The sequence below is a fragment of the Micrococcus sp. Mcc28 genome (assembly GCF_024519775.1).
Taxonomy (GTDB): Bacteria; Actinomycetota; Actinomycetes; order Actinomycetales; family Micrococcaceae; genus Micrococcus; species Micrococcus luteus.
Genome location: NZ_JALJRH010000006.1, coordinates 1 through 114,302, shown reverse-complemented (window position 1 = coordinate 114,302; position 114,302 = coordinate 1). Strand labels below are relative to the sequence as shown.

Sequence of the window (114,302 nt, the reverse complement as noted above, 5' to 3'; positions counted from 1 at the left end):
CTGCACCCCCTGCACGCGATCGAGCCCGGCCCCCATCCGGCGGACTCCCCCTACTCCCCCGTCTCCCGTCGGTTCCTCTCGGCGCTGGTCGTGCACGTGCCCTCGATCCCCGAGTTCGCCGACCTGCCCGCCGCGGAGCAGGCGGAGCTGCGGTCGGCCGGCGCCCGCGTCCAGGCGGAGCTGGAGCGCACCGGCCGGATCGATCGGGCCGCCGTCGCCGCCGTCCTGTGGCCCGCGCTGCGCCGCGTGCACGAGGTGCCCCGCTCCCCCGAGCGCGAGGCCGCCTACGCACGGTTCCGCGCCGAGGCCGGCCCGGGCCTGGACGACTTCGCCCTCTGGTCCGTCCTGCGGCTGGACGGCGACGGCACCGGACCCGATCTCGCCGACCCGGCCTGGGCGCCGGGCGGGGTCGAGGCGGAGCGGGTCCGCGTCGAACGCGCGACCGACGTCGACCTGCACCGCTGGGTGCAGTGGATCGCCGCCGAGCAGCTCGCCGGCGTGCAGGAGCGGGCCCGGGCGGCCGGCATGCGCATGGGCGTCATGGTGGACCTGGCAGTCGGGGCGACCCGCGAGACCGCGGACGCGTGGATGCTCGGGGACGTGCTGGTGCCGACCATGTCCGTCGGCGCGCCGCCCGAGCTGTTCAACCAGCTGGGCCAGGACTGGTCGCAGCACCCCTGGCATCCGCGCCGCCTGGCCGAGACCGGCTACGCCGCGTTCCGGGACATGCTGCGCACCGTGCTGCGCGGCGCGGGCGGCATCCGGATGGACCACGTCCTGGGGCTGTTCCGCCTGTGGTGGATCCCGGAGGGCGCCGGTGCCACCCAGGGCGCGTACGTCGAATACGACCACGAGGCGATGCTCGCCGTGCTCACGCTCGAGGCCGAGCGGGCCGGCGTCGTCGTGGTGGGCGAGGACCTCGGCACGTTCGAGCCGTGGGTGCAGCGCCGCCTGGCCGAGGCCGGCGTGCTCGGCACGTCGATCCTGTGGTTCGAACAGGAGGACGGCGAGCCCACCCCGCCGGAGCGCTACCGGCGGCTGGCCATGGCGGCGGTGAACACGCACGACCTGCCGCCCACGGCCGGTTACCTCGAGGGCGTCCAGGTGGACCTGCGCGAACGGCTGGGCCTCTACACCGTGGACGTCGCCCAGGAACGCCGCCGGTCGGCGGAGGAGGTGCGCGCGTTCCTCGCCGCCGCGGCCCGGCGCGGGCTGCTCGCCGAGGCGGACGTGGACGTCCCCGACGCCGGCCCCGAGGTGCGCGAACGCCAGATCGTGGCCCTGCACCGCCTGCTCGCGCAGGCGCCCTCGGCCCTGCACAGCGTGGCGCTCGTGGACGCCGTGGGCGAGCGGCGCATCCAGAACCAGCCCGGCACCCTCCAGGACCAGTACCCGAACTGGACTGTGCCGCTCGGCGACGGCGCCGGACGGATGGTCTCCGTCGAGGACCTGGCGGACTCGGCGTCGGCGGCCCGGCTGTTCGACGCCGTGGACGCCGAACTGCGGGCGTCCGTGCCGGTGGGGATCGGGGTCAGCCTGCACACCTCCCCCCTGGCCCAGCCCGGCCGCGGCGACGCCGGCGGCATGAACGTCTACGTGCGGCAGGCCGCCGTGGCCCTGGCCCGCCGGGGCGTGCGGATGATCCTGCTGACCCGGGCGGAGGAGCCGGTGGGAGCGGATGGCGCACGGGTCCGGATGCTGGACGCCGGCGGGCAGGCCCCGCCGGTCACGGTCGTGGACCTCGCCGCCGGGCCGTCCGCTCCCGTGCCCAAGGAGGAGCTGGCGGGACTCGGCGCCGAGTTCACCCGCGCGGCCCTGGACTGGCTCGCCTCGGACGCCGTGCCGGGCGGTCCCGTCCTCGGTGGCGCGGACGCCCCGCCCGTCGCGTTCGTGCACGGCCACTACTGGCTCTCCGGGTCCACCGCCGCGGCGCTGGCGCGGGCGGCGCACGCCCCGTACCTGCAGACCATGCACACCACGGCGGCGGCGAAGATGCTCGAGGACCCCGAGCTGCGCGAGCCGGCCGCGCGGATCGAGGCCGAGCGCGAGGTCGCCGAGCGGGCCGACCTGCTCGTGGTCAACTCCGCCGCCGAGGTCGCCGACCTGCGCGAGCTGCTGGACGTGCCCCGCGCCCGCACCCGGGTGCTGCCCCCCGGGGCCGACCTCGAGACGTTCACGCCGGAGGGCGCCGCGCAGTGGCCGGGCGCCCCGGAGGACGACGGGGCCCTGCGCGTCCTGTTCGCCGGCCGCGTGCAGCGGCACAAGGGCCCGCACCTGCTCGTGGCCGCCCTCGGGGTGCTGCGCGAGCGGGCCGGTGGCGCGGGCGCCGACCCGGGGGTGCGCCTGCACGTGAACGGGGCCGCTTCGGGGGACGACGAGCTGGACCTGGCGGGCCTGGCCGCGCGGGAGGGGGTCGCCGACCTGGTGACGTTCTCCGGGCCGGTGCCCGCGCCCGCCCTGGCCGCCCAGTTCCGGGCGGCGGACGTCGTGGCGATGCCGAGCGCGTCCGAGACCTACGGCCTGGTCGCCCTCGAGGCACAGGCCTGCGGCACGCCCGTGCTGGCGCACCGGGTCGGCGGACTGGTCTACGCGGTCCTCGACGGCGTGTCCGGCCGCCACGTGACGGCGGGCACCCCCGAGGCGTGGGCCGATGCCCTGGCCGAGATCCTGGCGGATCGTGACGCCTGGGCGGCACTGGGGACCGGCGCCGTGCGCCACGCCGCCGGTCACTCGTGGGAGGCCTACGCGGACGGGCTGCTCGAGGCCGTCACCGCCGTGCCGCGGCGGTCGCCCGGGCTGGACGCCTGACCGCCCGAACGCACCGGCCCGCCGAGACAGCGAGTCTCGGCGGGCCGGTGCGCGGGCCCGGTGGCCGTCAGGACTCGAGCGGAGTGATCTCCCCGGAGAAGTGCGGGCGCCGGCGCCGCGCATCCCAGCCGTACACGCGCGTGCCGCCGTCGGGCCCGGGCTCGTAGCGGACGGCCACGGTGGTCGGCAGCACGACGGGCGCCTCGAAGTCGATGTGCCAGCGGAACCCGGCGCCGGCCGGCTCACGGCCCTCGAGCATCCGGGCGGCCAGGAACATCCCGTGGGCGATCGCGCCCTTCATGCCGAACAGTCGAGCCGAGACGCCCGTCAGGTGGATCGGGTTCCAGTCCCCGGAGACGCCCGCGTACCGGCGTCCGGCCCCCGTCCCGAAGCGCCACTGGGCGGTCGGCGTCGGGGGCACGAAGTCCGGGCGGGCGGGCCGCTCGGGACGCAGGCCGGAGAGGTGGACGCCCTTGGCGAGGTACCGGGAGACGCCCTCCCACAGCAGTGCCTCCCCGCCGTCGTCGCCGGGCCCCTCGACGGTCACGACGACGTCCACGGCCGTGCCCGCGTGGTGCGGGACGAGACCCACCGCACGCGCGGTGACGCGCAGGGCGGTCTCAGCCGGGACGGGCCGGTGGTGCAGGACCGTGTTGCTCAGGTGCACCAGCCCGGGCAGGGGCAGCGGGAACTCGGGGTCGGCCATCAGCTCCATGGCCGCGCCGAACACCTGGGTGTGCACCAGGACCGAGGGCAGGTCCGCCGGATCCGCGGACCCGACGGCCCCGCGCCACGCGGTCACGGCCTCGGCCGGGATGCGGTGGCCGGTCACGACCACCTGACGGTCCGGGAGCTCGCGGGGACGGCGCCGACGGACGACGGCGTCCGTGGCGGCCCGCCCGGCGGCCCGGACGTAGAGCCGGCCGAGGGAGGGCGGGGCGGACAGCTGCGTGGTCTGCATCCTCACGCCCCCAGCTTCGACTGGCCGCAGACCCGCAGTGTGGCCCCGTTGGTGCCGCCGGCGGCGTCCGAGGCGAGCCAGGCCACCGTCTCGGCCACGTCCTGCGGCAGGCCGCCCTGCTGCAGCGCGTTGAGCCGCCGGCCCACCTCGCGCGTGGCGAGCGGGATCTTCGCGGTCATCTCGGTCTCGATGAAGCCCGGGGCCACCGCGTTGATCGTGCCCCCGCGGGCCGCGAGGACCGGGGCGGACGCCGCAGTCAGGCCGATGACCCCGGCCTTCGAGGCCGCGTAGTTCGTCTGGCCGCGGTTGCCCGCGATGCCGGAGATGGAGGCGAGGCCCACGATGCGCAGCCCCTGACCCGCCACGTCCCGGGCGTCCTCGGCGAGGAAGGCCTCGTTCATGGCCAGCTGGGCCGTGGTGTTCACGGCAAGGACGGAGTCCCAGCGTGCGGCGTCCATGTTGGCCAGCATCCGGTCCCGGGTGATCCCGGCGTTGTGCACCACCACGTCCATCCGGCCGTGCCGGGTGCGGCAGTGCTCGAGGATGCGCGCGCCGGCGTCCGGCGCCGTGATGTCCAGCGCGAGCGCGGTGCCGCCCACCTCGTTCACGACCTCGGCCAGCGCCTCACCCGCCGCCGGGACGTCCACGCCGACGACGACGGCCCCGTCGCGGGCGAGCGTCCGCACGATGGCGGCGCCGATGCCGCGGGCGGCGCCCGTGACCACGGCGACCTTGCCGGCCAGCGGGCGCGCCGCGTCGGCGGGGACAGCGCCGTCGGCGGTGGCGACGGGCACGAACTGGCCGGAGACGTACGCCGCGCGGCCGGAGAGCAGGAACGCCAGCGCGCCGGCCGCACCGGGGGCGGTGAGCGGAACGCCCTCGCCCAGGACCAGGCCGTTGGCCGTGCCGCCGCGGCGCATCTCGTGCGCGATGGAGCGGGTCAGGCCCGTCACGCCCTGGCGGGCGGCGCGCAGGGTCGGGTCCGTGGCGGACTCGGGGTCCTCGAACACCGTCACCACGCGCGAGGAGGAGCCCAGCGAGCGCAGCGCGCCGCCGATCTCCAGCGCCACCGCGCCGAGGTCCGCGGGCGTGGCGACCCCGTCGAAGCACGCGACGATCGCCGCGTGGCGGGCGCCCTCCCGGGGGGCGTCGGCAACCTCGAGGCCCCACGAGGCCAAGAGGGTGCGGGCGTCCGCGGCTGCGGGGGTCGCGCCCAGGACGAGCACGGAGCCGGGCAGCACGGGGTCGCCGGGGGTGTGCCGGCGCAGCTCGACGGGCTGAGGCAGGCCCAGGGCGCCGGTGAGGCGGCGGCCCAGGGGCGAGGCGACGAAGGTGCCGTAACGGTCGGTCATGGTCGGTCCTCTCGGATCGGGTCGGTCGGGGCTCAGCGGCCGCGCAGCAGGGCGACGATGCCCTGGCCGCCGGCGGCACAGACGGAGATGAGGCCGAGAGAGCCCTCCCCCTTCTCATGCAGCATCTTGGCCAGCAGGGCGACGATGCGGCCGCCGGTCGCGGCGAAGGGGTGACCGGCCGCCAACGAGGAGCCGTGCACGTTGAGCCGGGCGCGGTCCACCGAGCCCAGCGCACCCGGCAGCCCGAGGCGCTCGCGGCAGTACTCCTCGTCCTCCCAGGCGGCGAGCGTGGACAGGACGGTGCCGGCGAACGCCTCGTGGATCTCCACGAAGTCGAGGTCGTCGAGGGTGAGCCCGTGCCGGGCCAGCAGGCGCGGGACGGCGTAGGCGGGGGCCATGAGCAGGCCCTCGTGCCCGTCGACGAAGTCCACGGCGGCGTTCTCCATGTCCACGAACTCGGCGAGCACGGGAAGCCCGCGCTCGGCGGCCCACTCCTCGGAGGAGAGCAGCACCGCGGAGGCGCCGTCGGTGAGCGGGGTGGAGTTGGCCGCCGTCATGGTCGCCTCGTCCCCCAGCTGGCGACCGAACGCGGGCTTCAGGCCGGCCAGCTTCTCCGGCGTGGAGTCGGGGCGGAGGTTGTTGTCGCGGGCCAGGCCGTGGAACGGGGTCACCAGATCGTCCATGTACCCGGCGGCGTACGCGGCGCCGAGGTTCCGGTGGGAGGCCGCGGCGAGCTCGTCCTGGGCCTGACGGGTGATGCCCCACTTGTGGGTGGTCAGGGCCTGGTGCTCGCCCATGGACATGCCGGTGCGCGGCTCGCCCGCGCCGGCCGGCTCGGGCACGAGCTGCCCGGGGCGCAGCTGGGCGAGGGCGCGCAGGCGGTCCTTCGTGGTCTTGGCGGTGTTGAGCTGCAGCAGCACGCGGCGCGCACCGTCGGAGAGCGAGACGGGGGCGTCCGAGATCGAGTCCACGCCGCCGCCGATGGCGGAGTCGAGCTGGCCGAGCCGGATCTTGTTGGCCAGGGTGCCCAGGGCCTCCATGCCGGTGGCGCAGGCCACCTGGACGTCGGCGGCCGGGGTCGCGGCGGAGAGCGCGGAGCCCAGGACGGCCTCGCGGGTGAGGTTGAAGTTGCGCGGGTGCTTGAGGACGGCGCCGGCGGTGACCTGACCGAGGCGCTCGCCCTGGAGCCCGAACCGCGCGATGAGGCCGTCGAGCGTGGCCGTGAGCATCTCCTGGTTCCCGACCTCGGCGTAGGCGGTGTTGGCACGGGCGAACGGGATGCGGTTGCCGCCCAGGATGACGGCGGGGCGCAGCGCTCCGCCGGCGACGGCGGGGCGGGAGGCGGTCTCGGACGCGGGGGTCTCGTGGTGGGTCATGACGGTCCTCTCGACGGCGGGCCCACCGCCGACGCGGCGGGGGCGTTGTCACCCCGGACGATACGGACGATACGGACGTCGGCGGGGTGGGTGACTGTGATCCACGGTACCTGATACGCTCGGTTTCGTGAATCCCGTCACGTCCACCGCCCGGGACGGTCGCAGCGTCCGCTGGGACCGGCACCGCGCCGAGCGCCGTCTGGAACTGGTCCGGGCCGCCCGGTCGGCCGTGCACGCCCTGGGCGCACACGCCTCGATGGAGGAGATCGCGTCCCACGCGGGCACCTCCAAGACCGTCTACTACCGCTATTTCGGCGACCGCGAGGGCCTGCGCCTGGCGGTGTCCGAGCGGGTCACCGCACACATGGAGCGCCGCCTGCTCGAGGTCGCGGACGAACCGGTCTCCGAACCCGAGGCGCTGCGTCGCATGGTCGAGGTGTATCTCACGGTCGCGGCGACGTCGCCCGAGGTGTACGCGTTCGCCGTCGCCCCGTCCCCCGCCGCGGCCGAGGCCCCTGTGCTGGGCCCGTTCCTCGAGCGCGTCTACGCCATGCTCGAGTCGGGCCTGGCGCGCGGGATGGCCGCGCGGGGCCACGCCCCGGCGCCGGCGGACCCGCTCGCCCTGTGGCCGCGCGCCGCCGTCGGCCTCGTCCGGGCCGCCGCCGAGACCTGGCTGCGGACCCCGGCCGCCGGTCGCATCCCGGTCGAGGCGATGGCCCGCGCCATCGCCGACTGGCTGCTCACCGGCCTCATCGGCGCCGCGCCCGGCGCCGCCCTCGAACCCGCGGCGGCGGACGCCGACCGCGCCCGCCCCCACTCACGAACAGGAGCATCGTCATGACCGTCCACGAGAAGCTCGCCCCCCAGTCCTCGACGCCCAGCACCGAGGTTCCCTCCGACGTCGCCGAGATCGCGCCCGAGCGGCCGACGCCCGGCTCCCTCGACGCCGCGGCCCTCGAGGAGGCCCTCCTCGGCCGCTGGGCCGCGGAGCGCCGCGAATCCCGCGAACTGGTCAAGGATCCCGCCCTGTGGCGCGACCCGCTGCTCGGCATGGACGAGCACCGCGCCCGCGTCCTGCGGCAGCTGGGCGTCCTCGTGGAGCGCAACGCGGTCCACCGCGCCTTCCCGCGCGAGTTCGGCGGCGAGGACAACCACGGCGGCAACCTCGCCGCCTTCGGTGACCTCGTGCTCGCCGACCCCTCCCTGCAGATCAAGGCCGGTGTGCAGTGGGGCCTGTTCAGCTCGGCGATCCTGCACCTGGGCACCGCGGAGCACCACCGCCGGTGGCTGCCGGGCGCGATGGACCTGAGCGTCCCGGGCGCCTTCGCCATGACCGAGATCGGGCACGGCTCGGACGTCGCCTCGATCGCGACGACCGCCACGTACGACGAGGCGACCCAGGAGTTCGTCATCCACACCCCGTTCAAGGGCGCCTGGAAGGACTACCTCGGCAACGCCGCGCTGCACGGCAGGGCGGCCACGGTCTTCGCGCAGCTGATCACCCGGGGCGTCAACCACGGCGTGCACTGCTTCTACGTCCCCATCCGGGACGAGGAGGGCGCCTTCCTGCCCGGCGTGGGCGGCGAGGACGACGGCCTCAAGGGCGGACTGAACGGCATCGACAACGGCCGTCTGCACTTCACTCAGGTCCGCATCCCGCGCACCAACCTCCTCAACCGCTACGGCGACGTGGCCGAGGACGGCACCTACTCCTCGCCCATCGCCTCCCCCGGGCGTCGCTTCTTCACGATGCTCGGCACGCTCGTCCAGGGCCGCGTCTCCCTGTCCCTCGCCGCCACCACGGCCTCCTTCCTCGGCCTGCACGGTGCGCTGGCCTACGCGGAGCAGCGCCGCCAGTTCAAGGCCTCCGACCCGCAGCGGGAGGAGGTGCTGCTGGACTACCAGAACCACCAGCGCCGCCTCATCGACCGCCTGGCCCGCGCCTACGCGGACGCCTTCGCCTCCAACGAGCTCGTCGAGAAGTTCGACGACGTCTTCTCCGGCCGCTCCGACACGGACGTGGACCGGCAGGAGCTCGAGACGCTCGCCGCGGCCGTGAAGCCGCTGACCACGTGGCACGCCCTGGACACCCTGCAGGAGGCCCGCGAGGCGTGCGGCGGCGCCGGGTTCCTCGCCGAGAACCGGGTGGCCCAGATGCGCGCCGACCTGGACGTGTACGTCACGTTCGAGGGCGACAACACGGTGCTCCTGCAGCTCGTGGGCAAGCGTCTGCTGACCGACTACTCGAAGGAGTTCGGACGTCTCAATGTGGGCGCCGTCTCCCGCTACGTGGTCCATCAGGCCTCGGACGCCCTCCACCGTGCGGGCCTGCACAAGGCCGTCCAGTCCGTGGCCGACGGCGGGTCCGAGCGCCGCTCGGCGAACTGGTTCAAGGACCCCGCCGTCCAGCATGAGCTGCTCACCGAGCGCGTCCGTGCCAAGACCGCCGACATCGCCGGCACCCTCTCGGGGGCCCGGGGCAAGGGCCAGGCGGCGCAGGCGGAGGCGTTCAACACGCGCCAGCACGAGCTCATCGAGGCCGCCCGCAACCACGGCGAGCTTCTGCAGTGGGAGGCCTTCACCCGCGCCCTGGAGGGCATCACGGATGAGACCACGAAGACCGTCCTGACGTGGCTGCGCGACCTGTTCGCGCTGCGCCTCATCGAGGACGACCTCGGCTGGTTCGTGGCCCACGGCCGCGTCTCGAGCCAGCGCGCCCGGGCCCTGCGCGGCTACGTCAACCGGCTGGCCGAGCGGCTGCGCCCCTTCGCCCTCGAGCTCGTCGAGTCGTTCGGCCTCGAGCCCGAGCACCTGCGCATGGCGGTGGCCACGGACGCCGAGACCCAGCGCCAGGAGGAGGCCCACGCCTGGTTCACGGCCCGCCGGGCCGCCGGCGAGGAGCCGGAGGATGAGAAGGCCGTGCGCGCCCGCGAGAAGGCGGCGCGGGGTCGCCGCGGCTGACCGTGGCCGTCCCCGGACGCACACGGGCCCCCGTCACCTCGCGGTGGCGGGGGCCCGTGTGCGTGGTCGGGCGGGCTCAGCGCAGCACGGCCTCGTAGACCTCGATCGTGCGCTCCGCGATGGTCTCCCACGAGAAGTGCTCGATCGCGCGGGCCCGGCCGGCCTCACCCATCGCGCGGGCGCGCTCCGGGTCCTCCACGACGCGGGTGAGCGCGGCCGCGAAGTCGGCGGCGAACCTCTCCTCGTCCACGGGCGCCCCCGTGCCGTCGTCGACCTGCTCGAAGGGGACGAGCAGGCCGGTCTCGCCGTCCTGCACGACCTCCGGGATGCCGCCCACGGCGGAGGCGACGACGGCGGTGCCGCACGCCATCGCCTCGAGGTTGACGATGCCCAGCGGCTCGTAGACCGAGGGGCAGGCGAACACGGTGGCGGCCGTGAGGATCTCCATCACCTCGTGGCGCGGGATCATCCCCTCGATCACGACGACGCCCTGGCGGGTGCGCCGCAGCTCGGAGATCAACTCGTTCACCTCGTGCGCCAGCTCCGCGGTGTCCGGGGCGCCCACGCACAGCACGAGCTGGACGTCCTCCGGCAGCCGCAGGGCCGCACGGAGCAGGTGGGGCACGCCCTTCTGGCGCGTGATGCGGCCGACGAACGCGACGGAGGGCTTGTCCGGGTCGATTCCGTACTTCTCCAGTGCGGCGGTGCCGGTCTGCGGGGTCCAGACCTGCGTGTCGATGCCGTTGTGGACCGTGTGCACCTTCGCCGGGTCCACGTCCGGGTAGCAGGCCAGGATGTCCCGGCGCATGCCGTCCGAGACCGCGATGACCGCGTCCGCCCCGAGGTACGCCGTGCGCTCGGCCCAGCTGGACAGGGCGTAGCCGCCGCCGAGCTGCTCCGCCTTCCAGGGGCGCAGCGGCTCGAGGGAGTGCGCGGAGAGGACGTGGGGGGTCTGGTGCAGGAGCTTGCCGAGGTGGCCGGCCAGGTTGGCGTACCAGGTGTGGGAGTGGATGACGTCGGCGCCCTCGAGGTCGCCGAGGATCGTGAGGTCGGTGGCCAGGGTCTGCACGGCCCCGTTGGCGGCGTCGAACCCGGGCGGGTTCGGGTACGTCAGGACGCGGGCCCCGTGGTAGTCCGGGTCGCGCGGCGCGCCGAAGGCGTGCACGCGGACGTCGGCGCGGGAGGCCAGGACACGGGTCAGCTCGGCGACGTGGACGCCGGCACCGCCGTAGATGGACGGGGGGAACTCTTTGCTCACGATGTCGATGCGCACGCCCCCAACCTAGTTCAGCCCGGCGGGGGTCGATAGTCTGGCGGCACGGATGCCCCGCACGCCCCGAGCACGCGTGCGGGTCGCGACGACCCGGCTCACGAGGAGTGACACAGATGGTGCAGAAGAAGGTCCTCTCGGTCGTGCTGGCGGGCGGTGAGGGCAAGCGCCTGATGCCGCTGACGGCCGACCGTGCCAAGCCGGCCGTCCCGTTCGGCGGCACGTACCGCCTCATCGACTTCGCGCTCTCCAACCTGGTCAACAGCCGGTACCGCGAGATCGTGGTGCTGACGCAGTACAAGTCGCACTCGCTGGACCGCCACATCTCCGAGACGTGGCGGATGTCCACGCTCCTGAACAACTACGTTGCCTCCGTGCCGGCGCAGCAGCGCCGGGGCAAGGACTGGTTCACGGGCAGCGCGAACGCCATCTACCAGTCCATGAACCTGATCCACGACGCACGGCCGGACATCGTCGTCGTCATCGGCGCGGACCACGTCTACCACATGGACTTCCAGCAGATGGTGGACCAGCACATCGCCTCGGGCGCCAAGGCGACCGTGGCCGCGGTGCGCCAGCCGCTCGAGCTGGCCTCCTCGTTCGGGGTGATCGAGACGGACCCGCAGGACAGGACGCGGATCGCGGCGTTCGTGGAGAAGCCGGAGACGACCCCCGGCCTGCCGGACGACCCCACGCAGTTCCTGGCCTCGATGGGCAACTACGTGTTCGACACGGACGCCCTCGTGGCGGCGCTGAACCAGGACGAGGAGAACCCCGAGTCGAACAACGACATGGGCGGAGACATCATCCCGCTGTTCGTGGAGCGCGGCGAGGCCGGGGTGTACGACTTCACCGCCAACGAGGTGCCCGGCGGCACGGCCGGCAAGCACTACTGGCGGGACGTCGGCACCCTGGACTCCTACTACGACGCGCACATGGACCTGGTGCAGCCGTGGCCGGAGTTCAACCTCTACAACCGCGAGTGGCCGCTCTACACCCGCCAGTCCGTCTCCCCGCCGGCCAAGCTCGTGCGCTCGTCCACCCGCCGCCCCGGCTCGGCGAACGACTCGATCCTCTCCCAGGGCGTGGTCATCTCCGGCGGCACCGTGGCCCAGTCCGTGCTCTCCACGGACGTGCGCGTGCACAACGAGGCGTGGGTGGAGCAGTCGGTGCTGCTGGACTCCGTCGTGATCGGCGAGGGGGCCCACGTGCGCAACGCGATCCTGGACAAGAACGTGGTCGTGCCCCCGGGCGCGCGCATCGGCTTCGACCGGGCGGAGGACGAGGCGAACGGCTACACCGTGACAGAATCCGGCCTGACGGTGCTCTCCAAGGGCCAGCCCGTCCCGACGCCGCACTGACGCGGCCCCGGGCCGCCGGTCCCGGACCACCGCCGACGCGCGGGCACGCCGCGGTGTGTCCGCGCGTCGCCGTCCCCGCTGGATCCCCGACCGGAGGCTCGCCTTGACCGACACCACCCCCGACCTCGACGCCACCAACGTCACCCGCGCGGAGGCCGCGGACCGCTCCCGCCTGCTCACGGTGCAGGACTACGTCGTGGACGTGGACCTCTCCGACGCCCGGGACGCCGCGGCCGACACCTATCCGGTCCGCACCGTGATCCGCTTCGCGTGCGCTGAGCCGGGCGTGCAGACCCACCTGGACTGGATCCACGGCGGCGTGGAGTCGGTGACCCTCAACGGCACGACGCTGGACCTGACCGAGGTCGTGGGCCAGGCCCGGGTTCTGCTGCCCGACCTGGCGGCGCAGAACGTGGTGGAGCTGGTCGGCCGGTCCGTGTACTCCCGGTCGGGCGAGGGCCTGCACCGCTTCACGGACCCCGCCGACGGCGAGGTCTACCTCTACACCCAGTACGAGCCCGCCGACGCGCGCCGCGTGTTCCCGGACTTCGAGCAGCCGGACCTCAAGGCCGCCTTCACCTTCTCCCTCACCGGACCCGAGGACTGGGTGCTGGCCTCGAACCGGCCGGAGGTGTCCCGGACGCCGGCCGGGGACGGTGTCGTCCGGGTGGAGTTCGCCCCGACGCTCCCCCAGTCCACCTACATCACGACGCTGCTCGCCGGCCCCTATGCGCAGTGGGAGGACGCCTGGGACGGTCACCCGGCCAGCGGCGCGCAGGCCGTGCCGCTGCGGCTGTTCACCCGGCGCACGATGGCCGACGCGTTCGACCCCGAGGCCGTGTTCGACGTGACCAAGCGGGGGCTGACGTTCTTCCACGACCTCTTCGGCGTCGCGTACCCGTGGGGCAAGTACGACCAGGCGTTCGTGCCCGAGTACAACCTCGGCGCCATGGAGAACCCGGGCCTCGTGACCTTCACCGAGGACTTCGTGTTCACCTCGCGGGCCACCGCGGTCCAGTACGAGGGCCGGGCCAACGTGATCCTGCACGAGATGGCGCACATGTGGTTCGGCGACCTCGTGACGATGCACTGGTGGGACGACCTGTGGCTCAAGGAGTCGTTCGCGGACTACATGGGCGCCCTCGGCGTGGACGAGGCCACCGACTTCCGGACCGCATGGGTGACCTTCGCGTCCCGCCGCAAGGCCTGGGCGTACGTGCAGGACCAGATGCCGACGACACACCCCATCGTCGCGGACATCGTCGACCTCGAGGCCGCCCGTCAGAACTTCGACGGCATCACCTACGCCAAGGGCGCCTCCGTGCTCAAGCAGCTGGCCGCCTACGTGGGCCGGGACGCGTTCCTCGACGCCGCACACCGCTACTTCGCCGCCCACGCGTGGGGCAACGCCTCCCTCGACGACTTCATGGCCGCGCTCGAGGCCGCCTCGGGGCGGGACATGCGCGGGTGGGCGGACGCGTGGCTGCACACCTCCGGCGTGCCCCGGCTGCGGGTCGACGTCGACGGCGACGCCCCGGTGCTGCGCCAGGAGGGCGCGGACCCGGTCACGGGCGGGCCGATCCTCCGCCCGCACGTGCTGAAGGTCGGCGTCTTCATGCCCGGGCAGGACGGCGTCCTGCGCCGCACCGCCCAGGTCACCGCCGATGTGCCGGGTGGGGCGGAGGGCGCGGCCGTGCCCCTGCCGGACCTCGAGGTCCCCGGGGGCGTCCGCCTCGTGCTGCCCAACGACGAGGACCTCACCTACGCCGCCGTCGCGCTCGATGCGGGGTCGCTGCGCGCGGCCCTGACCCACCCCATCGCGGACCCGCTCGCGGAGGCCACCGTGTGGGCCGCCCTGTGGTCGATGACCCGCGACGGCGAGCTGCCGGTCGCCCGGTTCCTCGACGCGGTGGCGACGCTGTCCGCGCGGATCGCGACCGTGGGCGTGCACGCGCAGGTACTGGCGCAGGCCGCCGCGGCCGTGGGCCAGTACGCCCGCGCCGAGGACCGGGACGCGCTGCGCGCTCTGGTGGGCGAGGTGCTGGCCGAACAGACCCGGACGCTCGAGGCCGGCTCCGACCGCCAGCGCACCGCGGCCCGCACGTGGGCGACGCTGGCGCGGGCCGACGTCGGGATGGCCGCGGCCCTCGAGGCCGCCCTGCTCGGCGAGGACGCGGCGACGTCGGCGCCGGGCCTGGCGATCGACGCGGAGCTGCGCTGGCTCGTGCTCCAGGCCCTCGCCGCGACCGGCCGGGCCGACCAGGACCGCCTGGACGCGGAGCTCGAGGCCGGCCGCACCGCCCAGACGGTCACGTGGCATCGCCTCGCCACGGCCGCCCGCCCCGATGCCGAGGTCAAGGCCGCGGCGTGGGAGGCGGTCATGTCCGGTCGCACGGCCACTGGCACGGAGCTGTCCAACGACCTGCTCTCGGCCACGGCGGCCGGCTTCGCCGCGGGCGAGGTCGAGCTCCTCGCCCCCTACGAGTCCGGCTTCTGGCCGCGCCTGACCTCGGTGTGGGCCTCACGATCCAACGGGCTGGCCTCGCGCGCGATCGGCGGGCTGTTCCCGGGCCGCCAGGACGCGGTGGCCGGCGACGCGGACGCGCAGGAGTCGCACCCGACGCTGGCCGCGGCCCAGCGCTGGCTGGACGAGCACCCCGACGCCCCGGGGGCCCTACGGCGCCTGGTCGTGGAGCACACGGACGCCCTGCGGCGGTCCCTGCGCGTGCAGGCGGCGCAGCCGGCGGGCTGAGCCGCCGGCCCGGTCCAGCCCGGAGTGGTCACGACACGCCGCGTCCCTGCGGGACAGACGGCGTGTCGTGACCACGGTGGCTCAGGGCGCGGCGACGCGGAGCACGCGTTCCCGGCCCACCCGGCGCAGGCCCACGGCGTCGGCGGCGCGCTGGGCGTCCCGGTCGCGCATCCCCACCCGCTCGACGACGACGGGCCGCGTCTCCAGCACGGCCGTCAGTTCGGCGTGGCGCGCCACGTGCGCGGCCCCGCCGTCCGGGTCGAGGGACAGCGCCTGCCGGTCGGCCGCGTGGAGCCAGGCCGCCGACACGTCCTCCACCGGGCGGCGCAGGTGCGCGCCGAGGGAGGCGTCGTCGAGCAGGTCGGAGACGTCGGCGTCCGCGAGGCGGGCCACGAGTGCGGGTGGCCCGGCGACCACCGCGGTCGTGTGCAGCAGGACCACGTGCAGCAGCTCCGGGTCGGCGTCCGCGGCGGGCGCGAGCACGACGCCCGGGTCCTCCCACGCCGTCGGCGCGACGCCGAGTCCCGCGGCCAGCCCGGTCCGCAGCGCGGCGGTCGCGTCGGCGCCCAGCACGTCGGCCGGCGCGACCGTGCCGAGGGCCAGCGGGTGGACGCCGAGCAGCCGGTTCAGGGCGCGGGCCTCGCGGTGCGCCCGGTCCACGAGGGCGGCCAGCTCGGGCGAGGTCTCCCCCACGAGCGGCAGCTCGCGCAACGTTGCGGCCCCCACCGGCACCCCGGCCTCGGCCGCGACCGCTGCCAGCGCGTCCCAGTGTCGCGTCTCCTCCTGGGCAGGCGTGCGGCCGCCGCCCGGCTCGTCCAGCCGCGGTCCGTGAGCAGAGGCACGCGGCGGCCGGAGGCCAGCTCCAGCTCGAGGGCGCAGTGGACGTCCACGGTCGACCGTGGGCGCCCCGGGGCGTCGGAGCGGGCGATCAGGCGGACGGGGGCGTCGTCGTCGGGGGTCATGGTCCGATCCTGACAGAGCCGCCCCGCCACACCTCGACGCGTCGGGGGCGGTTTCGGGCGGTACTCACGTCGAATACCACCGCAAACCGCCCCCGGACGGAAGCGTGCCGGACGGTGCCGGGACGCCGTCAGGCGGCTCAGGGCACCCGCGCGGTCCACTCGGGGGTCGTGAACTTGGTGCGGGCCAGCTGCTCGGCCTCCTCACGGGTGGCCTCGTCCAGCTCGACGCGGCGGGCGCCGTAGCGCTCCTCGAAGGTGGTCATCATGGTCTCCCAGATCTCGGCGCGGGAGACGCCGGTCTGGCGCCGGAGCGGGTCCACGCGCTTCTTCGCCGAGGTCACGCCCTTGCCGCGCAGCTTCTCCCGGCCGATGCGCAGCACCTCGAGCATCTTGTCCGCGTCGATGTCGTAGCTCATCGTCACGTGGTGCAGCAGCCCGGCCGTGCCCACCCGCTTCTGCGCGGCGCCGCCGATCTTCCCCTGGTCCGTGGCGATGTCGTTGAGCGGCTGGTAGAACGCGTGCACGCCGAGCCGGGAGAGCGCGTCCATGGTCCACTCGTCCAGGAACGGGTAGGTCTCCGCCGTCTCCAGCCCGTCGACCAGCGACGACGGCACGTGCATCGAGTACGTGACGCAGTTGTCCGCCTCCATGAACATCGCGCCGCCGCCGGAGATCCGCCGCACCACGTTGATGCCGTGCCGCCGCGCCCCCTCGGGGTCCACCTCGTTGGCGAGCGACTGGAAGGCGCCGATCACCACGGCCGGCTCGTTCCACTGCCACAGGCGCAGGGTCGGCTTGCGACGTCCCTCGGCCACCTGCCGGGTGAGCACCTCGTCCAGGGCCACGGTCAGCGCGATCGGCATCGGCTCCGGCCCGATGACCTCCCACTCGTGGTCCCCCCACGTGGTCGCCTTGCCGAGGGCCCGACGCACGGCCGAGGCGACCGCGAAGGCGTCCACGCCGAACAGCTCGGCCTCGGAGCGCAGCCCCCGCTCGACGGCCTCCCGGATGACCCGGTGCTCGGCGTCCGCGGACAGCCCGGCCACCGCCGCGTTGAGGTCCTCGAGCGCCTCGTCCGGCTCGAGGAAGAAGTCGCCGTTGATGCTCGCGGTCGCGATCCGGCCGTCCGCGAGGCTCAGGTCCGCCGCGACCAGCTTGCCGCCGATCACCTTGTATTCACCGTGGAGAGTCGTCATGCCCGCCAGCCTACGGGCGACGCGACGGGCCCCGCACCGCCCGGATCGCTCCGGGGGCCCGGGGCCCGTCGTCGTGGTGGGCGCGCGGCTCAGGCCGCCGCGGTCACTTCTTGCCGCCGAAGCCCTTGAAGCGGGCGTTGAAGCGCTCGACGCGGCCGGCGGTGTCCATGATGCGCTGCTTGCCCGTGTAGAACGGGTGCGAGGCGGCCGAGATCTCGACGTCGATCACCGGGTAGGTGTTGCCATCGGTCCACTCCGCGGTCTTCTCGGAGTTCGCGGTGCTGCGGGTGAGGATCTTCTCACCGGAGGCGAGGTCGTTGAAGATGACGTAGCGGTAATCCGGGTGGATCTCAGACTTCATGGTGCATCCTTCGTTTCAGCCGCCTGATTGGGACCAGGGGCGCGAGAGGTGTGGTCAGGGGGTCCGCCGGACGGCGGGCCAGCCGCCCACTCTACCGCACCCGGGCCGGTCAGCGTGCGCGCAGCTCCCACAGCGCGACCGCCGCGGCCGCGGCCACGTTCAGCGAGTCGACGCCGGCGGGCATGGGGATGACGACGTCGGCGTCGGTCTGGGCGAGGGTCTCGGGCCGGACCCCCGGCCCCTCCTGGCCGAGGACGAGGGCCAGACGCTCGGCGGTCCGCAGCGGCTCGATCCGAGCGGAGTCCAGGCCCACGGCCCGCTCCGTCACCTCGAGGGCGGCCACCGCGAACCCGGCCGCCCGCAGCGCGGGCAGCGACTCGGCGACCGGACCGGGCAGGCGCGCCCACGGCAGGCGGAACACCGTGCCCATCGAGACGCGGATGGCGCGCCGGTACAGCGGGTCGGCGGCCTGCGGGGTGAGCAGCAGTGCGTTCCAGCCGAGGGCGACGGCGGAGCGCACCACGGCGCCCAGGTTCGTGTGGTCCACGAGGTCCTCGGCGATGAGCACGCGCCGGGCGCCCGCGAGGACGTCGGCGAGCGGCCGGGGCGCGGGGCGGTCCATCGCGGCCAGGGCGCCGCGGTGCAGGTGGAAGCCGGTGAGGGCCTCGAGCACGTCGTCGGGTCCGGTGAAGACCGGGACGTCCGGATGGGCGGCGAGCACGTCCGCGAAGGACCCGCGGTAGCGGTCCCCCAGCAGGAAGGAGCGCGGGGTGTGTCCGGTGTCCAGTGCGCGGCGGACCACCTGGGAGGACTCGGCGAGGAAGACGCCGTGCTCCGCGTCGACGCGACGGCGCAGGGCCGCGTCCGTCATGGTCGTGTAGGGGGCCAGGCGGGGGTCGGCGAGGTCCTCGATCCGCTCCAGGCGCACCTCGCGGGTCCCGCCCTCACCCACCCGAGACCTGCCGCATCACCATGACCACCAGCCCGGCCAGGCCCACGATCACGATGGTGACGCGCAACGCCGTCGGCGAGATGCGCCGCCCGATCCGCGCGCCCACGAGCCCGCCCACGAGCGAGGAGAGCGCGATCAACAGCACGGCCCGCCAGTCGATGCGGTCGAAGGCGAACACCAGGTAGAACGCCGCGGCGGTGAGGTTGACCACCAGCGACAGCCACGTCTTCACGGCGTTGGCGTGCACGAGGGTGCCGCCCACCAGCAGCACGCCGAAGATCGCCATGAGCATGACGCCCTGGGCGGCCACGAAGTAGCCGCCGTAGATGCCGGTCAGGAACACGAGCGTCCACAGCGTCGGGGTCACGGGGCCCACCGGCACGGGAGAGTCCGCGCCGGGGGTCGGTCCCTGGTCCTCCGCCCGACGCCTGACCCACCCCTGGATGCGCGGCTGCAGCACGACGACCGTCAGGGCCACCACGAGCAGCACCGGCGCGACGTAGCCGAACACGGCCGGGGGCAGCGTGGTGAGCAGCGCGGCGCCGATGACCCCGCCGAGCAGGGACGCGACGGTCAGCTTCGGCAGGAGCGCCCGGGACTGGGCCAGCTCGCGGCGGTACCCGTACGTGCCGGAGAAGCCCGAGGCCACCAGGCCCATCGCGTTGGAGACCTGGGCCGTCACGGGCGGGAACCCGACCGCCACGAGCGTCGGGAAGGTGACGAGCGTGCCCGAGCCGATCACCGAGTTGATCGTGCCGGCCCAGAACCCCGCGAGCAGCACGAGCAGGACCTGCCACAGGTCCATGCCCAGCAGCTGCGCGGTCAGCAGCCCCGTCACCGGGCCACGGCGGTGTACCGACCGCCTGTGCGGGTCACCTTCAGGTCCGTGCCGAACGCCGCGGAGAGGTGCTCCTCGGTGAGCGTCGACTCGATGGGCCCGGCCGCCACGACGCCGCCGTCCCGCAGCAGCAGGGCATGCGTGAAGCCCGGGGGCACCTCCTCGAGGTGGTGCGTGACGAGGACCAGCGCGGGCGCGTCCTCGTCCGTGGCGAGCGCCGTCAGCTGGCGCACGAGGTCCTCCCGCCCGGCGAGGTCCAGGCCCGCGGCGGGCTCGTCCAGCAGGAGCAGCTCGGGATCGGTCATCAGGGCACGGGCGATGAGCACGCGCTTGCGCTCACCGTCGGAGAGGGTGCCGAACGCGCGGTGCGCGAGGCGGGAGAGCCCCCAGGTCGCCACGAGGCCGAGCGCGCGGGCGCGATCCTCCGTCTCGTACCGCTCGCGCCACGTGCCGGTGATCCCGTAGGCGGCGGTGACGACGGCGTCCTGCACGGTCTCGTTCGCGGGCACCTGGGCGGCGAGCTGGGCGGAGGACAGGCCGATGCGCGGGCGCAGCTCGAACACGTCGACGGCGCCGAGCACCTCGTCCAGCACGCCGACGTCGCCGGCGGTCGGGTGCAGGCGGGCCGCGGCCAGCTGGAGCAGCGTGGACTTGCCGGCGCCGTTCGGGCCCATCACGATCCACCGCTGCCCCGCGCGGACCGTCCAGTCCAGGGGGCCGAGGATGTCGGTGGTGCCGCGGCGCACGCGCACGCGGCGCATCTGCAGCACGGCGTCCTCATCCGGGAGGAACCAGTCGTCGGGAGGCGCGGGGGTGGTCATGGGGGCCAGCCTAGTCCGGCCGGCCGGCGCGTCGCCGATGCGACGCACGCCCGGCCGCGCCCGCACCCCCGCCTAGGATGCCGCGCATGAGCACCCTGCGCCGCCTCGTCGTCACCGCCGACCCCGCCCTCCTCGTCACGGACGCGCCCCCGGCCGGCGTGCCCGACGACGCCGAGCGGCTCACCGACGACGGCCTGCTGGGCTGGCGCTTCGCCGCGGACGAGTGGGCGGCGGCCCCGGAGCCGGGCTCCGGGTGGGACGTGCTCACGCTGCCGGCGGCGGTCGCCGCCGCGCCGGCGCCCCTCGTGGTGACGGACGTGGACTCCACGCTGATCCGGCAGGAGGTCATCGAGCTGCTCGCCGCCCACGCCGGCCGCGAGGCCGAGGTCGCTGAGGTGACGGAGCGGGCGATGCGCGGTGAGCTCGACTTCGCCGCCTCGCTGCACGCGCGCGTCGAGGCGCTCGCGGGGCTGCCCGTGGGCGTCGTGGCGGACGTGGTGCGGGCCATCCGGCCCACCGACGGAGCCCTCGCGCTGATCGAGGCCATCACCGCGGCCGGCGGCCGGGTGTGCGCGGTCTCCGGCGGCTTCACCCAGGTGCTCGCCCCGCTGGCCGAGGCGTGGGGCGTGCACGCCTACTGCGCCAACGAGCTCGAGGTGCGGGACGGGCACCTGACCGGGAGGGTGCTCGGCGACGTCGTGGACCGCGCGGCCAAGGCCGCCATGCTGCGCGCCTGGGCCGAGGACGCGGGGCTCACCCCCGAGCAGGCCGTGGGCGTGGGCGACGGCGCCAACGACATCGATCTGCTCGAGGCGGCCGGCTGCGGCGTGGCGCTGTGCGCCAAGCCGATCCTCCGGGAGCACGCGGACGTCGTCGTCGACGTGCCCTCCTTCACCCCCCTGCGGTGGCTCCTCGGTCTCTGAGCCGCCCGAGCCGAGATGCCACGAGGGCCGGATCCCACGGATCCGGCCCTCGTGGTCAGGGGTGTGGTGCGGTTCAGTCCTGCCCGAGGAAGTCCTCGGCGCCGCCCACGAGCTCGGTGTGGCCGACCTCGAGGTCGTCGCGGCCCACGAGAGAGGCGATCTCGGCGGCGAACTCCTCCACCGAGTAGAGCTTGCCGGCGGCCTCGCGGCGGGCCTCGATGGCACCGGGCTCGGCGCGGTCGAGCAGGGTGGCGGTGATGGTGCCCTCGATCATGTCGCCGGAGACCACCACAAAGCCCACGCCCTTCTCCGTGAACGCGGGGATGCGCTCGCGCAGCGCGTCCTCGCCGGCGCGCTTGGAGCGGGCCACGGGCTCGTAGGAGTCCATGGTGGCGACCTCGTCGATGAAGTGCGCCTGGTGGGAGGTCACGAACACGATCTGCCCGCCGGCGCCCATGCGCTCCAGCGCGGCGTCGGCCAGCGCGGCCTGGGCGTCACGGTTGAGCTTCAGGGCGTAGTCCTCGCCGAACTGGGACTCCATGCCGCCCGAGGCGTTGAGCACGAGCACGTCGAGTGAGCCGAAGTGCTCCACGGCGGCGTCCAGCAGCGCGGCCCGGTCCTCGGCGACGGTCACGTCGCCGCCCACGGCCACGGCGCGGCCGCCGGCCTCCTCGATCCTCTGCACCACCTTGTTCGCGCGCGGCGCCTTCTGGCGGTAGTTCACCACGACGCCCGCGCCGCGGGCGGCCAGCAGCTCGGCGGTGGCGGCTCCGATGCCGCGGGAGGAGCCGGTGACGACGACGCCGCGTCCGGCCAGGTCCTGCTCGGTCATGTTCTGTGCTTCCTGTCTGCTCAGCGGTCGGTGGTCGTCAGTGGCCCATGCCCAGGCCGCCGTCCACGGGGATCACGGCCCCGGAGATGTACGCGGCCTCGTCCGAGGCCAGCCAGCGCACGACGCCGGCCACCTCCTCCGGGGCGGCGAAGCGGCCGGCCGGGATGGACGTCTTGTACTGGGCCTTGAGCTCGTCGTCGAGGGACTGCGTCATCTCGGTGTCGATGTAGCCGGGGGCCACGACGTTCGCGGTCATGCCGCGCGCGCCGAGCTCGCGCGTGATCGAGCGGGCCATCCCGACGAGGCCGGACTTGGAGGCGGCGTAGTTGACCTGGCCGGGCGAGCCGAGCAGGCCCACCACGGAGGAGATCAGGACGATGCGGCCGCGCTTCAGGCGTATCATGCCCTTGGTGGCGCGCTGCACCACGCGGAAGGCGCCGGTGAGGTTCGTGTCGATCACCGAGGTGAAGTCATCCTCGGACATGCGCAGCAGCAGCTGGTCGTGGGTGATCCCGGCGTTGGCCACGAGCACCTCGACCGGGCCGTGGGCCTGCTCGACCTCGCGGAAGGCCGCGTCCACGGAGGCCGCGTCCGTCACGTCGGCCCGGACCGCGAGGACCCCCTCCGGCCCCTCCCCCGAGCGGGAGGTGATGGCCACGCGGTCGCCGTTCGCGGCGAACGCCCGGGCGATGGCCAGGCCGATGCCGCGGTTGCCCCCCGTGACGAGGACGCTGCGGCCGGCGGCCTGCGCGTCCGCTGCGGGCGTGGTGGTCTGATCGGCCATGGGAACACCTTCCGGACGGGACGGGACTAGACTGGAGCACCGGCGCGGCGCCGTCGACGCCGTCCTGCGGGACGCCGCCGACGGCGGGCGCGCCGGCATGTGAACCACCACTCTACGTCCGCGGCCGCGCGGGGGCCCCGCAGGGCGCGACGTGCCAGGAGGATGCGCCATGACCAGCTCCGCCGCCGGCTCCCGAGCCGGCCGTCCCGCCCACGCCGGGCGCGGGGCGACACCGGAGGTCCAGGGGGTCACCACCGCCGCCGCCGGCCGCAGCGCGGACCGGGAGGCGCGCATGAGGGTCTACCTGGTCCAGATGCTGCTCCGCACCGCCTGCTTCGTCGCCGCGCTCTTCACCCACGGCTGGTGGCAGCTCGGGTTCATCCTCGGCGCGGTCGTGCTGCCCTACGTCGCCGTCGTGCGCGTGAACAACACCGGCCCGCAGCAGGCCGGCACCCTGCGCGCCGTGCCCGCCCAGGGACCGGCCCTGACCCCCCGCCCCGACGACGCGGCGGCGCCCGAGCCGGTCGTGCTCACCGGCGACCTCGTGGACGACCCGCGCGACCGTGCGCCACGGGCGCTGGGCCGAGGGTCCTCGTCCGCCGGCAGTCCCGGCCTGCCCGGACGGGGCGGCGCGTGATCGGCGCGGTCCCGGGTGAGCCGGGCATGGACCTGCTGGGCGCCCTCGCGTCCGGCCGCCTTGACCCCGCCGCCGGTGCCTCCACTGCCCGATCCCCGCACGCCGCCGTGGACGGGCCCGAGCGGCCGGTCTGCTCGCGTCGTGGCTGCACCGCGGAGGCCGCCTGGGCCCTGGAGTGGAACAACCCGCGCGTCCACGCCCCGGACCGCGTGAAGACCTGGCTGGCCTGCACGGACCATCGGCCCTTCCTGGACGACTTCCTGAGCGCCCGCGGCTTCCTGCGGCGCTCCCGCCCGCTCGATCCGGCCGCCACGCAGGCGCCCGAGGTCGACACGCCCGAGACCCCGCAGGAGCCCCCGCGCCCATGAGCACCCCCGCCCCCATGACGGACCCGACCGCCCGCGACGCCGAACGCCTTCCTGCCCTGCGCTTCGGCTTCCTCGCCACCGGCCCGTGGATCCTCGGCTTCGTGGTGTGCGTCCTCTTCGCCTTCCTGTGCCATGCGCTCGCGCAGTGGCAGTGGGACCGCCGCGTGGAGGTCCAGCACCGCGTCAACCGCGTCCTGGAGAACTACGACGACGACCCGGTTCCGTTCGCCGAGGCCTCCCGGCTGTTCACCGCGTTCCAGACCGACGACGAGTGGACGCCCGTGACACTGACCGGCGAGTACCTCGTCGACGAGACGCTCATCGTCCGCAACCGCCCCCGGGCCGGCCAGCCCGGCTACGAGGTGCTCGTGCCGTTCCGGACGGACGAGGGCCCCGTCGTCGTGGTGGACCGCGGCTGGCTCCCGGTGGGCAACAGTCCGGGTCAGCCGGACGCCGTGCCGGCCCCGCCCGCCGGCCACGCCGAGGTCGTGGTGCGGGTCAAGCCCGGGGAGCCGGCCCTGGACCGCGACGCCCCGGAGGGCCAGGTGCCCTCGATCGACCTCGCCGAGATCGCCGACACCGTGGGCGGGCCCGTGGCCGGAACTGCCTACGGGATCATGGTCACGGAGGACCCGGCGGTGGAGCCGATGCCGCAGAAGCTCGTCGAGCCCACCCTCGACGAGGGCCCGCACCTGTCCTACGCGATCCAGTGGTACCTGTTCGCGGCCATGGGCTTCGGGGTGTGGGGGTACTCCGCGTGGATGCGCGCCCGCAACGACCGGGCCGACGCCCTCGACGACGCCGCGGACGACGGGCTGCTCTCCGCTCACCGGGTCCCCCGCGCCAAGCCGGTCCGGCGGCGCGACGGGCGGCTCACGGATGAGGAGGCCGAGGACGCGCTCTTCGACTGAGCCCGCCCTCCGCCTCGGCGGCCCGCGCACTCAGGCGAGGGTGATGAGGTCCCTGTAGTCGTCGTTCCAGAGGTCCTCGACCCCGTCCGGCAGCAGCACCACGCGCTCGGGGTCGAGCGCCTCGACGGCGCCCTCGTCGTGGGTCACGAGCACCACGGCGCCCTCGTACTGCTGCAGCGCGTTCAGGATCTCCTCGCGGCTGGCGGGGTCGAGGTTGTTCGTGGGCTCGTCCAGCAGCAGCACGTTCGCGCTCGAGGCCACGAGCGTGGCCAGCGCCAGGCGGGTCTTCTCGCCACCGGAGAGGACGCGGGCGGGCTTGTCGACGTCGTCGCCCTGGAAGAGGAACGATCCGAGCAGCGTGCGCGCCTGGGTGTCGCCGAGCTGCGGGGCGGCGTGGCGCATGTTGTCCAGGACCGACGCGTCCTGGTCCAGGGTGTCGTGCTCCTGGGCGAAGTAGCCCAGCTTGAGCCCGTGGCCCGCCTGGACCTCGCCGGTGTCCGGGGTCTCCTCCCCGGCGAGCATGCGCAGCAGCGTCGTCTTGCCGGCGCCGTTGTAGCCCAGGATCACCACGCGCGAGCCGCGGTCGATCGCCAGGTCCACTCCCGTGAAGATCTCGAGCGAGCCGTAGGACTTGGAGAGGTTCTCGGCGCGCAGCGGCGTCTTGCCGGAGGCCTGCGGGGTGGGGAAGCGGATCGCGGCCACGCGGTCGACCGCGCGCTCGCCCTCGACGCCGCGCATGAGCCGCTCGGCGCGCTTGATCATGTTCTGCGCGGCGGTGGCCTTGGTCGCCTTGGCACGCATCTTCTCGGCCTGGGCCATGAGGGCCGAGGCCTTCTTCTCCGCGTTGGCGAACTCCCGGCGGCGGCGCGCCTCGTCCTGCTGGCGCTGGGCGAGGTAGTTCTTCCACGTCATGTTGTAGACGTCCATGGTCTGCCGGTTCGCGTCCAGGTAGAGGACCTTGTTCACGGTCATCTCCATGAGCTCCACGTCGTGCGAGATCATCAGGAGGCCGCCGGAGTAGGTCTTCAGGTAGTCGCGCAGCCACACGATCGAGTCGTGGTCGAGGTGGTTGGTGGGCTCGTCCAGCAGCATGATGTCCGCGTCGGAGAAGAGGATGCGGGCGAGCTCCACGCGGCGGCGCTGGCCGCCGGAGAGGGTGTGCAGCGGCTGGTCCAGCACGCGGTCCGGCAGGCCGAGGTTGGACGTGATCCGGGCGGCCTCGGACTCGGCCGCGTAGCCGCCGCGGGCCTCGAACTCCGCCTCCAGGCGGGAGTAGCGGTTCATCGCCCGCTCCCGCTCGGCGTCGTCGACGGCGGCCATCCCGGCCTCGGCCTCGCGCATGCGCCGGATGGTCTGGTCCAGGTCGCGGGCGGAGAGGATGCGGTCGCGGCCGGACTGGTCCATGTCCTCGACCTTGGGGTCCTGGGGCAGATAGCCGATGCGCCCGGTCCGGGTCACGGTGCCCGCCGTGGGCTGCCCGCCGCCGGCCAACACCTTGGTCAGCGTCGTCTTGCCGGCGCCGTTGCGCCCCACGAGGCCGACCTTGTCCCCCTTGTCCACGCGGAAGTTCACCTCGTCCATGAGGAGACGGGCGCCCACGCGCAGTTCGACATCGGTGACGGTCAGCATGGGGGTGTCAGACTCCAAGGGTCGAGGGGGGAACAGGGGTGCATCGGCGGGGCCCGGCCGATCTCGACGGGCGGGGGCCAGCGCGGTGCCGGGCCAGTCTAGTCCGTCTACACTCTGGCCCCATGAGCTTCAACGAGAACGTGCAGATCGACGCCGGCCGGGCCCGATCGGGCGGTGGCGGCGGGCTGGGGGGCCGGGGCATCGCCATCGGCGGTGGCGGCGGCCTGCTCGCGGTGCTGCTCGCGATCTTCGCCCCCGGGCTGGCCGAGCAGCTCGGGATCGACACGGGTGGCGGGTCCGTCGGCCAGAGCCAGTACCAGCAGCAGACGGGCTCGGGCGGCCAGAGCCAGCCCCTCTCGGACGAGGAGTGCGCCAGCGGTGCGGACGCCAACCAGAACACCGACTGCCGCGTCGTCGCGACCACCGAGGCCGCGGACGAGTTCTGGGGCGAGTACCTCGCGCAGTTCTCGGACATCCAGTGGCGCCAGCCGCAGCTCACCCTGTTCCAGGGCGGCGTGAGCACCGGCTGCGGCAGCGCCTCCTCGGCCACGGGCCCGTTCTACTGCCCGGCGGACGAGTCCATGTACTTCGACACCGCGTTCTTCGAGACGCTGCAGACCGACTTCGGCGCCGAGGGCGGACCGCTGGCGGAGGAGTACATCGTGGCGCACGAGTACGGCCACCACGTCCAGCAGGTGACCGGCTACCTGCAGCACTCGAAGGACGGGACCACCGGCCCCACCTCCGGCGCCGTGCGCGCGGAGCTGCAGGCCGACTGCTTCGCCGGCATGTGGGCCGGGCACGCCGCCTCCACCGTGGACCCCGAGTCCGGTGCGCCGTTCCTGAAGCCGATCTCGCAGGGCCAGCTGCGCCAGGCCATCGACGCGGCCTCCGCCGTGGGCGATGACCGCATCCAGTCCACCCACACCGGCCGGGTGGACCCCGAGGCGTTCACGCACGGCACCTCGGAGCAGCGCATGGCCTGGTTCATGCGCGGCTACCAGAGCTCCCAGCAGGAGCCCGACATCCGCCAGTGCGACACCTTCCGGGCCTCCTCCCTGGACATCTGAGCCGGGAGCGCCGGGGCGCCTGCCGGCCCGTCCGCACTCCCCCACCACGACGGCGGCCCGTCACCTTCTGCGCGAAGGTGACGGGCCGCCGTCGTGGTCCGGGCCGGATCAGATGTTGAAGCCGAGGGCGCGCATCTGGTCGCGACCGTCCTCGGTGATCCGCTCGGGGCCCCACGGGGGCATCCAGACCCAGTTCAGCCGCCACTCGTCCACCATGGTGCCGATCGCGCGGGAGACCTGGTCCTCGATCTCGTCCGTGAGCGGGCAGGCCGCGGTGGTCAGGGTCATGTCCACGAGCAGCGCGCCGTCGTCGGCGTAGTGCAGCCCGTAGAGCAGGCCCAGGTCCACGACGTTGACGCCCAGCTCCGGGTCGATCACGTCCTTGAGGGCCTCACGGATGTCCTCCGTGGGCGCCTGGTTCGTGGTCTCCGTCATCTCAGGCCCCCGCCGCGGCCTTCTCGAAGCGGGCGTAGCCCTCGGCCTCGAGCTGCTCGGCGAGCTCCGGGCCGCCGGACTCGGCGACGCGGCCGTCCACCAGCACGTGCACGTGGTCCGGCTTGATGTAGTTGAGGATCCGCGTGTAGTGGGTGATCAGCAGGGTGCCCATCTCGTTCTGCGCCTGGGCGCGGTTGACGCCCTCGGAGACGATGCGCAGCGCGTCGACGTCGAGGCCGGAGTCGGTCTCGTCGAGGATCGCGAACTTGGGCTTGAACAGCTCGAGCTGGAGGATCTCGGCGCGCTTCTTCTCGCCGCCGGAGAAGCCCTCGTTGACGTTGCGGTTCATGAACGCCGGGTCGATCTGCAGGGCCTCGAAGGCGCCCTTGACGTCCTTGGTCCAGGTGCGCAGCGAGGGGGCCTGGCCGTCGAGCGCGGTCTTGGCGGTGCGCAGGAAGTTGGTCATGGTGACGCCCGGGATCTCCACGGGGTACTGCATGGCCAGGAAGAGGCCGGCCTGGGCGCGCTCGTCGACGCCCATCTCCAGGACGTCCTCACCGTCGAGGGTGATGGAGCCGGAGGTGACCTCGTAGCGCGGGTGGCCGGCGATGGTCGAGGCCAGGGTGGACTTGCCGGAGCCGTTCGGGCCCATGATCGCGTGGGTCTCGCCCGTCTCGATGGTCAGGGAGAGGCCCTTCAGGATCTCCTTGGGGCCGTTCTCGGTCGCGATCTGCACGTGCAGGTCGGTGATCTGCAGGGTTGCCATGGTGGTTCTCCTCGGGTGGAAGGCGGTGGGGTCTGCGGGGCGTCGGTCAGAGCTGCGCGATGCGGAGCTCGTCCTCCATGACGGCGGTCAGCTCGTCCTCGACGTCGCCGACACCGATCTTCTGGATGATCTCGTTGAGGAAGCCGCGCACGATCAGGCGGCGGGCCTCGGTCTCGGGGATGCCGCGGGCCATCAGGTAGAACAGCTGGGTCTCGTCGAAGCGGCCGGTCGCGGACGCGTGGCCCGCCCCCTCGATCACGCCGGTCTCGATCTCCAGGTTCGGCACCGAGTCCGCGCGCGCCCCGTCGGAGAGCAGCAGGTTCTGGTTCTTCTCGTACGTGTCCGTGCCCTCGGCCTCCTTGCGGATCAGCACGTCGCCCACCCACACGGTGCGCGCGTCCGTGCCCTGCAGGGCGCCCTTGTAGAGCACGTTCGAGACGCAGTCCGGCTGGTTGTGGTCCACGAACAGGCGGTTCTCGAGGTGCTGCCCGGCGTCGGCGAAGTACAGGCCGTACATCTCGGCCTCACCGCGCTCGGCGGCGAACCGCGCGGTCGGGGTCAGCCGCACCACGCCGCCGCCGTAGGACACGGCCACGTGCTTGAAGTGCGCGTTCGTGGCGACCGAGGCCTGCTGGGCCGAGACGTGCACGGCATCGCCCTCCCAGGCCTGCAGCGCGACCACGTTCAGGCGGGCGTCGCGGCGCACGTCGAACTCGACGTTCTGGGCCAGCACGGCGGTGCCGCGGTGGGCGATCACGACGTCGGCCTGCGCGTTCTCCTCCACGAGCACGGTCAGGTGCATCGCGGCCGGGTCGGCGGAGGAGCCGACGACGTCGATGCGCACCGGCTCGGCGACCTCGCCGGAGATCGTGACGACGGTGGCCTCGGAGACCGAGTTCCAGGCCGCGGCGGACACGCGGTCGTCGGGGGTCAGGACGGAGCCGACGCGGGCGTCGTCGCGGGCCACGGTCTCCACCGTGACGCCGGCCTGCTCGGCCACGGCCACGGCGGGCGCGGCACCGGTCAGGCGCGCGTCGTCGCCCTCGGGCAGGTGCAGCCCGCCCAGGCGCTTGAGCGGGGTGAAGCGCCAGTCCTCCTCGCGCCCCGTGAGCACGGGGAAGTCGGACAGCTCGAAGGAGCTGAGGCGATCGGCGCGCGAGCCCGCGGCGTTGCGCTCCCGGCCCCCGGCCCGGGCGGCCGGGTTCTGCGCGACGGTGAGCTTCTCGCCCTCCTCGCCCATGCCCGGGATCATGGTCCGCTGGGTGTTCTCCACGGTGTCGGTCATGTCAGCCCACCGATCCTTCCATCTGCAGTTCGATCAGCTTGTTGAGCTCGAGCGCGTACTCCATGGGCAGCTCGCGGGCGATCGGCTCGATGAAGCCGCGCACGATCATGGCCATGGCCTCGTCCTCGGACATGCCGCGGCTCATGAGGTAGAAGAGCTGCTCCTCGGACACCTTCGAGACGGTCGCCTCGTGGCCGAGGGTCACGTCGTCCTCGCGGATGTCGATGTACGGGTACGTGTCGGAGCGGGAGACCGTGTCCACGAGCAGGGCGTCGCACACCACCGAGTTCGCGGAGCCGTTCGCGCCCTCGGCGATCTGCACCAGGCCGCGATAGGCGGCGCGGCCGCCGCTGCGGGCCACGGACTTGGACACGATCGAGGAGTTCGTGTGCGGGGCCATGTGCACCATCTTGGAGCCGGTGTCCTGGTGCTGGTCCTTGCCCGCGAACGCGACGGAGAGGGTCTCGCCGGTGGCGTGCTCGCCGGTCAGGTACACGGCCGGGTACTTCATGGTCACCTTGGAGCCGATGTTGCCGTCGATCCACTCCATGGTGCCGCCGGCCTCGACCACGGCGCGCTTGGTCACGAGGTTGTACACGTTCGTGGACCAGTTCTGGATGGTGGTGTAGCGCACGCGGGCGTTCTTCTTCACCACGATCTCCACGACGGCCGAGTGCAGCGAGTCGGACTGGTAGATCGGGGCGGTGCAGCCCTCGATGTAGTGCACGTACGAGTCCTCGTCCGCGATGATCAGCGTCCGCTCGAACTGGCCCATGTTCTCCGTGTTGATGCGGAAGTAGGCCTGCAGCGGGATCTCCACGTGCACGCCCTTGGGCACGTACACGAAGGAGCCGCCGGACCACACGGCCGTGTTCAGGGAGGCGAACTTGTTGTCGCCGACCGGGATCACGGTGCCGAAGTACTCCTCGAAGATCTCCGGGTGCTCCTTGAGCGCGGTGTCGGTGTCGAGGAACACGACGCCCTGCTCCTCCAGGTCCTCGCGGATCTGGTGGTAGACGACCTCGGACTCGTACTGGGCGGCGACGCCGGCCACGAGACGCTCGCGCTCGGCCTCGGGGATGCCCAGGCGCTCGTAGGTGTTGCGGATGTCCTCGGGCAGGTCCTCCCAGGTCTTGGCCTGGCCCTCGGTGGAGCGCACGAAGTACTTGATGTTGTCGAAGTCGATGCCGGACAGGTCCGGGCCCCACGCCGGCATCGGCTTGCGCTCGAAGTACTTGAGGGCCTTGAGGCGCAGGTCGCGCATCCACTCCGGCTCGTCCTTCTTGCCGGAGATGTCGCGCACGACGTCCTCGTTCAGACCGCGGACGGCCTTCTCGCCGGCCGCGTCGGAGTCGGCCCAGCCGTACTGGTAGGCGCCGATGGCGTTGAGCTCGGGGTTCTTGTCGAGGATCTCCTGGATCACGCCGGGGTCGGCGGTCTCCGCGGAGTCCCGCTGGACGATCTGGTCGGTCATCTCAGCCTCTCTCACTAGTCACTGCGGTCGGGGTCGGTCGGGTGGTCGGCGGGAGCCGGGGCGTGGCCCGCGCGGCTCAGTCGCGGCCCAGCGGCACGTGTGTGGTGCACACGTGGGCGCCGGCGGCGAGGGTCGAGAGCCGGCGCACGTCCACCTCGAGCAGGCGGGCGAACAGCGCGGTCTCCTCTTCACAGAACTCCGGATGGCGGGCGGGAATTCCCTGGAACGGGCAGTGCCCCTGGCAGACCTGGTCCGCGCGGAGGGTGGGCGCCAGGCCCGCGCCGAAGTGGCGCAGCGTGCCGGCGTAGCCGGCCTCGTCGAGGACCCGCGCGAGGATCCGGGTGCGGTCCTGCAGCGCGGTCTCCCGGCCGTCGACGGCGGCCGTGAAGCGCTCCTCGATCTCCCGGAAGGCGTGGCGCGCGGTGCGGCGCACCTCCTCCTCCCCGCCGAGCTCCTCGAGGCGGGCCAGGGTGTCCAGGGCGACGGCGAGGTGGTCCTTGGGCAGGTGCTCCTGCGCGTGCGAGGTGACCACGTAGCGGCGGGAAGGCCGTCCCGCGCCGCGGGCCGCGGTGACCCGCTTGACCTCGACGAGCGAGTCCTCCTCGAGCGCGTCCAGATGGCGGCGCACGGCGGCCGCGGTCAGCTCCAGCTCGCGGCCGATCTCGGCCGCGCTCACGGGTCCACGCGTCAGGACCAGCTGCAGCACACGCTCGCGCGTGCCCTCGGCCGGGGCCGGAGCGGGGGGCGACGCAGACTGATCCGAATACACCACGCCATCATGACCTATTGATCTGGAACGGTTCAAGTGAGGCTCACCTGGCTTGATGACGCCCGCGGCGGAACCCGCCGCAGGCCCGGGCACCCCCGGCCCCACGAGCCGGGGTCGCAGGGCCCGAGGACTAGACTGGCACAGTGCCCCGACCTCCCCTGACCCCGGATCCCGTGCCGCGCGACGAGCCCGTCCTGCGCCTGAGCGACGTCCACCGGAGCCTCGGCCGCGGCCGGTCCCGCACCCCCGTCCTGCGGGGCGTCGACCTCACCGCCCGTGCCGGCGCCGTCACGGTGCTGCTCGGCCCCAACGGGGCCGGCAAGTCCACCACCCTCGGCCTCTGCCACGGCATGGACCGGCCCGACGCCGGCACCGTGCGCGTCTTCGGCGCAGACCCGTGGCGGGCCTCCGCCGACCTGCGCGCCCGCATCGGCGTGATGTGGCAGGAGGGCGGCCTGCCGCCCGCGATCCCCGCCCGCCGCTTCGTCGGCCACGTGGCGTCCCTGTACCGCGACCCGCTGCCCGTCGAGCCGCTGCTGGAGCGCCTGCTGATCGCCGAGGTCGCCGGCCGCCCCCTGCGCCGCCTCTCCGGCGGCCAGCGCCAGCGCGTCGCGCTCGCGGCCGCCCTCGTCGGCCGGCCGGACATGCTGTTCCTCGACGAGCCCACCGCGGGCCTCGACCCGGAGACCCGGCCCGTCGTGCACGACGTCGTGCGGGAACAGACCGACCGCGGCGCCGCCGTGCTGCTGACCACGCACCTGCTCGACGACGCCGAGCGGCTCGCGGACGACGTCGCCATCCTGCGCGCCGGCCGCGTGGTGCGCTCCGGCCCGCTGTCCGAGCTCACGCGCGTGGCCGAGGGCGACGTCGTCGACGTGGACTTCGGCGACGCCTCCCCCGACGCCGTCCGCGCCTGGGCGGACACCCTGCCCGCGCCGCTGCGCGCGGCCGGCCTCGGCGAGTCCGCCCGCCTGCGCGTGGCCGGCGTCCGCGGCCCGGACGACCTGGCCGTCCTCGCGGCGAGCTGGCGGGAGCACGCCCTGATGCCCACCCGATTCGAGCGCGCCGGACTGCGCCTCGAGCAGATCCTCCGGGAGACCGCCGCATGAGCACGCCCGTCGTCGACCACCGCGCCCCGGCCGGCACCGGAGCCCACGCGGGCGCCGCCCCGCTGGCCGCCCGCGTCCTGCGTCAGGCCGGCTACGAGACCGGCACCGCGCTGCGCAACGGCGAGCAGCTGCTCGTGACCGTGGTGCTGCCCCTGCTCGCGCTCGTGGGCGTGCACGTCACCGGCCTGCTCGACGCCCCGGGCCGATCGGGCCTGGACGTGGCCGTGCCCGGCGTGCTCGCCTTGGCCGTGATCAGCTCCGCGTTCACGGCCACCGCGATCGCCACGGGCTTCGAGCGTCGCTACGACGTGCTCGCCGCCCTGGCCACCACCCCGCTGGGCACGCTCGGCCTCGTCGCCGGCAAGGCCCTGGCGGTGGTGGCCCTCCTGCTGGTGCAGGTGAGCGTGATCGGCGGCGTCGGCCTGGCGCTCGGGTGGCGTCCGGACCCCGAGGGGATCCTGCCGGCCCTGGTCGCCCTCGCACTGGGGGCCGCCGCCTTCACGGCCCTCGGGCTGCTGCTCGCCGGCACGGCCCGGCCGGAGGCGACCCTCGCCGTCGCCAACCTGCTGTGGGTGCTGTTCGGCGCCGTCGGCGGCACGGTGTTCCCCGCCCGGGTCCCCGGCGTGGGCCTGCTCCCTTCCGGCGCGCTGGGCACGGCCCTGCGGGCCGCCCTCCTGGACGGGGCCTGGTCGCCCGTCCCCCTGCTCGTGCTCACCCTGTGGGGCGCCGTGGCCGTCGCGGCCGCGCTCCGCTGGTTCCGCTGGCGGCCCTGAGCCGTTCCCCGTCCCCCTGCATCGAACGATCGGAAGGACACCGTGTCCACCACCACCCCCGCGGCCCGGACCGCCCCGGCCGGACTCGCCGCCCGTCTGCCGCAGCGCCTCTCGAAGGCCACCATGGCCCTCGCCGTGGCGTCACTGGCGTCCGAGATCGGCATCATCGTCACCGGCGGCGCCGTGCGCCTCACCGGCTCCGGCCTGGGCTGCCCCACGTGGCCCAAGTGCTCGCCCGAGTCCCTCACCAACACCCCGGAGATGGGCATCCACGGCTACATCGAATTCGGCAACCGGACGCTGACGTTCGTCCTGGTGGTCATCGCCGCCGCCATGTTCCTGTCCCTGTGGAACCTGCGCGGCACCCACCGGAGCCCCTTCTGGCTCTCCGTGGGCCTGCTGGCCGGCATTCCCGCGCAGGCCCTCGTGGGCGGCGTCGTGGTCCTGACGAATCTGAACCCGTGGTGGGTGGCCGGCCACTTCATCGTGTCCTCGATCATGGTGGCCGTGGCGACCCTGCTCGTGGTGCGCATCGCCGCCGAGCGCCGTGCCGGCCGGGCGGGGGTGCCCCTCGTGGACGGCGCCACCACCGGCCGGTCCCGTGCCGCCGCCTGGGCGGCGTTCGCGCTGACGTGGGCCGCCGTGTACCTGGGCACCGTGGTGACCGGCACGGGCCCGCACTCCGGCGACCCCGGCTCGCCGCGCCACGAGTTCGACCCGCTGCTGGTCACGCGTGCCCACGTGGTCCCGGTGTACCTGCTCCTGGCGGCCGCCCTGGTCCTGTTCTTCACGGTGCGCCGCGCGGCCGGCGCCTCCCGCCTGCAGCGCGCCGCCGTGCTGCGGCTCCTGCTCGCCCTCGTGTTCCAGGCCGCCGTGGGCTACACCCAGCACTTCACGGGCCTGCCGATCGGTGTGGTCCTGCTGCACATGCTCGGCTCGGCACTGCTCGTGGCGTCGGCGACGGAGGCCTGGGACCGGCAGGTCGCCCGCTACGTCACGGCCGGACCCGGTGCCGCGGTCGAGACCGCCACGCCCGCGCGCACCGTCGCTGCGGGCTGACACCCCGCGCACGCGAACGGCCCCGCACCGGCTGGTGCGGGGCCGTCGTCGTCTGCGTCCCGGGGAGCGCCCGGGGCGGACCCGAGGTCAGGCGCCGAAGTGCATCAGCGGCGCACCCACGAACGGGTCCACGGCCAGGGCGATGAACAGCAGCGTCAGATAGGTGATGGAGAGGTGGAAGACCTTCATGGCCTTGCGGTCCTCGAAGTCCTCGCGCTGGGCCTGCACCTGCAGCACGTGGGACTCCCAGATGAACCAGCCTCCGACGACGAGCGCGACCGCGGTGTAGACGATGCCGGCCCAGCCCATCGGCACGAGCAGGAGGGAGCACGCCACGGTGGCCCACGCGTAGAGCACGACCTGGTTGGAGACGTGGCGCGCGGAGGCGATGGCGCCGAGCATCGGCACGTCGGCCTGCTGGTAGTCGCGCTTGTACTTCATGGACAGCGGCCAGTAGTGCGGGGGCGTCCACAGGAAGACCACGAGGAACAGCACGATGGCCGGCCACTCGACGGTCTCGCGCACGGCCGCCCAGCCGATCAGCACGGGGAAGCAGCCGGCGATGCCGCCCCACACGATGTTCTGCTCCGTGCGGCGCTTGAGCACGAGCGAGTACACGACCACGTAGAAGAAGATGGCGGCCACGCCCAGGCCGGCCGCCAGCCAGTTGGCGCCGAACCCGAGGATCAGGATGGACACGACCGTCTGCACCCACGCGAACACGAGGGCCTCGCGGGGGGTGACCTCGCCGGTGACGAGCGGCCGGTTCTCGGTGCGCTTCATGACCCGGTCGATGTCGCGGTCGATGTAGCAGTTGAAGGTGCCGGAGGCGCCGGCGGCGAGCGCACCGCCGACGAGCGTGGCGATCATGGTGAGCACGTCCGGGAAGCCGCGCTGCGCGAAGATCATGGTCGGCAGCGTGGTCACCAGCAGCAGCTCGATCACCCGGGGCTTCGTCAGCTCGACGTACGCCCGGACCTTGCGGCGCAGGGGCAGCGGGGACCGGTCGACGACGCCGGGCTCGGCGGCGGCGACGCGGGCGGCGGACGGCGACTCCAGGGAGGATGACATCTGCTTCTCACGGTGAGGGGACGGTGGGCGTGCCCGTCCCGGGGTTCGGATCGGCCACTCGGGCGGTCCGCCTGCGGTCAGGCCTTGACCCAGTCTACTCGTGTCAACGGCTGTTCGCCCGGGGGCGAAGCATGTCATGAGGCGCCCGGTCGGGCCCGCCCCGCCGTCGCGCGGCTAGGCTGGGACGACGGCCCCGCGCCGCGACGCCCCGGCGTCGGCCGGGGCCGCACCCCGACGCTCCCGATCCGCCAGGAGAGAACCCGTGACCGACGCCGCGCAGCCGTCCACCCCCCCGACCCTGGACCGGGTGGCCCCGGCCCGCGGGTTCGTCTACTCGGAGCAGGACCGCCGGATGGTGGACACGCTCAAGGCGCTCTCGGCGGACGCCGTGGAGAAGGCCGGGCACGGCCACCCCGGCACCGCGATCTCGCTGGCCCCCGTGGCGTGGCAGCTGTACCAGAACGTCATGCACCTGGACCCCACGGACGACCGCTGGGAGGGCCGGGATCGCTTCATCCTCTCCGCGGGCCACGCCTCGCTCATCCAGTACCTGCAGTTGTTCGCCGCGGGCGCCGGGCTCGAGATCGAGGACATCCAGGGGCTGCGCACCGAGGGATCCAGGACCCCGGGCCACCCGGAGTACGGCCACACCCACGGCGTCGAGGTGACCACGGGTCCGCTGGGCCAGGGCCTGGCGATGGGCGTCGGCTTCGCGTACGAGCAGCGCCGCGTGCGCGGGCTGATGGACCCCGACGCCGCCCCCGGCACCTCCCCGTTCGACCACCACGTGTTCGTGCTCGCCTCCGACGGGGACATCCAGGAGGGCGTCGCCGCCGAGGCCTCCTCGCTGGCCGGGCACCAGGAGCTCGGGAACCTGGTCGTCGTCTACGACGCGAACCGCATCTCGATCGAGGACGACACGGACATCGCGTTCACCGAGGACGTGGTCCGCCGCTACGAGGCCTACGGCTGGCACGTGCAGGAGGTCGACTGGACCAACGGCGCCCAGGGCCACGCCGTGACCGAGTACACGGAGGACGTGGAGGCCCTGTACGACGCCCTCGTCGCGGCCAAGGCCGAGACCGGCCGGCCCTCGCTGATCAAGCTGCGCACCGTGATCGGCTGGCCCTCCCCCACGAAGCAGAACACCGGCGGCATCCACGGCTCCAAGCTCGGCACGGACGAGGTCGCCGGCCTCAAGGAGAGCCTCGGGCTGGACCCGACCAAGACCTTCGACGTCGACCCCGAGCTCCTGGCCCGCGCCCGGTCCATCGCCGAGCGCTCGGCAGAGTACCGCCGCGGCTGGGAGGCGGCGTTCCAGGCCTGGCGCGAGGCGAACCCGGAGAACGCGCGGCTGTACGACCGACTGGCCGGACGAGAGCTGCCCGCTGGCTTCGCGGACGCGTTCCCGTCCTGGGACGCGGACGAGAAGGGCCTGGCCACGCGCGCGGCCTCCGGAGAGGTGCTCACGGCCCTCGCGCCGGTCATGCCCGAGCTCTGGGGCGGCTCGGCCGACCTCGCCGGGTCGAACAACACCACCATGAAGGGCGAGCCCTCCTTCATCCCGGCCCGCCGCTCCACCGCCACGTGGCAGGGCCACGAGTACGGCCGCACCCTGCACTTCGGCGTCCGCGAGTTCGCGGCCGGGGCGATCGTCAACGGCATCACGATCGGCGGCCTGACCCGTGCCTACATGGGCACGTTCCTGACGTTCTCCGACTACATGCGCCCCGCCGTCCGCCTGGCCGCCCTCATGGGCACCCCGAGCACGTACGTGTGGACGCACGACTCCATCGGCCTCGGCGAGGACGGCCCCACGCACCAGCCGGTGGAGCACCTGGCCGCCCTGCGGGCCATCCCCGGGCTCGACGTCGTCCGCCCGGCCGACGCCAACGAGACCGCGTGGGCGTGGCGGACGGTGCTCGAGCACCGGGACCGCCCGGCCGGACTCGTCCTGTCCCGGCAGAGCCTGCCCGTGCTCCCCCGGGACACGGACGGCTTCGCCCCCGCCTCGGGCGTGGCCCGCGGCGCCTACGTCCTCATCGACGCCACGGATGCCGACGGCGCGCCGACGCCGGCCCGCGCGCTGCTGATCGCGACCGGCTCCGAGGTCTCCGTGGCCGTGCGGGCCCGCGCGCTGCTGCAGGCCGACGGCGTCCCGACCCGCGTCGTCTCCGCCCCCTGCCTCGAGTGGTTCGCCGAGCAGGACGAGGCCTACCGGGCCGAGGTCCTGCCCGACGGCCCCGACGCCCCGGTCCGCGTCTCCGTCGAGGCCGGCATCGCGATGCCGTGGTTCGAGCACACGGTGACGGCCTCCTCCCCGGGCGCCCGCGTGAGCCTCGAGCACTACGGCGAGTCGGCCGACGGCGCCCGCCTGATGGAGAAGTACGGATTCACTGGCGAGCACGTCGCCGAGGTGACCCGCGGCCTCCTCTGAGGCCCGGCGCCCACGGCGCCCCGAGCACGTCCACCCCGAAGGGAAGGCACCCGCAGACCATGAGCACCCCGCAGAACCCGAACACCGCCGCGCTGGCCCAGGCCGGTGTGTCGATCTGGCTCGACGACCTCTCCCGCACGCGGCTGGACGAGGGCACGCTCGAAGAGCTGATCGCCACCCGCTCGGTCACCGGCGTCACCACGAACCCGTCCATCTTCGCGGTCGCCCTCGCGGACGCGGGCGCCTACCAGGGACAGCTGCGCGAACTCGCCGCGGCCGGCGCCTCGGTGGACGAGGCCGTCGTCGCCCTGACGACCGAGGACGTGCGCCGCGCCGCCGACGTGCTCGCGCCCGTCCACGAGCGCACCGGCGGGGCGGACGGCTTCGTCTCCCTTGAGGTCGATCCGCGCCTGGCCCGCGACGCCGCCGGCACCGTGGCGCAGGCCCGCGAGCTGGCGGCGGCCGTCGACCGTCCCAACCTCATGGTGAAGATCCCCGCGACCGTGGAGGGCCTGTCCGCCATCGCGGACGTGCTCGGCGCGGGCATCAGCGTGAACGTGACCCTGATCTTCTCCCTGCCCCGCTACCGCCGGGTGCTCAACGCCTGGCTCACCGGCCTGGAGAAGGCCCGGGCGAACGGGCACGACGTCCGCCGCCTCCACTCGGTGGCCTCCTTCTTCGTCTCCCGTGTGGACACGGAGGTCGACGCGCGGCTGCGCGCGATCGGCACCCCCGAGGCCGAGGCGCTGACCGGCCGGGCCGCCGTCGCCAACGCGCGCCTGGCCTACCGAGCCTTCGAGCAGGCCCTGGACTCGGAGCGCTGGCGCCTGCTCGAGGCGGCCGGCGCCCCCGTGCAGCGGCCCCTGTGGGCCTCCACCGGCGTCAAGGACCCCGCCCTGCCGGACACGCTGTACGTCACCGAACTCGTGGCACCGCACACCGTGACCACCCTGCCGGAGAAGACCCTCGAGGCGGTCGCCGACCACGGGGTGATTGCGGCGGACACCGTCACGGGCGCCTACGCCGAGGCCGATGCCCTGCTCGACGCGGTCGGCGCGGCAGGCGTGTCCTACCAGGACGTCGTGGACGTGCTGGAGACTGAGGGCCTGGAGAAGTTCGAGGCCGCGTGGGACGAGCTGCTCGGCTCGGTCCGCTCCGGGCTCGACGCCCATCGCTGACCGCACCCGCCCCCCGACCCCGCCGCCCGCTCGCCACGCGCACGGAAGGACCCCCCATGAGCACCCTCGGCCTCACCGCCACCGGAGCCGCCCTCGAGGCGATCGACCGCCATCTGCCCGCCCTCCTCCAGGACCGCGTCGCCTCCCGCCTCGGGGCGCAGGACGCCGACCTGTGGGGGGCGCCGGCCCGCGACGAGGCCGCCAAGCGGCTCGGCTGGATCGACCTGTTCGAGGACTCCCGCGCCCTCGTCCCGCACATCGCCCAGCTGACCCGGGAGCTGCGCGCCGAGGGCGTGGACCGCGTGGTCCTGGCGGGCATGGGCGGCTCGTCCCTGGCCCCCGAGGTGATCGCGGCGACGGCCGGCGTCGAGCTCGAGGTCCTGGACTCCACGGACCCGCTCCAGGTCTCCCGCGCCCTCGAGCGCGACCTCGAGCGAACCGTGCTGGTGGTCTCCTCCAAGTCCGGCTCCACCGTGGAGACCGACTCGCAGCGCCGCGTCGTCGAGGCCGCGTTCCGCGACGCTGGGATCGACCCCCGCACCCGCCTGGTCGCCGTCACGGACCCGGGCTCACCGCTGCACGCCGCGTGCGAGTCCGCCGGCTGGCGCGCCGTCTTCACCGCGGACCCGACCGTGGGCGGGCGTTTCTCGGCCCTCACCGCGTTCGGCCTGGTCCCCACCGGCCTGGCCGGCGTGGACGTCGCGGCCCTGCTGGACGACGCGGAGGCCGTGCTCGACCTGCTGATCGCCGACGACGAGGACAACCCGGGCCTGCAGCTCGGCGCGGCCCTGGGCGGCACCCGCCCGCTGCGCGACAAGCTCGTCTTCGCCGACCACGGGTCCGGCATCGCCGGACTGCCGGCCTGGATCGAGCAGCTGATCGCCGAGTCCACGGGCAAGGACGGCACCGGGCTGCTGCCCGTCGTCGTCGCCCCCGGCGACCCCGAGACCGTGTGGGACGCCCCCGACCTGCTGCAGGTGCAGCTCGTCGGCGAGGACGACGTCGCGGCCCCGGGCCACGGCGTGCAGGTCGCCGGCTCGCTCGGCGCCCAGCTGCTGCTGTGGGAGGTGGCCACCGCGGTGGCCGGCCGCCTGCTCGGGATCAACCCCTTCGACCAGCCGGACGTGGAGGCCGCCAAGGCCGCCGCCCGCACCCTGCTGGACGGCCCCGCCGCCGAGCGGCCGGCCGACGGCGAGGTGGAGGGTGTCGAGGTCTCCGGCCCGGCGTCCGTGACCTCTGCCCCGGACCTGGCCGGCGTGCTGCGCGCCACGGCGGCACTGGTGCCCGAGGGCGGCTACCTGGCGGTCCACGCCTACCTCTCCCGTCATGACGACGCCGAGCTCGAGGAGCTGCGCGCGGACCTGGCGGACCTGGTCGGCCGCCCGGTCACGTTCGGCTGGGGTCCGCGGTTCCTGCACTCCACCGGACAGTTCCACAAGGGCGGCCCGGCCGTCGGCGTGTTCCTGCAGATCACCGGCGACGCCGGCCTGGACCTCGAGGTGCCCGGCCGCCCGTTCTCCCTGGGCAGGCTCATCGCCGCGCAGGCAGCGGGCGACGCCCGGGTGCTGGGCGATCTCGGCCGCCCCGTGGTCACCCTGCACCTGCGCCGCCGCGACGCGGGCATCGAGGCCCTGAGGAGCGCCGTCCGTGGCCGGTGAGTCCCGGACCGCCCCCCGCAACCCGCTGCGCGACCCCCGTGACCGGCGCCTGACCCGCATCGCGGGCCCGTCGGCGCTCGTGCTGTTCGGCGTGACGGGCGACCTGGCGAAGAAGAAGCTCCTGCCGGCCATGTACGACCTGGCCCAACGCGGCCTGCTGCCGCCGGCGTTCTCCCTCGTCGGCTTCGGTCGCCGCAGCTGGTCCGACGAGGAGTTCGCCGACTACGTGCGCGCCGCCGTCGAGGCCTCCTCCCGGACCACGTTCGACGAGACCGTGTGGGACCAGTTCCAGGGCGGTCTGCGCTTCGTCTCCGGCGCGTTCGACGACGAGGCTGCCTACGTCCGTCTCGACGAGGTGCTCGCCGAGCTCGAGACCTCACGCGGCACGCGGGGGAACACCGCGTTCTACCTCTCCATCCCGCCGGACTGGTTCGAGGCCGTCTCCCGCCACCTGGCCGACCAGGGCCTGGCCGACCGGTCGCAGCCGGCCGAGGGCCCGTGGCGCCGCGTGGTCATCGAGAAGCCCTTCGGCCACGACCTGGCCAGCGCGCAGGAGCTCAATGCTGTGATCGAGCGCGTCTTCCCCTCGGACGCGGTGTTCCGCATCGACCACTACCTCGGCAAGGAGACGGTGCAGAACATCCTCGCGTTCCGGTTCGCCAACCGGATGTTCGAGCCGCTCTGGAACGCGGAGCACGTGGACCACGTCCAGATCACGATGGCCGAGGACATCGGCATCGGTGGACGGGCGAGCTACTACGACGGCGTGGGCGCGGCGCGCGACGTCATCCAGAACCACCTCCTGCAGCTGCTCGCGTTCACCGCGATGGAGGAGCCGATCTCGTTCGACGCGGACCATCTGCGCGCGGAGAAGGAGAAGGTCCTCGAGGCCGTGACCGTCCCGGACACGCCCGAGGGACTCGCGGCGGCCTCCGCCCGCGGCCAGTACACCTCCGGCTGGCAGGGCGGCGAGCGGGTCACGGGATTCCTCGACGAGGAGGGCTTCAACCCGGCGTCCGTCACGGAGACGTACGCCGCGCTCAAGGTGGGCATCCGCACGCGGCGCTGGCAGGGCGTGCCGTTCTACCTGCGGGCCGGCAAACGCCTCGGCCGGCGGGTGACGGAGATCGCCGTCGTCTTCAAGAAGCCCCCGCACCTGCTGTTCCCCGTCCACGACGGGGACGAGTTCGGGCAGAACATCATCGTCATCCGGGTGCAGCCGGACGAGGGCGTCACCATCCGCTTCGCGTCCAAGGTGCCCGGCACGCAGACCGAGATCCGCGACGTCACGATGGACTTCGGCTACGGCCACGCCTTCACCGAGGACTCCCCCGAGGCGTACGAGCGTCTCATCCTCGACGTGCTCCTCGGGGAGCCGCCGCTGTTCCCGCGCCAGGCCGAGGTGGAGCTGTCCTGGCGGATCGTGGACCCGTTCGAGGAGCACTGGGCGAGCCTGGGCACCCAGCCCGAGCCCTACGCCCCGGGCACGTGGGGACCGCCCTCGGCCGACGCCCTCATGGCCCGCGACGGACGAAGCTGGAGGCGCCCGTGAAGATCCGCATGCACGACACCACCACCTCCCAGGTGGCCAAGCGCATCACGCAGCTGCGCGAGAAGAGCGGGGTCGTGGCCCTCGGCCGCGTCCTCACGCTCGTGATCAGCACGGACGACGCCGGCATCGAGTCCGCCGTCCAGGCCGCCAACGCGGCCTCGCTCGAACACCCGTGCCGCATCGTCGTCCTGGCCCTGGGCGACCCCGCGGCCCCCACCCGCCTGGACGCCGAGATCCGGGTCGGGGGCGACGCCGGCGCCTCCGACGTCGTGGTGCTGTGGTGCGCCGGGGAGAACGCCCACGCCGACGAGTCGCTCGTCTCCGGGCTGCTCCTGCCCGATGCGCCCATCGTCGTGTGGTGGCCCGGGGTGCCACCCGGGGTCCCCTCGGCGACGGCGCTCGGTCGCCTGGCCCACCGCCGGATCACGGACACGGCCTCGGCGTCCGCGGCCGAGCCCGCCCTGTGGGCTCTGCGCGCGGGCCACCATGAGGGGGACACCGACCTGGCCTGGACGCGCCTGACGCTGTGGCGGATCCAGGTGGCCGGGATCTTCGACACGCTCGACGTGGCCACCCTGCGCTCGGTGACGGTGGACGGGGCGCCGGACTCCCCCAGCACCATGCTGCTCGCGGCGTGGCTCACCCTGACCCTGAAGGTGCCCGTGACGATCGCGCACTCGAAGGTCGGCCACGGGATCCGTGCGGTGCGCCTGCGGTGCACGGACGGGGACGTGGTGCTCTCCCGCTCGCAGTCGCAGGTGGCCCGGCTCTATCAGCAGGGCCGGCCGGTGCAGCGCATCTCCCTGCCACGCCGGACGATCCAGGACTGCCTGGCCGAGGAGCTGCGCCGCCTGGACCCGGACGAGGTCTTCGGCGCCGTGCTCCACCAGGGCCTGCCGCGCACGGACCTCTCCCCCGTGCAGGCCTCCGAACGCTGAGGGGCCCCCGGCGCCCCACCGGTCCGGGACGCGCGAACGCCCCGCACGGATCTTCCGTGCGGGGCGTTCGCGTCGGGGCCCGGCGGGGCGGCCTCAGGACTCCATGGTCAGACGCGGCAGGACGCCGAGCAGGGCGATCACGACACCCCAGGCGACCACGGAGCCGACGGTCAGGCGGGTGAGCAGACGCTGGGCGGAGCCCGAGGAGCTCATCGAGCTGGTCACGCCGCCGCCGAACATGTCCGAGACGCCGCCGCCGCGGCCCTTGTGCAGCAGGATGAGCAGCACGATGACCACGCTGAGCACGACCACGAGGATCTGCAGGGCCAGGGTCAGGACGTCCACGGGAGGGCTCCTCGGGTCGAGGTGCGGCCCCGGCGCGCGCCGGGGCCGTCACGGAGAATGCGGTCGGTCGGGCCGGACGGATCAGGCCTGGTCGAACCGGACGATCTTAGCAAACTCGTCCGCGTCGAGGCTGGCGCCGCCCACGAGGGCGCCGTCCACGTCTGGCTGCGCCAGCAGCGCCGGCGCGCTGGAGGACTTCACGGAGCCGCCGTAGAGGATCCGCAGTCCGGCGGCGACGTCGTCGCCGTGCAGTGCGGCCACGCGGGCGCGCAGGGCCGCGCACATCTGCTGCGCGTCCTCGGGGCCGGCGACCTCGCCCGTGCCGATCGCCCACACGGGCTCGTAGGCGACGACGACGCCGGCCACGTCCTGCGCCGACAGGCCCGCGATCGAGCCCTCCAGCTGGGCGAGCGTGTGCTCGACGTGCCGGCCGGCCTGGCGCACCTCCAGGCCCTCGCCCACGCAGATCACCGGGGTGAGGCCGTGGCGCAGGGCCGCGGCGGCCTTGCGCGCGACGAGCGCGTCGTCCTCCCCGTGGAGGGTGCGACGCTCGGAGTGGCCCACGATCGCGTAGCGGCACCCCAGCGCGGCCAGGAACGCGCCGGAGACGTCGCCCGTGTAGGCGCCGGCGTCCTCGGGCGAGAGGTCCTGCGCGCCGTAGGCGAGGTCCAGGCGGTCGCCGGTGACGAGCGTCTGCACGGCCCGCAGGCCCGTGAAGGGCGGGAACACCGCGACCTCCACGGCCTCCTGGTCATGGTCCGCGTCCGTGAGGAGCCACGTGAGGCGCTGCACCAGGGTGACGGCCTCGAGGTGGTCCAGGTTCATCTTCCAGTTGCCCGCGATCAGCGGCACGCGTGTGGTCTGCTCCGCCATGCTCACGCCCGCCCCTCGCCGGCCAGGGCGGTGACGCCCGGGAGCTCCTTGCCCTCGAGGTATTCGAGGGAGGCGCCGCCGCCGGTGGAGATGTGGCCGAACGCGTCGTCGGCGAAGCCGAGCGTGCGCACGGCCGCCGCGGAGTCGCCGCCGCCGACCACCGACAGGCCGCCGGCCGCGGAGGCCTCGGTGAGGGCCCGGGCCACCGCCCGGGTGCCCTCCGCGAAGGCCGGGAACTCGAACACGCCCATGGGGCCGTTCCAGAACACGGTCTGGGCGCCGCGGATCTGCTCCGCGAACGCCCGGGCCGTCTCGGGGCCGATGTCCAAGCCCATGGCGGACGCGCCGTGCGCGCCCGAGGTGAGGGCGTCCACGGCCAGGACCTCGTGCTCGGCGTCGGCCGCGAAGCCGGAGGCCATGACGATGTCCGTGGGGAGCACGATGCGGGCGGCCCCGGCCTCGGAGCGGCGCAGGTACTCGCGGACGGTGTCGAGCTGGTCCTCCTCGAGCAGGGAGGCGCCCACCTCGTGGCCCTGCGCCTTGAGGAACGTGAAGAGCATGCCGCCGCCGATCAGCAGCGTGTCGGCCTTGTCCAGCAGGTTGTCGATCACGGCCAGCTTGTCCGAGACCTTCGACCCGCCCAGCACGACGACGTAAGGCCGCTCCGGGGACTCGGTCAGACGGGTGAGCACCTCGAGCTCGGCGGCGACCAGCGGGCCCTGGTGGGCCGGCAGCTGTGCCGCGACGTCGAACACGGAGGCGTGCTTGCGGTGGACCGCGCCGAAGGCGTCGCCCACGTAGGCGCCGTCGTCGCCGGCCAGCGCCGCCATCTCGCCGGCCAGCGCGGCGCGCTCGGCATCGTCCTTGGAGGTCTCGCGGGCGTCGAAGCGCACGTTCTCCAGCAACAGCACCTGGCCGTCCTGCAGGGCGGCGGCCTTCGCGCGCGCGTCGTCCCCGGTCACGTCCGCGGCCAGGGCGACGTCGGCGCCCAGCAGCTCGGCCATGCGCGCGGCGACCGGACGGAGGGAGTACGCGGGGTCCGGCTCACCCTTGGGGCGGCCCAGGTGGGCCATGACGATCACGCGCGCACCGGCCTCGGCCAGGTCCCGGATCGCGGGCAGCGAGGCCCGGATGCGGCCGTCGTCGGTGACGGTGTCCCCGTCCAGCGGGACGTTCAGGTCGGACCGGATGAGCACGGTGCGGCCGGCGACGCCGGCCTCGAGCAGATCGGTGAGGGTCGGTGCGGGCATGATGCCTCCTGGGGTGCCGGAGCGGGGTCGGTTCACGGTGCAGTCTAGGCGGACGGCCCGGGCCGACGGAGGAACCGTCGGCCCGGGCCGTCGGGCGCCGTGCGGGCTCAGAGCTTCGAGCCGATGAGGTCTGCGAAGTCCATGAGCTGGGAGGTGTAGCCGTACTCGTTGTCGTACCAGCCGATGATCTTCACGGTCTGGCCGATGGACTTGGTCAGCGGGGCGTCGAAGGTGCACGCCGCCGGGGAGGTGATGATGTCCGAGGACACGATCGGGTCCTCCGAGTAGACCAGGCGGCCCTGCAGCGGACCGGACTCCGCGGCCTTCTTGAACGCCGCGTTGATCTCCTCGACCTCCACGTGGCGCGTCAGCTCCACGGTCAGGTCGGTGGCCGAGCCGGTGATGGTGGGCACCCGCATGGCGAAGCCGTCGAGCTTGCCCTTCAGCTCCGGGATGACCTCGCCGATGGCCTTGGCCGCGCCCGTGGAGGTGGGCACCATGTTCTGGGCGGCGGCGCGCGCCCGACGGCGATCCTTCTTGTGCACGTTGTCGTGCAGGTTCTGGTCGCCGGTGTACGCGTGGATCGTGGTCATGATGCCGTCCACGATGCCGAACTCGTCGTTGAGGACCTTCGCCATCGGGGCCAGGCAGTTCGTGGTGCACGAGGCGTTCGAGACGATGTGCATCGTCTCCGCGTCGTAGGTGTGCTCGTTCACACCCATCACGAAGGTGCCGTCGACCTCCTTGGCGGGAGCGGAGATGAGGACCTTCTTGGCCCCGGCGTCGAGGTGGGCCTGCGCCTTGGGGCCGGTCGTGAAGATGCCGGTGCACTCGATGACCAGGTCCACGCCGAGCTCACCCCACGGCAGCTTCGTCGGGTCGGCCTCCTGGAAGAACGCGACGTCGCGGCCGTCGATGCGGAACCCCTTCTCGGTCCGCTCCAGCTCGCCCGGGTAGCGGCCCAGGATGGTGTCGTACTGGGTCAGCCAGAACAGGTCCTCGGGGTCGGCGAGGTCGTTCACCGCGACCAGCTCGAGGTTCTCGTGGCCGCGGTCCCTGAGCACGCGCACGATGTTGCGTCCGATGCGGCCGTAGCCGTTGATGGCGATCTTGGTCATGGTGGTCTCTCTCGTTAGTTCGCGTTGCGTGGTCCCCGTGGCGGTGGGTCCGGGGCGGTACGGTCGAGCGGTCGCGCCCGGTCCGGGCGCGCGGTGGGGACAGGGCCGGAGCGCCGAGCCCCTCCCCGCATCGGGGCGCTGACGTCGTGGGGCCACGACGTCAGCGCCCCGGTGCGCGGTGTGGATCAGGCCGGGAGGATCAGGCCGGAGGCGCCGGCGCGGGCGGCCTCGAAGCGGGCCTGCACGTCGGCCCAGTTCACGATGTTCCAGATCGCCTTGACGTAGTCCGCCTTGACGTTCTGGTAGTCGAGGTAGAAGGCGTGCTCCCACATGTCCAGCTGGAACAGCGGGATGGTGGCGACCGGCACGCCGTTCTGCTGGTCGTAGAACTGCTCGATCACCAGGTTGCCGCCGATGGGCTCGTAGGCCAGCACGGCCCAGCCGGAGCCCTGGATGCCGAGGGCGGCGGCGGTGAAGTGGGCCTGGAACTGGTCGAACGAGCCGAAGTACTCGTCGATGGCGGCGGCCAGCTCGCCGGTCGGCTTGTCGCCGCCCTCCGGCGAGAGGTTCTTCCAGAAGATCGAGTGGTTCGTGTGCCCGCCCAGGTTGAAGGCGAGGTCCTTCGACAGCTGGTTCACGGAGCCGAAGTCGCCGGCCTCACGCGCGGCGGCCAGCTTCTCCAGGGCGGTGTTCGCGCCCTTGACGTACGTGGCGTGGTGCTTGGAGTGGTGCAGCTCCATGATGCGGGCCGAGATGTGCGGCTCCAGCGCGGCGTAGTCGTAGTCCAGCTCCGGAAGGGTGTATTCGGTCATGCTTCCTCCTTGGTCAGGCGAGGCTGCGGGCAGGACGCCCTCGGCCTCCACCTCGGGCAACCTCGCGTCTCGGCGGCGTATTCCATCCGTCTCCATTGTGATCGGGGGCGGAGCGCCGGGGCCAGATCCCGTCGACGGTGATCCCGCGCTCAGCCTTCGGAGGCCGCGTCCGTCCCGGGGATGCCCCGCTCGGCGGCCCGCTTGTCCGCCATGGCCAGTAGCCGGCGGATGCGCCCGGCGACGGCGTCCTTGGTCATCGGCGGGTCCGCGAGGCGGCCGAGCTCGTCGAGGGAGGCCTGCTTGTGCTCGAGGCGCAGCCGTCCCGCGTAGCGAAGGTGGTCGGGCACCTCGTCCCCGAGGATCTCGAGGGCCCGCTCCACCTTCGCCCCGGCCGTGACAGCGGCCTGGGCGGAACGGCGCAGGTTGGCGTCGTCGAAGTTCGCCAGGCGGTTGGCGGTGGCCCGGACCTCTTTGCGCTCGCGCCGCTCGCGCCAGAGGGTCGCGGTCTGCTCCGCGCCGACGGCGGCGAGCAGCGTGGCGATCGCCTCGCCGTCGCGGACCACGACGCGGTCCGACTGACGCACCTCGCGCGCCTTCGCCGCCACGCGGAGCCGACGCGCGGCCCCCACCAGCGCGAGCGCGGCCTCCGGGCCCGGCGTGGTCACCTCGAGGGCCGCCGAGCGGCCGGGCTCGGTGAGGGAGCCGTGGGCCAGCAGGGCCCCGCGCCACACGGCGGCGGTGGCCGCCGTCGTCCCGCTGACGAGGACCGGCGCGAGGCCACGCACGGGCCGTCCCCGCTGGTCGATGAGCCCGGTCTGCCGGGCGAGGTCCTCTCCCCCGCGCACGACCCGGAGCACGTACCGCTGACCACGGCGCAGGTTGCCGCCGGAGACCACCACGATCTCCGGGGCCAGGCCGTACAGCTCGGTGATGGCGGCGCGCAGGCGGCGCGCACTGGCGCCGTGGTCCAGTTCAACCTCCACGACGACGCGGCCGGCCACGAGGTGCAACCCCCCGGCGAACCGCAGCATCGCCGCGGTCTCCGCCCGCCGCTCCGGGGTCGCGGCGACCGGCACACGGGCCAGCTCCTCCTTGAGGGTCATGGTCAGCGCCATGCTCGTGCTCCTTCTCGGCGAGGTGCGCGCGTCAGTGGGTCATCGCCTCGTCGATCGCGACGGCCAGGCGCAGCGGGTCGTGGACCTGGGGATCCTGGGCACTGCTCACTCTACTGAACGCCACGCGCGCGCCCATCCGGGCCGCCTCGGCCTCCACCGCCGCCCGGTCGGTGACCGCGTCCACGTCGGCGATCACCACGTCCAGCCGGAGGTCCGGCGCATAGGAGCGCAGCACCTTGAGGTGGTCGGCGTGGGTGAGGCCGGTGGTCTCCTGGTCTCCCGTGCGCAGGTTCAGCACCATGAGGCGCCGGGCGGTGGTGGCGGCGAGGGCCGCGCGCACGTCCGGCATCAGCAGGTGCGGCAGCACCGACGTGTACAGCGAGCCGGGTCCGAGCACCACCCAGTCGGCCAGCTCGATCGCCGAGAGCGCCTCCGGGGTGGCGGGGGCGTCGGACGGGCTCAGGCGGACGTCGGTGACGCGCCCCTCGAACGCGGCGACCGCGAGGGCCACCTGGCCCTCCACGCATCGGGTGCGCAGGCGGCCGTCCGGGCCGGCGCTGAGCACGTCCCCGCCGATGGTCAGCGGCACCCGCGAGACCGGCAGGACCTCACCGTGCGCCCGCAGCAGGGCGCCGGCCCAGCGCAGCCCGTCCACCGGGTCGCCCAGCAGCTCCCAGAGGGCGACGATCAGGAGGTTCCCGAGCGCGTGGTTGTCCAGGGTGGCCTGGTCGGCGGGCACCTCGGTGGAGCGGAAGCGGTGCTGCATGACGTGGGCCCAGGTCCGACCCCAGTCGGTGTCGTCGCACAGGGCGGCCAGCGCCATGCGGAGGTCGCCGGGCGGCAGCACCGCCATCTCCCGGCGGATGGTGCCGGAGGAGCCACCGTCGTCCGCCACCGTGACGATGGCCGTGAGGTGCCCGGCCACGTGCCGCAGGGCCGCGAGGGACGCGGAGAGGCCGTGGCCGCCGCCGAGGGCGGTGACGCGGGCCGTGGGGCGGGACATGCCCGCACCCACCCCGCGCCCTTCCGAACCCATCCCGGGCGGCAGGGGCAGTTGGCCGGTGAGCGGGGACGTCATTCGCGCCCCATGTCCCGGTGCTGGACGTGCACCGTGACGTGGGGCACCTGGGCCAGGCGCCGGGCCAGCTCCTCGGCGACGGCCACGGAGCGGTGCTTGCCGCCCGTGCAGCCGATGGCGAGCGTAGCGTAGTGCTTGTTCTCCCGCCGGTAGCCCTCGAACACCGGCCCCAGCATGGCGACGTACGTGCGCAGGAAGTCCTCGACACCGGGGCGGGAGAGCACGTAGTCCGCGACCGCGGCCTCCGTGCCCGTGTGCGGACGCAGCGCCGGCACCCAGTGGGGGTTGGGGATGAAGCGCATGTCCGCCACGAAGTTCGCGTCCGCCGGGACGCCGTACTTGAACCCGAAGCTCATGATGGTCAGGCGCAGCGTGACGGGGCCGGACTCCGAGAACAGCTCGGTGATCTCCGTGGCCAGGCCGTGCACGTTCAGCTCGGTGGTGTCCACCACGACGTCGGCACGCGCCTTGAGCGGCTCGACGACGTCCCGCTCCGCGCGGATGCCGTCCAGCAGCCGGGCGTTGCCCTGCATCGGGTGGGGGCGGCGGCCGGCCTCGAAGCGTTGCAGGAGGACGTGGTCCTCCGCATCGAGGAACACGGTGCGATACTCCACTCCGCTGTTGGCCAGGTGCTGCAGGGCGGCGTACAGCTCCTCGAAGTAGGAGCGCGAGCGCACGTCCACCACGATCGCCAGGCGCGGGAACGCCTCCGGCGAGCGGGCGATGAGCTCGGCCAGCGTGCCGAACAGGGCCGGCGGCATGTTCTCCACCACGTCCCAGCCGTGGTCCTCGAGCGCGTGCGCGGCGGTGGTCCGTCCGGCGCCGGACATCCCGGCGATCACGAGCACCTCGGATGTCGGCGGCTTCTCCGGCTGGAGGGTCTCCTCGGTCATGACTCCACTGTATCCGCGGGCGTGTCGGCCGTGAGCGCCGTGTGGACGGCCTCGGCCAGCCGCGGCCCGATGCCGGCGACCTCGGTCAGCCGGTCCACGCCGGCGGCCCGGATCTCGGCGACGGAGCCGAAGTGGTTCAGCAGCGCGGTGCGCTTGGCCGGGCCCAGGCCCGGGATCCCGTCCAGGGCGGAGACGGTCATCGCCTTGGACCGCCGGCTGCGGTGGCCCGCGATCGCGAACCGGTGCGACTCGTCACGGATGCGCTGGAGCAGGTACAGGCCCTCCGAGGTGCGCGGCAGGACCACCGGGAACTCGTCGCCCGGCAGCCACACCTCCTCGAGCCGCTTGGCCAGCCCGACCACGGGCAGGTCGTCCAGGCCCAGCTCCTCGAGGACCGCCGCGGCCGCGGCCACCTGGGGCGGGCCGCCGTCGACCACCACGAGCGAGGGCGGGTACGCGAAGCGGCGCCCCGCCTCCTGATCGTCCCCCTCGACCTGACCGGAGAGCGGGGCGCCCTCCGCGCGCTCCTTGGCCAGGCGGGCGAAACGACGCCGCAGGACGTCGCGCAGGGACGCCGTGTCGTCCCGGGCGGCCTCCCCCGTGACGTTGAAGCGGCGGTAGTCCTTCTTCTTCGGCAGCCCGTCCTCCATGACGACCATCGAGCCGACCACGTTGGTGCCCTGGGAGTGGGAGATGTCGTAGCACTCGATGCGCAGCAGGGGCTCGGTGATCTCCAGGGCCTCCTGCAGCTCCCGCAGGGCGGCGGAGCGGGTGGTGAGGTCCCCGGACCGCCGCGACTTGTGCAGCTTGAGGGCCATCTCCGCGTTCTCCCGGACGGTCTCCATGAGGTCCGCCTTCGAGCCCCGCCGGGGCACGCGCACGGCGACCCGGGACCCGCGCAGGCCCGAGAGCCACTCGGTGAGCTGTGCGGCGTCGTCGGGCTCGACCGGGACGAGGATCTCGTGCGGGATGCGCTCCGGCCCCTCGAGGTCGCCGTAGACCTGCTGGAGCAGGTGCGCGACCATCTCCGGCTCGGCGACGTCCTCCACGCGCTCCATGACCCAGCCGCGCTGGCCGCGGATGCGTCCCTGCCGGACGTGGAACACCTGCACCGCGACCTCCAGCTCGTCCGCGTGCAGGGCGAAGATGTCCGCCTCCGTGTTCTCCGGCAGCACCACGGCGTTGCGCTCGAACACGCGGCGCAGCGCGGCGATGTCGTCCCGCAGCCGGGCCGCGTCCTCGTAGCGCAGCTCCTCGACGGCACGGGCCATGGCCTTCTCCAGCTCGCGGATGAACCGGTTCGCGTCCCCGGCCATGAAGTCGCAGAAGTCCTGGGCCAGCGCGCGATGGTCCGCCGGGCTGATCCGGCCCACGCAGGGCGCCGAGCACTTGCCGATGTAGCCGAGCAGGCACGGCCGGTCCTGGGCGCGGGCCCGCTTGAACACGCCGGCCGAGCACGTGCGGACCGGGAAGACGCGCAGCATCAGGTCCACGGTCTCGCGGATCGCCTTGGCCGGGTGGAACGGGCCGAAGTACTTCACGCCGGGCTTCCGGTCGCCGCGCATCACCTGGACGCGCGGGAACTGCTCGTTCATGGTCACGGCCAGGTACGGGTACGACTTGTCGTCCCGGTACATGATGTTGAACCGGGGGCGGTACTCCTTGATCCACGTGTACTCGAGCTGGAGCGCCTCCAGCTCGGAGCCGACGACGGTCCACTCGACCGCGGCCGCCGTGAACACCATGGTCCGGGTCTTGGTGGCCAGCCGGGCGGGGTCCTGGAAATAGGAGCTCAGGCGGGCGCGCAGGTTCTTCGCCTTGCCGACGTAGACGACGCGTCCGTCCGCGTCGCGGAAGCGGTAGACGCCGGGCGACGTGGAGATCTCGCCCGGAGCCGGGCGGTAGGAGGCCGGATCAGCCACGGGCACCCGGGGCGGCGTTGTAGGCGTCCACCCGCTCCTGCCCCGAGAGCGCGCCGATGGCGTCCATGATCGCCGCCGTCGCGTCGCGGCGCTGCGGCAGGGTGTGTCGACGCCCGGGGTGGCCGAAGTCCAGGGGCGCGCCCACGCGCACGGAGAACCGGTGGGGACGGAAGCCGTTCGTGTCCGGCGGCTGGAGGTGCTGCGTGCCGACGAGGCCCACGGGCACCACGGGTGCGCCGGTGGCCAGGGCCAGCCAGGCCGCACCGGTGCGGCCGCGGTAGAGGCGGCCGTCGCGGCTGCGGGTGCCCTCCGGGTAGATGCCGACGCCCTGGCCGGACTCGAGCAGGCCCACGAGGGACTCGAGCGCGGCCACGGAGGCGGCCTGCTCGCCCCGGCGGACGGGGACGGAGCCCACGGACTCGAAGAACCGCCGCCGGACGCGGCCCCGCAGGCCCGTGCCCGTGAAGTACTCCTCCTTGGCGAAGAAGTGGACCGGGCGGGGGGCGAGGGCCTGGAGGATCACCGAGTCGACGAAGGACAGGTGGTTGGAGGCCATGACGAAGGGGCCCCGCGCAGGGACGTGCTCCATGCCGACGACCTCGGGGCGGCAGGTGAGCCGCAGGAGCGCGGCGGCGCTCCTGCGCACGGGCTCCGACGTCGCCATGGCTCTCCTTCGTCCGCGTCCTGCGTGGGCGGGGTCCATGCTACGCGAGCAGTTCCGCGAGGAACCGGCCCGTGTGGCTCTCCGCGACGTGTGCGACCTCCTCCGGCGTGCCCGCGGCCACGATCGTGCCGCCCCCGGAGCCGCCCTCGGGGCCGAGGTCGATCACGTGGTCGGCACTCTTGATCACGTCGAGGTTGTGCTCGATGGTGAGCACCGTGTTGCCCTTGTCCACGAGGGACTGGAGCACGTGCAGGAGCTTGCGGATGTCGTCGAAGTGCAGCCCCGTGGTCGGCTCGTCCAGCACGTAGATGGTGCGGCCGTTGGAGCGCTTCTGGAGCTCGGCCGCCAGCTTCACGCGCTGGGCCTCGCCGCCCGAGAGCGTGGTGGCGGGCTGGCCCAGGCGGACGTAGCCCAGACCGACGTCGACGAGCGTGTCCAGGTACCGCGAGATGCGGGTGTACGCGCTGAAGAAGTCCGCGGCCTCCTCGATCGGCATGTCGAGGACCTCGGCGATGTTCTTGCCCTTGTAGGTGACCTCGAGCGTCTCCCGGTTGTACCGGGCCCCGTGGCACACCTCGCACGGCACGTAGACGTCCGGCAGGAAGTTCATCTCGATCTTCAGCGTGCCGTCCCCCGCGCACGCCTCGCAGCGCCCGCCCTTGATGTTGAAGGAGAACCGGCCCTGCTGGTAGCCCCGGACCTTCGCCTCGGGGGTCTCTGCGAAGAGCTTGCGGATCGCGTCGAACACGCCGGTGTAGGTGGCGGGGTTGGAGCGCGGCGTGCGCCCGATGGGGCTCTGGTCCACGTGGACCACCTTGTCCAGGTGCTCGAGCCCCTCCACGGACCGGTGCCGGCCGGGCACGAGCTTGGCGCCGTTGAGCCGGTTGGCCAGGACCTTGTAGAGGATCTCGTTGATCAGCGTGGACTTGCCCGAGCCGGACACACCCGTCACGGCCGTGAGGACCCCGAGCGGGACCTCCACCGAGACGTCCTTCAGGTTGTTCTCCTGGGCGCCGCGGACCGTCAGCACGCGCCCCTTCTCCGGGACGCGACGCCGCTCCGGCACCGCGATGGAGCGGCGCCCGGAGAGGTAGTCGCCGGTGACGGACCGCGTGTTCGCCTTGAGATCCGCCAGGGAGCCCGAGTGCACGACCTCGCCCCCGTGCTCGCCCGCGCGAGGACCGATGTCCACGATCCAGTCCGCCTCGGCGATCGTGTCCTCGTCGTGCTCGACGACGATGAGGGTGTTGCCGAGGTCCCGCAGGCGCAGGAGGGTCTCGATGAGGCGGCGGTTGTCCCGCTGGTGCAGGCCGATGGACGGCTCGTCGAGCACGTAGAGGACGCCGACCAGCCCGGAGCCGATCTGCGTGGCCAGGCGGATGCGCTGGGCCTCGCCTCCAGAGAGGGTGCCGGCCGGCCGCTCCAGGTTGAGGTACTCCAGGCCGACGTCCAGCAGGAACGCCAGCCGGGCCAGGATCTCCTTGAGCACCTGGTCCGCGATCTGCCGCTCCCGGTCCGTCAGCCGCAGCCCCGAGAAGAACTCCATGGCCTCCCGCATGGGCAGGCGGGTGGCGTCCGCGATGGACAGGCCGCCCACGAGCACGTTCAGGACCGTGGGGTTGAGGCGGGCCCCGTGGCACGCCGGGCACGGGATCTCCCGCATGAACGACTCGTAGCGCTCGCGGGCGCCGTCCGACTCGGTCTCCCCGTGCTTGCGCATCACGTAGGGGATGACGCCCTCGAAGCCCGTGGTGTAGCGGCGCTCGCGGCCGAACCGGTTGCGGAACGTCACCTCCACCTTGAAGTCCTTGCCGTGCAGGACGGCGTCGCGCTCCGCCTCCGTCAGGTCCTTCCACGGGGTGTCCAGGGAGAAGCCCATCTCCTTGCCCAGCCCGCCGAGCACGCGCAGCCAGTAGTCCGAGGTGGACTTGCCCAGCGACCACGGCACGACGGCGCCCTCGCGCAGGGACAGCTCGTCGTTGGCGACGACGAGGTCCGGGTCCACCTGCAGGCGGGAGCCGATGCCGGTGCACTCGGGGCACGCGCCGAACGGGTTGTTGAAGGAGAACGAGCGCGGCTCGATCTCGTCCACGGTCTGCTCGTGCCCGTTGGGGCAGGAGAGCTTCTCGGAGAACGAGCGGTACCGGGGGTTGCCCTCGGCGTCCCGCCCGCCGAACTCCGCGGTGTTCTTCCTGCCCTTCTCGGCGACCGGCTCCACGTCCACGAACTCGGCGACGACGAGGCCGTCCGCCAGCTTCAGGGCGGTCTCCACCGAGTCGGTGAGGCGCTGGCGGATGCCCTCCTTCATGGCCAGGCGGTCCACGACGACGGCGATGGTGTGCTTGACCTGCTTCTTCAGCACGGGCGGGTCCGAGAGCTGGACGGTCTCCCCGTCCACGACGGCGCGGGCGAAGCCCTGCGTGGACAGGTCCTGGAACAGGTCCACGAACTCGCCCTTGCGGCCGCGGACCACGGGCGCGAGCACCTGGAAGCGGGTGCGCTCGGGCAGCTCCTCGAGCTGGTCCACGATCTGCTGCGGGGTCTGCCGGCTCACCGGCTCGCCGCACTGCGGGCAGTGCGGCACCCCGACGCGCGCCCAGAGCAGGCGCATGTAGTCGTAGATCTCGGTGATGGTCCCCACCGTGGAGCGCGGGTTGCGGTTGGTGGACTTCTGGTCGATGGACACGGCCGGGGACAGGCCCTCGATGAAGTCCACGTCCGGCTTGTCCACCCGGCCCAGGAACATGCGGGCGTAGGAGGAGAGCGACTCGACGTAGCGTCGCTGGCCCTCGGCGAAGATCGTGTCGAAGGCCAGGGAGGACTTGCCCGAGCCGGACAGGCCCGTGAACACGACCATGGCGTCCCGCGGGAAGCTGACGTCCACGTCCTTCAGGTTGTGCTCGCGGGCGCCCTGGACGACGATGCGGTCCCGCTCGCCCGAGCGCGCGCCGCCGGGGCCGGAGGCGAGGCCGCCGGGGTGGGCCTCGACGGCGGAGGAGACGGTGGTGGAGGAGTTCTTGGGCACGCGGCCAGCATAGGGGCGGGCACGGATACGACACCGGGGTCTCGCCTGTGGGCGAACCGACCGCGGGCCGGGCCCGCCCTGGCGCGTCGCCGCCCCGTCCGTACACTGTTGCGCATGCCCGAGACCGCCCGGAACCGCCTCCTGCACGATCTGCCCGCCGTCACGGTGCGCGCCTGCTCCGTGTCGGAGATGGACAACAACGTGTACCTGCTCACCTCCAAGACCACGGGGGCGCAGGTGCTGATCGACGCCGCCGCCGAGGCCGAGGCGATCCGCGACCTCATCGCCTCGGCCGCGGACGACACCCCGTGCGAGCCGCGCCTCGAGATGATCGTCACCACGCACCGGCATTGGGACCACGTGCGCGCGCTGCCGGCGCTGGCCTCCCTGACCGGGGCCCGCACGGCGGCCGGCGAGGACGACGCCGACGCAATCGCCGAGGCCACGGGGGTCGCCCCCGACGTGCGCCTGCGCCACGGGGACATCGTGGGGGTGGACGGGCTCCGGCTCGAGGTGCTGGCCCTGCGCGGCCACACGCCCGGGTCGATCGCGCTGGTGTGCCGCCCCGAGGCGGACGAGCCGGCCGTGCTCTTCACCGGCGACTCCCTCTTCCCGGGCGGGGTGGGCAACACCGAGGGCGACGACGGCCGGTTCCGTCAGCTGTTCACGGACGTCACCGAACGGATCTTCGACGCGTTCGACGACGACGTGGTGGTCCACCCCGGCCACGGCGCCTCGACGACCCTGGGCGCCGAACGCCCCCACCTGCCGGAGTGGGCCGAGCGCGGCTGGTGACGGCCCGCCCGGGCGGGCCCGGCGTCAGGCCGGCTTCTGCCCCACCATGAACAGGCGCCGGGCCGGGAAGATCGTGACCGGGCCGCCGTCGTCGGCCGTGACGCCGGGCACCGGCGGGTATGCCTCGCGCATGGCGGCGCGGTACCGGTCCACGAACGCCTCGAGCAGCCCGGCGCCCTCGGCGGAGCCCTCCTCGGCGTCCCAGCGGGCCAGGGCCTGCAGGCTCGGTCGCAGGGCCGCGCCGGAGGTCCACCGGAACACCGGGTCCTCGCCCGTCAGCACCTGCTGGTACTCCGTCTCCCAGACGACCGGGGACCACCCCGCCTCGAGGAACAGCCGCGTGTACTCCTCGGGCGGCGCCACGGTGCGGGTGGTGGCCACGCCGTGCAGCGGCTCGGAGAAGGCCGGGTCCTCGGCCAGCGCCACGATCGCCGCGTGGGAGGGCTGCTCGTAGGGCCGCGGGATCTGCGCCGCGAACCAGGCCCCCGGCGTGAGGTCCCCGAGCCAGCGCCGGATCAGGCGACGGTGCGTCGGGATCCACTGGAGCATCGCGTTGGACACCACGACGTCCGTCGCCCTCGACGGGCGCCACTGCGAGGCGTCGACTGCCTCGAAGCGCAGGTTGGCGGGGGTGCCCGTGCGGGCGGCCTGCTCCCGGGCCCGCTCGAGCATCGCGGGCGAGTCGTCCAGACCGATCACCTCGGCGTCCGGCCAGCGCTCGGCTAGCGTCCGGGTCAGGGTCCCCGGGCCGCAGCCCAGGTCCACCACGACGCGCGGCGCCTCGGCGCGGACGCGCCCCACCAGGTCGTGGAAGGGGCGGGCGCGATGCTCGGCGAAGCCCTCGTACTGCGCGGGATCCCAGGTGAACCCCCCGCCCTGTCGGCCGGTCACGTCCCCCACGACGGCGTCGGTGTCCGGATGCGGGCTCTCAGGCGCGATCTGACTCATGGCGGCACCGTATCGCGCGGAGCGGCCGATACCCTGGGGGCGATGACTTCTGCCGCCACGAACCCGCCCTCGCTGACCGACCGCATCGACGCGCTCCCGCCGACCCCGGACGCCGACGACGTCTTCGGGGCCTTCGCGGCCTGGACCGAGGACCGCGGCATCTCGCTCTACCCCGCCCAGGAGGAGGCCGTCCTCGAGCTCGTCCAGGGCAAGCACGTGATCCTGGCGACGCCCACCGGCTCCGGCAAGTCCCTGGTGGCGCTGGCCGCACACGCCGACGCGCTCGCCCACGACGCCGTCTCCTACTACACGGCGCCGATCAAGGCGCTCGTCTCGGAGAAGTTCTTCGCGCTGGTGGACGTGTTCGGGGCGGAGAATGTGGGCATGGTCACGGGTGACTCCACCGTCAACGGTGACGCGCCGATCATCTGCTGCACCGCCGAGATCCTGGCCAACCGCGCGCTGCGCGAGGGCTCGGGCATGGAGATCGGCACCGTGGTGATGGACGAGTTCCACTACTACGCGGACCCCTCCCGTGGCTGGGCCTGGCAGGTCCCCCTCCTCGAGCTGCCGCAGGCCCGGTTCCTGCTCATGTCGGCCACCCTCGGCGACACGACCCGCCTCGAGGCGGACCTCACCGAGCGCACCGGGCGCGAGGTCGCCGTCGTCGCCCATGCGGAGCGCCCCATCCCGCTGACGTTCGAGTGGTCCGAGGTGCCGCTGCAGGAGAAGGTCGAGGAGCTCGTGAGCACCCACCAGGCACCGGTGTACATCGTGCACTTCTCGCAGCTGGACGCCGTGGAGACGGCCCAGGGGCTGTCCTCGATCTCGGTGACGTCCAAGGAGGAGAAGGAGGCGATCGCCGCGCGGATCGCCGGCTTCCGCTTCTCCGCGGGCTTCGGGCACACCCTGAACCGCCTCGTCCGGGCGGGCATCGGCGTGCACCACGCGGGCATGCTGCCCAAATACCGCCGCCTCGTGGAGAAGCTGGCCCAGGACGGCCTCCTCAAGGTCATCTGCGGCACCGACACGCTCGGCGTCGGGATCAACGTGCCGATCCGCACCGTGCTGCTCACCGCGCTGTCCAAGTTCGACGGCGAGAAGACCCGCCTGCTGCAGGCCCGCGAGTTCCACCAGATCGCCGGCCGGGCGGGCCGGGCCGGCTTCGACACCTCCGGCACCGTGGTGGTCCAGGCCCCCGAGCACGTGATCGAGAACAAGGCGGCCGAGCGCAAGGCCGCCGCGAAGTTCGCGAACGTCAAGGACGAGGCCGAGCGGGCCAAGCGCATGAAGCAGTCCGTGAAGTCCGGCAAGCGCAAGACCCCGCCGGCCGGCTTCGTCTCGTGGGGGCCGGCGACGTTCGAGCGCCTCGTCTCGGCCGAGCCGGAGCCGCTGGTCTCCCGCATGCGGATCACGCACTCCATGCTGCTGAACATCCTCGACCGGCCCGGCGACCCGGTGATCGCGGTCCGGCGCCTGCTGCGCGGCACCCACGAGACCCCGGCCCGCCAGGCGGTGCTCATGCGCCGCGCGCTCGGGATCTTCCGGGAGCTGCTGGCCACGGGCGTCGTCGAGCGTCTGCCCGAGCCGGACGCCGAGGGCCGCACCGTGGACCTCACGGTGGACCTGCAGCCGGACTTCGCGCTCAACCAGCCGCTCTCCCCCTTCGCCCTCGCCGCGCTCGACCTGCTGGACCCGGCCGATCCCGACCACGCGCTCGACGTCGTCTCCGTGATCGAGGCGACCCTCGACCCGCCGCGCCAGGTGCTCTCCGCCCAGGTCAAGCACGCCAAGGGCGAGGCCGTGGCCGCCATGAAGGCCGAGGGCATGGACTACAACGACCGCATGCGGGCCCTCGACGAGATCACCCACCCGCGGCCGCTGGCCGAGCTCCTCGAGCAGCAGTTCGAGCTCTACCGGCAGGACGCCCCGTGGCTCGCGGAGTTCGAGCTGACCCCCAAGTCCGTGGTGCGCGACATGTTCGAGCGGGCCATGGGCTTCGGCGACTACGTGCGGTTCTACGGGATCGCCCGGTCCGAGGGCGTGCTGCTGCGCTACCTCACGGACGCGGTCAAGGCACTGCGCCACACGGTGCCCGAGGCGGCCCGCACCGAGGATCTCCAGGTGCTGCTGGACTGGCTCGACGAGATGGTGAAGCAGACCGACTCGTCCCTCCTGGAGGAGTGGGAGGACCTGGTGGCCGGGGACATCGACGAGCTGCGCCGGGACATGGAGGCGCTCGAGCCGCCGGCGCCGCCTCGCCTGACGGACAACGAGCCCGTGTTCCGGGTGATGGTCCGCAACGCGATGTTCCAGCGGGTGCGCCTGTTCGGCGACGAGCGGGACGAGGCGCTCGCGCGCCTGTCCGGCGAGCTGTCCGCCGACGACTGGGCCGACGCCCTCGACGCCTACTTCGACGACCACGAGGACATCGACGACGGCCCCGCCGCGCGCGGCCCCGAGCTGTTCCGCGTGACCGCAGCCCCCGACGTCGCCGCCCCGCTGGAGCTGGCCGGCCCGCGCTGGTGGGCGGTGCGGCAGGTCCTGAAGGACCCGGACGGGGACCTGGACCACGGGATCAACGCCGTGGTCGACCTGGACGCCTCCGACGAGGCGGGCCATCCCGTGATCCGGGTGGTCTCCGTGGGCGCGCCCGAGTCCGGGTGGGGCCTGTGAGCGCCGGGGACGCCCGGGCGGCAGGACGGCCCGTGGCGGGCGACCCGCGCGGCTTCGCTCCCCTCGAGCCGGCCCGCCACCGCGTAGGCGAGCGCACCGAGCTCTACGACGGCACCGTCACGGTGGACCACTGGTTCTCGGTGCCGATCGACCACGCGCTGGGCCTCGCCGAGGCCGAGGCGCAGGACGCGGCGGGCACCGGCGTCGGGCCGCACGGGCGCGGCACGCTGACCGTCTTCGCCCGCGAGATCCGGGCGAAGGACGACCCCGAGGGCGAGCGCCCCTGGGCCCTGTACCTCCAGGGTGGCCCCGGCAGTGCCGGGCCCCGCCCGGCGCGCCTGAGCGGCTGGCTCGGCGCGCTGGCCGAGAGCCACCGCGTGCTGCTGCTGGACCAGCGCGGCACGGGGCGTTCGACCCCGGCCACTGTGGCGACCCTGACCGCCCCGGGCGCCTTCGCCACGGACGAGGCGCGCGCCGAGCACCTGGTGCACCTGCGGGCGCCCTCGATCGTGCGGGACGCCGAGATGCTGCGCCTCGCCCTCGGCGCCGGGCCGTGGACCACACTGGGCCAGAGCTTCGGCGGGTTCTGCACGCTGAGCTATCTCTCCTTCCACCCGGAGGGCCTGCAGCGCAGCCTGGTGACCGGCGGCCTCGCCCCGCTCACCGGCCACGCCGACCGGGTCTACCGGGCCACCTACGCCCGGATGCGCGCCCGCACCGAGGAGTTCTTCGACCGGCACCCGGCCGACCGCGACGCGTGGTCGGAGGCCGTGGGGCTGATCCGCGCCGCCGAGGCCGCGGGCGCCCCGATCCCCCTGCCCGGCGGCGGGCCGCTCACCGTGGGACGGGCCCAGGGTCTGGGCATGCTGCTGGGCGGCAACACCCGCGTGGACCGCCTGCACTGGGTCCTCGCCGAGGCCGTGGACCGCACCGGACCCGCGCCGCGCCTGTCCGAGACGTTCCTGGCCGCCGTCGCCGACCAGGACGACCGCCTCGTCAACCCGCTCTACACCGTGCTGCACGAGGCGATCTACGCGCAGCCGGCGGACCTGGCCGGCGGCCGGGCGGACACCGGCTGGTCGGCGTCCCGGATGCTCGCCGAGCACCCGGACTTCGACCCGGAGGCGACCACGGTCCCGCTGCCCACGGGCGAACACGTCATGCCCTGGTCCGTCGAGGTCGACCCCCGGCTGCGGCCCCTGGCCGGCACGGCGCGGCTGCTCGCCGAGCGCACGCAGTGGGGCCCGCTCTACGACGTGGCTGCCCTGGCGCAGAACACCGTCCCCGTGGCCGCCGCCGTCTACGCCGACGACGTGTACGTGGACCGGGACCTCTCGCTCGAGACCGCGCGGCGCGTCCGCGGCCTGCAGGTGTGGGAGACCGACGCCTTCCACCACGACGGCATCGCCGACGACGGACCGGCGATCCTCGAGCGGCTCCTGGCGATGACCGCGCCGGACGGCGCCGGGACGACGACGGCCCCCGACCCGGTCGACTGACCGGCCCGGGGGCCCGGGCGCCGGCGGAGGGCTCCCCGGCGCCGTGATCGGCTCAGACGGTGGGCCCGTCCTGCCGCACGATCTGCTCGGAGACCCCGCGCGCGTCGTCGTCACGGGGATCGGCGAGCCGGGTCTCGTGGGCCGTGCGGATGATGGCCGACCACGCGTCCTTGTGCTCGAGCAGCTGGTCGCGCCAGCGCTGGTCCACGGCCTCGGCCCGGGCCGTCCAGCGATCCATCAGGGCGGCGGCGCGCTCGCGCTCGGCCGGGTCGGCGTCCTCGGGCAGCTTCGAGTACCGGTACGAGTACTTCTCGGCGTTCTGCAGCGCCCGCAGGGCCTGGCCCTTCGGCGAGGCCAGGGAGATCGCCACGGTGATCGCCAGGATCACGACGACGACCACGAGGGACAGCGTCGTGGGGATCTCGACGACGGGCACGTTCTCGCCGCCGTTGATGAACGGCAGGTTGTTCTCGTGCAGGGCGTGCAGGATCAGCTTCACGCCGATGAACGCCAGCAGCGCGGAGAGCCCGTAGGCCAGGTAGACGAGGCGGTCGAGCAGGCCGTCGATCAGGAAGTACAGCTGGCGCAGGCCCATGAGCGAGAACGCCGTGGCGGTGAAGACGATGTACGCCTCCTGGGTCACGCCGAAGATCGCGGGGATGGAGTCGAAGGCGAAGAGGATGTCCGTGGCGCCGATCGCGATCATCACGAGGAGCATCGGCGTCATGAGGCGCTTGCCGTCCACCGTCGTGAAGAGGCGGTCGCCGTCGAACTGCTCGGAGGCGGGCAGGAACCGCTTGACGAGGCGGACCATCACGTTGTCCGCCTCGTCCTGGGCGCCCTCGGCGTCGCCGGACATCTCGCCCTTGAGCTGGCCGCCGGCGATGATCAGCAGGAACAGGCCGAAGAGGTAGAACACGTCCGACCACGTGGCGATGACGGCGGCGCCCAGCAGGATGAACAGGGTGCGCGAGATCAGCGCGAACGTGATGCCGAACAGCAGCACCTTCTGCTGGTACTCGCGCGGCACCCGAAAGCTGGCCATGATGACCAGGAAGACGAACAGGTTGTCGACGCTGAGCGCCTTCTCCAGCAGGTAGCCGGTGTAGTACTCGACCGCGTGCTGGGTGTCGCCGAAGGCGAAGAACACGAGGCCGAAGACGAGCGCGAGGCCGACGTAGACGCCGGACCAGATCGCGGCCTCCCGGATCGACGGCGTGTGCGCCTTGCGGACATGGGCGAAGTAGTCGAACGCGAGGAGCCCGACGATCAGCGCGATCGTCAGGCCCCAGGTCAGGCCGTTGATTTCCACGGGTCACCTCTCGGCGTCAGGGGTCAGGACGGTGCCGCAAGTCTCTCCGCCCGCCGCGGCCGCGGCCCGGGCCCCTGTGTCCGGCCGGCGGCGCGCTCTCGGCGGCCGCGGCGTGCTGACGTCCACAGTGTTCGGGATACTCCCCTACGTCGCCGGTCAGTCTACCCGGTCGCACGACGACGCCCCGACCCGCGGCGGGCGGAGCGGGGCGTCGTCGGGCCCGCTGGTGCGGGCCGCGGGTCAGCGACGCCACGGTGGCCAGCACCAGGGTGCCGACGATGACGCCGAGGGAGACGAACGTGGAGATCTCCGGGACGGCTGTCACCGGGTGGCCGCCGTTGATGAAGGGCAGCTCGTTCTCGTGCAGGGCGTGGAAGACGAGCTTGACGCCGATGAAGGCGAGGATGAACGCGAGCCCGTGCTTGAGGAACACGAGACGGTCCATGAGCCCGCCCAGCAGGAAGTAGAGCTGGCGCAGGCCCATGAGGGCGAAGATGTTGGCGGTCAGGACGATGAACCAGTTCTGGGTGAGGCCGAAGATCGCCGGGATGGAGTCCACCGCGAACATCACGTCCGTCAGGCCGATCGTGATGAACACGACCACCATGGGGGTGAACATGCGCCGGCCGTCCACGGTGGTGCGCAGTCGGTTGCCGTCGTAGTCGGGGGCCACGTTGAGGCGGCGGGTCAGGCGGGCCACGACGCCCGGCTCGGACTCCTCGTCCTCGCCGTCGTCCTTGAGCTGCTGCCAGGCGGTCCAGAGCAGGAAGGCGCCGAAGATGTAGAACACCCACGTCAGGTGCTCGATGGCGACGGCGCCGACCGCGATGAACACCGCGCGGGCGATCAGCGTGATGATGATGCCCACCATCAGCACCTCCTGCTGGTAGCGGCGGGGCACCTGGAACGTGGCCATGATGATGAGGAACACGAACAGGTCGTCCACGCTGAGGCTGTACTCGGTGACCCAGCCGGCGAGGAACTCGGTGCCGTGCTGTGCATCGCCCAGGGCGAAGAGCAGCCCCGCGAAGACCAGCGCCAGCGCCACGTAGAACCCGATCCACAGGCCGGCCTCCTACATGGAGGGCTCGTGGGGGCGGCGCGCGACGTACAGCAGGTCGAGCAGGAGGATGACGCCGAGGACCACAAGGGTCGTGATCTCGAAGACGGGACTGAGCACGTCCATGGAGGGGTTCCTTTCGTGGGGGCCGCGCCAGTGTAGACGGGTGCGGCCCCGCGCGCGGACGCGGGTGGGCCCGGTCTCAGGCTGCGCCGGGGGCGGTCAGGCCCAGGGCGAGCCAGACGACGACGGCACCGGCGGCGGCCAGGCCCCAACTGGTGAGGGAGCCGATGAGGAACTCCTCCGCGCGCGAGCCGGCACCGCGGTCCGCCGAGATCTCCGGGAAGCGCACGATGCCCTTGGCCGCCATCAGGGCCGCGATCACCGGATAGGCCTGCGCGAGCCCCAGGACGACCATGAGCAGCCGCTCCATGGGCCCGATGTAGCGGCCGCCGCGCAGGCCGTCGGCCGCGGGGTCCCCCGTCTCCTCGTCGCCCCCGTCGGCGGACCGGCCCGCCAGGGCGAGGACCGCGCGGGTGACCCGGTTGCCGGTCTCGGTCAGCGCCACCGTCACCGCCAGCAGCGTGAGTGCCGGGGGCGCGGAGCGCAGACCCGCGGGCGCCAGGGTCGACTCGAGCACGGCCACCAGGCCGACCGCGGCCGCCACCGCGACCACCCCGAGCGGCCGGTCCGGGTGCAGCCACGTCCAGCCCATCAGCAGGCCGAGGGCCACCAGGCCGCCGCCCACCGCGACGGAGATGCCGGTCGGCGCCAGGACGGCCACCAGCACCGCGGCGAGGACGGCGGCCACCGCCGCGCCGGCCCGGGCCAGCCACCGCCGCCGGGGGGTGGGCCAGGCGCCGGGCAGGACGGCGTCGAGCAGGTCGTGCAGCCCCAGCGCGAGCAGGGCGAGGGCGGTCACGGCGCGACCTCCGTCGCCGCGGCGGCGAGCTCGGCGTCCAGCTCGAGCAGCCGGTCGATCCCGGACCGCGCGACGGCCTGTGACACCGCGGACTGCGTGATCCGCTCCGCCCGTGCCGCCTCCGCCTGGGTCGCCCCGCCCAGCAGGGCGGCGGCGATTCGGCGTTCGCGGGCCTTGAGTCGGCCGAGGACATGGTCGCGCAGCAGGACGAGCCCGTCCACGGCGGCGGTGAGGGACGGGTCCGCGGCGCGGAAGGCGGTCGCGGCTCCGACAGCCCGCTCATGCGCGCGCTCGACGGCCTCGCGGGCCCGATACCAGGCCGGTCCGTCCTCGATGCCGTCTCCGCCGGCGTCCAGGGCCCGCCGCTGCCCCAGGCCGATCCCGAAGCGCAGGTCCAGGCCCGGGGGCAGGGCGAGCGTGACGCGGACGGTCAGCCGGAGCGCGTCCGGCCAGGTGCGGTGCAGCGCCTGGAACTCGTCGCCGACGCTGGCCCAGGCGGGACGCAGCGGCGGGACGTCCTGTTCCGCGGCCGCGAAGGCGGCCAGGATCTGCTCCTGCGCGCGGTCCCGGTCCGGGAGGGCGCGGGAGCCGACGATGTCCGCGATCACGGCCGCGACCGGGGGTGCTGCGCTCATGGCGTCACACTATCACTGATATGAAGATATTCATCAGTGTTTTCATAACACCCCGGGGCGCGGAACGCGCCGGGCGGTCACTGCTCCCGCTTCATCTGCCGCAGCTCCTTCTTGAGCTCGCCGACCTCATCGCGCAGGCGGGCCGCGAGCTCGAACTGCAGGTCCGCCGCCGCCTGGTGCATCTGCTGCGACATCTGCTCGATCAGATCGGCCAGGTCCTTGGCGGGCAGCGACGCCGGGTCCACCGCCGGGGCCTCGGCACCCTCCCCCGTGGCCGGGGCCCGGTCCAGTGAGCTGAGGCCGCGGTGGCCCATGCCGAAGTCGAACCCGGACTTCACGCCGCCCATGCCCTTGAGGAAGTCGGCGGTGTCCGCGTCCTCCCGGGCCAGCTGGTCCGTGATGTCCGCGATGCGCTTGCGCAGCGGCTGGGGGTCGATCCCGTGCTCCTCGTTGTACGCGATCTGCACGGCCCGGCGCCGCTCGGTCTCGTCGATCGCCCGCCGCATGGAGTCCGTGACGTTGTCGGCGTACATGTGGACCTCGCCGGAGACGTTGCGGGCGGCGCGGCCGATGGTCTGGATGAGGGAGGTGGTGGAGCGCAGGAACCCCTCCTTGTCCGCGTCCAGGATCGCCACGAGCGAGACCTCGGGCAGGTCCAGGCCCTCGCGCAGCAGGTTGATGCCCACCAGCACGTCGAAGGTGCCCTTGCGCAGCTCCCGCAGCAGCTCCACGCGGCGCAGCGTGTCCACATCCGAGTGGAGGTACTCGACCTTCACCCCCGCCTCGAGCAGGTAGTCCGTGAGGTCCTCGGCCATGCGCTTGGTCAGCGTGGTCACCAGGACGCGCTCGTCCTTGGCCGTGCGCACGCGGATCTGCTCGAGCAGGTCGTCGATCTGGCCCTCGGTCGGCTTGACCACCACCTGCGGGTCCACCAGCCCGGTGGGCCGGATGATCTGCTCGACGTAGCCGTCCGCCTGGCCGAGCTCGTAGGCGCCCGGCGTCGCGGAGAGGTACACGGTCTGCCCGATCCGCTCGAGGAACTCGTCCCACTTCAGCGGGCGGTTGTCCATGGCCGAGGGCAGGCGGAAGCCGTGCTCCACGAGGGTGCGCTTGCGGGACATGTCCCCCTCGTACATCGCGCCGATCTGCGGGATGGTCACGTGGGACTCGTCCACCACGAGCAGGAAGTCGTCCGGGAAGTAGTCCAGCAGGCAGTGCGGGGCGGAGCCGGCGGGACGGCCGTCGATGTGGCGCGAGTAGTTCTCGATGCCGTTGCAGTAGCCCATCTGCTGCATCATCTCGAGGTCGTACGTGGTGCGCATGCGCAGCCGCTGCGCCTCGAGCAGCTTGTCCTGGGACTCCAGCTCCTGCAGCCGCTCCCGCAGCTCGTCCTCGATGGTGGTGATCGCCCGGCCCATGCGCTCGTCGCCGGCCACGTAGTGCGAGGCCGGGAAGATGTACATCTCCTCCTCCTCGCGCACCACCTGGCCGGTGAGCGGGTGCAGGGTCTGGATGGACTCGATCTCGTCCCCGAAGAACTCGATGCGCACCGCGAGCTCCTCGTACATGGGGATGATCTCCACGGTGTCCCCCCGCACCCGGAAGGTGCCGCGGTGGAAGTCGACGTCGTTGCGCACGTACTGCATCTGCACGAACCGCCGCAGGAGCACGTCCCGGTCCATCTCCGCACCGCGGCGCAGGGTGACCATCTGCTCGATGTACTCCTCGGGCGTGCCGAGGCCGTAGATGCAGGAGACGGTGGCCACCACGATCACGTCCCGCCGGGTCAGCAGCGCGTTCGTGGCCGAGTGGCGCAGCCGCTCGACCTCCTCGTTGATGGAGGAGTCCTTCTCGATGAAGGTGTCCGTCTGCGGGACGTACGCCTCGGGCTGGTAGTAGTCGTAGTAGGAGACGAAGTACTCGACCGCGTTGTTGGGCAGCAGCTCCCGGAACTCGTTGGCCAGCTGCGCCGCGAGCGTCTTGTTCTGCACCATCACCAGCGTGGGCCGCTGGAGGCGCTCGACGAGCCACGCCGTCGTCGCCGACTTGCCCGTGCCGGTGGCGCCCATCAGGACGACGTCCTTCTCCCCCGCCTCCACGCGCTCGGCGAGCTCGGCGATGGCCTTCGGCTGGTCACCGGAGGGCTGGTAGGGGGAGATGACCTCGAACGGGGCGACGACGCGGTTGATCTTCTCGGCCAGGCTCATGGCAGAACCCTACGTCGCGCCCCGGACACCCCGGCGGTCAGTCCGCCGAGGGCTCAGCCGCGCCGGGGGCGAGGAACCGGTCCCACACCTGGTTCGCCACGGACGCGAGCCGCTCGAGGTCGGCGTCGTTGACGATGACCACGTCCGCGACGGCGCGCCGCTGCTCGTCCGTGGCCTGGGCCGCGATCCGCGCCTCGGCGTCCGCGCGGCTCATGCCGCGGTCCTCCACCATCCGGCGCAGGCGCTCCTCGAGCGGAGCCTCCACCACGATCACGAGATCGAACGCGTCCGCCTGCCCGGTCTCCACCAGCAGCGGCACGTCCTGGACCACGACGGCGTCCGGCCCGGCCTCGGCGACGATGCGCCGGGCCGCAGCCCTGATCCGGGGGTGCACGATGCGGTTCAGGCGCTGTCGGGCGCCCTCGTCCCCGAAGACGATGCGGGCCATCTCGACGCGGTCGAGCTCACCGTCCGCGGTGATGACGCGGTCCCCGAACTCGTCCTGGACGGCGGCCAGCCCATCGGTGCCCTTCTCGAGGACCAACCGGGCGAGGGCGTCCGAGTCCACCAGGAGCGCGCCACGCTCCTGCAGGACGCGGGCCACCGCGGACTTGCCGGCGGCGATCCCGCCGGTCAGGCCCACATGGACGCGCGGCCGTTCGGCCACCGGGTCGGTCTCGGTCATACGCGCTCTCCTCGGGCAGCCTCGAGCTGAGGCTGGATCTTGGCCTCCCAGTATGCCCGGACGGCCTCCTTCAGGTCCTCGAGCGAGCCGTCGTTCTCGATCACGGTGTCCGCGATCTCGGCCCGCTCCTCGTCCGCCGCCTCCTCATCGATGAAGGCCCAGGCCTGCTCGCGGGTCATGTCGTGGGACTCCATGAGCCGGGCGACACGCACCTCGGCGGGAGCGGAGACGGCCAGTACCTGGTCGAAGTCGTGCTCGGAGCCGGTCTCGGCCAGCAGGGCCAGGTCGACCACCAGCACGGAGTCCTCGCCGACCTCGCGAGCCCGGCGGTTCGCCTCGTCGCGCACCGCCGGGGCGACGATCTCGTACATGCGCGTCCGGGCGGTCGAGCTCTCGGCGGTGAGCCGGTTGAGGGTGCGCGCGTCCAGGGTGCCGTCCGCGCGGACGATGTCCTCGCCGAAGACCGAGCGGAGCTCCTCGAGCACGGGGCTGCCGGGCACGAGGATCTCCCCCATCAGGTCATCGAACTCCACGACGACGGCCCCCAGCCGCTCGAGCTCCGCGCCGACCTCGGTGCGGCCCGAGGCGATGCCGCCGGTCAGGCCGACGGTGACGAGGGCCTTGGCCGCGTCGATGCGCTGCTGGTGCCACGTCTTCGGGGTGTGCGTGTCGTTCTCCGGCTCGGTGCCGACCTCGAACTCGGGGCGGATCACGAAGTCCGAGACGTCCACGCCGTCCTCGGTGGCGCGGCGGCGGTACTCCTCGACCGGCAGCACCTGCTTCCACTGGCGGGTCCGCATGGGCCGCGCGGCACCCGCGTCCTCGCGCAGGGCCTGCAGCAGCAGTGCGGCCTGCGTGACGGTGATGAGCAGGATGGGCAGGCCGATCACGATGATGACCTCCTGCAGCGCCGCCAGGCCGTTCTCGCCCGCGGTGAGGATGATGGCCGCGCAGACCGCGCCGATGGACACGGCCCAGAACACGGACTGGCGGCGGGGCGCGGCATCCTCGTGGCCATTGGCCATCGCGTCCATCACGAGCGCGCCCGAGTCGATCGAGGTGATGAAGAACAGCGTAATGACCACGAGCGCCACGACCGCGACCACCGTGTAGAGCGGCGTGCCCTGCAGGTGCTGGAACAGGGCGGCCTGGACGTTGCCGTCGGTGACGATCGTCTGCGTGAGGTCGCCGCCCTGGCCCGGCGCCGGCGCGGTGGCGCGGTCCGACTGGAACGCGGAGTAGCCGTAGATGCCCATCCAGATGATGACGAACGCCGTGGGCAGGCCCAGGCCGGCCACGATGAAGGAGCGGATGGTGCGGCCGCGCGAGATGCGGGCGAAGAACATCCCCACGAAGGGCGCCCACGTGACGGTCCAGGCCCAGTAGAAGACGGTCCAGTCACCGGACCACTGGCCCGAGTTGTACGTGTCGTTGTAGGTGGAGAGCACGGGCAGCATGGAGGCGTACTCGCCGATCGCCTGCACGGTGCCGCGGATGACGTCCATGCTGGAGACGGCCCACATCAGGACGTACACGAGCAGGGCGATCGCCAGCAGGATGTTGGCGTAGGACAGCCGCTTGACGCCCTTGTCCATGCCGACCAGCACGGAGGCCGTGCCCACGGCGGTGACGACGGCCAGGATGAGCGCCTGGACCCAGCCGGCCACGGGGGTGCCCAGCACGTAGTTCATGCCCGCGTTGATCTGCAGGGCGCCCAGGCCCACGGACACGCCGAGGCCGAACACGGTGGAGACCACGGCGATGATGTCGATCGTCTTGCCGATGGGGCCGTGGATGCGATCGCCGAGGAGGGGCTGGAAGGCGGAGGACACGCGCGGGGGCAGCTTGCGCTTGTACGTGAAGTAGCCGAAGCACAGGCCCGGGACGAGCAGGATCGCCCACATGTGGATGCCGAAGTGGAAGTTCGCGATCGCCATGGCCTCCGAGGCCGCGCGGTCGGAGAACGGCTCCGTCCCCGCCATGGGCGGGTTGGCGTAGTGGTTCATCGGCTCCGCGATGCCCCAGAACATCAGCACCGCGCCGACGCCGGCGGCGAACATCATGCCGAACCAGGTCAGGCCGGAGTACTCCGGCACCGCGTCGTCGTCGCCGAGCTTGACCCGGCCGTACCGGGTCACGGCGAGGATGAACAGGAACGCCACCAGCAGGGTCAGGCTGAGGGTGTAGATCCAGCCGACGTCGTAGCGCAGCCAGCTCGAGACCACGCCGAAGGCCGCCTGGACCGGGCCAGGGAACAGGCCCATCGCGGCGGTGAAGAGCACGACCGCGGCGGCCGAGCCGAAGAAGATCGCCGGACTCGTGCGGAGCCCCAACGTGTCGTGCAGGCGAGTGAGCGGGGAAGTCATGAGTCTCCCGGGACAGGGTCGTGGGAGGCCCGCGGCGGCACGCGTGCACGCTCACCGGTGGGCCGGTGCCGGGTGGCACGGTCGCCCACTGTACCGAAGCTCACGTCCGGGCTCGACGGCGTGCCCGTCCTCGGCCAGCCCCTAGGGTGGGGTCATGCCCGATCCCGCCCCCGCCCCGACCGCGCGCTGCACGGTCCTGCCGGCGTCCGCCCGCGACCCCGACGGCTGGCTGGAACGGGAGGTGGAGACCCGCCGCAGCCGCTTCCTCACCTACCTCGGGCGCGTCGATGACGAGGCGCAGGCCCGCGAGATGGTCGCCGTCCTGCGGCGCCGGCACCACGACGCGCGGCACGTGTGCAGCGCGTTCGTCCTCGGCCCCGCCCGGGACCGGATGCGTTCCAGCGACGACGGCGAGCCCGCCGGCACGGCCGGCGTCCCCATGCTCGAGGCCCTCGTCCAGCGCGAGACCGCGCCGGGGCGGACCGACCTGACGGACGTGTGCGCCGTCGTCGTGCGCTGGTTCGGGGGGATCAAGCTGGGCGCCGGGGGCCTGGTGCGCGCCTACTCGGACTCGGTGTCCGGGGCGCTCGACGCCGCCCCGCTGCGCACCCGCTCCCGGCTGGCCCTGCTCGCGGTGGAGGCGCCCCACACCGACGCCGGCCGGTGGGAGAACGAGCTGCGCGCGGCGGGCGTGTCGGTGCTGGAGGCGAGCTACGGCGCCGCGGCGGTACGCCTGACGGTCGGCGTGCCGGACACCGAGGAGGCCCGCGCGGCGTTCGCGGAGCGGCTCGCGGACGTCACGGCTGGCGCGGGGCGTGCGGAACGGATCGGAGAGGACTGGGTGGACCATGAGTGAGCCGCTGCCCCGGGGGGTCACCCCCGATGTCGCCCACGGCGGGCTGCCGGACGACCTCACCGCGGGCGTGGACTTCGCGGCGCTGGATCGGTGGCCGCTGCCGCCCGAGCCCGACCGCCAGGCCCACGACGCGGCGGACCTGCTCCTGCTCGACACCCTGGCCGGGTGGATCGCGAGCGGGCACGTCCCCGGCCCGGTGGCCGTCCTGGAGGACCGACACGGCGCCCTGACCCTGCCCCTGCTCACGGCCGGCCACGACGTGCGGGTCCACCAGGACGACGCCTCCGCCGAGCGCTCGCTGGACGCGAACCTCGCCGCGTGGCGCGCCGCCGGTCGCCTCGGCGGGGAGGCGGGCGAGCTCGAGCGAACGGCCACGCCCGAGGACGCGGCCCGGGGAGCCCGGACGGTCCTGCTGCCGCTGCCCCGCTCGCTCGACGAGCTCGACCGGCTGTCCCGGATCGCGGCGGGCGCGGCCGACCCCGGCGTGGTTCTGCTGGCCGGCGGCCGCGACAAGCACATGAGTCCGCGCATGAACGGGGTGCTCGGCGCGGCGTTCGAGGACGTCGTCACCGGACGGGGACGCCGCAAGGCGCGCGTGCTCACGGCCCGGGGCCCGCGTCCCGACGTGACCCCCCGGCCGCCGGAGGAGGCCGACCGCGACGTCCCCGGCGTGGGGAGCCTGCATCTGGTGGCCCACGCCGGCGCCTTCGGTGGTGCCGCCGCCGACCCGGGCTCCCGTCTGCTGCTCGCCTCGCTCGCCGACGACCCGCGCCCGCCCGGGCGCGTCGTGGACCTGGGCTGCGGCAACGGGCTGCTCTCGGTCGGGGCGGCGCGGCTGTGGCCGCACGTCACCGTGCTGGCCACCGACCAGTCCGCCGTGGCGGTGGCCTCGACGCTGGCCACGGCCCGCGCGAACCGCGTGGCGGACCGCGTCCGGGCCGTGCGCGACGACGCCCTGGCCACGTGGCCGGACGGGACGGAGGAGTGCGTGCTCCTGAATCCCCCGTTCCACGACGGCAACGCCGTGGACCCCTCCGTGGCCCACCGGCTGGTGGCGGCCGCGGCGCGGGTGCTGGAGCCGGGCGGCCGGCTGTGGTGCGTCTGGAACTCGCACCTGCGGTACCGGCCGGTGCTGGAGGACCTCGTCGGGCCGACCCGGCAGACGGCGCGCGACCGCACGTTCACCGTGACGGTCTCCGAGCGCCGCTGAGCGCGGCCGCCGGGTCCCGTCCGCTCCCCCGCGGCCAGTCCCCCGGGACGCGACGACGCCCCGCCCCTCCGGAGGGAGGGACGGGGCGTCGGGTGCTCGGCGCGGGCCGTCAGGGACGGCCACGCACGGCGGCGATCAGTTGCCGGTGAGCTTCTCGCGCAGGGCGGCGAGGGCCTCGTCGGAGGCCAGGGTGCCTCCGTCCGAGGACGGGGCCTCGGAGGAGTAGGACGAGCCGCCCAGGCCCGCACCGGCGTCGGCGCCGGCGGTGGCCTCCTCCTGGAGGGAGCGGCGCACCTGCTCCTTGTGGGCCTCCCAGCGGGCCTGAGCGTCGGCGTACTGCTGCTCCCAGGCGGCGCGCTCGGTCTCGAAGCCCTCCATCCACTCGTTGGTCTCGACGTCGAAGCCCTCGGGGTACTTGTAGTTGCCCTCCTCGTCGTACTCCGCGGCCATGCCGTAGAGCGCCGGGTCGAACTCGGTGCCCTCGGGGTCCACGCCCTCGTTGGCCTGCTTGAGGGACAGGGAGATGCGGCGACGCTCGAGGTCGATGTCGATGACCTTGACGAACAGCTCGTCGTTGACCGACACGACCTGCTCGGCGGTGTCGATGTGGCGCGAGGCCAGCTCCGAGATGTGCACGAGGCCCTCGATGCCGTCCTCCACGCGGACGAACGCACCGAACGGCACGAGCTTGGTGACCTTGCCCGGCACGACCTGGCCGAGGGCGTGGGTGCGGGCGAAGAGCTGCCACGGGTCCTCCTGGGTCGCCTTCAGCGACAGGGAGACACGCTCGCGGTCCATGTCCACCTCGAGGACCTCGACGGTGACCTCCTGGCCCACCTCGACGACCTCGGACGGGTGGTCGATGTGCTTCCAGGACAGCTCGGAGACGTGCACGAGGCCGTCCACGCCGCCCAGGTCCACGAAGGCGCCGAAGTTGACGATGGAGGACACGGTGCCGTTGCGGACCTGGCCCTTCTCCAGCTTGTGGAGGAAGTTGGAGCGGACCTCGGACTGGGTCTGCTCGAGCCAGGCGCGGCGGGACAGGACCACGTTGTTGCGGTTCTTGTCCAGCTCGATGATCTTCGCCTCGAGCTTCTGGCCGATGTAGGGGGCCAGGTCGCGCACGCGGCGCATCTCCACGAGGGAGGCCGGGAGGAAGCCGCGCAGGCCGATGTCGAGGATGAGGCCGCCCTTGACCACCTCGATGACGGTGCCCTCGACGACGCCGTCCTCCTCCTTGATCTTCTCGATGTCGCCCCAGGCGCGCTCGTACTGGGCGCGCTTCTTCGAGAGGATCAGGCGACCCTCCTTGTCCTCCTTGGTGAGGACCAGGGCCTCGACGGTGTCGCCCACGGCCACGACCTCGTCCGGGTCCACGTCGTGCTTGATGGACAGCTCGCGGGACGGGATGACGCCCTCGGTCTTGTAGCCGATGTCGAGCAGGACCTCGTCGCGGTCCACCTTGACGACGGTGCCCTCGACGAGGTCGCCATCGTTGAAGTACTTGATGGTCGCGTCGATGGCGGCGAGCAGGTCCTCGGCAGAGCCGATGTCGTTGATGGCGACCTGCGGGGCGTTGGAAGTGGTGGTCATGTAGGAGGGACTCCGTTGGGATCGGGGGTCACGTCGGGATCGATGCCGCCGGTGGGCGGCATCCGGGCACCAGAGGGGCCCCACCCGGCGTGGGTCGTGATGGACATGTATCAAACGCGCACGAATGTGCTCGTCCAGCGTATCAGAAGCCGACGAGGGTGTGCAGGGGTCGGCTGGGTCGCACAAGCCCGTCGAACGCCTCCGCCGCGCCGGCCCGCAGCTCCGCCACGACACCGGCCTCCGCCAGCACCGCGGCGCCGGCCCCGCGGGAGTGCCCGCCGAGCCAGAGCGCGGAGAACCGGGCCGCGTCGAGCCGGAGTCCCGCGCCCAGGCCCACGGCGTCGGCCGCGGGGCCCAACCGCTCGGCGGCGCCGCGCCCCTGGCGGACGGTGAGCCGCCACGTCCCGTCGATCGCGCCGAGCGCGTCCTCGACGGCGACGACGACCTCCCCGTCGCCCGCCCAGCCACGGGCCGCCATGGCGGCGGGCAGGTTCAGGACCCGCAGGTACAGGTCGTCGGAGCCGCGGTGCCGACTCACCCGCCGCTCGTCGACGAAGAGCGCCTCGAGCCAACCGGGCTCGGGCGCGCGGCCCCACTCGATCCGCTCGACCAGGTCCAGTCGGGCCAGGTGGTGGACGAGCCCGCGCCGCGCGTCGGCGGTCGCCGCGAGGAACGCGGTGACGGTGATCGTGGGCGGCTCCTTCTCCCAGCCCTCGAACCGATACAGCGCGACGCCCTGGACCCGCCCGTCGTCGTCGCGGTGGACCGCCGCGTACAGCCCCGAGCCGCGCCCCTCGTTCCGACTCGCCTCGCGGTCCTCCCAGCGAGGCACGCTGAACGAGGTCCGCTGGACCGAGCCCGGGGTGGCCGGCAGCACCCGCCCGTACAGCTCGTCCACGAGGCCGGGGATCTCCCGCGGCTCCTCGACCGTGACCCGCCCGCCGGCCGGGGCGCCCGTGAACGCGGGGGCGCCCGAGACGTCGATCCGCACGGCGTGCCACCGGGTGGCGGCCCCGAAGCCGAAGCGGCCGTAGATGGCGGCCTCGGTCGCGGTCAGGGCGGCCGCGCACAGGCCGGCGTCGCGGGCGTCCGCGAGGGACCTGAGCATCATGGCCCGCAGCACGCCGCGCCGGCGGGCGTCCGGCGAGACGGTCACGTCGGTGATCAGCCAGGCGTCGACGGTGCGGCCGGGCCACGTGGTCAGCGGCTGCACGAAGTCCTCGAAGGTGGCGGCGGGGCGGCGGGCCGCCGGGTCGTCCCCCGGCGCGTAGACGCCGAGCCGGCGCCGTCCGTCGGCCGCGTGGGCCTCGAGCTGCTGGCGGAGCGCGGCGCCCGTGGGCACCGTCTCGTAGAAGCCCCGTTCGACCGCGGCCGCGAAGTGCGATGCGGCGGGGTCCTCGGGGCCGAGGACCCCGAGGTCGCGCAGCGCGAGGCCGTGCTCGCCGAGCCGGTCCTCGGCGGCGTCGGCCAGCCGCCGCAGCGACGGACCCTCCGGCGCGTCAGTGTGCGGCGTCATGCCAGCTCCTTCCCTGGCCGACGTGCACGTCGAGCGGCACGGAGAGCTCGGCGGCCCGGCCCATCCGCTCCTTCAGGAGCGCCGTGGCCTTGTCGAGCTCGGCGGCCGGGACCTCGAGGATGAGCTCGTCGTGGACCTGCAGCAGCAGGCGCGAGGCCAGCCCGTGCTCCTCGAGGCCGGCCTGCACGTCGAGCATCGCGCGCTTGATGATGTCCGCGGCCGAGCCCTGGATGGGGGCGTTGAGCGCGGCGCGCTCGGCCATGTCCCGCAGCTGACGGTTGTCCGAGCTGAGGTCCGGGAGGTAGCGGCGGCGCCCCTCGATCGTCGAGGTGTACCCGTCCTGTCGGGCCTGCGCGACGACGTCGCGCAGGTAGTCGCGCACGCCGCCGAAGCGGTCGAAGTAGCCCTTCATGAGGCCGCGCGCCTCGTCCACCGAGATCTTCAGCTGCTTGGACAGCCCGAAGGAGGACAGCCCGTAGGCCAGGCCGTAGCTCATCGCCTTCACCTTGGCGCGCTGCTCGGCGGTGACGTCGTCCGGGTCCACGCCGAACACCTGCGAGCCGACGAACGAGTGCAGGTCCTCGCCCTCGCGGAAGGCCTGGATCAGCCCCTCGTCCTCGGACAGGTGCGCCATGATGCGCATCTCGATCTGGGAGTAGTCGGCCGAGAGCAGCACGGCCTGCTCGCCGGCCACCTCGTCCGCCACGAACACCTCACGGATGCGGCGGCCCGCCTCGGTGCGCACCGGGATGTTCTGGAGGTTCGGGTGCAGCGAAGACAGCCGGCCCGTGGCGGCGGCGGTCTGCGAGTAGGTGGTGTGGATGCGGCCGTCCGTGGCGACGGTCTCGAGCAGCCCCTCCACGGTCTGCCGGAGCTTCGTGGCGTCACGGTGGGCCATCAGGTTCTCGAGGAACGGGTGCCGGGTCTGCTCGAGCAGGTCCTGCAGCGAGTCCACGTCCGTGGAGTAGCCGGTCTTCGTCTTGCGCGTGCGCGGCATGTTGAGCCGCTCGAACAGCACCTCCTGCAGCTGCTTGGGCGAGCCGAGGTTGACCTGCATCCCGCCGGTCTCCTCCGCGACGGACGCCCACGCGGACTCCTTGGCGGCGTCGGCGGCGTCGGTGAAGTCCTCGCGTAGGCCGGTCAGGGCGTCGACGTCGACGGCGATGCCGGTCAGCTCCATCCGGGCGAGCAGCCGCGAGAGCGGGATCTCGAGCTCTTGCAGCAGCCGCTGGGCCCCGCGGTCGAGCACCTGGGGCGTGAACTGGGTGGAGAGACGGCGCACCACCCAGGCGGCCCGCACGGCGTCCGCGGCGCGGTCCGCGCGTTCGGCGGCGGCCTGCCCGCCGTCGAGGTCGAACGTCCCCTGCGCCCGCTGCTGCGCGGGCTCGCGCGGGGCGGTGAGGGGGGTGTGCAGATGCGCCTCCGCCAGCGCCTCGAGCGAGGTGTCCCGCTGGTCCGGCTGGATCAGGTAGGCCGAGAGCAGCACGTCGTCCACCACGCCGTCCAGGGCCGCGTCCGGGCCGAGCCCGTCGCCCTCGGTGGGCGCGGCCAGCGCCTTGAGCGTGCGCTTGAGGTCGTGCACGGCCTTGGCCAGTCCGCCCTCGCCCAGGGCCTCGCGCACGGCGGCCACCAGCGCCGGGTCCGGGGCGTCGCCGTCGAGGGTGACGTGCAGGCCCGCGTGCTCGCCCACCAGCGCGACGCCGACGGGCGTGCCGAACGTGCCGGGCACGGGCACCTTGCGGCGGGGCAGCAGGGCCGGGCCCTCGACGTCCACGTGGACGCCGAGCAGGTTGCCGGCCTCGGCGGCGAGGAAGGATCGCACGTCCTCGGCCGTCGTCGCCTCGGTGAACTCCGGGGCGGCCTCGACCTCGGGGGGCGGCGCGTCCTCGCCCACCCGCTCGCCGAACACCTCGAACACGCGCTCCCGGATGCGGTTGAACTGCAGCGCGTCGAACAGCTCCTCCACGGGCTCGCGCTCGGGCATCTCGAGCCGCATCGCCTCGAGCCCGATCGGCAGGTCGAGGTCGCGCACGAGGGCGTTGAGGCGGCGGTTGCGGCGCACGTCCTCGAGATGCTCGCGCAGCGCCTCCCCCTTCTTGCCCGTGATCTCGTGCGCGTGTGCGAGCACGCCGTCGAGGTCCCCGTACTGCTTCAGCCATTTCGCGGCGAACCCGGGACCGACGCCGGGGACGCCGGGCAGGTTGTCCGCGGCCTCGCCGACGAGGGCCGCGAGCTCGGGGTACTGGGCGGGGGCGACCCCGTACTTGGCCATGACGGCGTCCGCGTCCATCGGCGGGATGTCGGAGACGCCCTTCTTGGGGTAGAGCACGGTGGTGCGCTCGGAGATGAGCTGGAACGCGTCCCTGTCACCGGAGACGACGACGGCCTCCCACCCCGCCTCCTCGGCGCGCGCGGACAGCGTGGCCACGATGTCGTCGGCCTCGTAGCCCTCCAGCGTGAGCGTGGGGATGCCCAGGGCCTCCATGACCTTCACGGTCAGCTCGATCTGGCCCGCGAACTCCGCGGGCGTCTCGGAGCGGCCCGCCTTGTACTCACCGTACTCCTCGGAGCGGAACGTGGGCCCGGAGAGGTCGAACGCCACGGCCACGTGCGTGGGCCGCTGCTGCCGGATCATGGTCAGGAGCATGGCGGTGAAGCCGTACACGGCGTTCGTGTTCTGGCCCGTGTCCGTGGCGAAGTTCTCGGCGGGCAGCGCGTAGAACGCGCGGAACGCCATCGAGTGTCCGTCCAGGACCAGCAGCCGCTGCGGGGCCTCTGGGGTCGGATCTGCCGCCATGGGTGCTCACGTCTCCTCTCGGCGCGCGGCGCGGGGCGCGCCGGTCGCGTGTGCCAGCCTAGTGCTCATGAGTGAGCACACCGAGACCACCCCCGCCGCCTCCGAGCGCGTGTACCGCCCCGGCGTCACCCCCGAGCTGAGCCCCGCCGAGCTGGAGGCGGCCTGCGCCGAGGCCGGTCTGACGCCCGAGCTTGTCACCGCCCTCGGCGGCGCGGCGATCAGCCCCCTCGCCCAGAAGATGGGTCTGCGCTTCCTCGAGCTCACGGCCGAGCGCGCCGTCGCCACGCTGCCCGTGGCGGGCAACGAGCAGCCCGTCGGGCTGCTGCACGGCGGCGCCCACCTCGTCCTCGCCGAGTCCCTGGGCTCGATGGCCGCGAAGATCCACGCCGGGCCGGACCGCAACGTCGTCGGGGTCGAGATCAGCGCCACGCACCACCGGGCCGTCCGCTCGGGCCTCGTGACCGGCACCGCGACCGCCGTCCACCTGGGCGGCACCCTCGTCACCCATGAGGTGGTGATGACGGACGAGCAGGGCCGGCGGCTCTCGACCGTGCGCATGACGAACATGCTCCTCGACGCGCGCTGAGGCACGCCGCCCGGGCGGGCCGGCCCGTGCCTCAGTCCATGTCCGGAAGGCGCGGGGCCGCTCGGCCACCCTCGCGGCCGGGGGTATCCTCGGCGAGCTCGTCGTAGTGCCCCGGATTCATGGGCACCCCAGTGAGGTAGGCCGAGCGGCCCAGGGCCATGGTGGCCACCGAGGCCGAGCCCAGCTGCAGCACCAGGATCAGGGCCACCTTCACGAACGCGGCCACCCCCGGGGCCAGTAGCAGGGCGCCCACCACGATCAGGATCATCCCGACGCCGCCGGCGGTGCCCACGGCGGAGACGCGGGTGTAGGGGTCGGGGAACCGGATCAGACCGAGTCCCGCGGTGACGAACGCAAGGGCTCCGATCACCACGAGCACGGAGCCGGCGGCGGTCAGGACGACGTCCACGGGTGCGACCTCCTCAACGCTCGCCGCGCGTGAGCGCGCGGGCCAGGGACATGCCGGACAGGAAGGCCACGACCGCGGCGATCAGGACCAAGTCGAACGTCCACGGGTTGTCCGCCCGGACGCCGAACAGCACGAGCATCCCGAGCACGCTGAACGTGAGCAGGTCGCCCGAGACCGCGCGGTCCGCGTCGAGCGGGCCCACCACGATCCGGTACGCGGACACGAGCGCCGACACGGTCAGCAGCGCGATGGCCAGGTCGATCCCCACCAGGGACCAGTCGTAGGCGAAGGGCATCATGCCACCCCCGTCTTCCGCATCGCGTGGAGCATGCGCGCCTCCATGTCGTGGATCTCCGCGCGCAGGGCGTCGGCGTCGTCAGCGTACAGGCCGTGCACGTAGAGCAGGCGCCGCGCGTCCGGGTCACCGTCCTCGTCACCGACGGCGCCGGCACGCCGGGTGCCCAGCGTCAACGTGCCGGGCGTCAGGGTGATCAGCGCCGAGAGCAGGGTGACCTCGGCGTCCGTGCGGCAGTTGCTGCGCACGCGGGCGATGCCCGAGCGCGCCTGGACGCCGGGGGTGACGAGGTCCTTGATGACCGCCTTCGAAGAGGTCACCAGGGCCCACGCGTACCAGCACCAGAACACGAGCCACCGCCAAGGCCAGGACACGGCGGAGGCCGTGCCGGGCGCCAGGTCGACGGTCCCGTCGGCGGGGGCGACGGTGTGCATGGGGGCGTCTCCTTCCGGAGGCTGCGGGAGTGCGGTGCTCATGGGTTGAGCACCGCCTCGATGTACCTGCTGGGGTCCATCAGGCCCTGAGCCGCGAGGTCGGTGACGGTCCACAGGGCCTGACCGCCGAGCCCGAGGGCGAGGGTGGCCATAGCTAGGACGACGGCGGGGGCGGCCAGCCGGCCTGGGATGCGGGAGCGCGTGACGTCCTCGTCCGGATCCACGGTCACCGGCAGCACGCCCGTGGGCGGATCGAGGGTTTCCTGCGAGGCCCACGACTCGGTGCGCTCGTGGTCGGTGCTCGAGCCGCGGCCAGAGGGCGACGGCACGGAGCCCGCCCGGCCCACGATGGGCATGGCCGCGGTGGCCAGGCGCTCGCGGTGCCCGTGTGGGGCCGTCGGAGCGCCCCAGAACCAGGCGTCCCACACCCGCAGCAGAGCCCACAGGCTCACCAGGGAGGCGCCCAGCACCAGCGCAGCGGTGACACCGCGGCCGGCGTCCAGGCCGGCGCTGACGAGCATGAGCTTGCCCACGAACCCGGAGAAGGGCGGGATGCCGACCAGGGAGAGCAGGCCCACGAAGAAGGCGACGGCGATCAGCGGCTCGCGCCGGGCCAGGCCCTGCAGGTCCGCGAGACGGCCGGTGCCGTAGCGCACCTCGATCGCGCCGGCCGCCATCAGGAGGCAGCCCATCGCCACCATGTGGTGCACGAGGTAGAACAGGCCCGCCGCGAGACCCAGGCGCGTGGAGAGCCCGAGTCCGACGAGGATGCCGCCGATGCCGCTCACCATCTGCCACGACAACACGGCGCGCACACCGTGCTCACCGACCGAGGCGAGCGCACCCACCACGAGGGTGGCGAGGGACAGGACCAGGATGAGCGGCAGCAGACGCGCATCGCCGTCGTACATGACGGAGTAGATCCGGTAGAGCCCGTACACGGCGACCTTGGTGTGCAGGGCGGCGAAGAGGGCCGTCACCGCCGGGGAGGTCGAGGAGTACGCCCAGGCCAGCCAGCCGTGCAGCGGGGCCACCGAGGCCTTAATGGACAGTGCGAACAGCACCATGCCCGCGGCGATCGCGATGCGTGGGTCCGCCGCGGCGGACCCGGCGAGCATCGCGAGGTTCACCGAGCCGGTCAGCCCGTAGACGAAGCCGACGCCGACCAGAAGGATCGTGGAGGTTAGCAGGTTGAGGGTGACGTACAGCCGCGCCCCGTCCACTCGGCGCAGGGGCTCACGGCGGTTGGCGGAGAGGACGTAGAGGCCGTAGCTGGGCACCAACATGACCTCGATGAACACGAACAGGTTGAACAGGTCCGCCGTCAGCAGGGCGCCGTTGACTCCGCCGATGAGGATCAGGAGCAGCGGGGCGAAGAACTGGGAGTTAGCGACGCGGGAGCCGTAGGCGAACGCCGCGCCCACGATCGTGAGGGCGCTCGTGAGCACGAGCATCAGGGCGGACAGCATGTCCGCTGCGAAGCCGATCCCGATGCCCCCGGGCCAGCCGCCCAGCGAGGTGGCGAGCACGGACCCGTCGAGGGCGTGGACGCCCAGGGCCAGCCCGCCGGTGGTGACGAGTCCGAGCACCGCGAACAGGACTGCCCGGTGGAGGCGGGGACGCTCCCCCGCCAGCACGAGCAGACCGGCGGACAGCAGCGGGACGGCGGCGAAGAGGGGCAGCAGCTGGCCCAGCGGGACGGCGCTCATCGACGCACCTCCGGGCCCTGGCCGGCGTAGTGCTGCGCGATCCGGCCGGCCGCGGCGTGCCGCTCCTCGCGCGGGAAGCGTGCGTCGGCGGCGGCCTGCTCCAGGGAGTCGCGGGTCTCCCCCGGCGAGGCCACCGCGTCGTCCGCGCGCCCGGTGACGGCCAGCGCGAGCAGCAGCACGGTGATCGCGAAGGCGATCACGATAGCGGTCAGGACGAAGGCCTGCGGCAGGGCATCGGCCTGCACCTCGACGTCTGAGGTCCCCGCGAAGGGCAGCCCGCGGCGGTCGGTGCCGCCCGCGGCGATGATGGCCAGGTTGGCGGCGTGGCCCAGCAGGACCATGCCGAGGATCACGCGCAGCAGCTCGCGCTTGGAGAACAGGTAGAACGCGCCGAAGGTCAGAAGTCCCACGGTAAGGGCGACGGTCATCGGGTGACCTCCTCTCGTGCAGTCGTGGTGGTCGGGGCCGAGGGATCGGAGGACGGGGCCGCCGGCGCGACGCCGGGGTCACGGCTCGAGGCGCGGAGCGGGTCCTCACCCGGCCGCTCGGGGCCGAGCAGGGAGAACGCGGCCACGATCAGGCCGATCACGGCCAGGTACACGCCCATGTCGAACGCGAGCGTGGTGGAGAGCCCGTAGTCCAGGACCTTCACTCCCGCGGCTCCGAGGAAGCCCTTGCCGGTGAGGTAACCGACGATCCCCGTCGCGGTGCCGACGGCGATGCCCGAGCCGATGAAGGCCAGGTACGGCCACCGCAACTCTGGGGCCGTGTCCGAGTCGGCGGCCAGGTAGAGCAGGGCGTAGCCGGCACCGGCGACCAGTGCGGCGATGAAGCCGCCGCCGGGCTCGTAGTGCCCGCGCAGCAGCAGGAACGCGGACAGCAGGATGATCAGCACGCCGAAGACACGGCCGAACACCCGGATGTGGACGAGGTTCTCGCGCACGTGGGCGAGTGGGGAGCGCATGTCCACGGCGGAGGGCTGTGGAGGCGTCGGCCGACGGTTGAGCAACAGGGCCGCGATGGTCAGCGCCGTCGCCCCGAGCACGGTCATCTCGCCCCACGTGTCCACGGCGCGGAAGTCCACGAGGATCACGTTCACCACGTTGGTCCCCCCAGCCTGGGCATAGCTCTGGGTCAGGTAGAAGTGGGCGATCTCCGACATGCTGGAGCGGCCGGTGAACGCGAGCACGCCCAGGGTCGCGGCGACGCCGGCGACGGAGGCGGCGAGGACCGCCTGCATCCTGCGCGGGGTCGGCTCGTCGCTGAAGCGGGCGGGCAGGCGGCGCAGCAGCAGCACCATGACGCACACCGTGAGCACCTCGACCATCAGCTGGGTCAGGGCCACGTCCACGGCGCCGAGGGTGAGGAACCACAGGGTCATGCCGAACCCTACGACGCCGACCACCACCATGGCGGCGATGCGCGTCTTGGCGCGGATGGTGGCGATCACGCCGGCACCCACCAGGACGACCAGCACCCAGTCGTGCCAGCGCGAGGGCTGGCCGACGACGGCGGGCAAATCCTCGATCGTGGCGACACCGGCCACGGCGAGGAGCCCCAGGACCAGGGCGGGGATGAGGAGGTGGGGGCGGGGAGCCAGGGTGCCGGAGGCGCGCGAGACGACCGCGCCGACGCCGATCAGCCGGTGCCGAACCTCGTCCACCGCATCCAGGGCGGAGAACGGCAGGGCGGCGTGGGAGGCCACGCGCTCCACCGGGCGGCGCAAGGCCACCAGCAGCAGACCGAGCACGATGATGGCGGCGGAGACGAGCAGGGCCGTGTTCACGCCGTGCCACAGCGCCAGGTGCGCGTGCACCTCCGCGCCGGAGGCGGCCTCGGCCGCGTAGGAGACGGGGGTGTCCAGCACACCGGGCAGCAGGCCCAGGGCCACGCCCGCGGCCGCGGCCAGCACGGGCACGCCCCAGAAGGTGGCAGGAGCCTCGTGGACCTCGTCCTCCCGGCCGGTCGGCCACGAATGGGCGGCCCCGTCCGGGCTTGGACCCCAGAGGCCCAGGGCGCCGAGCACGAGACGGCCGGAGTAGGCCACGGTGAACACGGAGGTCAGGGCGATGCCGGCGGTGACGAGGACGGGGAGCCATGCGGGACCGGGGGTCCCGAGAGCGGCCTCGACCAGGCCCTCCTTGGAGATGAAGCCGAACAGCGGCGGGATGCCCGCCATCGACAGGGCGGCGACGGCGATCGCCGTGCCGGTGACCGGCATGCGCACGTGGCGGGCCGCGAGCTCTCGCAGGTCGCGGGTGCCGGCCTCGTGGTCGACCACGCCGATCAGCATGAACAGCGCCGACTTGAACAGCGCGTGCGCCACGGTGTGCACGATCGCCGCGGTAAGCGCGACGGGGGTGCCGATGCCGATGGCGGTCACCAGCAGGCCCAACTGGCTCATCGTGGAGTAGGCCAGCAGACCCTTGAGGTCGTGGCGACGGATCGCGGAGACGGCGCCCAGCAGGGCCGTGATGAGGCCCGAGCCGATCAACAGCGCGGACCACACCGGGTTCCCGGCCAGGACCGGGCTGAACACCAGCAGCAGGAAGATGCCGGCCTTGACCATCGCCGCGGCGTGCAGGTAGGCGGAGACCGGGGAGATGGCCACCATGGAGTCCGGCAGCCACGCCTGGAACGGGAACTGGGCGGACTTGGTGAACGCGGCCACCGCCAGCAGGACGGCGACCGTGGTGGTGAAGCCCGCCTCGGACCACACGTCCGAGGCCAACACCCCGGACAGCGAGGCAGTGCCGGTCCGCACGGCCATGAGGGCGACGGCGGCCAGCAGCGCGAGGCCGCCGCCCACGGTCACGAGCAGGGTCCGGATCGCGGGGTCGCGGGCATGGTCCCCCGAGCGCCCGATGAGGAAGAAGGAGGTGAAGGAGGTGAACTCCCACGCGACGAAGAGGACCACGATGTTGTCGGCGAGCACCAGCAGCAGCATCGACGCCGCGAACGCGGTCATCAGCAGGTAGAAGGAGCCGGGTCGGCTCTCCGTGCGGTCCCGACTGAGGTACCGGCTGGAGTAGGCGAGGATCGCGGCGCCGATGACGAGGACGATCATGGCGAACACCAGGGCCAGGCCGTTCAGCCGGAGGTCGAGGTCCACCCCGACCGCGGGGATCCACGGATGGTGCTCCGTCCGGACGTCGCCCGTCCACGCCGCGATCAGCACGCCGGCCGCGGCCAGCAGGGGTGCGGCCAGGACCCAGCCCGCGTCCCTGCCCAGCGCCCGGGAGGCCGGGACGGCCGCCACCACCGAGAGGAGGGTCAGCAGGAGGCTGGTCAGGAGCACAGGACACCACTCATCTCGGGTCGATCGGTCACGGACACGGCGCCCACGGCGGGTGGCCGCGCGCCGACGGTGCCCGAAGTGGGACTCGAACCCACACGCCTCTCGGCACCGCATTTTGAGTGCGGCGTGTCTACCGATTCCACCATTCGGGCAGTGCCGCCCGGAGGCGGGACTCGATCACCCTATCAGCGCCCCGACCCGGCGTCCCCGGCCTTCCGGCGGGGGGGTCACCGCCGCCGCGCCCGCGCCGCACTCATCGCGCACGGTAGCCTGGTGGACCACCAGCGGCGCCGCACCGACGCCGTCCCGGCCCGCGCGAAGGAGCTGCCGTGTCCACGCTGACGCCTCCCGAGGAGACCGGCCTGCGGGCCGTCGTCGCCGAGGACGAGACCCTCATCCGCCTCGACCTGGTGGAGGTGCTCACCGGGGCGGGCTACCGGGTGGTCGCCGAGGCCGGCGACGGCCGCGCCGCCGTCGAGGCCGTGCGCGAGCACCGCCCGGACATCGTGGTGATGGACGTGAAGATGCCCGTGATGGACGGCATCGCGGCTGCGGGCGAGATCGCCGGGGAACGGCTCGCCCCCGTGGTCATGCTGACCGCCTTCAGCCAGCGCGAGCTGGTGGAGCGCGCCCGGACCGCCGGGGCCATGGCCTACGTGGTCAAGCCCTTCACCGAGGCCGACCTGGTCCCCGCCATCGAACTGGCCGTGGCCCGCTTCGACGAGCTGCGCAGCCTCGAGGCCGAGGTGCGGGACCTGGGCGACCGCCTGGAGACCCGCAAGATCGTGGACCGGGCCAAGGCGCTGCTCCAGGAGCGGATGCGCCTGACCGAGGCCGAGTCCTTCCGCTGGATCCAGAAGACCTCCATGGACCGGCGCCTGACCATGCGGGAGGTCGCGCAGGCCGTCATCGACCAGGTCGGCTGAGCGGCGCCCGCGCGCTCGTCAGAGCGGGGAGCGGGCCGGCCAGAAGCCGACCGGCTCGCGCGTCTGCGGCGAGGCGGCGGACGAGCCGCCCGCGGCGTCGTCGCCCACGCGGTGCACGCGCAGCGTGTTCGTGGAGCCCACGGCCCCGGGAGGGGACCCGGCGGCGATGACCACGAGGTCGCCGTGCTGGGCGATGCCCTCCGATGTGAGCGACTGCTCCACCTGGAGGGTCATCTTGTCCGTGGAGTCCTGGAACGGGACCATCTTCGGGTAGACGCCCCAGGTCAGGCACAGGATGTTGTGCGTGTGCTCGTGGTGGGTGAACGCGTAGATCGGCTGACGCGGCCGCAGGCGGCTGAGCCGACGGGCCGAGTCGCCGGACTCGGTGAACGTGGCGAGGAACGGGATCTCGAGCTGGTTCGCGACCTCGACGGCGGCCCGGGTGATCGCGCCGCCGCGCGTGCGGGGACGCGAGCCGAGCGGGTGGATGAGCTCGAGGCCGTGGGTCTCGGTGGACTCGATGATCCGGGCCATCGTCTGGACCGTCTCGACCGGATACGCGCCCACCGAGGTCTCGCCCGAGAGCATGACGGCGTCCGCGCCGTCGAGCACGGCGTTGGCGCAGTCCGAGGCCTCGGCGCGCGTCGGGCGCGGGCTGTCGATCATCGACTCGAGCACCTGCGTGGCCACGATGACCGGCTTCGCCCAGCGGCGGGCGAGGTCCACTGCGCGCTTCTGCACCACGGGCACGTCCTCGAGCGGCAGCTCCACGCCGAGGTCGCCGCGGGCCACCATGATGGCGTCGAACGCGTCCACGATGGCCTCGAGGTTCTCCACCGCCTGGGGCTTCTCGATCTTGGCGATGACCGGGACCCGGCGCTCCTCCTCGTCCATGATCTCGTGCACCCGGTCCACGTCCGCGGCGTCCCGCACGAAGGACAGCGCCACCATGTCCACGCCGGTGCGCAGCGCCCAGCGCAGGTCCCGCTCGTCCTTCTCGGACAGGGCCGGCACGTTCACCGCCACGCCGGGCAGGTTGATCCCCTTGTTGTCCGAGACCATGCCCGGCACCTCGACCTCGGCCAGCACGTCCGTGTCCGTGACCTCGACGGCGCGCAGGCGCACCTTGCCGTCGTCCACCAGGAGCACGTCACCGGGGGCGACGTCCCCGGGCAGCCCCTTGTGGGTGGTGCCGACCAGCTCGCGGGTCCCGGGCACGTCCCGGGTGGTGATGGTGATCCGATCGCCCCTCTCGAGCAGATGCGGGCCGTCGGTGAAGCGGCCGAGGCGGATCTTGGGGCCCTGGAGGTCCGCGAAGATCGCGACCGGGCGCCGCTCCTCCACGCTCAGCCGACGCACCCGCTCGTAGGACGTCTCATGCGCCGCGTGGTCGCCGTGGCTCATGTTGAGGCGGACGACGTCCGCCCCCGCGCGGATGATGGCGCGGGTGGTCTCGTCGGAGTCGGTGGCGGGCCCAAAGGTGGCGATGATCTTCGCGTGTCGCATGCGACCCACGATAGGGGGCGGGCCCGCCCTCGGTGGAGGGCGGGCCCGCGTGGCGTCGGAAGATGAGACGGAGGACTCAGCCGAGGACGAGGCCGCGGTCGTCCGGGTCCACGGGGTGCGGCAGTCGGGACCAGCGCTCGAGCGACTCGTCGACCTCCTGCGCGCACGCACGCCCCTCGGCGATGGCCCAGACCACCAGGGAGGCGCCGCGCCCGGCGTCGCCGCACGCGAACACGCCCGGCTCGTCGGTCTCGTACCCGTCCTTCCGGGCCACGAGCCCGCGTGTCACGTGCACGCCGAGCTGCTGCGTGAGCAGCCCCTCCTCGATGCCGGTGAAGCCCAGCGCCAGCAGCACCAGGTCCGCCTGGACCTCGCGCTCGGTGCCCGCCTTGGGCCCGCGCGTGCCGTCCTCGCGGTACTCGGTCTCCGCCACGCGCAGGGCGCGCACGCGGCCGTGCTCGTCGCCGAGGAACTCGACCGTGGAGGCAAGGTGCGCGCGGGCGCCGCCCTCGGCGTCGGCCGTGGTCTGCTGGTGGACCTTGGGGATCGTGGGCCACGGCTGGTGGACGGGGCGCTCGACCGGCAGCTGCTGGCCGATCGCCAGCGTCGTCACGGACGCCGCCCCCTGGCGGTGCGCGGTGCCGATGCAGTCCGCGCCCGTGTCGCCGCCGCCGAGGATCACCACGTGGCGCCCCTCGGCGGAGATCTGGTCCGGGACCTCGTCGCCGGCGACCGCGCGGTTGGACTGCACGAGGTAGTCCATGGCGAGGTGGATCCCGTCGAGGCCGCGGCCGGGGACGGGCAGCTCGCGGGCCACGGGGGCGCCGGTCGCCACGATCACGGCGTCGAAGCGGGCCTTGAGCTGGTCCCAGGGCAGGTCGACGCCGATCTCCACGCCGGTGCGGAACCGGGTGCCCTCGGCCTCCATCTGCGCCAGGCGCCGGTCCAGGACGTCCTTCTCCAGCTTGAAGTCCGGGATGCCCAGCCGCAGCAGGCCGCCGAGGCGCTCGTCGCGCTCGTAGACCACCACGGTGAAGCCGGCGCGGGTGAGCTGCTGCGCCGCGGCCAGTCCCGCCGGGCCCGAGCCGACGACGGCCACGGTGTGGCCGTTCAGGCGGGCCGGCACGACCGGCTCGAGCCAGTCGTTGTCGAAGATCTGCTCCGCGATCGCCACCTCGGTCTGCTTGATGGTGACCGCGGGCTGGTTGATGCCCAGGGTGCAGGAGTCCTCGCACGGGGCGGGGCAGATCCGCCCGGTGACCTCGGGGAAGTTGTTGGTCGAGTGCAGTCGCGCGGCGGCCTCGGCCCAGCGTCCCCGCCGGACCAGGTCGTTCCACTCCGGGATGAGGTTGCCCAGCGGGCACCCGGAGTGGCAGAACGGGATGCCGCAGTCCATGCACCGGCCGGCCTGGGTGCGCACGATCGCCTCGTCCTGGCGGACGTACACGTCCTTGAAGTCCATGATGCGCACCGGCACCGGACGCGTGGGGCGCTCGACGCGCTCCCGGTTCTTCAGGAATCCGCGCGGATCAGCCACGGGTCACCTCCAGCAGTCGGTCCCAGACGGCCTCCCCGTCCGGGTCGAGTCCCTCGGCCGTCGCGGCCTGACGGGTGCGCAGCACGAGGTCGTACTGCCGGGGCAGGACGGTCGTGAAGCGGTCCCACGCGGCGTCGGCGGCGTCCCCGCCGGCCCGCAGGTCGGCGAGCAGCGCGGCGGCGACGGCGGAGCCCGTCTCCGCGCGGTGCAGCTCCAGCAGCTCGGCGATCCGCAGCCGGTCCTGCGCGGACGGCGCCTCGAGGATCAGGGCGTCCTCGCGGACGGCGAGTGGGTTCAGGTCCTCCCGGTCCAGGTCCAGCACCCAGGCCCGCCCGCCGGACATGCCGGCGGCGAGGTTGCGGCCGGTCTCGCCGAGGATCAGCGCCTCACCGCCGGTCATGTACTCCAGGCCGTGGTCGCCGATGCCCTCGGCCACCGCGGTGGCGCCGGAGTTGCGCACGAGGAACCGCTCCCCCACGCGGCCGCGCAGGAACAGCTGGCCCGAGGTGGCGCCGTAGCCGATCACGTTGCCGGCCACGGTGTTCTCCTCGGCCACGAACGGGGCCTCGGCGTCGGGGCGGACGATCACGCGTCCCCCCGACAGGCCCTTGCCGACGTAGTCGTTGGCGTCGCCCGAGAGCCGCAGGGTGACGCCGGCGGGCAGGAAGGCGCCGAGGGACTGGCCGGCCTCGCCCGTCAGGCGCACGGTGATCGTGTCGTCGTCCAGCTCGTCGGCGAGCCGCGTGCTCGTGACGTGGTAGCCCAGCAGCGTGCCCACGGACCGGTCCGTGTTCACGACGGCCTCGTCCATCACGACGGGCGTGCCCGTCGTGAGCGTGTCCCCCAGCCGGGCGATGAACCGGTGGTCGATGTGGGAGGCGAGGTCGTGGTCCTGCTCGGTGGTGCGGCGCATGGGCGCGTCCTCGTGGCCCGGACGCCGGCCGACGGAGGGGTCCGCGAGGATGCCCGAGAGGTCCAGGCCCTCGGACTTCCAGTGGTGCAGGGCCGCGTCCACGTCGAGCAGCTCGCGGTGGCCGATCGCCTCGTCGAGCGTGCGGAAGCCCAGCTGCGAGAGCAGCTCGCGGACCTCCTGCGCGATGAACTCGAAGAAGTTGACGACGAACTCGGGCTTGCCCGTGAAGCGCGCGCGCAGCTCGGGGTTCTGGGTGGCCACGCCCACGGGGCACGTGTCCAGGTGGCACACGCGCATCATGATGCAGCCGGAGACCACGAGCGGGGCGGTCGCGAAGCCGAACTCCTCGGCCCCGAGCAGTGCGGCGATCACGACGTCCCGGCCGGTCTTGAGCTGCCCGTCCACCTGGACGGTGACGCGCTCGCGCAGGCCGTTGAGCATGAGCGTCTGCTGCGCCTCGGCCAGGCCGATCTCCCACGGGGTGCCCGCGTGCTTGAGGGAGTTCAGCGGGGAGGCGCCCGTTCCGCCGTCGTGGCCGGAGATGAGCACGACGTCGGCGCGCGCCTTGGCGACGCCCGCGGCCACCGTGCCCACGCCGGACTCGGAGACGAGCTTGACGTGGACCCGCGCGGTCGGGTTGGCCCGCTTGAGGTCGTGGATCAGCTGCGCCAGGTCCTCGATCGAGTAGATGTCGTGGTGCGGCGGCGGCGACACCAGGGAGACGCCCGGGGTCGAGTGCCGCGTGCGGGCGACCCACGGGTACACCTTGGTCCCCATCAGCTGGCCGCCCTCGCCGGGTTTGGCGCCCTGGGCCATCTTGATCTGCAGGTCGGTCGCGGTGGCCAGGTACAGGCTGGTGACGCCGAACCGGCCCGAGGCGATCTGCTTGATCTTCGAGCGGCGCTCCGGGTCCAGCAGGCGCTCGGGGTCCTCGCCGCCCTCGCCCGAGTTCGAGCGGGCGCCGAGGCGGTTCATGGCGATCGCGAGGGTCTCGTGCGCCTCCTGCGAGATGGAGCCGTAGGACATCGCGCCGGTGGAGAAGCGGCGCACGATCGACTCGACGGGCTCCACCTCGGAGACGGGCACCGGCGGCCGCTCGCCCGTACGCAGGCGCATGAGCCCGCGCAGGGTCATGAGCTCCTCCGCCTGGTCGTCCACGCGACGCGTGTAGTCCTTGAAGACGTCGTAGCGCCGCTCCCGCGTGGAGTGCTGGAGGCGGAACACGGTCTCGGGGTTGAACAGGTGCGGCGCGCCCTCGCGCCGCCACTGGTACTCGCCGCCCACCTCGAGCTCGCGGTACGGGTTGATGTCGTTGCCGTCCGGCGGATACGCGAACTCGTGGCGCGCCTGGATCTCGGCGGCGACGACGTCGATGCCCACGCCGTCGAGCGGGCTCGTGGTGCCCACGAAGTAGCGGTCCACGAAGCGCCGGGACAGGCCGAGCGCCTCGAACGTCTGGGCGCCGGTGTAGGAGGCGACCGTGGAGATGCCCATTTTGGACATGATCTTCTGGACGCCCTTGCCGAGCGCCTTGATCAGGTTCGCCACGGCCTGCTCGGCGGTGACGCCCGAGACCTCCCCCGTGCGCACGAGCTCCTCGGCGGACTCCATGGCCAGGTACGGGTTGACCGCGGAGGCCCCGTAGCCGAGCAGGACGGCCACATGGTGGACCTCGCGCACGTCGCCCGCCTCGACGATCAGCGAGCTCTTGGTGCGGTTGGCCGAGGCCAGCAGGTGGTGGTGCACGGCGGAGGTCAGCAGCAGGGACGGGATCGGCGCCCACTGGGCGGTGGCGCCGCGGTCGGACAGCACCACGTACTCCACGCCGCGGTTGACGGCGGCCGAGACCTGCTCGCAGATCGCCTTCAGCTGGGCGCGGAGCTCCTCGACGCCTCCGGCCACCCGGTACACGCCGTTCACCTTGAGGGTCAGGCGGGTGCCGTCGGCGTCGCGCAGGTGCTGGATGCGGGCCAGCTGGTCGTTGTCGATCACGGGGAACGGGACGTCGACCTGGCGGGTGCGCACCTGCTCGAGGGAGAGCACGTTGCCCTGCGGGCCGATCGCGGTGCGCATCGAGGTCACCTGCTCCTCGCGGATCGCGTCGAGCGGCGGGTTCGTCACCTGGGCGAAGGACTGCACGAAGTAGTCGAAGAGCAGCCGGGGCCGCTTGGCGAGGACGGCGATGGGCGTGTCCGTGCCCATCGCACCGAGCGGCTCGGCGCCCGTCTGGGCCATCGGCCCGACGAGGATGCGCAGCTCCTCCGAGGTGTACCCGAAGATGCGCTGACGCTGCAGGATCGACTCGGAGGTGTGGCGGACGTGCTCGCGCTCGGGGAGCGACTCCAGGTCCAGGAGGTTCTGGCGCACCCAGTCCTCCCACGGCTGGGCGGAGGCGACCTCGGCCTTGATCTCGTCGTCGCCGATGATCCGGCCCTGCTCGGTGTCCACGAGGAACATGCGCCCCGGGGCCACGCGCCCCTTGCGCACCACCGCCGAGGGCTCGATCGGCACGACGCCGACCTCGGAGGCCAGGACGACGAGGCCGTCGTCGGTGACCCACCAGCGGGCGGGGCGCAGGCCGTTGCGGTCCAGCACGGCGCCCACCTGGGTGCCGTCGGAGAAGGCGACGGCGGCCGGTCCGTCCCAGGGCTCCATGAGCATGGAGTGGTACTGGTAGAAGGCGCGGCGGGCCGGGTCCATGGTCGCGTGGTTCTCCCACGCCTCCGGGATCATCATCATGATCGCCTGGGTGAGCGGGCGCCCGGAGAGCATGAGCAGCTCCGCGACCTCGTCGAAGGAGGCCGAGTCCGAGCCGATGGGGCTGATCAGCGGGAACAGGTCCTCGGGGACCTCGCCGAGCATCGGGTGCTTGAGCTGGCCCTGACGGGCGCGCATCCAGTTGCGGTTGCCCTTGACCGTGTTGATCTCGCCGTTGTGCGCGATGGTGCGGAACGGCTGGGCCAGCGGCCACGAGGGGAACGTGTTGGTGGAGAACCGCGAGTGGACCACGCCCAGCCGGGTGGTGAACCGCTCGTCGGAGAGGTCCGGGTAGAACGGCTCCAGCTGGGCCGTCGTCAGCATGCCCTTGTAGACGATCGTCTGGGACGAGAGCGAGGGGAAATAGACGCCGGCGCGGGACTGGGCGCGGCGGCGCACCCGCCACGCCCGCACGTCCAGCGACTGCCCCGGCTCGGTGCCGTCCTGACCGTCCGCCAGGGACAGGAACAGCTGCTCGAACGCGGGCATGGCCGCCCGGGAGCCGACGCCCAGGGCCGAGGGGTCGGTGGGCACCTCGCGCCACGCCAGGACCTGCAGCCCCTCCTCCTCGGCCAGCCGCTCGACGGCCTCCTTCGCCTCGGCGCGCTCGCCGTCGACGGGCGGCAGGAAGGCGGTGCCGGCGACGTACTCGCCCACGGGGGGCAGCTCGGCGTCGACGACGGCACGGAACAGCTCGTCGGGGATCTGGGTCAGCAGGCCGGCGCCGTCGCCGGTGCCCTCGTCGGCGCCCACCGCCCCGCGGTGCTCGAGCGCGCGCAGGGCGGTCAGCGCGTGCTGGACGATGTCGTGGCCCGGGGTGCCCCGCAGGGTGGCGATGACGGCGAGGCCGCAGTTCTCGGTCTCCCGGGACGGGTCGTAGAGGCCCTGGGCGGCGGGGACGTCCGCATAGCGGACGAAGGGATCCACCGGTCCCCCCGCGCGGGGGGCCGAGGCGGGCGAGGATGCCACGGGCATGGTGCCGTCCTTTCCGGAGAGCAGGGGCTCGGACGGGGACGGCGCTGGCCCCGACGCTCGGGGCCGACGGCCCCGAGGTGGAAGAGACGCTACCGGGCGCGACGTCCCACTGTGCGGAACCGGACGTTCTGTGACACGCCGAATGTCCACCATGTGGGACACCGGGGCCCCGGGCGCCCCTCGCGGGCGCGCCGGGGAGCGGGTCAGCGCCGGACGGCGTCGTCCTCCGCCGCGCCCACGGCGTGGGACCCGGAGCGGCCCGCGGCGACGGCGGCGCCGTCGTCGCCCTCGGGGGCGTGCCCGGCGCGCCACACGCTCTGGTGGGCGTGGGGGCCGGCGGCCGCGCCGCGATGGCGCAGCAGGATCCCGACGATGAACGCGAGGGCGATGACGAACACCAGCAGGGACGTCCACACGTTGAGCCGCTGGGTGACGCCGAAGAGCGTGACCATCTCGGCGTCGTCGATGCGCAGCATCTCGATCCACGTGCGGCCCGCGGTGTACCAGGCGACGTAGGACCACAGCATGAGGCCGTGGCGCAGGTGCAGCGCGCGGTCCACGAGGAGCAGCAGCGCGACCCCGGCCAGGTTCCACAGGCACTCGTAGAGGAACGTGGGGTGGAACAGCGTGTCCGGGGCGTAGCCGGCCGGGAAGTTCGGGCTGGCCGGGTCGACCTCGAGCCCCCAGGGCAGGGTCGTCGGGCCGCCGAAGAGCTCCTGGTTGAACCAGTTGCCCCACCGGCCGATGGCCTGGGCCAGCAGGATGCCCGGCGCGACGACGTCGCCGAAGGCCGTCAGCCGCAGCCCGTAGCGGCGGCACGCGATCCACGCGCCCACGGCGCCGAGGGCGATCGCGCCCCAGATACCGAGTCCGCCGTTCCACACGTACAGGATCTGGATCGGGTCGCCCGTGCCGTCGAAGCCGGGCCCGAAGTACCGGTCCGGTGAGGAGAACACGTGGTAGAGCCGCCCGCCCACGAAGCCGAACGGGATGGCCCACAGGGCGATGTCGAGCACGCGGTCCTCGGGGCCGCCGCGGGCGCGCCACCGGCGCTCGGCGAGCCACAGGGCCAGGACGATGCCCAGGATGATGCACAGCGCGTACGCGTGGATCTTCACCGGGCCCAGCTGGAACCCGTCCCACCCGGGGGCGGGGAAGGCGGCGAGCGGGGCCAGGGCGGCGGTCACCCTCAGCCCTCTCGGACCGTGCCGGCCGCGAGCTCGCGGGTCAGCGTGCCCACGGCCTGCGGCCCGCCGTCCGTCAGCGCGCGCACCAGGGCCGTGCCGACGATCGCGCCGTCGGCGTAGGCGCCGATCTCGCGGACGTGCGCCGCCTGGGAGACGCCGAGGCCGACGCACACGTGCTCCGCCCCGGCATCCTGGGCCCGGCGGACCACGGTCTCGGCGACGGTGGACACCGCGTCGCGGGTGCCGGTGACGCCCATGACCGACACCGCGTACACGAAGCCGCGGGAGGAGTCGACGGTGAGGCGCACCCGCTCGTCCGTGGACGAGGGCGCGGTGAGGAACACGCGGTCCAGGCCGTGACGGTCCGAGGCCTCCATCCAGGCGCCGGCCTCCTCGGGCACGAGGTCAGGGGTGACGAGACCGGCGCCCCCGGCCTCGGCGAGGCGGCGCGCGAACTCGTCGACGCCCATGCGGTCCACGAGGTTCCAGTACGTCATCACCAGCACCGCGGCGTCAGTGCGCTGGGTCACCCGTCGGATGATGTCGAAGACGTCGGCCACGTGGAAACCCGCCTGCAGGGCGGCCTGGGTCGCGGCCTGGATCACGGGGCCGTCCATCACGGGGTCCGTGTAGGGCAGGCCCAGCTCGATGACATCGGCGCCGTTGTCCGCGGCGGCGACGACGGCCTCGACGCACTCGTCCACGGACGGGTAGCCGGCCGGCAGGAAGGCGACGAGGCCGGTGCGGCCGGCCGCCTTCGCGGCATCCAGGGCCGCGGCGGTCTTGGAGTGCACGGTCATGCCGGTCACTGCTCCTCTCCGGGGGTCATCTCCTCGAGCGGGTCCTTCTCCTCCGTGGCCGTGCCGAGGCCGAACCAGGCCGCCGCGGTGGCGACGTCCTTGTCCCCGCGGCCGGAGAGGTTCACGATGATGATCCGCTCCTGACCCTCCGGGGCGTCCGGCCCCACGAGGCCCTCGTCCGCCCAGCGGCGGGCCAGGCGCAGCGCGCCGGCCAGGGCGTGGGCCGACTCGATGGCGGGCGTGATGCCCTCGGTGCGCGTGAGCCGGAGGAAGGCGTCCATGCACTCGGTGTCCGAGACCGGCTCGTAGACGGCGCGGCCCGTGTCGTGCAGGAAGGCGTGCTCCGGGCCGACGGCCGGGTAGTCCAGGCCCGCGGAGATCGAGTGGGAGTCGATCGTCTGCCCGTCCTCGTCCTGCATCAGGTACGTGCGGGCGCCGTGCAGCACGCCGGTGCGTCCGAGCGTGATGGACGCGGCGTGGCGGCCGGTCTCGAGGCCCTCGCCCCCGGCCTCGAAGCCGTAGAGCTCCACCTCAGGGTCGTCGAGGAAGCCGTGGAACAGGCCCATCGCGTTGGACCCGCCGCCCACGCACGCCGCGACGGCGTCCGGCAGGCGGCCGGCCTGCGCCAGGATCTGCTCGCGGGCCTCTTCGCCGATCACGGAGTGGAAGTAGCGCACCATGGCGGGGAACGGGTGCGGGCCCGTGACCGTGCCCATCAGGTAATGCGTGGTGTCCACGGAGGCGACCCAGTCCCGCAGGGCCTCGTTGATCGCGTCCTTGAGGGTGCGGGCGCCGATCGCCACGGGGACCACCTCGGCGCCGAGCATCTGCATGCGGGCCACGTTCAGGGCCTGGCGGCGGGTGTCCTCCTCCCCCATGTACACAGTGCACTCCATGCCGAACAGCGCGGCCGCCGTCGCCGTGGCCACGCCGTGCTGACCGGCGCCGGTCTCCGCGATCAGGCGCGTCTTGCCCATGCGACGGGCGAGCAGCGCCTGGCCGATCACGTTGTTGATCTTGTGCGAGCCGGTGTGGTTGAGGTCCTCGCGCTTGAGGAAGATGCGCACGCCGGGGGTGTCCGCGGCGAACCGCGGCACCTCGCTCAGCAGGGAGGGCCGGTTCACGTAGTCCCGGAACAGGGTCCGCAGCTCGGCCTCGAAGGCGGGGTCCTGCCGCGCCTCCTCGTAGGTTCGGGTGAGCTCCTGCAGCGCGGCCATGAGGGACTCGGGCATCCACTGCCCCCCGTAGTCGCCGAAGTAGGGCCCGGCCTGACCCTGATAGGGCCCCTCGAACTCGATCGCGGGCTCGGTGCTCGGACGGTCGGCGCTCATGGCGACCACGCTCCTCGGGTCTGGTTCGGTCAGCGGACGGTGAGGGAGGCGGCGCGGAACGCGCGCAGCGCCTCCTCGGGGGCGCCGTGGCGCACGAGGGCCTCGCCCACGAGCACGACGTCGGCGCCCGCGGCGGCGTAGGCCTTGATCTGCTCCTCGGACTCGACGCCCGACTCGGCGACCCGGACGACGTCCTCGGGCAGCCCGTCGGCCAGCGCGGCGTAGCGGGCCGGGTCGACGTCGAGGGTCTTGAGGTTGCGCACGTTGACGCCGAGGATGCGGGCGCCGGCGGCGACGCCGCGCTCGATCTCCTCGGGCGTGTGGGCCTCCACGAGGGCGTGCATGCCCAGGGACTCGGTGAGCTGCAGGAAGCCGGCCAGCTCGGCGTCGTCGAGGGCGGCCACGATCAGCAGGACGAGGTCGGCCCCGTGGGCGCGGGCCTCGTGGATCTGGTACTCGGTGACGGTGAAGTCCTTGCGCAGGACCGGCAGATCGACGGCGGCGCGCACGGCGTCCAGGTCGGCCAGGCTGCCGCCGAAGCGGCGGGCCTCGGTGAGCACGGAGACGGCGCTGGCGCCGCCGCGCTCGTACGCGCGGGCCAGGGTGGCCGGCTCGGGGATCTCGGCGAGCGCGCCCTTGGAGGGGCTCGCCCGCTTCACCTCGGAGATCACCCGGATCCCCGCGGGGTCGGTGCGTCCGCCGTGCAGGGCCGCGTGGGCGTCGCGCGGCGCAGGGGTGGCGGCCACCAGCTCGGCCAGGCGCGCCTCGGGCACGGCACGGCGACGAGGCTCGAGGTCCTCGCGGACGCCGTCGATGATCTCCTGGAGGACGGACACGCGGATCAGTGACCGTGCTGGCCGCGACCCGCGCCGGCCTTGCCGGCGACGATGCCCACGACGACGCCCACGGCCATCAGGGCCACGCCGATCCAGACGACGACGCTCCAGTCGGCGAGCAGGCCGACGCAGCCGGCCACGAAGCCGACGAGCACGAGCGCCACCATGGCCCACGCGCCGGGCGAGTTGCCGTGGCCGGGCAGCTCGAGGTGGGTCGGGTCGTTGAGCACCAGGCCGTCCTCGGTGACGACGACGTCCTCGACGGCGCCGCGGCGGGCGGCGCGACGGGTGGTGGGCTCGGTGTGCGCGGTGTTCGCGGTGTGGCTCATGGCTGTCCCTCACTGGTGCGTGGTGTACATGACGACTGTCCCTCATTGTGCCATGCGGGCACGGGGCCGGGCCCGCGTGACCCGGGACGACCCGGGCGGTGCGGGGCGGTCCGAGAGACGGGCACTCACGTGGGGTCGTTGCCGCGGGACAGCTCGTCCCACGCGTCCATCTGGTCCACGCGCCGGCGCTGGGCCGCCTCGCGGGCGGACTGCGCGGGCTGCTCCCCGGCGGCGGCCGGGCCGGGCTCGGAGGCCGCAGGCGCCTTCTCGTAGCGCCGGGACGAACGCCAGCCACGGCCCGCCAGTGCCGCCACGACGCCGCACAGCGCCGCGAGGACGCCGCCAGCCGCCGCGACCCACGGCCACGCCGTCACGGCGTAGTCCTGCGCGAGCGCAGTGGTCCCGGTCGCGTCGGCGACCGCGGCGGCCGCCGTCGTCGCCGGATCCAGGGCGGCGGTGACCGAGGTCGAGGCGATCACGACCCCGGCCAGCGCCATGAGCACGCCGACGATCACGGCGCCGAGGCGCCGGGCGGTGGTCAGGGCGAGGGCACCGGCCATCACGACCAGGGCCATGGCGGTGGCGACGGGCGCGGCGGCGCCGCCCGACGTCGTCGCCTCGGAGGCGATCCCGCCGGACAGGCCCGTGGCGGTCACCCAGGTGCGGCCCGCCGTGAGCAGCACGAGCCCGCCGGCGGCCAGCGCGGTGAGGACCACGGTGCGGCGGCGCATCACGCCTGCCCCAGCTCGCCCGCGGTCAGCACGGACCGCAGCGGCGCCGTCGCCTTGGTGACGGTCTCGGCGGTCTCGGCGTCGGGATCGGAGTCGGCGACGATGCCGGCGCCGGCCTGCACGTGCGCCTGGCCGCGGTGCAGCGTGGCCGAGCGGATGTTGATCGCCATGTCCATGTTGCCCGCCAGGTCGAAGTAGCCGACGACGCCGCCGTAGGGCCCGCGCTCGGTCGGCTCCCACTCGTCCAGCAGCTGCAGGGCGCGGGGCTTCGGGGCGCCGGACAGCGTGCCGGCGGGGAAGGCGGCGCGGAGGACGTCGAGCGCGTCGACGTCGTCGCGCATGCGGCCCTCCACATGCGAGACCAGGTGGAGGATGTGGCTGAACGCCTCGAGCTCCATGAACTGGGTGACCTCGACGGTGCCGGGGCGGCACACGCGCGAGAGGTCGTTGCGGGAGAGGTCCACGAGCATGAGGTGTTCGGCCCGCTCCTTCTCGTCCTCCAGCAGGTCCTTGCCGAGGAGGCGGTCGTCCTCCTCGGTGGCCCCGCGCCGCCGTGAGCCGGCGATCGGATGGGTGACCACGCGGCGGTCCCGCACGGTGACGAGCGCCTCGGGCGAGGAGCCCACGATCTCGTACGGCTCCCCGTCCGGGGTCTCGAAGGAGAAGAGGTACATGTAGGGGCTCGGGTTCACCGTGCGCAGGACGCGGTACACGTCCAGACCGGTGGCGTCCGTGGTGACCGAGAGGCGGCGGGAGACGACGGCCTGGAACACGTCGCCGTCGCGGATCGCCCGCTGGGCCTTCGCGACGGCCTCGCGGAAGCCTTCGGCACCCCACCGGTCCTCGGCCTGGGCGGCGACCTCGTCCGCGTCCGCCTCGAGCCAGCGGCGCGGGACGTCGCTGACCGGGTCCGCGGCCGGGGCGGCCAGGCGCTCGACCATGGCGTCCAGGCGGGCGAGCGCGTCGTCGTAGGCGCGGTCCGCGCCGGTGGCCAGGCCGTTGCCGTTCACCGCGTTGGCGATCAGCGTCACGGTGCCGTCGAGGGCATCGTGCACGGCCAGGTCGGTGACGAGGTTCATCGCGAGGTCGGGCAGGCCGAGGTGGTCCTCGGGCGGGTGCGGCAGGCGCTCCCACGCGCGGACCGTGTTCCAGCCCAGGAAGCCGGCCATGCCGGAGACGAGGTGCGGCAGGACGCCTCCGACCTCGGCGCGCACGTCCGTGCGCAGCAGGCGCAGGCACGCCGCGAGCACGTCCAGGGCGCGGCCCTGCGTGGGCAGCCCCTCGGGCGGGGTGCCCTGCCAGTGCGCCTCGCCGTTCCGCGAGGTCAGGGTGACGGATGAGCCGGCCCCGATGAAGCTGTACCGGGACCACGCCGCGCCCGGGGTGGCGGACTCCATCAGGAAGGTGCCGGGGCGGGAGCCGGCCAGGCGCCGGTGGATCGCCAGCGGCGTGAGGCCGTCCGCCAGCACCGTGCGGACCACGGGGATCACGCGGGCGGTGTCCGCCAGACGCAGGAACTCCGCACGGGAGGGAGTGGTGGCGGCGGTCATCGGGCGGCCTCCTCGGGGTCGACGGCGGCCGGCGGCATGACGAGCTCGCGGCCGGTGAAGCAGGTGCGGGTGCCCGTGTGGCAGGCGGGGCCGGTCTGGTCCACGGTGAGCAGCAGGGTGTCGCCGTCGCAGTCCGCGTGGACCGCGCGCACCCGCTGCAGGTGGCCCGAGGTCTCCCCCTTGCGCCACAGCTCGCCGCGCGAGCGGGACCAGTAGGTGGCCCAGCCGGTCTCGAGCGTCGCGCGCAGGGACTCCTCGTTCATCCACGCCATCATGAGCACCTCGCCGGTGCCCTCCTGCTGGGCGATGGCGGGCACCAGGCCCCGGTCGTCGAAGGTCACGGAGGCCACGAGGTCGTCGGGCGGGGAGAGGCTCATGGAGGTCCAGTCTAGGGAGCCGGAGCGGGGCGTGGCCGCCGGGGTAGGCTCCCCCGCACCCTCGGGCCGGCGCCCCCGCGACGACGCGGCCGCCGCGCGGACGGTTCCGTCCGGGGTCAGCGGACGGTGTGCCCCGCCTGCCGCAGGGCGTCCTTGACGCGGGCGAGCATGTCGTCCGGGCCGAAGTGGAACAGGGAGGCGGCGAGCACCGCGTCCGCGCCGGCCGCGACGGCGGGCGGGAAGTGCTCGGGCTCGCCGGCGCCGCCGGAGGCGATCAGCGGCACGCGCGTCACGGCGCGCACGTCCCGGATCATCTCCAGGTCGAAGCCCTCGCGGGTGCCGTCCGCGTCGATCGAGTTGAGCAGGATCTCCCCCACCCCGCGCTCGGAGGCCTCCCGGCACCAGGCGACGGCGTCGATGCCGGTGCCCCGGCGGCCGCCGTGGGTGGTGACCTCGTAGCCGGAGGCGCAGCCCGGGTCCTCCGTGCGCCGGGCGTCGAGGGAGAGCACGAGGACCTGGGACCCGAAGCGGCGGGTGATCTCCGTGATCACCTCGGGCCGGGCCACGGCCGCCGTGTTGACGGAGACCTTGTCCGCCCCCGTGCGCAGCAGCCGGTCCACGTCCTCGACGGTGCGCACGCCGCCGCCCACGGTCAGCGGGATGAAGACCTCCTCGGCCGTGCGGGTCACGACCTCGTAGGTCGTGGCGCGGTCCGAGGTGGAGGCGGTGACGTCGAGGAACGTGAGCTCGTCGGCGCCGGCGGCGTTGTAGCGGCGAGCGAGCTCGACCGGGTCGCCCGCGTCACGCAGGTTCTCGAAGTTCACGCCCTTGACCACGCGCCCGGCGTCCACGTCCAGGCAGGGGATGACACGCACGGCGAGGCTCACGTCGGCTCCTTCGTCTCGGGGGGCTCGGGCGGGACGGCGCGGGCCGTCAGAGGCGGATCGCGTGGATCGCGGAGATCAGGATGCCGCGGGCGCCCAGGGCGTACAGCTCGTCCATGACGCGGTTGGCGTCCGGTTTGCGGACCATGGAGCGCACGGCGACCATCGTCTCGTCCCGCAGCGGGGAGACCGTCGGTGACTCCAACCCCGGGGTGACCGCGGTGGCCGCCTCCAGCAGGTCACGGCGGATGTCGTAGTCGATCATGACCCAGCGGCGGGCCACGAGCACGCCCTTGAGGCGGCGCAGCAGCACGTCGAGGCCCTCGGGGCGCTCCCCCGCGCGGCCGATCAGCACGGCCTCCGAGTCGAGGATGGGCTCGCCGAAGACCTCCATGCCGGCGGCGCGCAGAGTGCTGCCGGTCTCCACGACGTCGGCGATCGCGTCCGCCACGCCGAGCTTGACGGAGGACTCCACGGCGCCGTCGAGGTGCACCACCGTGGCGTCCAGGCCGGTGCGGGCCAGGTAGTCGGAGAGCAGGCCGTCGTAGCTCGTGGCGATGCGCTTGCCGGCGAGCTGCTCGGCGGAGGTGAAGGAGCCGGCGGGGGCGGCGAGACGGAACACGGAGCGGCCGAAGCCGAGCGGCATGATCTCCTCGGCGGTGTCCCCCACCTGCGCGTCGCAGAACAGGTCGCGGCCGGTCAGACCGACGTCGAGGGTGCCCTGGCCGACGTAGACGGCGATGTCCCGTGGGCGCAGGTAGAAGAACTCCACCTGGTTCTCGGGGTCCACGAGGACGAGCTCGCGGGAGTCCCGGCGTTGCCGGTAGCCGGCCTCGGTCAGGATCTCGCGGGCGGACTCGGACAGGGCGCCCTTGTTGGGCACGGCGATGCGCAGCACGCGTCGGTCTCCTCGGGGATGCGGTGGGGCGGGCGGGGAATGGGGCCGGCGGCCTCAGAGGTGACGGTAGACGTCCTCGAGGCTGATACCGCGGGCGATCATCATGGTCTGCACGTGGTACAGCAGCTGAGAGATCTCCTCGGCGGCGGCCTCATCCGACTCGTACTCGGCGGCCATCCAGACCTCGGCCGCCTCCTCGACGACCTTCTTGCCGATCGCATGGACGCCGGCGTCGATCTGGGACACGGTGCCGGAGCCCTCGGGGCGCTCCTGCACCTTGCGCGTCAGTTCCGCGTACAGCTCGTCGAAGGTCTTCACGGGACCACCCTAGCGACCCGGCCCCTCCAGCCCGGACCGCAGTCGGTCATTGTGACGGACGGGACGGCGGGGTCTTCGCCACGCGCTGCACCTGTGAGCCCACGTGGTACGTCCAGGCCGCCCAGCATCCTCCCCCTCCCCGGCCTGCATGCTCTTCCATCCCCCATCGGGACACGAGCGCGAGGCATCGCGGCTCCAGGACGAATCCACGAGACTCGGTCGTCCTCCGGGCGGCCATCCGATCCACCTCCCAGCGGCCCACGCGGTGGGGGGTGAGGGGGGACGGGCTGAACGCGCCCGTGCGGTCCGAACGGACGGCCCGGGCGAGCTCCGACAGGTGGGCACGACACGCTCGTTCCTGACCCCAGCGACGACACCGCTCCTTGCACACCTGTGACACCGCCCGGTAGATCACTGCCCCGAACTCCGCCCGGGCCCACCGCACAGATCTGTTGGGCGACGCACGCATCCATCTCGTGGACTGTCCACGCGTGCTGACCTCGGGTCCAGGTCCCGGAGGCCACTGGTGGGCGGCGCGGCCGCGCCTACGTCGCCGACGGGGAACCGGCATGATTTGGCGAGCGGTCCTGCGGAGGAATCGCCGGCGTGGCCCTCCTCCCCCTCCTAGACGGGGAGCAGAACGCCGTGCTCGGACCCTCGGATTGGACCATGACCCACCATGATGAAGGTGCCCCATTCCGTCCCCCGCGCCGGCGCACCACCGTGCGGGGCGTCGGCCGACTCCCACCGGGGCTGGCCTGCAGGTCCCCGACGGTCTGTCCCACCACGTCATGGACCCTCCTCCACTTCTGTCCAACAGCCCGGGCCGGGGCCGTGACTGACGCGATGGCCTTGTGGGTGGGCGGGGCGGGTAAAGGGGTATACCCGACTTGACGGCGCGGGGCTGGCCCAACGAGGACTCGGCACCGGGGATAGCGCAGCGAATCATCCTCCACCGAACCCGGCGTTCAACACCCTGTGCTGCCGGCCGGTGCGAGGATGGGCGACATGACGGCGACTCCCCCGGCACCACGTCGTGTCTGCATCGTGCTCTTCGAGGGCTTCGAACTGCTGGATGTCTTCGGCCCCGCCGAGCTCTTCGGGCTGGTCCCACAAGTGAGCGTGGAATACGTCGGCCCTCAGCCCGGCCCGGTCACCAGCTCCCACGGCGCCCAGGTCGTCGCAGACCTCGCCTACGCAGACCTCGCCCAGCCCGGCATCCTGCTGGTCCCCGGCGGCCAGGGGACCCGGCGGCTCGTGCACGACCAGGAGTTCCTCACTTGGTTGCGGCATGTGGCCGGCACAGCGCAGATCCTCGCCTCCGTGTGCACCGGTTCGGCTCTCCTCGCCGCGGCCGGTCTGCTCGAGGGTCATCAGGCGACCTCGAACAAACGTGCCTTCACGTGGGCCGCCGGCTTCGGCACGCACGTGGACTGGAAGGCACAGTCCCGGTGGGTCCAGGACAGGAACCGGTGGACGTCCTCTGGTGTAGCCGCAGGCATGGACATGACCGCCGCACTGATCACCGAGCTGCATGGCGAGGCCGTCGCCGAAGCGGCCACACGCCGCGCAGAGTACGAGCCCCACACGGACAGCTCCCGGGACCCGTTCGCCGCCCGCCACGGCTTGAGCTGATCTCTTCCCTTCCGACCCCATGGCGGCGACCCGGACTACCCCGAGCCGTCGTCGTTGCCTCCCACGACCGGTGGCTCCCACATCGTGTCGCACTCCTCTCCCTTCGGGCCTCACCGACATGCGCCGGCGACGTGCCCCAGGGGCATCTTCTCCTGCGCCGGTCCATCCACAGGACCACGCGGACACCTGTCCAGCGCACGCCGGCTGACGTACCAGCGTGGTCCCGCAGGGTCCTCGACAGGGGGTGGTGTCCGCTCGGGGCCGGGCGGGCACCTCCAACTGCTTCCGCCACGGGGTGGGGCCTAGGGCAGCCTGGGGTCGTGCCGGGGCCAACGCAGCGGCGGGGCTCGGGGTGGCCACCGAGCCCAACGCGAACGCCCTCGCGCTGCTGCGCGGGGGCGTCGTGGTCATCGTCCGCTCTCGTGGTCCTCCCGGCACTCCGGGCAGGGGCTCCTTCGGGGGGCATCCGGTCGGCTCAATCGGTCGTTTGTGGCCATCCTGGCTCGCGCCATATGCATGGACACAAGTTCGAGACTGTCCGAGGCAGGGACCAGGTACTTCACTTCGACCGGCGCCGACGAACTGGTTGACATCTCCGGCCCGCCGGGCTCTGCTTGCCCTCATGACGGAACAGGTTCGCCTCCGGCCACTTTCCCCGGGGGATGCACCCGAGATGGCCAGGGTCCTAGCCGACCCGGCCCTCTACCAGTACACCGGGGGTGAACCGCCGACCGTCGAGGGGCTCACCCGCCAGTACACCCTTCAGAGCCGGGGCCACTCGGCTGATGAGACCGAGACCTGGCTCAATCACGTGGTGGTATTCGAGACCTCCGGGGAAGCACTCGGCTACGTTCAAGCCACTATCCCGGTCTCTGGCCAGCCCGCCGAAATCGCCTGGGTCATCGGAGCACCGTGGCAACGCCAGGGCTGCGCCTCAGCAGCAGCTGCTCTCCTGCTGGCTGAACTCGCGGACATGGGCGCGAAACAGGTCATCGCCCATATCCACCCCGACCATGAGGCGTCAGTCGCCGTGGCCCGTCGTATCGGAATGAGCCCGACCGGCGAGGTCGTGGACGGCGAAGTCCGATGGGAGGGCCCGGTGACCCCCAGGGGATGACCGGCCCCTCCCCCACGTCCCCCGCCTTGGGGCGTCGAGGGCGTGTCTCCCAACGTGGCAGGGTATTGGGCGACAGGATGGAGTCGTGTCGCGTACTCATACCCGGCTGGACATCCTGGCGGGCAGATGCCCGATGTCGGCGGCGAGGCCACACCCCACCCTGCCCTGCGACCGGTTACCGGTGGTAATGTGCCGCCATTATTCATTCGACCCCTTTTGGAGCCCCTGAATACATGAGCGACGGCCCAGCCGCCTGCCCTGGTGACAGTCCGAGCGTCACCCCCACCCCACCCCGCAGCTGGCGGGGTCGCCTGCACCTCGTGGGGAGGTGACTCAGGCATGGATCCAGTCCTGACACTGATCCTCGGATCCCTCATCATCCTGGCGATCATCGCCGCCAACGGCTTCTTCGTGGCCCAGGAATTCGCGTACATGTCTGTCGACCGCGTCCGCCTGCAGACCGCCGCCAAGGCCGGCGACCGCGCCGCCGCCCGCGCACTGCAGGTCACTCGCCGCACCTCCTTCATGCTCTCCGGCGCGCAGCTGGGGATCACGGTCACAGGCCTCATGGTGGGCTACGTGGCAGAGCCGATGGTGGGTGCGGCCCTGACCGAGTTGCTCGGCGGCACCGCACTGCCTTCTGAAGTGGTCATCGCCATCTCCACGCTGGGCGTACTGATGGTGGCCACCCTGGTGCAGATGATCATCGGCGAGCTGTACCCCAAGAATTTGGCCATCGCCAACCCCGAGCCCTTGGCCCGCGCTCTGGCCAGGCCCACGCAGATCTACCTCGGCCTGTTCGGCTGGCTCATCTGGGTCTTCGACAAGGCGGCCGAGGTGCTGCTCAAGCTCCTGCGCATCGAGCCAGTGCACGACGTCGACAGCACCGCCACCGCCGAGGACCTGGACCGCATTGCCCTGGACTCCAGAGCGTCCGGATCCTTGCCCGCGGAGGTCTCCGTCCTGATCGACCGGGTGCTGGACTTCCCAGACCAGGACGTGCAGCACGCGATGGTGCCCCGCTCGCGTGTGGACGAGGTTCAGCCCCAGACCTCCCTGGCTCAGGTGCGCGACCTGATGGCCACCGGCCACACCCGCTACCCGGTGATCTCGAACGAACACGAACCGCTCGGGGTAGTCCACCTCACCGACCTGCTCGGTGAGACCCGGATGGCCCCGGACACCCCCGTGTCCGCCCTGATGCGCCCTGCACTGGTGCTGCCCACGATGATGTCCCTGCCCGACGCAGCCCGGGAGCTCGACGGCTCAGGGCAGCAGATGGCGTGCATCGTGGACGAGTTCGGCGGCTTCGTCGGCGTGCTCACAGTGGAAGACCTCGCGGAGGAGCTCGTGGGCGAGCTCACGGACGAGCACGACCTGCACCCCCAGGAGGAGATCACCGCCACAGGCCTGCACTCCTGGGTCCTGAGCGCAGAGGCCCACCTGGACGAGCTCGAGCGCCTCGTCGGGCACCCCCTGCCCGTGACCGAGGCCGAGTCCGCCGCCGGTCTGACCATCGACGCTCTGGGCCGTCTGCCCCGGGAAGGCGAGGTCATCACGATCGACCTGCCCGAGGACCCACGAGACTTCGGGGCTGAGGAGGTCTACGACCGCCACCTGCAGGTCGAGGTCCTCTCCATCCAACGCAGGGTCCCGGCTCGACTGCGGATCCACCTCATCGAGGTGCCCCGCTCTGACACCGCCGGCAGCCATGCCGCCCACGAGGCCCAGCCCGACGCCACCACGGACGAGGAGCGATGATGCACGGTCCACTGATCGTCATGCTCGTGACCACAGCGCTGATCGTGCTCAGCGCGATCTTCGTCATCATGGAGTTCTCCCTGCTGGGCGCCCGCCGGCACCGGCTAGAGGCCGAGGCAGGACGCAGCCGCGCCGCGCGGGCCGCTCTCAAGGGAGTCGACGAGCTGACCCTCATGCTCGCCGCAGCCCAGTTGGGCATCACCTTGTGCACCTTCGCCCTGGGGGCGATCACCAAGCCGGCCGTCGACGCATGGCTCGGCCCCGTCCTGGAGGACTGGGGCATCCCCGCAGCGGCAGCCGGAACCGCCTCCTTCGTCCTGTCCTTGCTGGCCGTGACCTTCCTTCACCTGGTCATCGGGGAGATGGCCCCCAAGTCCTGGGCCATTGCCCACCCCGAGACCGCAGCCAAAGCCGTGGCCGTGCCCGCACGCGCCTTCGTCTGGACCGTTCGCCCCCTGCTGCTGCTGGCCAACCGGCTGGCCAACCGCCTGGTGACCCTCAGCGGCGTCACCCCCGTGGACCAAGCCGCCGTGGGCGGCTACGACGCAGCGGCCATTCGTCAGCTGGTTGAGCACTCCGCCGCCGCCGGCACCCTGGACCGGCAGAACCATGAAGCCTTGGCCGGTGCCCTGGACCTTCAGACCCTCACTCTCGGGGACCTCCTCCCCCAGGGTCAGCACCCGGTCAAGGTCGCCCCCGACGCCGACGTCGAGGCGGTCCAGAATGCCGCTGCGTGCTCAGGGCACTTGCGTATCCTGGTCCAGCCGGACCATACCCCTGAGAGCGTTCCGGGCGTCGTCCACGTGCGGGACACCCTCACGATGGAGCCTTCTGCGCCAATCCAGCCGCTTATCCAGCAGGCTCTGACGCTGCCCTCCACCACACCGTTGCACGAAGCACTTGCCTCCATGCGCCGCAACAGCCGCCAGCTGGCCGCAGTAACCCAGGACAACCGGTTCACTGGGGTCGTCACCCTCACCGACGTCTTGCGCGGAGTGTTGCCCCGCGCGGCTTGAGTCCACACCTCGGCAACACCACCGCGGGGGCCGCTGAAACGGCCCCCGCGGTGGTGTGGACAAAGAATCAGAATCGGCACAGTGGCCTCGCCCCCCATTCCGGCCTCAATGGGCTCAGTCATGCTCCGACTCACGGGCGTGTAACGGCTAAATCGGTCGTTTGTGGCGGCTGCTCGGTGTGCCGCCCGGTGTCATGTGTGGCTTGCGCCGCTATATGGCGGGGTTCTGTCGGAGCTCAGTGGCGGCCTCCAAGCACGCGGGCAAGAGGGCGCTGCGAGTGAGGCTCACGTTCCGCAAGCCGATCCTTCACCGGGACAGCGGCCGACGGCAGGCCGGAGGAATAGGCGTCGCGATAGGGTGCACCCCGCGCAACAGAACCGTTGCGAAAGGTCTAACACCCCAACGCAACAGAGTGGGCCGCCATGCGCTGCCACGGGCCCGTGAACTTCGGTGTCACAGGTAGCGGCAGACATCCTCGGGGGAGCACGTGGCCGGGTCGCCGGCGGCGGCGTCCTCGCGCAGGTCGGCGATCGTGGTGCGTAGCTGCGCGAGCTCGGCGAGTTGCCGGTCGATCACATCAAGGCGGGTGTCGAGCAGGTCGGTGACGTGCCGGCAGGGGGCCTGCCCCCGGTCGCGGATGTCCAGCACCTGACCGATCTGGGCCAGGGTCAGCCCGGCCGCTTGCCCCCGGCGGATGAAGTCCAGCCGGTCGAGCACCTCGGCGCCGTAGTCCCGGTAGCCCGCCGGGGTGCGGTCCGCGGCGGGTAGCAGCCCGACCTCCTCGTAGTACCGCAGGGTCTTGCTCGTCGTGCCCGACGCCCGAGCCACCTCACCGATCCGCATGCCACTCATTCTCCCCCTTGACCTTCCAGTGCACTGGAAGGTCGATCCTGAGGGCGATGAAGGAGGAGTTCATGACGGCAACGGCTAACAGCAGGTCGTATGACCTGGCAATGATCGGGTTCGGTGGGGCGGCGTTCGCGGCCGCGATCCGCGCCACCAACCTCGGCAGACGGGTGGTGATGATCGAGCGTGGCACCGTCGGCGGTACCTGCGTGAACACCGGGTGCGTGCCCTCCAAGGCCTTGCTCGCGACCGCCGAGGCCCGCCACGTCACACTCGACGCCTCCCGGTTCCCCGGCCTGCCGCTCCCCGAAGTCCGGCCGGTCGACATGCCCGCCTTGATCGCCGGCAAGGATCGGCTCGTCGGGTCACTGCGTGGCGAGAAGTACCTGGACCTGGCCACCGAGTACGGATGGGATCTCCACCCCGGGGACGCCACGTTCGTCGGCACACCCAGCGAGCCGGCACTGCGCGTCACCGGCCCTGACGGCACGGTGGAGACGGTCCGGGCCGCGCACTACCTCATCGCCACCGGCTCCAGGCCCTGGGCGCCGCCGGTCCCCGGCCTGCAGGAGGCCGGTTACCTGACCTCGACCACCGCGATGGAACTGGACCACGTCCCGGAGTCGCTGCTGGTCATCGGCGGCGGCTACGTCGCGATGGAGCAGGCCCAGCTCTTCGCTCGGCTCGGCGTCCGGGTCACCATGCTGGTCCGCTCACGGCTGGCGTCCCAGGAAGAACCCGAGGCGTCCACCGCCCTGGATGAGATCTTCACGGACGAAGGCATCCAGATCATCCGCGGCGCGGTGCCCAGCGCGGTCCGCCGCGACCCGGCCACCGGCGAGGTCACGGTCACTGCCACCACCACTGACGGCTCACAGGAACTCCGGGCGGCCGAGGTACTCGTCGCCACCGGGCGCCGCCCGGTCACCGCCACGCTCGGTCTCGACACCGTCGACGTGCGCACCGGCGACCACGGCGAGGTGGTTGTCGACAGCCATCTGCGCAGCACCAACCCGCGCGTCTGGGCTGCCGGTGACGTCACCGCCCACCGTCAGTTCGTGTACGTCGCCGCGGCCCACGGCGCCCTCGTCGCCGACAACGCCCTCACCGGCGCCGGCCTCGAGGTCGACTACCGCCACCTGCCCCGGGTCGTGTTCACCAGCCCCGCCCTGGCCGCCGTCGGGATGACCGAACGGCAGGCCTCCGCTGCCGGGATCCGCTACGACAGCCGTGTCCTGTCACTCGCGCACGTCCCACGCGCGATCGTCAACCGCGACACCCGCGGGTTCATCAAGATGGTCACCGACGCCGACACCGGCCGCATCATCGGCATTACCGCCCTGGCCCAGGACGCCGGCGACCTCGCCGCCGCCGGGGTCTACATGCTCGAGGCCGGCATGACCACCAGCCAGGTCGCCAACCTCTGGAGCCCCTACCTGACCATGGCCGAAGGCCTCAAGCTCACCGCGCAGGCCTTCACCACCGACATCGCCAAGCTCTCCTGCTGCGCGGCGTGAACCTGCCCCGCACACAGGGACACCGATAGGGGACCGCCTCGCCCCGGGGCGCGAGACAAGAAAATGGGCGCCGATCAGCCCTACTTACTGGCACCCCTGCGTATCGGACCTGCAACCACCGGGGAGTTCAGTCGATGCAAGAACTCCCGTCCCAGGCCTATATCTGGACGTCTTCACGACCTCTACGTGCTCGACCCGACGAGGACAGCACTGGACGACGCGATGACCGCCTTGCGGCGCCGCCATGAGGCCGCGGTCCGTTTGGGCCGCGTCACCGCACCACCATGACCACGATCGTCACCACGTAAGCCGCGGCGACCAGACCGATCCCCAGCAGGGTGAGCACCACCCCGCGCCGGGCCGGCCGCTGGCCCTCGTCCGGCCCGGGGCCCTTGCCGTGCTTCGCGGTCATCGCGCGCTCCTAAGACGTTGCTCAAGCATGTGCGGCTCTCGCGAGCGGGCTTCCGTGCCGAGTGCTACCAGCTCAGGTCGTGACAGCCGTCGCTGCCGGCGCCCTCCACCTGCAAGGTGGCATGGGCGATACCGTAACGGTCGCGCAGCACCCGGCGCGCGCCGGCAAGCACGGCGCCGTGGTCCGCGCCCTGGTCAGCGACCAGGTGGGCCGTGGCCACGTTCATCCCCGACGTCAGGGTCCACAGGTGCAGGTCGTGGACCTCCTCCACCCCCTCGACCGCGTCCAGGTCACCGGCGACGTCCTCCGGGTCCACCCCTTCCGGGGCGTGCTGGCCCAGCACCGCGATCACCTGCCTGCCCAGAACCACCGCCCGGATGATGACGAAGACCGCGATGAGCGCCGCGACCACGACGTCCCAGATCGGCTGGCCGGTGAGGATGATCAGCACGCCGGCGACCATGACACCCACCGACCCGGCGGCGTCGGCGATCACCTCGTAGTAGGCGCCCTTGACGTTCAGGCTGTCCTTGGCCCCGCTGCGCAGCAGCAGCATGGAGATGATGTTGATCACCAGGCCGGCGAAGCCGACCGCGAGCATGGCGCCGGAGGCCACCTCCGGCGCGTCGCCCAGCCGGCTGATGGCCTCGACCACCACGTACACCCCGACCGCGAGCATCGCCAGCACCGCCAACGCCGAGGCGAACACCTCGGCCCGGTAGGAGCCATAGGTGCGTCGCCCCGTGGAGTCCGGCCGGCTCGCGATGCGCGTCGCCAGCAGCGCCGCACCCAGCACCACCACATCGGCAGCCATGTGCCCGGCATCCGACAGCAGCGCCAACGACCCCGACACCAGCCCCGCGACCAGCTCGATCAGGAAGAAGCCCGCCGTCAGGGCGAACGCCCCCGCCAGCCGCCGACGGTAGCGGCCACCGGCATGCCCGGTCGCCGGGGCATGGCTGTGTCCCGCCCCCATCAGCCCTGCCCCTCGTGGCGGGCGTGCTCACGGGAGACGTCCAGCAGCATCCGCACATGCCCGTCAGCGAGGCGGTAGTACACCATCCGCCCCTCCCGGCGGTTCTCGACCACCCCAGCGGAACGCAGCACCCGCAGCACCTGGGACACCGACGCCTCCGCGACATCGACCGACGCCGCCAGGTCACACACGCACAGCTCGCCGGCCTCCAGCAACGCATACAGCACCCGGGCACGGCGCGGGTCCCCCAGGAGCTTGAACAGCCCGGCCAACCTGCCGGCCTCGCGCTCGTCGGGGATCCTCTCCCGGGTCAGCGCCACCTTCTCCGGATGGACGGCGGTGACCTGACACGAATCCAACGGCGTCACACTCATGCCACGACCATACACCTATGCAGATATCAGCAGCGGGAGCCACACACGAGAGGTCAGCAGGTTCTGTATGGTCAGCGCATGCTGACTATTGCTTCGCGGCTGGACGTGATGAACCGGCTGGGCCGGGCGATGGCCGACCCGACCCGCTCCCGCATCCTCATGACACTCCTCGAGGGCCCGAGCTACCCGGCGGTACTCGCCCGCGACCTAGGGCGTGTCTGAGAATAGATGCACGAGTCAGCTGAGACCCTGGGGACATGT

General features: G+C 73.0%; 94 protein-coding genes, 1 tRNA gene and 2 pseudogenes (1 of these 97 running past the window's edge). 31 read left to right on the top strand and 66 right to left on the bottom strand.

Translation table 11 applies throughout. The features are described from left to right. Positions 1-2,808, top strand: partial view of a 4-alpha-glucanotransferase gene (gene malQ / locus NR073_RS04730; RefSeq protein ID WP_101965456.1) — the 3' portion only. The gene continues 702 nt to the left of window position 1, outside the view; only the last 2,808 of its 3,510 coding nucleotides appear in the window; the start codon falls outside the window, past its left edge; the stop codon is at positions 2,806-2,808. A gap of 67 nt (positions 2,809-2,875) precedes the next feature. Here the strand turns inward: malQ and NR073_RS04725 are convergent, their stop codons facing one another. Genes NR073_RS04725 through NR073_RS04715 form a run of 3 tightly spaced genes read right to left on the bottom strand, consistent with a single transcriptional unit; the run spans position 2,876 to position 6,497 of the window. Further along, positions 2,876-3,769, bottom strand: a complete 894-nt coding sequence (locus NR073_RS04725; protein WP_044658921.1) for a MaoC/PaaZ C-terminal domain-containing protein — start codon at positions 3,767-3,769, stop codon at positions 2,876-2,878. Between the two features lie 2 nt (positions 3,770-3,771). Further along, the gene (locus NR073_RS04720) at positions 3,772-5,121 is read right to left on the bottom strand and encodes a 3-oxoacyl-ACP reductase (protein WP_049146795.1); all 1,350 of its coding nucleotides are present in this window, start codon (positions 5,119-5,121) and stop codon (positions 3,772-3,774) included. Between the two features lie 32 nt (positions 5,122-5,153). Next, a complete protein-coding gene (locus tag NR073_RS04715) occupies positions 5,154-6,497 on the bottom strand; it encodes an acetyl-CoA C-acetyltransferase (protein ID WP_044658924.1) in 1,344 nt (447 codons plus the stop codon). 127 nt (positions 6,498-6,624) lie between these two features. On the opposite strand from NR073_RS04715, the gene NR073_RS04710 reads away from it, so the two are divergent. Together NR073_RS04710 and NR073_RS04705 are read left to right on the top strand one after the other, a co-directional pair. Beyond that, positions 6,625-7,338, top strand: coding sequence for a TetR/AcrR family transcriptional regulator (locus tag NR073_RS04710; RefSeq protein ID WP_041103822.1), 714 nt, complete (start codon positions 6,625-6,627; stop codon positions 7,336-7,338). Further along, a complete protein-coding gene (locus tag NR073_RS04705; protein ID WP_044658927.1) occupies positions 7,335-9,458 on the top strand; it encodes an acyl-CoA dehydrogenase in 2,124 nt (707 codons plus the stop codon). Before NR073_RS04710 ends, NR073_RS04705 begins: the two co-directional genes overlap by 4 nt. Before the next feature lie 76 nt (positions 9,459-9,534). Here NR073_RS04705 and glgA read toward each other — a convergent pair whose 3' ends face one another. After that, a complete protein-coding gene (glgA, locus tag NR073_RS04700; protein ID WP_044658928.1) occupies positions 9,535-10,731 on the bottom strand; it encodes a glycogen synthase in 1,197 nt (398 codons plus the stop codon). Between the two features lie 113 nt (positions 10,732-10,844). On the opposite strand from glgA, the gene glgC reads away from it, so the two are divergent. Beyond that, complete coding sequence (gene glgC / locus NR073_RS04695) at positions 10,845-12,089, top strand: glucose-1-phosphate adenylyltransferase (RefSeq protein ID WP_044658929.1); 1,245 nt, start codon at positions 10,845-10,847, stop codon at positions 12,087-12,089. A gap of 103 nt (positions 12,090-12,192) precedes the next feature. Next, positions 12,193-14,841, top strand: a complete 2,649-nt coding sequence (gene pepN / locus NR073_RS04690; protein ID WP_134377169.1) for an aminopeptidase N — start codon at positions 12,193-12,195, stop codon at positions 14,839-14,841. Between the two features lie 81 nt (positions 14,842-14,922). Here pepN and NR073_RS04685 read toward each other — a convergent pair whose 3' ends face one another. The 6 genes from NR073_RS04685 to NR073_RS04660 form a co-directional block, all read right to left on the bottom strand. Then, entirely contained in the window at positions 14,923-15,552 is a 630-nt protein-coding gene (locus NR073_RS04685) for a hypothetical protein (protein ID WP_230277982.1), read from the bottom strand. A 388-nt stretch (positions 15,553-15,940) separates the two neighbouring features. Next, positions 15,941-16,999 carry a biotin/lipoate A/B protein ligase family protein gene (locus NR073_RS04680; protein ID WP_127435501.1) on the bottom strand — a complete coding sequence of 353 codons (1,059 nt, stop codon included), beginning with the start codon at positions 16,997-16,999 and terminating at the stop codon, positions 15,941-15,943. Between the two features lie 103 nt (positions 17,000-17,102). Continuing rightward, positions 17,103-17,360 (bottom strand): type B 50S ribosomal protein L31, encoded by a 258-nt coding sequence (locus NR073_RS04675; RefSeq protein ID WP_036336843.1) that lies wholly within the window; start codon positions 17,358-17,360, stop codon positions 17,103-17,105. 109 nt (positions 17,361-17,469) lie between these two features. Next, positions 17,470-18,312, bottom strand: coding sequence for an RNA methyltransferase (locus NR073_RS04670; protein ID WP_134377168.1), 843 nt, complete (start codon positions 18,310-18,312; stop codon positions 17,470-17,472). Beyond that, positions 18,305-19,150, bottom strand: a complete 846-nt coding sequence (locus tag NR073_RS04665; RefSeq protein ID WP_041103831.1) for a sulfite exporter TauE/SafE family protein — start codon at positions 19,148-19,150, stop codon at positions 18,305-18,307. Before NR073_RS04665 ends, NR073_RS04670 begins: the two co-directional genes overlap by 8 nt. Beyond that, entirely contained in the window at positions 19,147-19,971 is an 825-nt protein-coding gene (locus tag NR073_RS04660; RefSeq protein ID WP_052520061.1) for an ABC transporter ATP-binding protein, read from the bottom strand. Before NR073_RS04660 ends, NR073_RS04665 begins: the two co-directional genes overlap by 4 nt. A gap of 86 nt (positions 19,972-20,057) precedes the next feature. Here NR073_RS04660 and serB point away from each other — a divergent pair, with 86 nt between their 5' ends. Next, positions 20,058-20,894 carry a phosphoserine phosphatase SerB gene (gene serB / locus NR073_RS04655; RefSeq protein ID WP_134377167.1) on the top strand — a complete coding sequence of 279 codons (837 nt, stop codon included), beginning with the start codon at positions 20,058-20,060 and terminating at the stop codon, positions 20,892-20,894. Positions 20,895-20,967: 73 nt separating this feature from the next. Here the strand turns inward: serB and NR073_RS04650 are convergent, their stop codons facing one another. Further along, positions 20,968-21,726: an SDR family oxidoreductase gene (locus tag NR073_RS04650; RefSeq protein ID WP_127435562.1), complete on the bottom strand. Its 759-nt coding sequence runs from the start codon at positions 21,724-21,726 to the stop codon at positions 20,968-20,970. 37 nt (positions 21,727-21,763) lie between these two features. Further along, positions 21,764-22,510, bottom strand: coding sequence for a beta-ketoacyl-ACP reductase (locus NR073_RS04645; protein ID WP_127435563.1), 747 nt, complete (start codon positions 22,508-22,510; stop codon positions 21,764-21,766). Between the two features lie 169 nt (positions 22,511-22,679). Here NR073_RS04645 and NR073_RS04640 point away from each other — a divergent pair, with 169 nt between their 5' ends. From NR073_RS04640 to NR073_RS04630, 3 genes are read left to right on the top strand one after another with little or no spacing between them, the layout of a single operon-like run. After that, positions 22,680-23,147 carry a DUF3099 domain-containing protein gene (locus NR073_RS04640; RefSeq protein ID WP_134377165.1) on the top strand — a complete coding sequence of 156 codons (468 nt, stop codon included), beginning with the start codon at positions 22,680-22,682 and terminating at the stop codon, positions 23,145-23,147. Beyond that, positions 23,144-23,515, top strand: a complete 372-nt coding sequence (locus NR073_RS04635) for a hypothetical protein (RefSeq protein ID WP_036336831.1) — start codon at positions 23,144-23,146, stop codon at positions 23,513-23,515. Before NR073_RS04640 ends, NR073_RS04635 begins: the two co-directional genes overlap by 4 nt. Then, a complete protein-coding gene (locus NR073_RS04630; protein ID WP_127435199.1) occupies positions 23,512-24,426 on the top strand; it encodes an SURF1 family protein in 915 nt (304 codons plus the stop codon). Before NR073_RS04635 ends, NR073_RS04630 begins: the two co-directional genes overlap by 4 nt. 30 nt (positions 24,427-24,456) lie before the next feature. On the opposite strand, the gene abc-f is transcribed toward NR073_RS04630, so the two are convergent. Then, complete coding sequence (gene abc-f, locus NR073_RS04625; protein ID WP_060974284.1) at positions 24,457-26,055, bottom strand: ribosomal protection-like ABC-F family protein; 1,599 nt, start codon at positions 26,053-26,055, stop codon at positions 24,457-24,459. Positions 26,056-26,177: 122 nt separating this feature from the next. Between abc-f and NR073_RS04620 the strand changes: the two genes are divergently transcribed. Next, positions 26,178-27,125, top strand: coding sequence for a neutral zinc metallopeptidase (locus tag NR073_RS04620; RefSeq protein WP_127435200.1), 948 nt, complete (start codon positions 26,178-26,180; stop codon positions 27,123-27,125). A gap of 108 nt (positions 27,126-27,233) precedes the next feature. Here the strand turns inward: NR073_RS04620 and NR073_RS04615 are convergent, their stop codons facing one another. From NR073_RS04615 to NR073_RS04595, 5 genes are all read right to left on the bottom strand, one after another. Continuing rightward, positions 27,234-27,560, bottom strand: a complete 327-nt coding sequence (locus NR073_RS04615) for a metal-sulfur cluster assembly factor (protein ID WP_002855327.1) — start codon at positions 27,558-27,560, stop codon at positions 27,234-27,236. Between the two features lies 1 nt (position 27,561). Further along, complete coding sequence (sufC, locus tag NR073_RS04610) at positions 27,562-28,326, bottom strand: Fe-S cluster assembly ATPase SufC (RefSeq protein WP_127435201.1); 765 nt, start codon at positions 28,324-28,326, stop codon at positions 27,562-27,564. A 46-nt stretch (positions 28,327-28,372) separates the two neighbouring features. Continuing rightward, positions 28,373-29,611 (bottom strand): Fe-S cluster assembly protein SufD, encoded by a 1,239-nt coding sequence (gene sufD, locus NR073_RS04605; protein WP_095695708.1) that lies wholly within the window; start codon positions 29,609-29,611, stop codon positions 28,373-28,375. 1 nt (position 29,612) lies between these two features. After that, positions 29,613-31,085 carry a Fe-S cluster assembly protein SufB gene (gene sufB / locus NR073_RS04600; RefSeq protein WP_036315257.1) on the bottom strand — a complete coding sequence of 491 codons (1,473 nt, stop codon included), beginning with the start codon at positions 31,083-31,085 and terminating at the stop codon, positions 29,613-29,615. A 76-nt stretch (positions 31,086-31,161) separates the two neighbouring features. Continuing rightward, on the bottom strand, positions 31,162-31,854 hold the full coding sequence (locus NR073_RS04595; protein WP_223247562.1) for a metalloregulator ArsR/SmtB family transcription factor: 693 nt from the start codon (positions 31,852-31,854) through the stop codon (positions 31,162-31,164). 143 nt (positions 31,855-31,997) lie between these two features. On the opposite strand from NR073_RS04595, the gene NR073_RS04590 reads away from it, so the two are divergent. The 3 genes from NR073_RS04590 to NR073_RS04580 are packed head-to-tail and all read left to right on the top strand — an operon-like array spanning position 31,998 to position 34,795. Beyond that, positions 31,998-32,963 (top strand): ABC transporter ATP-binding protein, encoded by a 966-nt coding sequence (locus NR073_RS04590; RefSeq protein WP_230277980.1) that lies wholly within the window; start codon positions 31,998-32,000, stop codon positions 32,961-32,963. Then, positions 32,960-33,736 carry an ABC transporter permease gene (locus tag NR073_RS04585; protein WP_134377164.1) on the top strand — a complete coding sequence of 259 codons (777 nt, stop codon included), beginning with the start codon at positions 32,960-32,962 and terminating at the stop codon, positions 33,734-33,736. The genes NR073_RS04590 and NR073_RS04585 overlap by 4 nt, the downstream gene beginning before the upstream one ends. A gap of 42 nt (positions 33,737-33,778) precedes the next feature. After that, on the top strand, positions 33,779-34,795 hold the full coding sequence (locus tag NR073_RS04580) for a heme A synthase (protein WP_049147877.1): 1,017 nt from the start codon (positions 33,779-33,781) through the stop codon (positions 34,793-34,795). A gap of 87 nt (positions 34,796-34,882) precedes the next feature. On the opposite strand, the gene NR073_RS04575 is transcribed toward NR073_RS04580, so the two are convergent. After that, complete coding sequence (locus tag NR073_RS04575; RefSeq protein WP_049147876.1) at positions 34,883-35,866, bottom strand: heme o synthase; 984 nt, start codon at positions 35,864-35,866, stop codon at positions 34,883-34,885. Between the two features lie 262 nt (positions 35,867-36,128). On the opposite strand from NR073_RS04575, the gene tkt reads away from it, so the two are divergent. Genes tkt through NR073_RS04550 form a run of 5 tightly spaced genes read left to right on the top strand, consistent with a single transcriptional unit; the run spans position 36,129 to position 43,629 of the window. Then, positions 36,129-38,303 carry a transketolase gene (tkt, locus tag NR073_RS04570; protein ID WP_095353369.1) on the top strand — a complete coding sequence of 725 codons (2,175 nt, stop codon included), beginning with the start codon at positions 36,129-36,131 and terminating at the stop codon, positions 38,301-38,303. Positions 38,304-38,362: 59 nt separating this feature from the next. Beyond that, positions 38,363-39,481 carry a transaldolase gene (gene tal, locus NR073_RS04565; protein WP_036338557.1) on the top strand — a complete coding sequence of 373 codons (1,119 nt, stop codon included), beginning with the start codon at positions 38,363-38,365 and terminating at the stop codon, positions 39,479-39,481. 56 nt (positions 39,482-39,537) lie between these two features. Next, a complete protein-coding gene (locus NR073_RS04560; RefSeq protein WP_036315278.1) occupies positions 39,538-41,139 on the top strand; it encodes a glucose-6-phosphate isomerase in 1,602 nt (533 codons plus the stop codon). Beyond that, the gene (gene zwf, locus NR073_RS04555; protein ID WP_036315281.1) at positions 41,129-42,691 is read left to right on the top strand and encodes a glucose-6-phosphate dehydrogenase; all 1,563 of its coding nucleotides are present in this window, start codon (positions 41,129-41,131) and stop codon (positions 42,689-42,691) included. The genes NR073_RS04560 and zwf overlap by 11 nt, the downstream gene beginning before the upstream one ends. After that, complete coding sequence (locus tag NR073_RS04550; RefSeq protein ID WP_036315284.1) at positions 42,688-43,629, top strand: glucose-6-phosphate dehydrogenase assembly protein OpcA; 942 nt, start codon at positions 42,688-42,690, stop codon at positions 43,627-43,629. Before zwf ends, NR073_RS04550 begins: the two co-directional genes overlap by 4 nt. Positions 43,630-43,722: 93 nt before the next feature. Here the strand turns inward: NR073_RS04550 and secG are convergent, their stop codons facing one another. From secG to uvrA, 11 genes are all read right to left on the bottom strand, one after another. Then, on the bottom strand, positions 43,723-43,974 hold the full coding sequence (gene secG / locus NR073_RS04545) for a preprotein translocase subunit SecG (protein ID WP_036315286.1): 252 nt from the start codon (positions 43,972-43,974) through the stop codon (positions 43,723-43,725). Between the two features lie 81 nt (positions 43,975-44,055). Further along, complete coding sequence (tpiA, locus tag NR073_RS04540; protein ID WP_036315288.1) at positions 44,056-44,847, bottom strand: triose-phosphate isomerase; 792 nt, start codon at positions 44,845-44,847, stop codon at positions 44,056-44,058. 2 nt (positions 44,848-44,849) lie between these two features. Then, positions 44,850-46,097, bottom strand: a complete 1,248-nt coding sequence (pgk, locus tag NR073_RS04535; RefSeq protein WP_049147874.1) for a phosphoglycerate kinase — start codon at positions 46,095-46,097, stop codon at positions 44,850-44,852. Positions 46,098-46,204: 107 nt separating this feature from the next. Continuing rightward, the gene (gene gap, locus NR073_RS04530; protein WP_041105191.1) at positions 46,205-47,215 is read right to left on the bottom strand and encodes a type I glyceraldehyde-3-phosphate dehydrogenase; all 1,011 of its coding nucleotides are present in this window, start codon (positions 47,213-47,215) and stop codon (positions 46,205-46,207) included. 185 nt (positions 47,216-47,400) lie between these two features. Further along, on the bottom strand, positions 47,401-48,027 hold the full coding sequence (locus NR073_RS04525) for a superoxide dismutase (RefSeq protein WP_036315296.1): 627 nt from the start codon (positions 48,025-48,027) through the stop codon (positions 47,401-47,403). 149 nt (positions 48,028-48,176) lie between these two features. Then, the gene (gene whiA / locus NR073_RS04520) at positions 48,177-49,142 is read right to left on the bottom strand and encodes a DNA-binding protein WhiA (RefSeq protein ID WP_036315298.1); all 966 of its coding nucleotides are present in this window, start codon (positions 49,140-49,142) and stop codon (positions 48,177-48,179) included. Between the two features lie 31 nt (positions 49,143-49,173). Next, positions 49,174-50,220, bottom strand: coding sequence for a uridine diphosphate-N-acetylglucosamine-binding protein YvcK (yvcK, locus tag NR073_RS04515; RefSeq protein WP_036315301.1), 1,047 nt, complete (start codon positions 50,218-50,220; stop codon positions 49,174-49,176). Continuing rightward, positions 50,217-51,113 (bottom strand): RNase adapter RapZ, encoded by an 897-nt coding sequence (gene rapZ / locus NR073_RS04510; RefSeq protein WP_036315303.1) that lies wholly within the window; start codon positions 51,111-51,113, stop codon positions 50,217-50,219. The genes yvcK and rapZ overlap by 4 nt, the downstream gene beginning before the upstream one ends. Continuing rightward, entirely contained in the window at positions 51,110-53,035 is a 1,926-nt protein-coding gene (uvrC, locus tag NR073_RS04505; RefSeq protein ID WP_036315391.1) for an excinuclease ABC subunit UvrC, read from the bottom strand. Before uvrC ends, rapZ begins: the two co-directional genes overlap by 4 nt. After that, on the bottom strand, positions 53,028-53,699 hold the full coding sequence (locus NR073_RS04500) for a 1-acyl-sn-glycerol-3-phosphate acyltransferase (protein ID WP_036315306.1): 672 nt from the start codon (positions 53,697-53,699) through the stop codon (positions 53,028-53,030). Before NR073_RS04500 ends, uvrC begins: the two co-directional genes overlap by 8 nt. A gap of 40 nt (positions 53,700-53,739) precedes the next feature. Beyond that, positions 53,740-56,724, bottom strand: a complete 2,985-nt coding sequence (uvrA, locus tag NR073_RS04495) for an excinuclease ABC subunit UvrA (RefSeq protein WP_135019262.1) — start codon at positions 56,722-56,724, stop codon at positions 53,740-53,742. Positions 56,725-56,838: 114 nt separating this feature from the next. On the opposite strand from uvrA, the gene NR073_RS04490 reads away from it, so the two are divergent. Next, the gene (locus NR073_RS04490) at positions 56,839-57,519 is read left to right on the top strand and encodes an MBL fold metallo-hydrolase (protein WP_036338584.1); all 681 of its coding nucleotides are present in this window, start codon (positions 56,839-56,841) and stop codon (positions 57,517-57,519) included. A 24-nt stretch (positions 57,520-57,543) separates the two neighbouring features. Here the strand turns inward: NR073_RS04490 and NR073_RS04485 are convergent, their stop codons facing one another. Further along, entirely contained in the window at positions 57,544-58,467 is a 924-nt protein-coding gene (locus NR073_RS04485) for a methyltransferase domain-containing protein (RefSeq protein WP_036338587.1), read from the bottom strand. Between the two features lie 42 nt (positions 58,468-58,509). Between NR073_RS04485 and NR073_RS04480 the strand changes: the two genes are divergently transcribed. Together NR073_RS04480 and NR073_RS04475 are read left to right on the top strand one after the other, a co-directional pair. Further along, positions 58,510-61,143: an RNA helicase gene (locus NR073_RS04480; RefSeq protein WP_036338590.1), complete on the top strand. Its 2,634-nt coding sequence runs from the start codon at positions 58,510-58,512 to the stop codon at positions 61,141-61,143. A 32-nt stretch (positions 61,144-61,175) separates the two neighbouring features. Continuing rightward, positions 61,176-62,642, top strand: a complete 1,467-nt coding sequence (locus NR073_RS04475) for an alpha/beta fold hydrolase (RefSeq protein WP_063189259.1) — start codon at positions 61,176-61,178, stop codon at positions 62,640-62,642. 52 nt (positions 62,643-62,694) lie between these two features. Here the strand turns inward: NR073_RS04475 and NR073_RS04470 are convergent, their stop codons facing one another. The 7 genes and pseudogenes from NR073_RS04470 to coaE (NR073_RS04440) form a co-directional block, all read right to left on the bottom strand. Further along, on the bottom strand, positions 62,695-63,954 hold the full coding sequence (locus tag NR073_RS04470) for a TerC family protein (RefSeq protein WP_098092863.1): 1,260 nt from the start codon (positions 63,952-63,954) through the stop codon (positions 62,695-62,697). Between the two features lie 214 nt (positions 63,955-64,168). Continuing rightward, positions 64,169-65,140, bottom strand: a pseudogene (locus NR073_RS04465) (TerC/Alx family metal homeostasis membrane protein); the annotation flags it as partial. 76 nt (positions 65,141-65,216) lie between these two features. Beyond that, complete coding sequence (locus tag NR073_RS04460; RefSeq protein WP_230277979.1) at positions 65,217-65,936, bottom strand: hypothetical protein; 720 nt, start codon at positions 65,934-65,936, stop codon at positions 65,217-65,219. Next, on the bottom strand, positions 65,933-66,571 hold the full coding sequence (locus NR073_RS04455) for a SatD family protein (protein ID WP_036315325.1): 639 nt from the start codon (positions 66,569-66,571) through the stop codon (positions 65,933-65,935). Before NR073_RS04455 ends, NR073_RS04460 begins: the two co-directional genes overlap by 4 nt. 77 nt (positions 66,572-66,648) lie before the next feature. Next, positions 66,649-68,778 carry an excinuclease ABC subunit UvrB gene (gene uvrB, locus NR073_RS04450; protein WP_230277978.1) on the bottom strand — a complete coding sequence of 710 codons (2,130 nt, stop codon included), beginning with the start codon at positions 68,776-68,778 and terminating at the stop codon, positions 66,649-66,651. Between the two features lie 37 nt (positions 68,779-68,815). After that, a complete protein-coding gene (gene coaE / locus NR073_RS04445) occupies positions 68,816-69,463 on the bottom strand; it encodes a dephospho-CoA kinase (protein ID WP_036315330.1) in 648 nt (215 codons plus the stop codon). After that, positions 69,460-71,829: a dephospho-CoA kinase gene (gene coaE / locus NR073_RS04440; RefSeq protein ID WP_230277977.1), complete on the bottom strand. Its 2,370-nt coding sequence runs from the start codon at positions 71,827-71,829 to the stop codon at positions 69,460-69,462. Before coaE (NR073_RS04440) ends, coaE (NR073_RS04445) begins: the two co-directional genes overlap by 4 nt. Positions 71,830-71,983: 154 nt before the next feature. Here coaE (NR073_RS04440) and NR073_RS04435 point away from each other — a divergent pair, with 154 nt between their 5' ends. Both NR073_RS04435 and NR073_RS04430 read left to right on the top strand, forming a co-directional pair. After that, positions 71,984-72,685: a YigZ family protein gene (locus tag NR073_RS04435; protein ID WP_036338614.1), complete on the top strand. Its 702-nt coding sequence runs from the start codon at positions 71,984-71,986 to the stop codon at positions 72,683-72,685. Then, positions 72,678-73,895 carry a methyltransferase gene (locus NR073_RS04430; RefSeq protein ID WP_230277976.1) on the top strand — a complete coding sequence of 406 codons (1,218 nt, stop codon included), beginning with the start codon at positions 72,678-72,680 and terminating at the stop codon, positions 73,893-73,895. The genes NR073_RS04435 and NR073_RS04430 overlap by 8 nt, the downstream gene beginning before the upstream one ends. 135 nt (positions 73,896-74,030) lie before the next feature. On the opposite strand, the gene rpsA is transcribed toward NR073_RS04430, so the two are convergent. The 3 genes from rpsA to polA all read right to left on the bottom strand — a co-directional run bounded on the left by rpsA (position 74,031) and on the right by polA (position 79,801). After that, positions 74,031-75,488: a 30S ribosomal protein S1 gene (gene rpsA, locus NR073_RS04425; protein ID WP_036315338.1), complete on the bottom strand. Its 1,458-nt coding sequence runs from the start codon at positions 75,486-75,488 to the stop codon at positions 74,031-74,033. Positions 75,489-75,630: 142 nt separating this feature from the next. Beyond that, positions 75,631-77,004 (bottom strand): GNAT family N-acetyltransferase, encoded by a 1,374-nt coding sequence (locus NR073_RS04420; RefSeq protein WP_135019263.1) that lies wholly within the window; start codon positions 77,002-77,004, stop codon positions 75,631-75,633. Then, positions 76,988-79,801, bottom strand: a complete 2,814-nt coding sequence (polA, locus tag NR073_RS04415; protein WP_230277975.1) for a DNA polymerase I — start codon at positions 79,799-79,801, stop codon at positions 76,988-76,990. Before polA ends, NR073_RS04420 begins: the two co-directional genes overlap by 17 nt. Positions 79,802-79,868: 67 nt before the next feature. On the opposite strand from polA, the gene NR073_RS04410 reads away from it, so the two are divergent. Then, positions 79,869-80,387, top strand: a complete 519-nt coding sequence (locus NR073_RS04410) for a PaaI family thioesterase (RefSeq protein ID WP_127435055.1) — start codon at positions 79,869-79,871, stop codon at positions 80,385-80,387. A gap of 31 nt (positions 80,388-80,418) precedes the next feature. Here NR073_RS04410 and NR073_RS04405 read toward each other — a convergent pair whose 3' ends face one another. The 7 genes from NR073_RS04405 to NR073_RS04375 all read right to left on the bottom strand — a co-directional run bounded on the left by NR073_RS04405 (position 80,419) and on the right by NR073_RS04375 (position 86,684). Continuing rightward, positions 80,419-80,796 (bottom strand): monovalent cation/H(+) antiporter subunit G, encoded by a 378-nt coding sequence (locus NR073_RS04405; RefSeq protein WP_041102700.1) that lies wholly within the window; start codon positions 80,794-80,796, stop codon positions 80,419-80,421. Positions 80,797-80,809: 13 nt separating this feature from the next. Continuing rightward, positions 80,810-81,094 (bottom strand): monovalent cation/H+ antiporter complex subunit F, encoded by a 285-nt coding sequence (locus tag NR073_RS04400; RefSeq protein ID WP_127435056.1) that lies wholly within the window; start codon positions 81,092-81,094, stop codon positions 80,810-80,812. Then, positions 81,091-81,525, bottom strand: coding sequence for a Na+/H+ antiporter subunit E (locus NR073_RS04395; RefSeq protein ID WP_010078748.1), 435 nt, complete (start codon positions 81,523-81,525; stop codon positions 81,091-81,093). Before NR073_RS04395 ends, NR073_RS04400 begins: the two co-directional genes overlap by 4 nt. Before the next feature lie 38 nt (positions 81,526-81,563). After that, entirely contained in the window at positions 81,564-83,234 is a 1,671-nt protein-coding gene (locus NR073_RS04390) for a monovalent cation/H+ antiporter subunit D family protein (RefSeq protein WP_010078749.1), read from the bottom strand. Beyond that, a complete protein-coding gene (locus NR073_RS04385; RefSeq protein WP_010078750.1) occupies positions 83,231-83,662 on the bottom strand; it encodes a cation:proton antiporter subunit C in 432 nt (143 codons plus the stop codon). Before NR073_RS04385 ends, NR073_RS04390 begins: the two co-directional genes overlap by 4 nt. Then, positions 83,659-86,532 carry a DUF4040 family protein gene (locus NR073_RS04380; RefSeq protein WP_044658966.1) on the bottom strand — a complete coding sequence of 958 codons (2,874 nt, stop codon included), beginning with the start codon at positions 86,530-86,532 and terminating at the stop codon, positions 83,659-83,661. The genes NR073_RS04385 and NR073_RS04380 overlap by 4 nt, the downstream gene beginning before the upstream one ends. A gap of 70 nt (positions 86,533-86,602) precedes the next feature. Beyond that, positions 86,603-86,684, bottom strand: a tRNA-Leu gene (locus NR073_RS04375). 177 nt (positions 86,685-86,861) lie between these two features. Here NR073_RS04375 and NR073_RS04370 point away from each other — a divergent pair. Next, entirely contained in the window at positions 86,862-87,458 is a 597-nt protein-coding gene (locus NR073_RS04370; RefSeq protein ID WP_010078752.1) for an ANTAR domain-containing response regulator, read from the top strand. A gap of 18 nt (positions 87,459-87,476) precedes the next feature. Here NR073_RS04370 and pyk read toward each other — a convergent pair whose 3' ends face one another. The 14 genes from pyk to NR073_RS04300 form a co-directional block, all read right to left on the bottom strand. Continuing rightward, positions 87,477-88,964 (bottom strand): pyruvate kinase, encoded by a 1,488-nt coding sequence (gene pyk, locus NR073_RS04365; RefSeq protein WP_256748654.1) that lies wholly within the window; start codon positions 88,962-88,964, stop codon positions 87,477-87,479. 76 nt (positions 88,965-89,040) lie between these two features. Then, positions 89,041-90,501, bottom strand: coding sequence for a glutamate synthase subunit beta (locus tag NR073_RS04360; protein WP_049147616.1), 1,461 nt, complete (start codon positions 90,499-90,501; stop codon positions 89,041-89,043). Then, positions 90,494-95,146: a glutamate synthase large subunit gene (gene gltB, locus NR073_RS04355; protein ID WP_049147614.1), complete on the bottom strand. Its 4,653-nt coding sequence runs from the start codon at positions 95,144-95,146 to the stop codon at positions 90,494-90,496. Before gltB ends, NR073_RS04360 begins: the two co-directional genes overlap by 8 nt. A gap of 203 nt (positions 95,147-95,349) precedes the next feature. After that, complete coding sequence (gene lgt, locus NR073_RS04350; RefSeq protein ID WP_010078757.1) at positions 95,350-96,333, bottom strand: prolipoprotein diacylglyceryl transferase; 984 nt, start codon at positions 96,331-96,333, stop codon at positions 95,350-95,352. 2 nt (positions 96,334-96,335) lie between these two features. Next, positions 96,336-97,142 carry a tryptophan synthase subunit alpha gene (gene trpA / locus NR073_RS04345; RefSeq protein WP_049147612.1) on the bottom strand — a complete coding sequence of 269 codons (807 nt, stop codon included), beginning with the start codon at positions 97,140-97,142 and terminating at the stop codon, positions 96,336-96,338. After that, positions 97,139-98,464 (bottom strand): tryptophan synthase subunit beta, encoded by a 1,326-nt coding sequence (gene trpB, locus NR073_RS04340; protein ID WP_101967470.1) that lies wholly within the window; start codon positions 98,462-98,464, stop codon positions 97,139-97,141. The genes trpA and trpB overlap by 4 nt, the downstream gene beginning before the upstream one ends. Positions 98,465-98,493: 29 nt before the next feature. Next, on the bottom strand, positions 98,494-99,300 hold the full coding sequence (gene trpC / locus NR073_RS04335) for an indole-3-glycerol phosphate synthase TrpC (RefSeq protein ID WP_060973958.1): 807 nt from the start codon (positions 99,298-99,300) through the stop codon (positions 98,494-98,496). A gap of 5 nt (positions 99,301-99,305) precedes the next feature. Then, a complete protein-coding gene (locus tag NR073_RS04330) occupies positions 99,306-99,629 on the bottom strand; it encodes an HGxxPAAW family protein (RefSeq protein ID WP_036338645.1) in 324 nt (107 codons plus the stop codon). Positions 99,630-99,754: 125 nt separating this feature from the next. Next, complete coding sequence (locus NR073_RS04325) at positions 99,755-100,360, bottom strand: Trp biosynthesis-associated membrane protein (protein WP_041102692.1); 606 nt, start codon at positions 100,358-100,360, stop codon at positions 99,755-99,757. Continuing rightward, a complete protein-coding gene (locus tag NR073_RS04320; protein ID WP_041102691.1) occupies positions 100,360-101,910 on the bottom strand; it encodes a chorismate-binding protein in 1,551 nt (516 codons plus the stop codon). The genes NR073_RS04325 and NR073_RS04320 overlap by 1 nt, the downstream gene beginning before the upstream one ends. Next, positions 101,907-102,287, bottom strand: a complete 381-nt coding sequence (gene hisI, locus NR073_RS04315) for a phosphoribosyl-AMP cyclohydrolase (protein WP_041102690.1) — start codon at positions 102,285-102,287, stop codon at positions 101,907-101,909. Before hisI ends, NR073_RS04320 begins: the two co-directional genes overlap by 4 nt. Positions 102,288-102,403: 116 nt before the next feature. Then, the gene (gene hisF, locus NR073_RS04310; RefSeq protein WP_041102689.1) at positions 102,404-103,174 is read right to left on the bottom strand and encodes an imidazole glycerol phosphate synthase subunit HisF; all 771 of its coding nucleotides are present in this window, start codon (positions 103,172-103,174) and stop codon (positions 102,404-102,406) included. Positions 103,175-103,220: 46 nt separating this feature from the next. Next, a complete protein-coding gene (hisG, locus tag NR073_RS04305; protein ID WP_041102688.1) occupies positions 103,221-104,069 on the bottom strand; it encodes an ATP phosphoribosyltransferase in 849 nt (282 codons plus the stop codon). A 54-nt stretch (positions 104,070-104,123) separates the two neighbouring features. Then, positions 104,124-104,387 carry a phosphoribosyl-ATP diphosphatase gene (locus tag NR073_RS04300; RefSeq protein ID WP_041102687.1) on the bottom strand — a complete coding sequence of 88 codons (264 nt, stop codon included), beginning with the start codon at positions 104,385-104,387 and terminating at the stop codon, positions 104,124-104,126. A gap of 1,008 nt (positions 104,388-105,395) precedes the next feature. On the opposite strand from NR073_RS04300, the gene NR073_RS04295 reads away from it, so the two are divergent. From NR073_RS04295 to NR073_RS04280, 4 genes are all read left to right on the top strand, one after another. After that, positions 105,396-106,022: a DJ-1/PfpI family protein gene (locus NR073_RS04295; protein ID WP_041102686.1), complete on the top strand. Its 627-nt coding sequence runs from the start codon at positions 105,396-105,398 to the stop codon at positions 106,020-106,022. A gap of 622 nt (positions 106,023-106,644) precedes the next feature. Beyond that, positions 106,645-107,139, top strand: coding sequence for a GNAT family N-acetyltransferase (locus NR073_RS04290; RefSeq protein WP_060973785.1), 495 nt, complete (start codon positions 106,645-106,647; stop codon positions 107,137-107,139). Between the two features lie 339 nt (positions 107,140-107,478). Beyond that, positions 107,479-108,900, top strand: coding sequence for a hemolysin family protein (locus NR073_RS04285; RefSeq protein WP_041103920.1), 1,422 nt, complete (start codon positions 107,479-107,481; stop codon positions 108,898-108,900). Beyond that, on the top strand, positions 108,900-109,916 hold the full coding sequence (locus tag NR073_RS04280) for a CNNM domain-containing protein (protein WP_036337237.1): 1,017 nt from the start codon (positions 108,900-108,902) through the stop codon (positions 109,914-109,916). The genes NR073_RS04285 and NR073_RS04280 overlap by 1 nt, the downstream gene beginning before the upstream one ends. Positions 109,917-110,369: 453 nt before the next feature. On the opposite strand, the gene NR073_RS04275 is transcribed toward NR073_RS04280, so the two are convergent. Further along, complete coding sequence (locus tag NR073_RS04275) at positions 110,370-110,759, bottom strand: heavy metal-responsive transcriptional regulator (RefSeq protein WP_036382791.1); 390 nt, start codon at positions 110,757-110,759, stop codon at positions 110,370-110,372. A 56-nt stretch (positions 110,760-110,815) separates the two neighbouring features. Between NR073_RS04275 and merA the strand changes: the two genes are divergently transcribed. Further along, a complete protein-coding gene (gene merA / locus NR073_RS04270; protein WP_049146770.1) occupies positions 110,816-112,279 on the top strand; it encodes a mercury(II) reductase in 1,464 nt (487 codons plus the stop codon). A 271-nt stretch (positions 112,280-112,550) separates the two neighbouring features. Here merA and NR073_RS04265 read toward each other — a convergent pair whose 3' ends face one another. The 3 genes from NR073_RS04265 to NR073_RS04255 form a co-directional block, all read right to left on the bottom strand. After that, the gene (locus NR073_RS04265) at positions 112,551-112,691 is read right to left on the bottom strand and encodes a hypothetical protein (RefSeq protein ID WP_002854087.1); all 141 of its coding nucleotides are present in this window, start codon (positions 112,689-112,691) and stop codon (positions 112,551-112,553) included. 64 nt (positions 112,692-112,755) lie between these two features. After that, a complete protein-coding gene (locus NR073_RS04260) occupies positions 112,756-113,667 on the bottom strand; it encodes a cation diffusion facilitator family transporter (protein ID WP_002854089.1) in 912 nt (303 codons plus the stop codon). Beyond that, a complete protein-coding gene (locus NR073_RS04255; protein ID WP_041103922.1) occupies positions 113,667-114,041 on the bottom strand; it encodes a helix-turn-helix transcriptional regulator in 375 nt (124 codons plus the stop codon). The genes NR073_RS04260 and NR073_RS04255 overlap by 1 nt, the downstream gene beginning before the upstream one ends. Before the next feature lie 78 nt (positions 114,042-114,119). On the opposite strand from NR073_RS04255, the pseudogene NR073_RS04250 reads away from it, so the two are divergent. Then, positions 114,120-114,254, top strand: a pseudogene (locus tag NR073_RS04250) (ArsR family transcriptional regulator); the annotation flags it as partial. Between the last annotated feature and the right edge of the window lie 48 nt (positions 114,255-114,302).

What these genes read in the sequence shown, in the direction of transcription:
- NR073_RS04395 (WP_010078748.1), bottom strand. Translation starts at nt 81,525, where the DNA reads ATGCACACCGTCGCCCCCGCCGACGGGACCGTCGACCTGGCGCCCGGC.
- NR073_RS04575 (WP_049147876.1), bottom strand. Translation starts at nt 35,866, where the DNA reads ATGTCATCCTCCCTGGAGTCGCCGTCCGCCGCCCGCGTCGCCGCCGCC.
- rpsA (WP_036315338.1), bottom strand. Translation starts at nt 75,488, where the DNA reads ATGACCACCACTTCCAACGCCCCGCAGGTCGCCATCAACGACATCGGC.
- NR073_RS04430 (WP_230277976.1), top strand. Translation starts at nt 72,678, where the DNA reads ATGAGTGAGCCGCTGCCCCGGGGGGTCACCCCCGATGTCGCCCACGGC.
- tpiA (WP_036315288.1), bottom strand. Translation starts at nt 44,847, where the DNA reads ATGGCGGAGCAGACCACACGCGTGCCGCTGATCGCGGGCAACTGGAAG.
- NR073_RS04615 (WP_002855327.1), bottom strand. Translation starts at nt 27,560, where the DNA reads ATGACGGAGACCACGAACCAGGCGCCCACGGAGGACATCCGTGAGGCC.
- coaE (WP_036315330.1), bottom strand. Translation starts at nt 69,463, where the DNA reads ATGACCGAGACCGACCCGGTGGCCGAACGGCCGCGCGTCCATGTGGGC.
- sufD (WP_095695708.1), bottom strand. Translation starts at nt 29,611, where the DNA reads ATGACCGACACCGTGGAGAACACCCAGCGGACCATGATCCCGGGCATG.
- yvcK (WP_036315301.1), bottom strand. Translation starts at nt 50,220, where the DNA reads ATGACGTCCCCGCTCACCGGCCAACTGCCCCTGCCGCCCGGGATGGGT.
- NR073_RS04705 (WP_044658927.1), top strand. Translation starts at nt 7,335, where the DNA reads ATGACCGTCCACGAGAAGCTCGCCCCCCAGTCCTCGACGCCCAGCACC.
- NR073_RS04290 (WP_060973785.1), top strand. Translation starts at nt 106,645, where the DNA reads ATGACGGAACAGGTTCGCCTCCGGCCACTTTCCCCGGGGGATGCACCC.
- NR073_RS04275 (WP_036382791.1), bottom strand. Translation starts at nt 110,759, where the DNA reads ATGCGGATCGGTGAGGTGGCTCGGGCGTCGGGCACGACGAGCAAGACC.
- NR073_RS04435 (WP_036338614.1), top strand. Translation starts at nt 71,984, where the DNA reads ATGCCCGATCCCGCCCCCGCCCCGACCGCGCGCTGCACGGTCCTGCCG.
- NR073_RS04480 (WP_036338590.1), top strand. Translation starts at nt 58,510, where the DNA reads ATGACTTCTGCCGCCACGAACCCGCCCTCGCTGACCGACCGCATCGAC.
- NR073_RS04390 (WP_010078749.1), bottom strand. Translation starts at nt 83,234, where the DNA reads ATGAGCGCCGTCCCGCTGGGCCAGCTGCTGCCCCTCTTCGCCGCCGTC.
- gltB (WP_049147614.1), bottom strand. Translation starts at nt 95,146, where the DNA reads ATGCCCGTGGCATCCTCGCCCGCCTCGGCCCCCCGCGCGGGGGGACCG.
- NR073_RS04490 (WP_036338584.1), top strand. Translation starts at nt 56,839, where the DNA reads ATGCCCGAGACCGCCCGGAACCGCCTCCTGCACGATCTGCCCGCCGTC.
- gap (WP_041105191.1), bottom strand. Translation starts at nt 47,215, where the DNA reads ATGACCAAGATCGCCATCAACGGCTACGGCCGCATCGGACGCAACATC.
- NR073_RS04295 (WP_041102686.1), top strand. Translation starts at nt 105,396, where the DNA reads ATGACGGCGACTCCCCCGGCACCACGTCGTGTCTGCATCGTGCTCTTC.
- NR073_RS04720 (WP_049146795.1), bottom strand. Translation starts at nt 5,121, where the DNA reads ATGACCGACCGTTACGGCACCTTCGTCGCCTCGCCCCTGGGCCGCCGC.
- NR073_RS04525 (WP_036315296.1), bottom strand. Translation starts at nt 48,027, where the DNA reads ATGACCGAATACACCCTTCCGGAGCTGGACTACGACTACGCCGCGCTG.
- NR073_RS04400 (WP_127435056.1), bottom strand. Translation starts at nt 81,094, where the DNA reads ATGATGCCCTTCGCCTACGACTGGTCCCTGGTGGGGATCGACCTGGCC.
- NR073_RS04255 (WP_041103922.1), bottom strand. Translation starts at nt 114,041, where the DNA reads ATGAGTGTGACGCCGTTGGATTCGTGTCAGGTCACCGCCGTCCATCCG.
- rapZ (WP_036315303.1), bottom strand. Translation starts at nt 51,113, where the DNA reads ATGACCGAGGAGACCCTCCAGCCGGAGAAGCCGCCGACATCCGAGGTG.
- sufC (WP_127435201.1), bottom strand. Translation starts at nt 28,326, where the DNA reads ATGGCAACCCTGCAGATCACCGACCTGCACGTGCAGATCGCGACCGAG.
- NR073_RS04500 (WP_036315306.1), bottom strand. Translation starts at nt 53,699, where the DNA reads ATGGCGACGTCGGAGCCCGTGCGCAGGAGCGCCGCCGCGCTCCTGCGG.
- NR073_RS04620 (WP_127435200.1), top strand. Translation starts at nt 26,178, where the DNA reads ATGAGCTTCAACGAGAACGTGCAGATCGACGCCGGCCGGGCCCGATCG.
- merA (WP_049146770.1), top strand. Translation starts at nt 110,816, where the DNA reads ATGAAGGAGGAGTTCATGACGGCAACGGCTAACAGCAGGTCGTATGAC.
- NR073_RS04265 (WP_002854087.1), bottom strand. Translation starts at nt 112,691, where the DNA reads ATGACCGCGAAGCACGGCAAGGGCCCCGGGCCGGACGAGGGCCAGCGG.
- pyk (WP_256748654.1), bottom strand. Translation starts at nt 88,964, where the DNA reads ATGCGACACGCGAAGATCATCGCCACCTTTGGGCCCGCCACCGACTCC.
- NR073_RS04410 (WP_127435055.1), top strand. Translation starts at nt 79,869, where the DNA reads ATGAGTGAGCACACCGAGACCACCCCCGCCGCCTCCGAGCGCGTGTAC.
- NR073_RS04325 (WP_041102692.1), bottom strand. Translation starts at nt 100,360, where the DNA reads ATGCGCCGCCGCACCGTGGTCCTCACCGCGCTGGCCGCCGGCGGGCTC.
- glgC (WP_044658929.1), top strand. Translation starts at nt 10,845, where the DNA reads ATGGTGCAGAAGAAGGTCCTCTCGGTCGTGCTGGCGGGCGGTGAGGGC.
- NR073_RS04660 (WP_052520061.1), bottom strand. Translation starts at nt 19,971, where the DNA reads ATGACCACCCCCGCGCCTCCCGACGACTGGTTCCTCCCGGATGAGGAC.
- polA (WP_230277975.1), bottom strand. Translation starts at nt 79,801, where the DNA reads ATGGCGGCAGATCCGACCCCAGAGGCCCCGCAGCGGCTGCTGGTCCTG.
- NR073_RS04725 (WP_044658921.1), bottom strand. Translation starts at nt 3,769, where the DNA reads ATGCAGACCACGCAGCTGTCCGCCCCGCCCTCCCTCGGCCGGCTCTAC.
- NR073_RS04630 (WP_127435199.1), top strand. Translation starts at nt 23,512, where the DNA reads ATGAGCACCCCCGCCCCCATGACGGACCCGACCGCCCGCGACGCCGAA.
- NR073_RS04640 (WP_134377165.1), top strand. Translation starts at nt 22,680, where the DNA reads ATGACCAGCTCCGCCGCCGGCTCCCGAGCCGGCCGTCCCGCCCACGCC.
- NR073_RS04675 (WP_036336843.1), bottom strand. Translation starts at nt 17,360, where the DNA reads ATGAAGTCTGAGATCCACCCGGATTACCGCTACGTCATCTTCAACGAC.
- NR073_RS04650 (WP_127435562.1), bottom strand. Translation starts at nt 21,726, where the DNA reads ATGACCGAGCAGGACCTGGCCGGACGCGGCGTCGTCGTCACCGGCTCC.
- NR073_RS04420 (WP_135019263.1), bottom strand. Translation starts at nt 77,004, where the DNA reads ATGACGCCGCACACTGACGCGCCGGAGGGTCCGTCGCTGCGGCGGCTG.
- trpB (WP_101967470.1), bottom strand. Translation starts at nt 98,464, where the DNA reads ATGAGCGCCGACCGTCCGAGCACCGAGCCCGCGATCGAGTTCGAGGGG.
- abc-f (WP_060974284.1), bottom strand. Translation starts at nt 26,055, where the DNA reads ATGCTGACCGTCACCGATGTCGAACTGCGCGTGGGCGCCCGTCTCCTC.
- pgk (WP_049147874.1), bottom strand. Translation starts at nt 46,097, where the DNA reads ATGCCCGCACCGACCCTCACCGATCTGCTCGAGGCCGGCGTCGCCGGC.
- NR073_RS04645 (WP_127435563.1), bottom strand. Translation starts at nt 22,510, where the DNA reads ATGGCCGATCAGACCACCACGCCCGCAGCGGACGCGCAGGCCGCCGGC.
- hisI (WP_041102690.1), bottom strand. Translation starts at nt 102,287, where the DNA reads ATGAGCCTCTCCCCGCCCGACGACCTCGTGGCCTCCGTGACCTTCGAC.
- NR073_RS04285 (WP_041103920.1), top strand. Translation starts at nt 107,479, where the DNA reads ATGGATCCAGTCCTGACACTGATCCTCGGATCCCTCATCATCCTGGCG.
- NR073_RS04585 (WP_134377164.1), top strand. Translation starts at nt 32,960, where the DNA reads ATGAGCACGCCCGTCGTCGACCACCGCGCCCCGGCCGGCACCGGAGCC.
- NR073_RS04560 (WP_036315278.1), top strand. Translation starts at nt 39,538, where the DNA reads ATGAGCACCCTCGGCCTCACCGCCACCGGAGCCGCCCTCGAGGCGATC.
- NR073_RS04715 (WP_044658924.1), bottom strand. Translation starts at nt 6,497, where the DNA reads ATGACCCACCACGAGACCCCCGCGTCCGAGACCGCCTCCCGCCCCGCC.
- whiA (WP_036315298.1), bottom strand. Translation starts at nt 49,142, where the DNA reads ATGGCGCTGACCATGACCCTCAAGGAGGAGCTGGCCCGTGTGCCGGTC.
- NR073_RS04320 (WP_041102691.1), bottom strand. Translation starts at nt 101,910, where the DNA reads ATGACCGCCGCCACCACTCCCTCCCGTGCGGAGTTCCTGCGTCTGGCG.
- NR073_RS04280 (WP_036337237.1), top strand. Translation starts at nt 108,900, where the DNA reads ATGCACGGTCCACTGATCGTCATGCTCGTGACCACAGCGCTGATCGTG.
- coaE (WP_230277977.1), bottom strand. Translation starts at nt 71,829, where the DNA reads ATGACTTCCCCGCTCACTCGCCTGCACGACACGTTGGGGCTCCGCACG.
- NR073_RS04260 (WP_002854089.1), bottom strand. Translation starts at nt 113,667, where the DNA reads ATGGGGGCGGGACACAGCCATGCCCCGGCGACCGGGCATGCCGGTGGC.
- NR073_RS04455 (WP_036315325.1), bottom strand. Translation starts at nt 66,571, where the DNA reads ATGAGCGCAGCACCCCCGGTCGCGGCCGTGATCGCGGACATCGTCGGC.
- NR073_RS04385 (WP_010078750.1), bottom strand. Translation starts at nt 83,662, where the DNA reads ATGACCGTCGCCCTTACCGTGGGACTTCTGACCTTCGGCGCGTTCTAC.
- serB (WP_134377167.1), top strand. Translation starts at nt 20,058, where the DNA reads ATGAGCACCCTGCGCCGCCTCGTCGTCACCGCCGACCCCGCCCTCCTC.
- uvrB (WP_230277978.1), bottom strand. Translation starts at nt 68,778, where the DNA reads ATGAGCCTGGCCGAGAAGATCAACCGCGTCGTCGCCCCGTTCGAGGTC.
- sufB (WP_036315257.1), bottom strand. Translation starts at nt 31,085, where the DNA reads ATGACCGACCAGATCGTCCAGCGGGACTCCGCGGAGACCGCCGACCCC.
- NR073_RS04330 (WP_036338645.1), bottom strand. Translation starts at nt 99,629, where the DNA reads ATGAGCCACACCGCGAACACCGCGCACACCGAGCCCACCACCCGTCGC.
- NR073_RS04680 (WP_127435501.1), bottom strand. Translation starts at nt 16,999, where the DNA reads ATGACGACTCTCCACGGTGAATACAAGGTGATCGGCGGCAAGCTGGTC.
- NR073_RS04485 (WP_036338587.1), bottom strand. Translation starts at nt 58,467, where the DNA reads ATGAGTCAGATCGCGCCTGAGAGCCCGCATCCGGACACCGACGCCGTC.
- tal (WP_036338557.1), top strand. Translation starts at nt 38,363, where the DNA reads ATGAGCACCCCGCAGAACCCGAACACCGCCGCGCTGGCCCAGGCCGGT.